Source organism: Deinococcus fonticola (assembly GCF_004634215.1).
Taxonomy (GTDB): domain Bacteria; phylum Deinococcota; class Deinococci; order Deinococcales; family Deinococcaceae; genus Deinococcus; species Deinococcus fonticola.
In genome coordinates, this window is record NZ_SMMH01000011.1 from 1 (window position 1) to 112140 (window position 112140).

General features: G+C 65.3%; 110 protein-coding genes and 2 tRNA genes (1 of these 112 only partly in view). 50 read left to right on the plus strand and 62 right to left on the minus strand.

Translation table 11 applies throughout. The features are described from left to right. Positions 1–110: 110 nt before the first annotated feature. The gene (locus tag E5Z01_RS08000; RefSeq protein ID WP_135228890.1) at positions 111–260 is read right to left on the minus strand and encodes a helix-turn-helix domain-containing protein; all 150 of its coding nucleotides are present in this window, start codon (positions 258–260) and stop codon (positions 111–113) included. Between the two features lie 857 nt (positions 261–1117). On the opposite strand from E5Z01_RS08000, the gene E5Z01_RS08010 reads away from it, so the two are divergent. Next, positions 1118–2521, plus strand: coding sequence for an RtcB family protein (locus E5Z01_RS08010; RefSeq protein WP_135228891.1), 1404 nt, complete (start codon positions 1118–1120; stop codon positions 2519–2521). Between the two features lie 253 nt (positions 2522–2774). Then, complete coding sequence (locus E5Z01_RS08015; RefSeq protein WP_240738240.1) at positions 2775–3938, plus strand: branched-chain amino acid ABC transporter substrate-binding protein; 1164 nt, start codon at positions 2775–2777, stop codon at positions 3936–3938. A gap of 77 nt (positions 3939–4015) precedes the next feature. On the opposite strand, the gene E5Z01_RS08020 is transcribed toward E5Z01_RS08015, so the two are convergent. Then, positions 4016–4441 carry a methylglyoxal synthase gene (locus tag E5Z01_RS08020; RefSeq protein ID WP_135228892.1) on the minus strand — a complete coding sequence of 142 codons (426 nt, stop codon included), beginning with the start codon at positions 4439–4441 and terminating at the stop codon, positions 4016–4018. Positions 4442–4517: 76 nt separating this feature from the next. Here E5Z01_RS08020 and E5Z01_RS08025 point away from each other — a divergent pair, with 76 nt between their 5' ends. Continuing rightward, complete coding sequence (locus tag E5Z01_RS08025) at positions 4518–5576, plus strand: bifunctional nicotinamide-nucleotide adenylyltransferase/Nudix hydroxylase (RefSeq protein WP_135228893.1); 1059 nt, start codon at positions 4518–4520, stop codon at positions 5574–5576. A 661-nt stretch (positions 5577–6237) separates the two neighbouring features. On the opposite strand, the gene rpmE is transcribed toward E5Z01_RS08025, so the two are convergent. From rpmE to ppgK, 3 genes are all read right to left on the minus strand, one after another. Further along, positions 6238–6456 (minus strand): 50S ribosomal protein L31, encoded by a 219-nt coding sequence (gene rpmE, locus E5Z01_RS08030; RefSeq protein WP_119764976.1) that lies wholly within the window; start codon positions 6454–6456, stop codon positions 6238–6240. A gap of 70 nt (positions 6457–6526) precedes the next feature. Next, entirely contained in the window at positions 6527–7687 is a 1161-nt protein-coding gene (locus E5Z01_RS08035; RefSeq protein WP_119764974.1) for an amidohydrolase family protein, read from the minus strand. Positions 7688–7847: 160 nt separating this feature from the next. Then, the gene (gene ppgK / locus E5Z01_RS08045; protein ID WP_135228894.1) at positions 7848–8723 is read right to left on the minus strand and encodes a polyphosphate--glucose phosphotransferase; all 876 of its coding nucleotides are present in this window, start codon (positions 8721–8723) and stop codon (positions 7848–7850) included. A 189-nt stretch (positions 8724–8912) separates the two neighbouring features. On the opposite strand from ppgK, the gene E5Z01_RS08050 reads away from it, so the two are divergent. Then, positions 8913–9638: an SDR family oxidoreductase gene (locus E5Z01_RS08050; protein WP_135228895.1), complete on the plus strand. Its 726-nt coding sequence runs from the start codon at positions 8913–8915 to the stop codon at positions 9636–9638. Between the two features lie 188 nt (positions 9639–9826). On the opposite strand, the gene E5Z01_RS08055 is transcribed toward E5Z01_RS08050, so the two are convergent. After that, positions 9827–10210 (minus strand): hypothetical protein, encoded by a 384-nt coding sequence (locus E5Z01_RS08055; protein ID WP_135228896.1) that lies wholly within the window; start codon positions 10208–10210, stop codon positions 9827–9829. Between the two features lie 89 nt (positions 10211–10299). On the opposite strand from E5Z01_RS08055, the gene E5Z01_RS08060 reads away from it, so the two are divergent. After that, positions 10300–11085, plus strand: a complete 786-nt coding sequence (locus tag E5Z01_RS08060) for a MerR family transcriptional regulator (RefSeq protein WP_135228897.1) — start codon at positions 10300–10302, stop codon at positions 11083–11085. 133 nt (positions 11086–11218) lie between these two features. Here E5Z01_RS08060 and E5Z01_RS08065 read toward each other — a convergent pair whose 3' ends face one another. Further along, a complete protein-coding gene (locus E5Z01_RS08065; RefSeq protein ID WP_135228898.1) occupies positions 11219–11914 on the minus strand; it encodes an amino acid ABC transporter permease in 696 nt (231 codons plus the stop codon). A 322-nt stretch (positions 11915–12236) separates the two neighbouring features. Between E5Z01_RS08065 and E5Z01_RS08070 the strand changes: the two genes are divergently transcribed. The 4 genes from E5Z01_RS08070 to E5Z01_RS08085 all read left to right on the plus strand — a co-directional run bounded on the left by E5Z01_RS08070 (position 12237) and on the right by E5Z01_RS08085 (position 15383). Continuing rightward, positions 12237–12575, plus strand: coding sequence for a DMT family transporter (locus E5Z01_RS08070; RefSeq protein ID WP_135228899.1), 339 nt, complete (start codon positions 12237–12239; stop codon positions 12573–12575). Further along, positions 12572–12886, plus strand: coding sequence for a DMT family transporter (locus E5Z01_RS08075; protein WP_135228900.1), 315 nt, complete (start codon positions 12572–12574; stop codon positions 12884–12886). The genes E5Z01_RS08070 and E5Z01_RS08075 overlap by 4 nt, the downstream gene beginning before the upstream one ends. 43 nt (positions 12887–12929) lie before the next feature. Beyond that, entirely contained in the window at positions 12930–13796 is an 867-nt protein-coding gene (locus E5Z01_RS08080; protein WP_135228901.1) for a DMT family transporter, read from the plus strand. A gap of 372 nt (positions 13797–14168) precedes the next feature. After that, positions 14169–15383: an RNA-guided endonuclease InsQ/TnpB family protein gene (locus E5Z01_RS08085; RefSeq protein ID WP_135228902.1), complete on the plus strand. Its 1215-nt coding sequence runs from the start codon at positions 14169–14171 to the stop codon at positions 15381–15383. A gap of 12 nt (positions 15384–15395) precedes the next feature. Here the strand turns inward: E5Z01_RS08085 and E5Z01_RS08090 are convergent, their stop codons facing one another. The 3 genes from E5Z01_RS08090 to E5Z01_RS08100 are packed head-to-tail and all read right to left on the minus strand — an operon-like array spanning position 15396 to position 17320. Beyond that, complete coding sequence (locus E5Z01_RS08090; RefSeq protein WP_135228903.1) at positions 15396–16157, minus strand: ABC transporter substrate-binding protein; 762 nt, start codon at positions 16155–16157, stop codon at positions 15396–15398. Between the two features lie 52 nt (positions 16158–16209). Further along, positions 16210–16737, minus strand: coding sequence for a DUF1697 domain-containing protein (locus E5Z01_RS08095; RefSeq protein WP_135228904.1), 528 nt, complete (start codon positions 16735–16737; stop codon positions 16210–16212). 25 nt (positions 16738–16762) lie between these two features. Beyond that, positions 16763–17320, minus strand: a complete 558-nt coding sequence (locus E5Z01_RS08100; protein ID WP_135228905.1) for a DUF3060 domain-containing protein — start codon at positions 17318–17320, stop codon at positions 16763–16765. Positions 17321–17432: 112 nt separating this feature from the next. Here E5Z01_RS08100 and E5Z01_RS08105 point away from each other — a divergent pair, with 112 nt between their 5' ends. After that, positions 17433–18449, plus strand: a complete 1017-nt coding sequence (locus E5Z01_RS08105) for an endonuclease/exonuclease/phosphatase family protein (RefSeq protein ID WP_167757826.1) — start codon at positions 17433–17435, stop codon at positions 18447–18449. A gap of 69 nt (positions 18450–18518) precedes the next feature. On the opposite strand, the gene ftsZ is transcribed toward E5Z01_RS08105, so the two are convergent. The 7 genes from ftsZ to E5Z01_RS08140 all read right to left on the minus strand — a co-directional run bounded on the left by ftsZ (position 18519) and on the right by E5Z01_RS08140 (position 26643). Next, a complete protein-coding gene (gene ftsZ, locus E5Z01_RS08110; RefSeq protein WP_119764948.1) occupies positions 18519–19592 on the minus strand; it encodes a cell division protein FtsZ in 1074 nt (357 codons plus the stop codon). 146 nt (positions 19593–19738) lie between these two features. Continuing rightward, positions 19739–21169, minus strand: a complete 1431-nt coding sequence (gene ftsA / locus E5Z01_RS08115) for a cell division protein FtsA (RefSeq protein ID WP_135228907.1) — start codon at positions 21167–21169, stop codon at positions 19739–19741. Next, on the minus strand, positions 21169–22002 hold the full coding sequence (locus E5Z01_RS08120; protein ID WP_240738241.1) for a cell division protein FtsQ/DivIB: 834 nt from the start codon (positions 22000–22002) through the stop codon (positions 21169–21171). Before E5Z01_RS08120 ends, ftsA begins: the two co-directional genes overlap by 1 nt. Positions 22003–22006: 4 nt before the next feature. Continuing rightward, on the minus strand, positions 22007–22945 hold the full coding sequence (locus E5Z01_RS08125) for a UDP-N-acetylmuramate dehydrogenase (protein ID WP_167757827.1): 939 nt from the start codon (positions 22943–22945) through the stop codon (positions 22007–22009). After that, the gene (gene murC / locus E5Z01_RS08130; protein WP_135228908.1) at positions 22942–24366 is read right to left on the minus strand and encodes a UDP-N-acetylmuramate--L-alanine ligase; all 1425 of its coding nucleotides are present in this window, start codon (positions 24364–24366) and stop codon (positions 22942–22944) included. Before murC ends, E5Z01_RS08125 begins: the two co-directional genes overlap by 4 nt. A gap of 5 nt (positions 24367–24371) precedes the next feature. Beyond that, positions 24372–25466: an undecaprenyldiphospho-muramoylpentapeptide beta-N-acetylglucosaminyltransferase gene (gene murG / locus E5Z01_RS08135; protein WP_135228909.1), complete on the minus strand. Its 1095-nt coding sequence runs from the start codon at positions 25464–25466 to the stop codon at positions 24372–24374. A gap of 73 nt (positions 25467–25539) precedes the next feature. Beyond that, positions 25540–26643, minus strand: a complete 1104-nt coding sequence (locus E5Z01_RS08140) for a hypothetical protein (protein WP_135228910.1) — start codon at positions 26641–26643, stop codon at positions 25540–25542. 181 nt (positions 26644–26824) lie between these two features. Between E5Z01_RS08140 and E5Z01_RS08145 the strand changes: the two genes are divergently transcribed. The 5 genes from E5Z01_RS08145 (at position 26825) to E5Z01_RS08165 (ending at position 32187) form a co-directional block, all read left to right on the plus strand. Continuing rightward, positions 26825–27856: an aspartate-semialdehyde dehydrogenase gene (locus tag E5Z01_RS08145; protein ID WP_135228911.1), complete on the plus strand. Its 1032-nt coding sequence runs from the start codon at positions 26825–26827 to the stop codon at positions 27854–27856. Between the two features lie 327 nt (positions 27857–28183). Further along, positions 28184–29941, plus strand: a complete 1758-nt coding sequence (locus tag E5Z01_RS08150; RefSeq protein WP_135228912.1) for a proline--tRNA ligase — start codon at positions 28184–28186, stop codon at positions 29939–29941. 283 nt (positions 29942–30224) lie between these two features. Beyond that, complete coding sequence (locus tag E5Z01_RS08155) at positions 30225–30836, plus strand: rhomboid family intramembrane serine protease (RefSeq protein WP_135228913.1); 612 nt, start codon at positions 30225–30227, stop codon at positions 30834–30836. 4 nt (positions 30837–30840) lie between these two features. Continuing rightward, complete coding sequence (locus E5Z01_RS08160) at positions 30841–31278, plus strand: hypothetical protein (RefSeq protein WP_135228914.1); 438 nt, start codon at positions 30841–30843, stop codon at positions 31276–31278. 69 nt (positions 31279–31347) lie between these two features. Continuing rightward, positions 31348–32187: a glutaminyl-peptide cyclotransferase gene (locus E5Z01_RS08165; protein WP_119764926.1), complete on the plus strand. Its 840-nt coding sequence runs from the start codon at positions 31348–31350 to the stop codon at positions 32185–32187. Positions 32188–32259: 72 nt separating this feature from the next. Here the strand turns inward: E5Z01_RS08165 and E5Z01_RS08170 are convergent, their stop codons facing one another. Together E5Z01_RS08170 and E5Z01_RS08175 are read right to left on the minus strand one after the other, a co-directional pair. Next, positions 32260–33429 carry a cation:proton antiporter gene (locus E5Z01_RS08170; protein ID WP_135228915.1) on the minus strand — a complete coding sequence of 390 codons (1170 nt, stop codon included), beginning with the start codon at positions 33427–33429 and terminating at the stop codon, positions 32260–32262. A gap of 108 nt (positions 33430–33537) precedes the next feature. Then, a complete protein-coding gene (locus E5Z01_RS08175; RefSeq protein WP_135228916.1) occupies positions 33538–34068 on the minus strand; it encodes a cation:proton antiporter regulatory subunit in 531 nt (176 codons plus the stop codon). A gap of 166 nt (positions 34069–34234) precedes the next feature. Here E5Z01_RS08175 and glyA point away from each other — a divergent pair, with 166 nt between their 5' ends. Beyond that, positions 34235–35452 (plus strand): serine hydroxymethyltransferase, encoded by a 1218-nt coding sequence (glyA, locus tag E5Z01_RS08180; protein WP_135228917.1) that lies wholly within the window; start codon positions 34235–34237, stop codon positions 35450–35452. Positions 35453–35547: 95 nt separating this feature from the next. On the opposite strand, the gene E5Z01_RS08185 is transcribed toward glyA, so the two are convergent. Together E5Z01_RS08185 and E5Z01_RS08190 are read right to left on the minus strand one after the other, a co-directional pair. Next, entirely contained in the window at positions 35548–39237 is a 3690-nt protein-coding gene (locus E5Z01_RS08185) for an ATP-binding protein (protein ID WP_135228918.1), read from the minus strand. 64 nt (positions 39238–39301) lie between these two features. Further along, positions 39302–39619, minus strand: coding sequence for a hypothetical protein (locus E5Z01_RS08190; RefSeq protein WP_119764918.1), 318 nt, complete (start codon positions 39617–39619; stop codon positions 39302–39304). A 23-nt stretch (positions 39620–39642) separates the two neighbouring features. Here E5Z01_RS08190 and E5Z01_RS08195 point away from each other — a divergent pair, with 23 nt between their 5' ends. The 4 genes from E5Z01_RS08195 (at position 39643) to E5Z01_RS08210 (ending at position 43272) form a co-directional block, all read left to right on the plus strand. After that, positions 39643–39879: a hypothetical protein gene (locus E5Z01_RS08195; RefSeq protein WP_135228919.1), complete on the plus strand. Its 237-nt coding sequence runs from the start codon at positions 39643–39645 to the stop codon at positions 39877–39879. A gap of 69 nt (positions 39880–39948) precedes the next feature. Beyond that, positions 39949–40557 carry a hypothetical protein gene (locus tag E5Z01_RS08200; protein WP_135228920.1) on the plus strand — a complete coding sequence of 203 codons (609 nt, stop codon included), beginning with the start codon at positions 39949–39951 and terminating at the stop codon, positions 40555–40557. An 87-nt stretch (positions 40558–40644) separates the two neighbouring features. Beyond that, positions 40645–42066 carry a threonine synthase gene (gene thrC, locus E5Z01_RS08205; protein WP_135228921.1) on the plus strand — a complete coding sequence of 474 codons (1422 nt, stop codon included), beginning with the start codon at positions 40645–40647 and terminating at the stop codon, positions 42064–42066. A 60-nt stretch (positions 42067–42126) separates the two neighbouring features. Next, positions 42127–43272, plus strand: coding sequence for an aminotransferase class V-fold PLP-dependent enzyme (locus E5Z01_RS08210; protein WP_170311954.1), 1146 nt, complete (start codon positions 42127–42129; stop codon positions 43270–43272). Positions 43273–43296: 24 nt separating this feature from the next. Here the strand turns inward: E5Z01_RS08210 and E5Z01_RS08215 are convergent, their stop codons facing one another. The 4 genes from E5Z01_RS08215 to E5Z01_RS08230 all read right to left on the minus strand — a co-directional run bounded on the left by E5Z01_RS08215 (position 43297) and on the right by E5Z01_RS08230 (position 46978). Then, positions 43297–43899: a response regulator transcription factor gene (locus E5Z01_RS08215; protein WP_119764910.1), complete on the minus strand. Its 603-nt coding sequence runs from the start codon at positions 43897–43899 to the stop codon at positions 43297–43299. Next, the gene (locus E5Z01_RS08220; protein WP_167757828.1) at positions 43896–45041 is read right to left on the minus strand and encodes a sensor histidine kinase; all 1146 of its coding nucleotides are present in this window, start codon (positions 45039–45041) and stop codon (positions 43896–43898) included. Before E5Z01_RS08220 ends, E5Z01_RS08215 begins: the two co-directional genes overlap by 4 nt. A gap of 179 nt (positions 45042–45220) precedes the next feature. Continuing rightward, on the minus strand, positions 45221–46027 hold the full coding sequence (locus tag E5Z01_RS08225; protein ID WP_135228922.1) for an ABC transporter permease: 807 nt from the start codon (positions 46025–46027) through the stop codon (positions 45221–45223). A 63-nt stretch (positions 46028–46090) separates the two neighbouring features. Then, entirely contained in the window at positions 46091–46978 is an 888-nt protein-coding gene (locus E5Z01_RS08230; protein ID WP_135228923.1) for an ABC transporter ATP-binding protein, read from the minus strand. Positions 46979–47200: 222 nt separating this feature from the next. On the opposite strand from E5Z01_RS08230, the gene E5Z01_RS19460 reads away from it, so the two are divergent. The 6 genes from E5Z01_RS19460 to E5Z01_RS08260 all read left to right on the plus strand — a co-directional run bounded on the left by E5Z01_RS19460 (position 47201) and on the right by E5Z01_RS08260 (position 49717). Continuing rightward, entirely contained in the window at positions 47201–47401 is a 201-nt protein-coding gene (locus tag E5Z01_RS19460; protein WP_167757829.1) for a hypothetical protein, read from the plus strand. Between the two features lie 153 nt (positions 47402–47554). Further along, the gene (locus tag E5Z01_RS08240) at positions 47555–47932 is read left to right on the plus strand and encodes a hypothetical protein (protein ID WP_135228925.1); all 378 of its coding nucleotides are present in this window, start codon (positions 47555–47557) and stop codon (positions 47930–47932) included. A 170-nt stretch (positions 47933–48102) separates the two neighbouring features. Continuing rightward, the gene (locus E5Z01_RS08245; protein ID WP_119764901.1) at positions 48103–48702 is read left to right on the plus strand and encodes a single-stranded DNA-binding protein; all 600 of its coding nucleotides are present in this window, start codon (positions 48103–48105) and stop codon (positions 48700–48702) included. Between the two features lie 7 nt (positions 48703–48709). Further along, positions 48710–49483, plus strand: coding sequence for a metallophosphoesterase family protein (locus tag E5Z01_RS08250; RefSeq protein WP_119764899.1), 774 nt, complete (start codon positions 48710–48712; stop codon positions 49481–49483). Positions 49484–49547: 64 nt separating this feature from the next. Further along, positions 49548–49623 (plus strand) — tRNA-Asp (locus E5Z01_RS08255). 18 nt (positions 49624–49641) lie between these two features. After that, positions 49642–49717, plus strand: a tRNA-Phe gene (locus E5Z01_RS08260). A gap of 139 nt (positions 49718–49856) precedes the next feature. On the opposite strand, the gene dcd is transcribed toward E5Z01_RS08260, so the two are convergent. Further along, positions 49857–50420: a dCTP deaminase gene (gene dcd, locus E5Z01_RS08265; protein WP_119764897.1), complete on the minus strand. Its 564-nt coding sequence runs from the start codon at positions 50418–50420 to the stop codon at positions 49857–49859. A 151-nt stretch (positions 50421–50571) separates the two neighbouring features. Between dcd and E5Z01_RS08270 the strand changes: the two genes are divergently transcribed. Both E5Z01_RS08270 and E5Z01_RS08275 read left to right on the plus strand, forming a co-directional pair. Continuing rightward, positions 50572–50841, plus strand: coding sequence for a hypothetical protein (locus tag E5Z01_RS08270; RefSeq protein WP_135228926.1), 270 nt, complete (start codon positions 50572–50574; stop codon positions 50839–50841). A gap of 50 nt (positions 50842–50891) precedes the next feature. Next, a complete protein-coding gene (locus E5Z01_RS08275; protein ID WP_135228927.1) occupies positions 50892–51620 on the plus strand; it encodes a metallophosphoesterase family protein in 729 nt (242 codons plus the stop codon). Positions 51621–51651: 31 nt separating this feature from the next. On the opposite strand, the gene E5Z01_RS08280 is transcribed toward E5Z01_RS08275, so the two are convergent. Next, positions 51652–51984, minus strand: a complete 333-nt coding sequence (locus E5Z01_RS08280) for a hypothetical protein (protein WP_135228928.1) — start codon at positions 51982–51984, stop codon at positions 51652–51654. Between E5Z01_RS08280 and E5Z01_RS08285 the strand changes: the two genes are divergently transcribed. After that, complete coding sequence (locus E5Z01_RS08285; RefSeq protein ID WP_135228929.1) at positions 51979–52536, plus strand: hypothetical protein; 558 nt, start codon at positions 51979–51981, stop codon at positions 52534–52536. The two genes, E5Z01_RS08280 and E5Z01_RS08285, sit on opposite strands and share 6 nt — an antisense overlap. A 177-nt stretch (positions 52537–52713) precedes the next feature. On the opposite strand, the gene lepA is transcribed toward E5Z01_RS08285, so the two are convergent. After that, a complete protein-coding gene (gene lepA / locus E5Z01_RS08290) occupies positions 52714–54525 on the minus strand; it encodes a translation elongation factor 4 (protein WP_135228930.1) in 1812 nt (603 codons plus the stop codon). A gap of 67 nt (positions 54526–54592) precedes the next feature. Between lepA and E5Z01_RS08295 the strand changes: the two genes are divergently transcribed. From E5Z01_RS08295 to E5Z01_RS08310, 4 genes are all read left to right on the plus strand, one after another. After that, on the plus strand, positions 54593–55009 hold the full coding sequence (locus E5Z01_RS08295; RefSeq protein WP_135228931.1) for a hypothetical protein: 417 nt from the start codon (positions 54593–54595) through the stop codon (positions 55007–55009). A 95-nt stretch (positions 55010–55104) separates the two neighbouring features. Beyond that, the gene (locus E5Z01_RS08300) at positions 55105–56436 is read left to right on the plus strand and encodes a M28 family peptidase (RefSeq protein ID WP_240738244.1); all 1332 of its coding nucleotides are present in this window, start codon (positions 55105–55107) and stop codon (positions 56434–56436) included. Between the two features lie 103 nt (positions 56437–56539). Next, positions 56540–57451 (plus strand): fructosamine kinase family protein, encoded by a 912-nt coding sequence (locus E5Z01_RS08305; protein ID WP_167757830.1) that lies wholly within the window; start codon positions 56540–56542, stop codon positions 57449–57451. 40 nt (positions 57452–57491) lie between these two features. Beyond that, entirely contained in the window at positions 57492–58358 is an 867-nt protein-coding gene (locus E5Z01_RS08310; RefSeq protein WP_135228934.1) for a VOC family protein, read from the plus strand. Between the two features lie 101 nt (positions 58359–58459). Here E5Z01_RS08310 and E5Z01_RS08315 read toward each other — a convergent pair whose 3' ends face one another. The 10 genes from E5Z01_RS08315 to E5Z01_RS08360 form a co-directional block, all read right to left on the minus strand. After that, positions 58460–58912 (minus strand): cupin domain-containing protein, encoded by a 453-nt coding sequence (locus E5Z01_RS08315; protein ID WP_240738242.1) that lies wholly within the window; start codon positions 58910–58912, stop codon positions 58460–58462. 109 nt (positions 58913–59021) lie between these two features. Next, entirely contained in the window at positions 59022–59696 is a 675-nt protein-coding gene (locus E5Z01_RS08320; protein ID WP_135228935.1) for a V-type ATP synthase subunit D, read from the minus strand. A 68-nt stretch (positions 59697–59764) separates the two neighbouring features. Next, positions 59765–61180 carry a V-type ATP synthase subunit B gene (locus tag E5Z01_RS08325; RefSeq protein ID WP_119764877.1) on the minus strand — a complete coding sequence of 472 codons (1416 nt, stop codon included), beginning with the start codon at positions 61178–61180 and terminating at the stop codon, positions 59765–59767. Continuing rightward, positions 61177–62925, minus strand: a complete 1749-nt coding sequence (locus E5Z01_RS08330; RefSeq protein ID WP_135228936.1) for a V-type ATP synthase subunit A — start codon at positions 62923–62925, stop codon at positions 61177–61179. The genes E5Z01_RS08325 and E5Z01_RS08330 overlap by 4 nt, the downstream gene beginning before the upstream one ends. A 91-nt stretch (positions 62926–63016) precedes the next feature. Beyond that, positions 63017–63364 (minus strand): V-type ATP synthase subunit F, encoded by a 348-nt coding sequence (locus E5Z01_RS08335; protein ID WP_135228937.1) that lies wholly within the window; start codon positions 63362–63364, stop codon positions 63017–63019. Continuing rightward, positions 63361–64338, minus strand: a complete 978-nt coding sequence (locus E5Z01_RS08340; RefSeq protein ID WP_135228938.1) for a V0D/AC39 family V-type ATPase subunit — start codon at positions 64336–64338, stop codon at positions 63361–63363. The genes E5Z01_RS08335 and E5Z01_RS08340 overlap by 4 nt, the downstream gene beginning before the upstream one ends. A 15-nt stretch (positions 64339–64353) precedes the next feature. Beyond that, on the minus strand, positions 64354–64911 hold the full coding sequence (locus tag E5Z01_RS08345; RefSeq protein ID WP_135228939.1) for a V-type ATP synthase subunit E: 558 nt from the start codon (positions 64909–64911) through the stop codon (positions 64354–64356). A 2-nt stretch (positions 64912–64913) separates the two neighbouring features. Continuing rightward, positions 64914–65216, minus strand: a complete 303-nt coding sequence (locus E5Z01_RS08350; protein ID WP_135228940.1) for a V-type ATP synthase subunit K — start codon at positions 65214–65216, stop codon at positions 64914–64916. Positions 65217–65251: 35 nt separating this feature from the next. Further along, positions 65252–67342 (minus strand): V-type ATP synthase subunit I, encoded by a 2091-nt coding sequence (locus E5Z01_RS08355; RefSeq protein WP_135228941.1) that lies wholly within the window; start codon positions 67340–67342, stop codon positions 65252–65254. Then, positions 67339–67656, minus strand: a complete 318-nt coding sequence (locus E5Z01_RS08360; RefSeq protein WP_135228942.1) for a V-type ATPase subunit subunit G family protein — start codon at positions 67654–67656, stop codon at positions 67339–67341. The genes E5Z01_RS08355 and E5Z01_RS08360 overlap by 4 nt, the downstream gene beginning before the upstream one ends. 397 nt (positions 67657–68053) lie before the next feature. On the opposite strand from E5Z01_RS08360, the gene E5Z01_RS08365 reads away from it, so the two are divergent. Further along, on the plus strand, positions 68054–68848 hold the full coding sequence (locus E5Z01_RS08365; protein WP_135228943.1) for an AAC(3) family N-acetyltransferase: 795 nt from the start codon (positions 68054–68056) through the stop codon (positions 68846–68848). Positions 68849–68995: 147 nt separating this feature from the next. Here the strand turns inward: E5Z01_RS08365 and argC are convergent, their stop codons facing one another. Genes argC through argF form a run of 4 tightly spaced genes read right to left on the minus strand, consistent with a single transcriptional unit; the run spans position 68996 to position 71893 of the window. Continuing rightward, positions 68996–69916, minus strand: a complete 921-nt coding sequence (gene argC / locus E5Z01_RS08370) for an N-acetyl-gamma-glutamyl-phosphate reductase (RefSeq protein WP_135228944.1) — start codon at positions 69914–69916, stop codon at positions 68996–68998. Then, positions 69913–70431 carry a GNAT family N-acetyltransferase gene (locus tag E5Z01_RS08375; RefSeq protein WP_135228945.1) on the minus strand — a complete coding sequence of 173 codons (519 nt, stop codon included), beginning with the start codon at positions 70429–70431 and terminating at the stop codon, positions 69913–69915. The genes argC and E5Z01_RS08375 overlap by 4 nt, the downstream gene beginning before the upstream one ends. Further along, positions 70428–70934 carry an NUDIX hydrolase gene (locus E5Z01_RS08380; protein WP_135228946.1) on the minus strand — a complete coding sequence of 169 codons (507 nt, stop codon included), beginning with the start codon at positions 70932–70934 and terminating at the stop codon, positions 70428–70430. Before E5Z01_RS08380 ends, E5Z01_RS08375 begins: the two co-directional genes overlap by 4 nt. Before the next feature lie 35 nt (positions 70935–70969). Continuing rightward, on the minus strand, positions 70970–71893 hold the full coding sequence (argF, locus tag E5Z01_RS08385; RefSeq protein ID WP_240738245.1) for an ornithine carbamoyltransferase: 924 nt from the start codon (positions 71891–71893) through the stop codon (positions 70970–70972). 309 nt (positions 71894–72202) lie between these two features. Between argF and rdgB the strand changes: the two genes are divergently transcribed. Next, positions 72203–72844 (plus strand): RdgB/HAM1 family non-canonical purine NTP pyrophosphatase, encoded by a 642-nt coding sequence (gene rdgB, locus E5Z01_RS08390; protein WP_135228948.1) that lies wholly within the window; start codon positions 72203–72205, stop codon positions 72842–72844. Between the two features lie 86 nt (positions 72845–72930). On the opposite strand, the gene E5Z01_RS08395 is transcribed toward rdgB, so the two are convergent. Then, positions 72931–73371, minus strand: a complete 441-nt coding sequence (locus tag E5Z01_RS08395) for a SufE family protein (RefSeq protein WP_135228949.1) — start codon at positions 73369–73371, stop codon at positions 72931–72933. 140 nt (positions 73372–73511) lie between these two features. Between E5Z01_RS08395 and E5Z01_RS08400 the strand changes: the two genes are divergently transcribed. Both E5Z01_RS08400 and E5Z01_RS08405 read left to right on the plus strand, forming a co-directional pair. After that, a complete protein-coding gene (locus tag E5Z01_RS08400) occupies positions 73512–74372 on the plus strand; it encodes a sulfurtransferase (protein ID WP_135228950.1) in 861 nt (286 codons plus the stop codon). Positions 74373–74710: 338 nt separating this feature from the next. Then, complete coding sequence (locus E5Z01_RS08405) at positions 74711–76090, plus strand: serine hydrolase domain-containing protein (RefSeq protein WP_135228951.1); 1380 nt, start codon at positions 74711–74713, stop codon at positions 76088–76090. Positions 76091–76244: 154 nt separating this feature from the next. Here E5Z01_RS08405 and E5Z01_RS08410 read toward each other — a convergent pair whose 3' ends face one another. Both E5Z01_RS08410 and E5Z01_RS08415 read right to left on the minus strand, forming a co-directional pair. Beyond that, positions 76245–78116: an ABC transporter ATP-binding protein gene (locus E5Z01_RS08410; protein ID WP_240738243.1), complete on the minus strand. Its 1872-nt coding sequence runs from the start codon at positions 78114–78116 to the stop codon at positions 76245–76247. Positions 78117–78222: 106 nt separating this feature from the next. Then, positions 78223–78408, minus strand: a complete 186-nt coding sequence (locus E5Z01_RS08415) for a hypothetical protein (RefSeq protein WP_135228952.1) — start codon at positions 78406–78408, stop codon at positions 78223–78225. Between the two features lie 191 nt (positions 78409–78599). Between E5Z01_RS08415 and E5Z01_RS08420 the strand changes: the two genes are divergently transcribed. The 5 genes from E5Z01_RS08420 (at position 78600) to E5Z01_RS08440 (ending at position 84344) form a co-directional block, all read left to right on the plus strand. Beyond that, positions 78600–79829: a CinA family nicotinamide mononucleotide deamidase-related protein gene (locus E5Z01_RS08420; protein WP_135228953.1), complete on the plus strand. Its 1230-nt coding sequence runs from the start codon at positions 78600–78602 to the stop codon at positions 79827–79829. Then, a complete protein-coding gene (thpR, locus tag E5Z01_RS08425; RefSeq protein WP_338069135.1) occupies positions 79826–80782 on the plus strand; it encodes an RNA 2',3'-cyclic phosphodiesterase in 957 nt (318 codons plus the stop codon). Before E5Z01_RS08420 ends, thpR begins: the two co-directional genes overlap by 4 nt. Next, on the plus strand, positions 80779–81852 hold the full coding sequence (recA, locus tag E5Z01_RS08430) for a recombinase RecA (protein WP_119764845.1): 1074 nt from the start codon (positions 80779–80781) through the stop codon (positions 81850–81852). The genes thpR and recA overlap by 4 nt, the downstream gene beginning before the upstream one ends. Before the next feature lie 180 nt (positions 81853–82032). Then, complete coding sequence (locus tag E5Z01_RS08435; protein ID WP_135228954.1) at positions 82033–83136, plus strand: M20 family metallopeptidase; 1104 nt, start codon at positions 82033–82035, stop codon at positions 83134–83136. 119 nt (positions 83137–83255) lie between these two features. After that, on the plus strand, positions 83256–84344 hold the full coding sequence (locus E5Z01_RS08440) for a hypothetical protein (protein WP_135228955.1): 1089 nt from the start codon (positions 83256–83258) through the stop codon (positions 84342–84344). Between the two features lie 69 nt (positions 84345–84413). Here the strand turns inward: E5Z01_RS08440 and E5Z01_RS08445 are convergent, their stop codons facing one another. Next, on the minus strand, positions 84414–85871 hold the full coding sequence (locus tag E5Z01_RS08445; RefSeq protein ID WP_135228956.1) for an E3 binding domain-containing protein: 1458 nt from the start codon (positions 85869–85871) through the stop codon (positions 84414–84416). Positions 85872–86318: 447 nt separating this feature from the next. Here E5Z01_RS08445 and E5Z01_RS08450 point away from each other — a divergent pair, with 447 nt between their 5' ends. From E5Z01_RS08450 to E5Z01_RS08460, 3 genes are all read left to right on the plus strand, one after another. Further along, positions 86319–87080: a metallophosphoesterase family protein gene (locus E5Z01_RS08450; RefSeq protein WP_135228985.1), complete on the plus strand. Its 762-nt coding sequence runs from the start codon at positions 86319–86321 to the stop codon at positions 87078–87080. Between the two features lie 61 nt (positions 87081–87141). After that, the gene (locus E5Z01_RS08455; protein WP_135228957.1) at positions 87142–88065 is read left to right on the plus strand and encodes a DNA polymerase III subunit delta'; all 924 of its coding nucleotides are present in this window, start codon (positions 87142–87144) and stop codon (positions 88063–88065) included. 124 nt (positions 88066–88189) lie between these two features. Continuing rightward, the gene (locus E5Z01_RS08460; protein ID WP_135228958.1) at positions 88190–88675 is read left to right on the plus strand and encodes a hypothetical protein; all 486 of its coding nucleotides are present in this window, start codon (positions 88190–88192) and stop codon (positions 88673–88675) included. A gap of 39 nt (positions 88676–88714) precedes the next feature. Here E5Z01_RS08460 and E5Z01_RS08465 read toward each other — a convergent pair whose 3' ends face one another. Both E5Z01_RS08465 and E5Z01_RS08470 read right to left on the minus strand, forming a co-directional pair. Further along, positions 88715–89824: an LptF/LptG family permease gene (locus E5Z01_RS08465; protein WP_135228959.1), complete on the minus strand. Its 1110-nt coding sequence runs from the start codon at positions 89822–89824 to the stop codon at positions 88715–88717. A 118-nt stretch (positions 89825–89942) separates the two neighbouring features. Continuing rightward, positions 89943–90992, minus strand: coding sequence for an LptF/LptG family permease (locus E5Z01_RS08470; protein WP_233554611.1), 1050 nt, complete (start codon positions 90990–90992; stop codon positions 89943–89945). 115 nt (positions 90993–91107) lie between these two features. On the opposite strand from E5Z01_RS08470, the gene E5Z01_RS08475 reads away from it, so the two are divergent. Further along, complete coding sequence (locus E5Z01_RS08475) at positions 91108–91620, plus strand: GNAT family N-acetyltransferase (protein ID WP_135228960.1); 513 nt, start codon at positions 91108–91110, stop codon at positions 91618–91620. Here the strand turns inward: E5Z01_RS08475 and ddrC are convergent. Beyond that, positions 91598–92290, minus strand: a complete 693-nt coding sequence (gene ddrC, locus E5Z01_RS08480) for a DNA damage response protein DdrC (protein ID WP_135228961.1) — start codon at positions 92288–92290, stop codon at positions 91598–91600. The genes E5Z01_RS08475 and ddrC overlap by 23 nt on opposite strands. Before the next feature lie 300 nt (positions 92291–92590). Between ddrC and E5Z01_RS08485 the strand changes: the two genes are divergently transcribed. Next, on the plus strand, positions 92591–94498 hold the full coding sequence (locus tag E5Z01_RS08485; protein WP_135228962.1) for an acetate--CoA ligase: 1908 nt from the start codon (positions 92591–92593) through the stop codon (positions 94496–94498). A 42-nt stretch (positions 94499–94540) separates the two neighbouring features. Here the strand turns inward: E5Z01_RS08485 and E5Z01_RS08490 are convergent, their stop codons facing one another. The 5 genes from E5Z01_RS08490 to E5Z01_RS08510 form a co-directional block, all read right to left on the minus strand. Continuing rightward, on the minus strand, positions 94541–95077 hold the full coding sequence (locus E5Z01_RS08490; RefSeq protein ID WP_135228963.1) for a hypothetical protein: 537 nt from the start codon (positions 95075–95077) through the stop codon (positions 94541–94543). 12 nt (positions 95078–95089) lie between these two features. After that, positions 95090–95980: an EamA family transporter gene (locus E5Z01_RS08495; protein WP_135228964.1), complete on the minus strand. Its 891-nt coding sequence runs from the start codon at positions 95978–95980 to the stop codon at positions 95090–95092. A 157-nt stretch (positions 95981–96137) separates the two neighbouring features. Then, positions 96138–97523, minus strand: coding sequence for a D-alanyl-D-alanine carboxypeptidase/D-alanyl-D-alanine-endopeptidase (locus E5Z01_RS08500; protein ID WP_167757831.1), 1386 nt, complete (start codon positions 97521–97523; stop codon positions 96138–96140). A gap of 232 nt (positions 97524–97755) precedes the next feature. Then, positions 97756–98601, minus strand: a complete 846-nt coding sequence (locus E5Z01_RS08505; protein WP_135228965.1) for an SDR family oxidoreductase — start codon at positions 98599–98601, stop codon at positions 97756–97758. Between the two features lie 78 nt (positions 98602–98679). After that, complete coding sequence (locus E5Z01_RS08510; RefSeq protein ID WP_135228966.1) at positions 98680–99420, minus strand: enoyl-CoA hydratase-related protein; 741 nt, start codon at positions 99418–99420, stop codon at positions 98680–98682. Between the two features lie 277 nt (positions 99421–99697). On the opposite strand from E5Z01_RS08510, the gene E5Z01_RS08515 reads away from it, so the two are divergent. Next, the gene (locus tag E5Z01_RS08515) at positions 99698–100792 is read left to right on the plus strand and encodes a coiled-coil domain-containing protein (protein WP_167757832.1); all 1095 of its coding nucleotides are present in this window, start codon (positions 99698–99700) and stop codon (positions 100790–100792) included. A 114-nt stretch (positions 100793–100906) separates the two neighbouring features. Here E5Z01_RS08515 and accC read toward each other — a convergent pair whose 3' ends face one another. The 3 genes from accC to efp all read right to left on the minus strand — a co-directional run bounded on the left by accC (position 100907) and on the right by efp (position 103775). Continuing rightward, positions 100907–102253 carry an acetyl-CoA carboxylase biotin carboxylase subunit gene (gene accC / locus E5Z01_RS08520; protein ID WP_135228967.1) on the minus strand — a complete coding sequence of 449 codons (1347 nt, stop codon included), beginning with the start codon at positions 102251–102253 and terminating at the stop codon, positions 100907–100909. Positions 102254–102335: 82 nt separating this feature from the next. Further along, entirely contained in the window at positions 102336–102896 is a 561-nt protein-coding gene (accB, locus tag E5Z01_RS08525) for an acetyl-CoA carboxylase biotin carboxyl carrier protein (RefSeq protein ID WP_119764814.1), read from the minus strand. 321 nt (positions 102897–103217) lie between these two features. After that, the gene (gene efp / locus E5Z01_RS08530; protein WP_119764812.1) at positions 103218–103775 is read right to left on the minus strand and encodes an elongation factor P; all 558 of its coding nucleotides are present in this window, start codon (positions 103773–103775) and stop codon (positions 103218–103220) included. A 433-nt stretch (positions 103776–104208) separates the two neighbouring features. Here efp and E5Z01_RS08535 point away from each other — a divergent pair, with 433 nt between their 5' ends. Then, positions 104209–104928, plus strand: a complete 720-nt coding sequence (locus E5Z01_RS08535; RefSeq protein WP_135228968.1) for a 50S ribosomal protein L25/general stress protein Ctc — start codon at positions 104209–104211, stop codon at positions 104926–104928. Between the two features lie 228 nt (positions 104929–105156). On the opposite strand, the gene E5Z01_RS19945 is transcribed toward E5Z01_RS08535, so the two are convergent. Then, on the minus strand, positions 105157–105459 hold the full coding sequence (locus E5Z01_RS19945; RefSeq protein WP_135228969.1) for a P-loop nucleotide/nucleoside kinase family protein: 303 nt from the start codon (positions 105457–105459) through the stop codon (positions 105157–105159). Positions 105460–105747: 288 nt separating this feature from the next. Here E5Z01_RS19945 and E5Z01_RS08545 point away from each other — a divergent pair, with 288 nt between their 5' ends. After that, positions 105748–106416 carry a hypothetical protein gene (locus tag E5Z01_RS08545; RefSeq protein WP_135228970.1) on the plus strand — a complete coding sequence of 223 codons (669 nt, stop codon included), beginning with the start codon at positions 105748–105750 and terminating at the stop codon, positions 106414–106416. 186 nt (positions 106417–106602) lie between these two features. Here the strand turns inward: E5Z01_RS08545 and E5Z01_RS08550 are convergent, their stop codons facing one another. The 4 genes from E5Z01_RS08550 to E5Z01_RS08565 form a co-directional block, all read right to left on the minus strand. Beyond that, positions 106603–109479, minus strand: coding sequence for a 2-oxoglutarate dehydrogenase E1 component (locus E5Z01_RS08550; RefSeq protein ID WP_167757833.1), 2877 nt, complete (start codon positions 109477–109479; stop codon positions 106603–106605). Positions 109480–109586: 107 nt separating this feature from the next. Beyond that, a complete protein-coding gene (locus E5Z01_RS08555) occupies positions 109587–110198 on the minus strand; it encodes a hypothetical protein (protein WP_135228972.1) in 612 nt (203 codons plus the stop codon). Next, the gene (locus tag E5Z01_RS08560; RefSeq protein ID WP_135228973.1) at positions 110195–110881 is read right to left on the minus strand and encodes a hypothetical protein; all 687 of its coding nucleotides are present in this window, start codon (positions 110879–110881) and stop codon (positions 110195–110197) included. The genes E5Z01_RS08555 and E5Z01_RS08560 overlap by 4 nt, the downstream gene beginning before the upstream one ends. 101 nt (positions 110882–110982) lie before the next feature. Then, a protein-coding gene (locus tag E5Z01_RS08565; protein ID WP_135228974.1) for a hypothetical protein crosses the window boundary here: on the minus strand, positions 110983–112140 show its 3' portion. Its footprint extends 339 nt past the window's final position; only the last 1158 of its 1497 coding nucleotides appear in the window; its start codon lies off the right edge, out of view; the stop codon is at positions 110983–110985.

Here is a 112140-nt window from a genome sequence, read left to right on the forward strand (position 1 = left end):
GCGCCTTGCCGCTTCCTTTTGACGTGAGGCTCTTCAAGTACTGCTCCTGCTCAGCACTCAGCACGACCGCATACTGAATTGGGCGTCCCATAGGCTAAGTATTATAATTTCTAGAACGCTGTACTAGGACGCTTGGTGGTGCCGATGTCGGCGGCGGGCAATTCGCCGCTCTTGATAGCCTCATACACCCGCTGCCGTGGAAGGCCAAAGTGCTTGATGACCTCGCTCACGCGCATCCATTCTTTTCTTGGTACTGTCATTTTTTCTCCTGCTGTAAGAGCAGCCACGTTGGGCTGACTAAGGCTGGATAAATGACGGTGTCTATGGTGACGTGAGTTGTCAACTGACTGGAACAGCCCAGCGCACATTCGAGAAACCGGACGGAAAACAGAATCTGATTCCTACCACGGCCTAATTACCGACACCGACATACTTTCCAGCGCACGATTGCCTGAACTGAATCGTTTTGCTGTTAGGAATGTCGGTAATCGGTTATCTTTATGCCCTCTGGGTGGAGAGCGATATCCACGAGGGATATCCTATAAATGCAGGCGTTGAGCACAGTACCTGCAAGTGCGGGTGTGTAATACAGTCCCTTCTGCTGGGGGATGAAGCTCGAAACAACTCTGGTGAGGGACTGCACACCTTCATTCCTGTCTTCAATGTTACCCAAACTCGGAGATGGCTGTCAAATATTGTCCAAAACGTGTCCAAAACCCAGCGACACACCAGAGAACATGAGAGCACGAAGCTAAAGGATTCGATAAGAAAAAGTTTCGATGGCAGCGCACACTATGGACTTCTGTGGTATAGTATGAGGCAATAGAATCCATAACCCTGGCTGACTCTTAATCAGCGGGTTGTAGGTTCGATTCCTACACGACCCACCAGAACAAACCCCGCCCAGTGCGGGGATTTTTTATCTGCTGTTCCGATGGAAGTCGACTGCGCCAATTGGCGGATGTGGCCAGCGGCATGTGGCGGGCATGATCGTTACGTTTACCTGGAGGTGGGCATGAAACGCGATATTCAGGACACAGACGAGGATCGAAGGCCCAGAGCTTTTTTTCACAGGTAGGAAGTCAGGGTGACTTCCCGCCTGAACTGGAGTGTAGAAATGAACGGGAAGCACATCACAAAATTGGGGTTTGAGAACAAGGCCATTGGCCTGGCGCTGGCGGCGGCGAACGTGCGCGAGGGTGCCGGCGCGGGCAGAAGCGAGGTGCTGGCCGAGTTGAAAAGCGTGCAGGCCAACCCGCAGGCCTATGCGGCGGGCGGCGTCTACGCCGAGCTGGCGGCGCACCTGCTGGAACAGCACGCGCAAACCGAGGCGAAAAGAGGTGCGGCCCTGCACGCTTCTCCCCTGCCCTACCGGGTGTGGGGCGAAGACTTGATCGAGCCGGGTGCCCGCGCCCAGATGGACGTGGCGATGCGCCTGCCGATCAGCCGGGACGGGGCGCTGATGCCCGACGCGCACGTGGGGTACGGCCTGCCGATTGGCGGCGTGCTGGCCACCGAGAACGCCGTGATTCCTTACGGGGTGGGCGTGGATATCGGATGCAGCATGATGCTGAGCGTGCTGCCCGTGAAAGCAACCGACCTGAGCGTGGACGAGGCGAAAAGCCTGCTGCTGAAGCACACGCGTTTCGGCGCGGGCGTGGCCTTCGAGAAACGCGAACGCGACGACCACGAGGTCTTGCACGAGGGCACCTGGCACTCTCAGAACATCCTGCGGCACCTGTTCGACAAGGCCGCCACACAGATCGGCAGCAGCGGCAGCGGCAACCACTTCGTGGAGTTCGGCACACTGACGATGCCCCGGGCGGACGTGGGCCTGGAGGCCGGCGAGTACCTTGCGATCCTGTCGCACAGCGGCTCGCGCGGCTTCGGAGCGCAGGTGGCGGGCCACTTCACTGGCGTGGCGCAAAAACTCCACCCGAACCTGGACAGGGCCGCACAGAAACTGGCGTGGTTACCGCTGGACGGCGAGGACGGCGCGGCCTACTGGGAAGCCATGGACCTGGCAGGCCGCTACGCGCTGGCGAACCACGAACTGATTCACGCCCGCCTGGGCCGCGCCCTGAAGGTCATGCCACTGGCCCAGGCGCGCAACAGCCACAACCTGGCCTGGAAACAGCTGGTGAACGGTCAGGAACTGATCGTGCACCGCAAGGGCGCCACACCTGCCGAAGCGGGGCAACTGGGCCTGATTCCCGGCAGTATGGCCGACCCCGGTTACCTGGTGCGCGGGCGCGGAAATGCAGAAGCCCTGGCCAGCGCCAGCCACGGCGCGGGTCGTCAACTCGGGCGCAAGGCGGCGGCCAACACCCTCAACAAAAAAGAGGTTCAGGCGTACCTGAAGCAGCGCGGCGTCACCCTGATCGGCGGCGGCATCGACGAGGCGCCGCAGGCGTACAAACGCATTCAGGACGTCATCGCCCGCCAGAGCGACCTGGTGGACGTCGTGGCCGAGTTTCGCCCGCGCGTGGTGCGCATGGACACCGGCAGCGAAGACGTTTAAAACTCAGGGCTAAGGGCCGTGCAGGGACATCCCCGCACGGCCTTTTCCCTTTCTGGTTCACCTGCAAAGCCATGTCTATTCACATCAGCCTTTACCCGGCGCTGGCGCAATTCCAGGAGCCCATCAGGGGCTTCACGGGAGGGGAAAATTTCAGCAGACCTGAATATGCGCTGTTGAACTTGCCGGAATTGAGAATTCTGTTAGAGGAGCGTGGTTACAGTGCGTCGTGTCTAGGAACTGGAATGCAGGCCCGTTGCGACTGGCCGCCCTTACTGCAACCCTCGTCCTGTCGATGGCGCAGGCCGCCACGATTCGCATCGCCAGTGTCAGTCCCCTGTCTGGTAGCCTGGCGCCCATCGGCAGCGAGGTGAAGCGCGGGGCCGAGCTGGCGGTACAGCAGCAGCAGCGGGCTTTCAGGGCCCTGGGCTACGACCTGGAACTCGTGGCACTGGACGACCAGGCGACGGCCAGCAACGCCGCGCCCCTGGCGAAGAGAATGATGGATGACCCGAGCCTGCTGGGTGTGGTGGGCGCCCTGAATTCCAGCGTTACCAACGTGCTGGGCGGCGCGTTGGCCCCCTCCAGTCTGGCCCTGATTTCACCGGCGAGCACCAACACCGGCCTCTCCGAGAACGGCTGGAACAACTTCAGCCGGCTGGTCGCCCCGGACAGTGCGCAGGCGGTGGCCGCCGTGAAGTACATGCTGGAAGAACTGAAGGCCCGAAAAGTGTTTATCGTGTCGGACAACACCGCGTACGGCAACGGCCTGAGCAAGACCGTGCAGGTCAACCTGAAGAAAAACAACCTGACCCTCAGCGGATATATGGGGGCCTCGAACGCGCAGCAGGTCAGCAGCGCGGTGAAGGCCATCAAGGCGGCCAGTCCAGACGTGGTGTACTACGGCGGCACCGACGACAACGGCTCGCAACTCGTCAAGGCGCTGCGCGGAGCCGGGGTCAAGGCCGTGTTCATGGGCGGCGACGGCCTGGACTCCCCAAGTTTCGTGGAGCGGGCCGGCAGCGCCGCGGCGGGCGTGGTGTACTCCACGGGGTTTGGCCCCATCGATCCGATGACGGGCCGGCAGTATATCCGGCTGTACCAGGCGGCATACAAGGAGCAGGCCAGCGGCGTCTCCGCTTACGCCTACGATTCCACCGTCGTTCTGCTGGAGGCCATCAAGACACTGCTGGAGCAGGGGAAAATGCCCACCCGCGCCCAGGTGAGCAGCGCCGTGCGGCAGGTGAAGCTGGACGGATGCCGCAGCGACTTGCCGATTTGCACGACGATCAGTGGCCCGGTGGCCTTCGATGACCGTGGTGAACACGAGCGCTCCCGCGTCTATATCGTGACCCTGAACAGCAAAGGCGTCTCCGAAATTACCACCGTGAAGACCGTGACCGCCGCGTCACTGCGCTGATTGACTGCACTCAAATTCCCTCAGGCTGGCCCCGTGCAGCGTCTCGCACGGAGCCAGTGTTTATTGAGGGTCACTGTTCATTGAGGGGCGCTGCCTGGCGAGGACGACTGGATCTGCGTGGCCAGCCACTGCACCAGGGCCCCAGCGGTGGCGGGGTTGGTGGCCAGCGCGATGTCGTGCACGTCACACAACCTGACCAGGGCCGACACGTCCGGTTCGTGCGGCTGCGCGGTGAGGGGATCACGGAAGAAGAATACCGCCAGCACCTTTTCCTCGGCGATGCGGGCGCCGATCTGCTGGTCACCCCCGAGCGGGCCGGACAGCACGCGCTCGACGCTGAGGCCGGTCTGTTTCTGCAAGATGCCGCCAGTGGTGCCCGTAGCCACCAGATGAAACTGTGCCAGCACGTCCCGGTGGGACAGGGAGAACATCGCCAGTTCCAGCTTCTTCTTGTCGTGCGCAATGAGGGCCACCTGCCGTTTGCCGCCGAACCCGTCTGCCATACCCAAATTGTGTCACAGCCCTTCCCAAGTCAGTCTTGCTCATCTAACTCATGATGAAGTCGAAGCATCATGAGGAATGACTGCGCCTCACGAGACGGCTCCGCCGGCCACCCGCACCCGCAAGCGCACCTTCGGCGTTTACATAGGCCGCTTTGAGCCCCCACACATGGCCCACCTGCTGGTGATGCAAGAAGCCCTCCAGAGCGTGCAGAAACTTATCGTCGTGATCGGCTCGGCCCGCGCCGCCCGCAACACCAAGAACCCCTTCACCGCCGAAGAACGCCAGGAGATTATTACCGGCATGCTGGGCGAAACCGGCATCCCCAAAAGCCGCCTCCTCTTCGTTCACGTGCGCGACTACTTCTACAACGAAAGCCTGTGGCTCTCCGAAGTGCAGCGCGGCGTGCAGGCCTACACGCACGGCAGCAGCGACATCGCCCTGATCGGCCACATCAAAGACGAAAGCAGCTACTACCTGCGATCATTCCCCGCCTGGGAATTCATTCCTACCCACGTGGTCAGTCCCCTGAGCGCCACCGACGTGCGCAGAGCGTACTTCGAAGACCGCCTGGAAGACGTGCAGGGCATGGTGCCGCCCGCCGTACACACCTTCTTGCAGCGCTTTCACCAGACGAGCGATTACACGCAACTGAAAGAAGAATACGAGTACCTGAAAAAGTACAAGGCCGCCTGGAAGGACGCGCCCTTCCCGCCCATCTTCGTGACCACCGACGCCGTGGTCACCCGCAGCGGACACGTCCTGCTGGTGCGCCGCGCCGGACTGCCCGGACGGGGCCGCCTCGCCATGCCCGGCGGGTTTCTGGAACAGCACACCACCCTGCTGGACTCCTGTATCCGCGAAATCCACGAAGAAACCGGCCTCAGCGAAGCCGTGAACCTGCCCAGCCACCTGAAAGCGCGGGCTGTCTTCGACTACCCGGACCGCAGCCAGCGCGGACGCACCGTCACGCACGCTTTCCATTTCGACCTGGGCATAGGCCAGCTTCCTGGCCTGCGCGCCGCCAGTGACGCTGCCGAAGCCCTCTGGATGCCCCTAAGTGAAGCCCTCGCCCAGCCCGAACTGTTCTTCGAGGATCACCACGCCATCATCGAACACTTCCTGATGCGCGGGTAGACGGGAACATCCGCCATTCGACTGATGCCCATTTGACACGAGCCCCTTAAGCTGAACCCTCACAAGCCTCAACGCTGCCCAGGTGAAGGCAGACGGCAACCCCCACCAGAACGAGTGGGGGCTTTCCATTTCGTGCAGAGCCGCACTGGGACGGGTTGCAGCCGCCTGGTCGGTTATCCGCGTGTGGATCGCAAGGGCGCGGAGGTTCGCGTTGCGGTGTCGCCTGGGGTTTGAAAACGACAGGCCGTGTCGGGGTCGGCCTTCACTCTGAGCGCGTTGAACGAAACGAAATCAGACGTTTAACACCGTCCTGGACGTCTTTTGTGGGTTCAGGCGCTGGAGTGCTTATGTCGTGGAAAGGCCCTGTCCGTATCGGTCTGGTGTTGCTGGCGGTCTTGTCGAGTGTCGTGGTGTCTGTGCGGAGTGTGGAGTTGCCGGGCGCGTCCGTCATTCTGGCGGGGGAAGACGAGCCAACGCGGCCCAGACAACCTTGAGAAGAACTTCAGTTGAGTTGATGGGCTGGACGTCACTGGTGTCGAGAATGCGCTTCTAGCAAGTTTCTACGCCTTAGGGGAATTCTCCCGACCTGCCCATCAGGCACTTTCTATAAAAGTCAAACCGCCCCGCCAGGAAGGTTGGGGCGGTTCGAGTCGTTGCGGGTTTACTTCTTCTTGGTGCGGTAGCTGTCGCCGAAGCGCTTGTTGAACTTGTCCACGCGGCCTTCGGTGTCCACGAAGCGTTCTTCGCCCGTCCAGAAGGGGTGCACGCCGCTCCACACGTCCACGTGGATTTCGGGTTTGGTGCTGAGGGTTTCCATCACGACTTTGCCCTGGTAGATAATTTTGCAGGGAACAGCTTTAGGGTGCAGGTCTTTTTGCATTGTTTTCTCCTCGGCCACGTCGGGTGCGTAGCCATGAACCGAAAGAGTGTATCAGATAGCTGGTGTAAAGTCACCACACGTAACGGTCAGTCCAGCGTTCCCCCCGGCGGATGAAGGGAGCGCGGGTGCCGAGGACGCGGTGACCGCCTTTCACCGCCGAGCGCACCAGCAGGCGCGGGTCGAGGTTGGGGTACAGGGTGCGGGCAAAGCTGATTTCCTCGCGGATGTCCAGGGATTCGCCACTGGCGACCGAGTCGGTTCCAAGGGCAATTTCCACGCCTGCGGCAGCGAACTGCGCCCATTTGAAGGTGCCGCATTCCAGGTGATGGTTGCTGCGCGGGCAGGTGACGACGGCGCACCCGGCGCGGGCCACGCGCCCGATGTCGTCCGGGGTGACGTTCACCATGTGAATCAGGGTGGGCGTGGCGTTCAGGACACCCAATTCATCCAGGTAACGCACGGGCGTCAGGTCAGGTTCAGGAGGCCGTCCGATAATCTCGGCAAAGGTGTCGGGCGTGAAGGCTCTCAGCCGACTGTCCCAGAGCGGCCCGGCGCCCGTCTGGAACAGCTCAAGTTCAGTGGGGTGCTCGGCCACGTGGATTTGCATGGGCAGGCCCTCGCTGGCGGCGTACTCGGCGGTCAGTCGCATGAGGCGGTGACTGACGGTGAATGGCGTGTGCGGCGTAATGCCCAGGCGCAGGCCGTCCGGGCGCGCCTTTCTGCGCCAGCCGGCCATCAGTTCCCGCAGGCGCGTGAAGGCCGCGTCAGCCATCTCGACTTTCGGGGCGAACAGCTCGAAGTACAGCACCCCTTGCAGGTCATGGCGTTCCAGCAGGGCGTCCATCACGTCCGGCGCGAACACGATGTCGCCCACGCCTCCTACCTTCAGGCGCACGAGTTCGTCTGCCCCGGCCAGTGCGCCAGGCACGCCACGTTTCTCGCGCTGGCCCACCACCACTTCGGGAATCCAGCGGAAGTAAGGCAGGGCCGTAAATTCGTAGGCGCTCATGTCCAGGTGGGTGTGCGCGTTCACGGGCGGCGGCGCGATGATTCCGCCTACGTGTTCCACCACGGCGTGGGGGTAGTTGCGTTTCAGTTCGTCAGGATGGCCCGTCGCGGCAATGATGTCGCGCATCAGCACCACCCCGCCGGGCGACTGCGCCCCGCCCATGCCCGTGTACAGCACGTCACAGGTCAGCAGGCGGGGCAGGTTCAGGTCACGGGCGGTCATGCCCGTGATGTTAGAGCAGTTCTCCGAATTCCGCGCGCTGTGGAAGGGCATCTCAGAGCGCTCCATTCTTCGTTCTGCTCGTCTGAATTCACTCGCTCTCTGCGAGCTGTGCCAGTCTGCCCGGCCAAAATCAATGCGTTCTTTTGTCAAATGCTCCAGGTCATTTGCTTTTCTTCGCGGGCGCTTTCGTGGCCTTCTTCGCCGGGGCGGCTTTTTTCGTTCCGGTTTTCCGGGTGGCCGACTGCTCGACGTGCTGCGCTTTCACGCTGGCGGGGCGCGGGGGTTTTTCCCTGCCGGCTTCCAGTTCGGCGTACAGCGCCGCGCCGACAATTCCGGCGTCGTTCAGCAGCGCGGCGGGCACCACCTGACTGCGTTCCAGGGTCACCAGGTCGCGCCACCGGTCGGCTTTCTTGCTGATGCCGCCGCCGATGATGAACAGGTTCGGGCTGAACAGCAGTTCCAGGTGTTGCAGGTACGTGACCGCGCGTTTACTCCACTGCTTCCAGTTCAGGTCGTCGTTTTCGCGGGCGCGGTCCGAGGCCCAGCTTTCGGCGTGCTTGTCGCGCAGCCACAGGTGACCCAGTTCGGTGTTCGGCACCAGCACCCCGTCGTTGATGAGGGCGCTGCCGATGCCGGTGCCGAAGGTCAGCACCATGACCACGCCGGGAACGCCCACCCCCGCCCCGAATTTCGCCTCGGCCAGCCCGGCGGCGTCCGCGTCGTTGATCAGGTGAACGTCGCAGCCGGTGGCGTCCGTGAACAGCCGGTCGGCGTCCAGCCCGATCCAGCCCTGGTCGACGTTCGCGGCGCTGAGGGTCACGCCGTGCTGCACGATGCCCGGAAAGGTGATGCCCACCGGGCCGCCGTGCTGGAAGTGCTCCACCAGTTCCTTCACGACGCGGGTCACGTCGGCAGGTTTCGCGCCTTCCGGCGTGGGAATGCGCCAGCGTTCCGCCAGCAGTTGTCCGGTCGCCGTGTCCACCGGAGCGCCCTTGATGCCACTGCCGCCAATGTCGATGCCCAGGATGACCGTCATACGGGTGTCAGCATATCGGTTTACGCGGCCTGCCGGGTCAGGAAGGGCAGAGGATGACGGGCACAAGGCGAGTGGGCAAGATGCCCAGCAACCAAGGGAACACCGCCTCAAGCATGTTTTTCACGACCCGCCTTCCGCTCCGTCAACCACAGGGGCCACGCCACGCTGCCTTTCTGCTACGTTCACGTCATGACCTTGTTCAGACTGGATGGAAAGCGCGCGCTGGTCACGGGGGGCACCAGGGGCATCGGGCTGGCGGCGGCGCGGCAACTGCGCGAACTGGGGGCCGAGGTGACGGTGGCCTCGCGCAGTGAAGCGAATGTGCAGGCGGCGGCCCAGCAGCTCGGGGCGCGCGGCCTGGTGGCCGACGTGAGCAGGCCCGAGGAGATCGAGCGGCTCATGGCGCAGGTGGGGCCGCTGGACATCCTGATCATCAACGCGGGTGGCCCGCCGCCCAGCCTGCCCAGTCAGGTCTCCGAGGACGGCTGGGAAAAAGGCTTTCAGACGACGTTCATGAGTGCGGTGCGCCTCGCGGACGCCGCGCTGCCGGGGATGCGCGAGCGGGGCTGGGGCCGGATTATCGCCATTACCAGCCAGTCGGTGCAAAACCCGGTGTTGATGCTGCCCGTCAGCAACGCCATGCGCGCCGCCGTGACGAACCACCTGAAAACGCTGGCGATGGAAGTGGCGCGCGACGGGGTGACCTGCAACACGGTGGCGCCCGGCCTGACCGCCACCGAACGCCTCCAGAACCTGTACAAGCCTGACGAGGCCGAGACCATCAAGAAGAACATTCCCGCCCAGCGCTTCGGTCAGCCGGAGGAAGTCGCCGCCGCCATCGCCTTCCTGGCCACCCGTGAGGCCGCCTACATCACCGGGCAGGAGATTCTGGTGGACGGCGGGAACAACATTTGAGACGAGGTTGAGGGCGAATTCATAGCGGGCCGTGCAGACCTGTGTTTTCACTCATGTCCGCTCGGAGCACCAGAAAATCACTCATCTTCTTTTTTCGTTGCCTTCAGGCCTCGCTGAGTGCAACGGGATTTAACGTGATTTCGCGCATCATGCCAGACGGGCCGAACTATCGCCAGGACGCACAAATCTCACTGCGGGGCAATAAATTCCCGTCTGGCGCGTTCGTCGCGCATCACGTCGAAGGCATAAAATTCCTGCACCAGTCCGGCGTTCAGGAGATCGGGGTGGCGGGCAATGAACTCCTCCCACGTCTCCCCTGCCCGCCGGCGTTCCAGTACCAGCAGGAACCAGGCGACGGTCAGGGTTTCATGGTACTTGTCGGCCTTACCGCTGGCCTGCGCGATCTGCCGCAAGCCGCGCCGGAATTCCGCCAGGGCCAGCAGCGCGGGCGCATCCTGCAGCATGAGCCAGGCTACGTACACGTGCGCTTCGTGGCTGAACCTCCCGTACTTCTGCGTGGCCTGCCCGAAGAAAACCTTGAACGGGCGCACGTGAGTGGTTCTGGCAGACATGCCCATATTCTGCCCTGCCGTCCGCCAGAGGGTGGCCCTTGACCCTGACGCCGCGTGAGGCCTCACACTCTCTGGCAGGAGGTGACGAGATGACCAGCGCAGGTGAAGCGCCCTGGACGGTGGGCGAGGTGGCGGAATGGACGCGCCTGAGCATTCGCACGCTGCATCACTACGACGACATCGGGCTGCTGGTGCCGTCGGAGCGCAGTGAGGCCAATTACCGCCTGTACACGCCGGCGGACGTGACGCGGTTGTACCGCATCCTGACTTACCGCGACCTGGGGTTTGCGCTCTCGGAGATCATGCGGCTGCTCAGCGCCGACGCCGCCGAGGAACAAGCGGCGCTGGCGTTGCAGGCGGCGCTTTTGCAGGAGCAGATCAGCCAGGCGCAGGCCAGACTGCGGGCCGTCACTTCCTTACTGAACGCCGGCCGCACCGGCGAAGGAGCCAGGAGCATGAACAAGGAAGAAATGCAGGAACTGTTTGGCGGGTTCGACCATACCCAGTACGAGGACGAAGTGAGGGAACGCTGGGGCGACACCGAAGCGTACCGGCAGAGCGCCCAGCGCCTGAAAAGCTACTCGCCCGCCGATCTGGAACGCCTGAAGCAGGAGGGCGCAGAATTAAACGCAAAGTACGTGGCGCTGATGGAAGCGGGCGTTCCCGCCGACAACCCCCAGGCAGCGCAAGTGGCCGAGGCGCACCGCGCTTACTTTCACCGCTGGTTCTACGATTGCAGCCCGGAAATGCTCAGGGGCGTGTCCAGCATGTGGGTGAACGACCCGCGCTTTACCCGCAACATCGATAAGGTCAGGGAAGGCCTGGCCGCTTACCAGCACGCGGCGGTGCAGGCGTGGGCCAGCCGGCAAGGCTGAGAACCCAAAGTACAGCGGGCCTCCGGGAAACCGGGGGCCCGCTGTGCTGGATGAGCAATGATCAGCCCCCCATTTGTTTCGTTCTCCTTCTACGTCCGGCCAGATACCGTCCCCCGCTGGCGTACCAATCCTCTTAAATGACCCGGCGTTCCGGGAGTTGCTGGCCTTTGCTGTAGCGGTGTTCCAGCGCCCGGATCAGGCGCGTCAGCAGAAAGGTCAGCAGGAAGTACACGGCGGCCAGTACGGCGTAGACCTCGAACTGGCGGTAGGTCGCGTTGGTGATGTAGCGCCCCTGACTGAACAGTTCCTGCAAGGTCACGGCGCTCGCCAGGCTGCTGCCCAGGATCAGGCTCACGAATTCGTTGCCCAGGGCGGGCAGCGCCACGCGCCAGGCCTGCGGCAGGATCACGTGCCGGATGGCCTGCCGCCGCGAGAGGCCCAGGCTGCGGGCCGCCTCGACCTGCCCGGCCGGAACGCTGGTCAGGCCGCCGCGTACGATCTCGGAGGTGTACGCGGCAGAGTACAGGCCCAGCGCCAGCACCGCCGCCGGAAAGCCTTCCAGCGTGAGGCCCAGGGCCGGCAACCCGAAGTAGATGACGCTGAGCAGCACGATCAGGGGAATGCCGCGCACCACCTCCACGTAAACGTTGCCCAGCACCCCCAGCAGCGGCACGCGAAAGACGCGCACCAGGCCCAGCAACGTGCCGATCACCACCGACACCAGCAGGGCGCACAGGCTCACCGCCAACGTCAACCCCAGGCCCTGAATCAGCAGCTTCGGGTACTCGCCGGAAAAAACCGTGGCAAATCCGGTGAGAAGGTCATTCATGCGGCCTTCAGTCTACGCTGACCGTCCACTGACACGCTTTCCTTACGCTCGGGACACTCGCCGCAGTCGTCCACCCAGCCGGGGCAGGGACTGCGGCACGGAAGCGCCCACAGCAAGCGCGCACCGGAATTCATTGAAGACAGGGTGAAACGAATATGCGCCCCGCGCATAGAAACGCCGCACATCGGAAACAGTTTGTTCAGCACGTGATCGACTGGCTTTACTCCCGCAGTTGGACGTAAAGGGCTTTTTTCTTCTCTGCTTTTGTCCAGTCATTCTCCACTCTTGATGATTACTTTTTAATTTTGAAGGAAGGTGCCCCATGCGCGGTTACTTCGCGCTGCTTTTCGCTGTTGGTTTAGAAGTGTTCGGAACATTGAGCCTGAAATTTGCTTCGCTGGGCCAGTTGCCACTGGGCTGGCTGCTCACGGCGCTGTGTATCGCGGGGTCTTACGTGCTGCTTTCGGTCTCGTTCAGGCGCATTCCCGTGGCGGTGGCGTTCGCGGTGTGGGAAGCGGCGGGCCTGGCGCTGGTCACGCTGCTGGGCTTCGTGCTGCTGCATGAAGCCCTGACCCCGCTGAAAGTCGCCGCGCTGCTGGGCCTGGGGGCCGGGGCCTTTTTGCTGCACCGGGGCACGCAAGCGCCGGAGTCGGCGGCATGAAAGCGGCCCCCCTGCTGCTGGTGCTGGCCGCCGTGCTGGATGTGGCCGCCAACGCCCTGCTGAAGCGCTCCGACGGCTTTCGCCAGTGGGTTCCCGGCGTGCTGGCCCTGCTGCTGGTCGTGGTCGCCTTCGGCCTGCTGGGAATCGCCCTGCACAGCGTGCCGCTGACCACCGCCTACGCCACCTGGGGCGCTGTGGGGCTGGTGCTCACGGCGCTGCTCAGCCGCACGCTGGACGGCACCCGCCTGACCGCAGGCGCCTGGCTGGGCTTACTCCTGATGGCCGGGAGCGTCGTCGTGCTGCACAGGTAGGCAGCTTTTCCCGGGGGGCAACACCCTCGCGTAGACTCCCTGGGTGACTGGGGTGTGGTTGGGGCTGGGAGCGGCGCTCTCGTGGGGCTTCGCGGATTACCTGGCCCAACCGGCAACCCGCCGCTTGGGAACAGTCCGGGCGGCCTTTTACGCGCAGCTCATCGGTCTTGTCCTGCTCTTTCCGCTGGTGCTGCTGACCCAGCCGGTCATTTTCCCGGCCGGAGCCGAAAACTGGTTGTGGATCGTGGTCACCGGCCTGCTGGGCGGGGCCGGCAACCTGGCGTTCTACCGCGCTGCGAAACTGGGAAACCTGGCGGTGGTCGCGCCGATCATGGGCAGCTACGGCGCCGTGACCACCCTGCTGGCGTGGGGATGGGGCGAGCACCTGAGCGCCCGGGTGACGCTGGGCCTGCTGCTGGCCCTGGGGTCGGTAGTGCTGGTCTCTATTCCGGCGCGGCAGGCCAGAGCCCGGGCGTTGCCCCGGCAGGTGCAGGGCCTGCTGTGGGCCCTGGTGTCCGCCGTGGTGGTCGGCACCTGCTTTTTCGTGATGGGCCACGAACTCACGCCCCGCATCGGGGGCACCCTGACAACGTGGTGGACGCGGGTGGTGGGCCTCAGCCTGAACCTGCTGATCCTGCTGTTCACCCGGCAGGCGACCTCGCTGGGAAAAGTACCGGCGACCTCGCTGCTGGCCCCGGGGCTGTCCGGGATACTGTCCATGAGCGCGGTGCTGCTCACGGCGCTGGGCCTGGGGCGCGGCGAGGACGCCGTCGTGACCGTGCTGGGCAGCATGAGCATCGTCATCACGACCATCCTGGCGCTGTTCATCGTGCGCGAACGCCTGACCGGGGTTCAGTGGGTGGGCGTGACCCTGGCGCTGCTGAGCGTGCTGCTGATCGGGTGGAAGTGATCAGCGGGTTCCTCAGTGCTGCAATCACCGGGAAGGGTCGAACCGGGCGAACAGAAGAACCCTCATGGATGAGCTGCAATGCGTATGAATCGAAACGTGGGCTGATTGGCCGGGGAGCAACGAAAACCAGTTCTCAGGGAAAGGCAGCAATTGGTTCCTTTCATGTCTGGAACGCTTCTGGTTCCACTGCCTTTCAGATGTTCAGACCAGTGGCCGACAGGTTTACAAAGAAGGGTATGGGTGGAAAGCCCACGGTTTCAACCGTGGGCTGCAGAACCCACGCCGCCCGCAGGACGGTGGTGCTAAAGTCTATCGCCTTAAGTTATAGCTTTTACGCTTGAAAGTCCAGCGTAAAAAGTCTATGATATGGGTGTGATTGTCCTTGAGTACAAATTGGTGGCTGCGGCAGAACAGCGGCGGGGAATGGATGAAGCCATCCGTACCGCCCAGTTCGTCCGCAACGCCTGTTTGCGCTACTGGATGGACGGTGAGAAGGTAGGCAAGAACGACATCTACAAGCACACCACGAAGCTGCGGTCTGAGTTCGAGTGGGCCAAAAAGCTCAACTCAACCGCCGTGCAAGCTGCGGGGGAACGTGCGTGGGCGTCCATTTCTCGCTTCTACGACAATCACAAGAAGGGCGCGGCCACAAACATTTGTGGCCGCAAGCCTGTCGGATACCCCAAGTTCAAGAAGAACGTCCGCTCAGTGGAATACAAGCAAAGTGGCTGGAAGCTCGACGCTTCTACCAAACGCCTGACACTGACGGACGGATTCAAGATTGGGGTCATGAAGCTGCTCGGCAAGTGGGATTTGATGCTCTACCGTCAGGAAGACATCAAGCGTCTACGAATCGTGAAGCGGGCTGACGGCTACTACGCTCAGTTCCTCGTGGACGTGGAGAGACAGTTTGACCTCAAACCCAGTGGAAAAACCATTGGGTTAGACGTAGGCTTAAAGTCGTTCTACACGGACTCTGAGGGACATGAAGAACCCAATCCACGCTTCTACCGGAAGGCGGAACAGTCGCTCAAGAAATTGCAGCGTCAGGTCAGCCGGAAGGTAAAAGGCTCTAACAATCGCAAGAAAGCAGTGGCGAGGTTAGGCAGGAAACACCTGAAAGTCCAACGTCAGCGTAAAGACCATGCCGTCAAACTGGCACGGTGCGTAGTCATGTCTAACGATGTGGTGGCGTTTGAAGATTTGAAGGTCAGGAATATGATTCGGAACCGGAAATTGAGCAAGAGTATTCAGGATGCAAGCTGGCGAGAGTTCCGCTTGTGGATGGAATACTTTGCGAAAATCATGGGGAAGATTGCTATTCCTGTCAATCCTGCGTACACCTCTCAGATTTGTTCCGGGTGTGGTCAGACGGTCAAGAAAGAGCTGAAGACCAGAACGCATGTCTGCGGATGTGGCACGGTACTAGACCGTGACCACAACGCCGCCATCAACATCCTGAGCACTGGACTCCGTATGGTGGGACACACCAAAACGGCTGGGAAAACCCAGGAAACGCTTGTGGAGATGGAAGAAGACCAGCCAAAGCTGGCATCTATCGCTGAAGCAAGAATCCCACGGCTTTAGCCGTGTGGAGTGTCAATTCTGCACGATCCACTTGTTCAGCAGGGCCTGGTACTCGCCGCTGGAGCGCAGCCGCGCCAGGGTCTTGTTTGCGGCGGCAGCCAGGTCGCTGTTCTTTTTGAACACCATGCCGTAGTCCTCGGCGGCCAGGGCGCTGCCGGCCTGCTGGAACTGACCCGGCAGGCGTTTTTGCAGGTCGGCCACGGTGGGCGCGTCCCCGATCAGGGCGGCAATGCGCCCGGCCCGCACGTCCGCAAGGCCAGCGGCGAAATCGTCGTACACCTTGATCACTGCGCCCCTGGGTTTCAGCAGGTCGTTCGCCACGTACTGCCCGGTGGTGTTCGCCTGCACGCCGATGGTCTTGCCTTTCATGGCGGAATTCCACGGCCAGCCGAAGCGGCTGGGGTTGCCCTGCTTCACGATGAACACCTGCGCGCTGCGGTAGTACGGCGCACTGAACGACACGATCTTCGCCCGCTCGGCGGTGATGGTAATTCCGCTGACGGCCATGTCCACCCGCCCGGACGTGACGGACTGCGGCATCAGCGCCCCGAACCCCACCGCCCGGATCTCCAACTTCACGCCCAGATCCTTCGCCACGGCCCGGGCAATGTCAATGTCGAAGCCCTGAATCTGCCCGTCTGCCCCCTTGAACTCGAACGGCGTGAAGGTCGGGTCGGTGCCCAGCACCAGCACGCCTTTTTTCTTCACCTCGGCCACCGTGGTGGCCTGAGCAACAGCGCAGAGGGTGAGCAGCAGCGCAAGGAAGCGTTTCATGCGGCTCAGCGTAGCGCAATGCGGCGAGGGCGAGGGGGTGGGCTTCCAGCGGTCATTTCCCCAGCAGAGCGTGAATGGCCCTCATGGTGCGCCAGTGCCGAACCGTCAGAGAGCAGTGCAGGTGCCGCTCGATCACGGCCTGGCTCAGTTTCAGGTTCTTCGTGCCGTCCGGTACGGTCTGGTACAGGTGATCTCCCCGGATCTGCCAGCATTCAGCGCCGAAATTCTTCTGTTGCAGCGCGGCCACCGCCCCAGGCTCAGGGAGGCAACTCAGAAAAGCCACGCGCACCTCTTCGCGCTCAGCATTAAAAGGGATGCCCCGCATGATGTCCTGCCACTCCTCGGCGGTTCGCAGGGTCACGGGAATCCCAAACCCGAAGGTGGACTGGAGTTCCGTTTCCAGGGCCTCACGCAAGGCCGGCCCGTCTGTCCATGAGGTCGTGAAGAGGGCGTTTCCACTTTGCAGGTGCGTTCTCACGTCCTGAAGTTCCAGGCGTTCCAGGCTGGCGCGCAAATCCTGCATGGCAACGCGGCGGGTTTTTCCCAGGTTGATGGCGTGCAGCAGGGCGACGACTTGCATCAACGCTCAGGATAGAGCGAGAACTTTAGCGGAGGGGCTGAGCGGTCGTGGGCGCGGTGGGCCGAGGGGAAGTTGTCACCGGTTTCACCGGCATGGGGGTCAGCGTGCGCACGGGGGCCGGGCGACTGGGCAGCGCCGTGACCGGTGCGGGTCGGGTCGCCACATACCCACCGGCGGCCACCTGGTTGCCGGCGCCCGTAACCAGCAGGGTGGGGCGGGCACCGCTCAGGGCCTTGCGCCAGGTGACGCGGTTGCGGCTGCCGGTGACGACGAGCCGGCCCACCTGCTCGACCTGCACGGTGTTGCCGCTGCCGGTCACGGTCACGCTGGGGCAGCGGCCCAGCAGCTGGACGCGCCCGTTCGTACCGCTGACCTTCACCGCCCGCCCGGCGCAGTTCAGCGTCTGCGGCCTGGACGGAATACGCGGGGCATTCTGGTTCACCCCCACACGCAGGCCGTTCTGATCGAGGCGCAGGGTGACGTTTGCGCCCGTGCTGAGGCTCACGCCGTTCGGGCCAATGCTGAGGCTCTGTGCCCCGGCCATACCACAACACGCCAGAGCTGTCAGGAGAATCTTCTTCATGCTGGCACCTTAATGACCCCTCATGAGCGTCAGGGCCGTGCCGCCTGACGGGGGTCTTCATGTGGCGCGCCGGGTCTGGCGGTCTGGCCTTCTGCTACGCTTTGGCCGTTGCATGAAACGTCCGCCGCGCCTTGCTCCCATTCGGTTCTGGTCCCTGCTGTTCATCCTGGTTGCCTGCGGGTGGTGGTGGGTGACGCGCACCCAGGCCGGAACCTGGTGGTGGGCTGCCGCGCTGAACGTGGTGCCGCCGCAGGTGCTGCTGCCCATTCCCCTTTTCATGGCGTGGCTGGCCGGACGCGCCAGAAAGCAGGGATGGGTGCTGCTGAATGTCCTGGCGGCAGCGGTTTTCACGGTGTCCGTGGCAGGGTTCGTTCTGCCCCGCGCCGAGCAGAAACATGCCGGCCTGCCCCTCACGCTGCTGACGCTCAACACCAATTTTGCCGGAACCGACCCGGCGCGCCTCGCGCAGGTGGCCCTGCGTGAAGGTGTGCAGGTCATCACCTTGCAAGAAGCCCTGAACCGCCAAGTCGATCCCGGCGAGTACGAGCAGCGCCTGCGCGCCGCCTTTCCCGGCTGGTCGGTCACCCGCTACGACGAACTGGTCACCATCAGCAAATTTCCCATCCTGAGCGCCAGAAGCGTCAAGTTCCCGAACTCCGCGCACGCCGTGTTCGTCACGCAGGTGCGGGCCCAGGGCCAGGTGGTCGACATCGTGAACATGCACCTCCCCGCACCGAAGCTCCTGCCGTCCGCCAGTGACCGTGCCCAGAACCGCAATGTGCAGGAACGCCTGCAACTGACGCTGGACATTCGCCGCGACTTCCAGAAAGTGGCCGGCAGCCTCATCCGCGCCGACGACCACCCCCTCATCATCGCCGGCGACCTGAACGCCCCCTCACGTGGCGGCGTGTGGTATCAGCTCCGCTCGCTGGGCCTGCGCGACGCCTTCCGCGAGTCCGGACGCGGCTTCGGCTTCACCCACCATGCCCTCTTCGGCCATTCCCGCATCGACTACGTGTGGCTGCGCGGCGCCAAAGCCGGGCACACGCGCACCCTGCGCGACCTGCTGAGCGACCACCGCGCCGTGGTGGTGAAAATCATGCTGCCCGAAACGGAAAGTGGGGAGTAGGAAGTTCAGCCGCGACGAAAAACACTGAGGAGCCGGAATTTCTCCCGGCCCCTCTCGTGTTTTCTGCTCTTATCCGCCGTTACGCAGGAAGGCGGGGATTTCGTAGTCTTTAGGGTCGTAGCTGGGGGTGCTGCCGCGCACGGGGCGGACGATGGTTTCAATGGTGCCGCCGCGTGAGCCGGCCAGGCCACCCAGGCTGCCGTTGAAGGCCCCTTCGCCGAAGCCGGTGGCGATGACGGTGACGCGCACCTCGTCGCCGGCGGCTTCGTCGGGGGTGATCCCGAACAGGACGTCGGGGTCTTCGTAGCCGGTGGCTTCGCGGATCTTCTCGACGATTTCGTTGGCGTCGGTCATGCTCATGTCGTAACCGCCGGTGACGTTCACCAGGATGCGGCGCGCGCCCTCGATGCCACGTTCGAGCAGCGGGCTGTGGATGGCGCTGAGGGCCGCTTCCTCGGCCATCTTGTCGCCGCGCCCGGCCCCGATGCCCATCAGGACGGTGCCGCTGTTGGCCAGCAGGTTGCGCACGTCGGCGAAGTCGAGGTTGATCATGCCTTCCACGTTGATGACGTCGCTGATGCCTTTCACGCCGTAGTACAGCACGCGGTCGGCGATCAGGAAGGCCTCGCGGAAGGACACCTTCTTATCGACGGCAGTCAGGAGTTTCTCGTTATTGACGACAATCATGCCGTCGACGCGCTCCTGCAACTTGGTGATGTACTCCTCGGCCACACGCGTGCGTTTCGGCCCCTCGAACTTGAAGGGGCGGGTCACGATGGCGACGGTCAGGATGCCCATTTCACGGGCGATTTCCGCGACGACGGGGCTGCTGCCGGTGCCGGTGCCGCCGCCCATGCCGGCGGTGATGAACAGCATGTCGGTGTCGTCGAGGTATTCCTTGATGCGTTCACGGTCTTCCAGGGCAGACTGCTCCCCGACCTCCGGGTTGGCCCCGGCCCCCAGGCCGCGGGTCAGGCGGTCACCGAGCTGAATACGCACTTCGGCGTGGTTCTTGGCAAGCACCTGAGCGTCGGTGTTTGCCGCAATAAATTCGACTCCTTCGAGTCCCGATTCGATCATGCGGTTGACGGCGTTGTTGCCCGCCCCACCCAAGCCGATCACGCGAATTCTGGCCGCTTGCATCAATGTCTCCTCACAGAAGGCCTCTGTCCTGACGGCTGGTCAGGGGGCCGTTGTTTAACTTCGGATAGTGTAGCGTACCCCGGAGTTGACTTTTGCCTCGCGGCAAATCCCCACCCCGTCTCATGAAGATGAGGAACCGGGGCCGGTCAAAACCAGTCTTTCATGATCTTGCGCAGGCGGTCGCCCAGGCCGGGCTGGTTGGACTTGGGACTGGGCGGCGTGGGTTTACCGTTCCCGCCTTCTGCGGTGGGAGTGGGGGTGGTGATAATCACCAGGGGGCTTTTGGCCGCTTCGGGGGGCGGAGCAGGTTGACTGGGAACCCCAGCGGAGGTGCTGGCGCCGGTCACGGGGCGTCCGGCGCCGCTGTCGCCAAGGTTCTGCCCTGGCTTGTTCTGCTTCTGCTCGCCGCTGAACACGCTGAGCGGCACCTTGCCGTCCTGGCCGATGCCGTACAGCACCATACCGACACTGCCGGCAAATTCAGGGCCGCTGACGATGTCGCTGAGGCCCGCGATGCCGCGTGGGCGCCCCAGGCGGGTGGGCAGGCGAAAGCGGTCACGCGCCAGATCGACCGCGCCGCGCAGCTGGGCCGCGCCGCCCGTCAGGACGACGGACTGGGCCACGAGCTCCACCGGGCCAAGCGCCTGGTCGATCTCGTCGCGGATCAGACCGTAGATCTCGTTCACGCGGGGCTTGATGACGCGCGAGAGTTCAAAGGCGCTGACGGTGAGCAGGACACCGTTGGCGCTGGTGATCTCCAGCGTCAGGTCCTGATCGGCCAGCTCAGGCAGGGCCGCGCCGTAACGTTTCTTGACGTTTTCGGCTTCCTCCATGGGAATTTTCAGGATCTGTGCCAGGTCGGCGGTGACGTGTTCGCCGCCGATGGGGATGCTGGCGCTGTGCGCGAGGTTGCCGCGTTTGAACACACCGATGTCGGTGGTGCCGCCACCCATGTCGATCACGATGGTGGTCTGCATCTGCTCCGCGGCTTCCAGTGTGGCGAGGCCCGAGGCCAGCGCGTGCAGCACGAAACCTTCCACCTGAAGGCCGGCTTCCTGCACGCAGCGGCGCAGGTTCAGCAGCGGGCCGGCAGTGCCAGCGACGATGTGCACGTCCACTTCCAGGCGCACGCCGTGCATGCCGACGGCGCTCTTGATGCCTTCCTGCCCGTCCACGACGTACTCCTGCGGAAGTGTGTGCAGGATTTCCAGGTTCGGGTCGAGCGGTACGGCGCGGGCGTTCTCGATGGCGCGGTCGACATCGGCCTGGTTGATTTCCTGGTTGCGGCGAATGGCCGCGAGGCCGTGGCTGGTGATGGCTTTGGCGTGGTTGCCGGCGACCGACACGAACACGCTTTTGACCTTCACGCCGCTGACGCGTTCGGCGGCCTGCACCGACTGCTTGATGGCGTGGGTGGCGCGTTCGAGGTTCACGACGCTGCCGCGCTTCATGCCCTCACTGGGGACGCTGCCTTCACCGATGATGTCGACTGCGCCGCCGGGAGACACCTCGCCGATGACGGTGGTGATTTTGGTGGTGCCGATGTCCAGCCCGACGATGATGGTATTGTCCCGCATTACTGAACACTCACCCCCCATGGATAAACGTTGATTTTCTGATTCGGGTACATGCTGATGCTCCCAGCATACTTCAAGAGGGATTTCAGGTCGCCACTCCACACGGTTCCGGCCGCGGTTTTCACCGTCAGTCCAGATGGGGTGTAGCCGACCGATTGCACAGTGTAGCGCGAGAGGGCGTGGGCCACGAGCACCGCGTCATTCAGCCGCTCCGGCCCCCAGCCCGACACCACCGGCAGCTTCTCAAAGCCTTTCTTCCACGGCAGCAGCCGCCCATCCTGCGCCACCAGCACCGCCTGCCCCTGACGGTTGCGCATCTGCAGGAAGGGCCGGCGTTCCGTGACCTGGAGCGAAACAGAATCCGGGAACTGGCGCGTGACCACCGCCGACTGCACCCACGGGTTTTTCAGCAGCCCCCTGGCCTGAGCGCGCCCGTAATACAGCCACCCCACGCCGCCGCGCAGGCCCGCCAGGCTTTTGACCTCGGCCTCGGTCAGCACCTGATTTCCTGTGACTGCCACCTGCCGGATGGGCAGCGCGAACCAGCTGGCCAGGCCACCGACCAGCAGCAGGGCCAGCCCCCCCGACGTCCACCACACCCACGGCCTCACACGGGACGCCGGGCGCAAGCGGGCAGGCAGGGTCGCCGCGTCCACGGGTTTCAGTTCGGCCTCCGGCACAGGCTGGCTGGCGAGTTCAGTCATCTGCTCGGCCACGTCGCTGGGTTCCAGAAACTCCGTATCGAATGGATCAGGAAAATCCTCGTCATCCAGGCCCTCGACGGGAACGTCCGCCGGTTCGGGTTTCAGAGGCCTGGCGGCGCGGCGGAACATGGCTTTACCTCGCCTCCGCCACTGGAGCCTGGGTCAGTTCCGGGCGCTCAGGCCACAGTTCATACTCCAGTTCCATGGGAACGCCCACCCTCGCACGGATCACTTCCAGCAACGCGTGAACGTCCGCGGCCGTGGCCCCGCCGAGGTTCACGATGAAATTCGCGTGCTCGGATGCGATCATGGCGTTCCCGACGCGCGTTCCTTTCAGTCCGGCCTCGTCGATGAGTTTTCCGGCGCTGACCTTATGCCCGTCCGGGAGGGTCGGATTTTTAAACGCGCAGCCGGGCGTCTTGTTCTTCGGCTGGCCTTTGCGGGCCTGGTCGGCGGCGTCCATGTTCGCCTGCACTTCGCCGGGCGTGCTGCGCCGCAGCTTCAGGCGCACGCGGGTGACGATGTGGTTGCGGGGAATGCCGCTTTGGCGGTAGCCCCAGTTCAGGTCGTCCGGGGTGACCTGTTTCACCCCGCCGGGCGTGGCGATCTCGATGGTGTGAAGACCGCCGAACATCTCGCCGAAGCGCGTTCCGGCATTCATCCACACGCTGCCGCCCACCTGACCGGGAATGCCCACCGTACCTTCCAGATTGGACAGGCCCAGCTTCTGCAGGGCCCGCACCAGCCCCGGCAACGGAACGCCGCCCCCCACCCAGCCGGTCACGATTTCCGCGCCCTCCGAAAGCTGTGGATCGGGCTCCAGATCACGCTCGGCGAACGGCCCGCTCAGGCGCAGGACGCGCTCCGGCACGCCACCATCGGCAATGACCAGGTTACTGCCGCCGCCCAGGATGCGGTACGGCTGCTCCATCGCCTCGGCGAGTTGCTCCTGCGTGGAGACGAACCACACTTCGGACTCGCCGCCCACGCCCAGCGTCGTATAGCGCGCGAGGGGCAAGCGCTCCACCCGGGCTCCGGTACGGCTCAGGCCTGACACGGCCTCGGGACTCATCTGGGCACTCCGGCGAGGTCGCGCGAGACCTGCCACACGTCCCCGGCGCCCATCGTGACGATCAGGTCGCGGGGCTGGGCGGTGTCGCGCAGGTGACGCAGCATGGCCGCCCGGCCCGGGTAATAGGTGATGTCGGGGTGGCCGTTTTCCTTCATGCGGTCGCTGATCAGCGTGGCGTGGATGCCCTCGATAGGGGCCTCGGACGCGGCGGCGATGTCGAGCAGCAGCACTTCGTCGGCCTGCATCAGCGCGTCGGCCAGTTTGGGCCAGCTTTGCTGGGTGCGCAGGTAACGGTGTGGCTGGAACACCACGCGCACGCGGCGACCCGTCTGCCGGCCGGCCTGCACGGCGGCGGCGACTTTGGTGGCGTTGTGCGCGTAATCGTCGATGATCAGCGCGCCATTGAGCTCCCCGATTTTCTGCCAGCGGCGTCCCGGCCCCCGGAAGGCCGCCAGGGCCGCGGCGCCCTGCTGGAAGTCCCCGCCGTACAGATCCACGACAGCCAGCGCCGCGAGGCCGTTCAGGACGTTATGCACGCCCGGCAGCCCCACGCGGCCTTCGCCCAGCACGCGGCCCCGATGGGACACCGTGAAGCTGGTGCCCTCCTCGTCGGGGCGCAGGTTCGTGGCGCGGTAGTCGGCATTCTCGGCCTGACCGTAGGTGAGGGTCGCCTGGGCGTCCTGGCACAGGCTCAGCAGGCCGGGCCAGTCGGCGCAGGCCAGCACGCGGTTCGCCTGCCCCACGAAGCGAGCAAACGCCGCGTGCTGCTCCTCGACGGTGGCCCAGTAGGTGGATTGATTGCCGCCCACGTGGTCATCCTCGGCGTTCGTGAACACGGCGGTGTCGCAGTGCAGGGCGGCGAAGTTCCTGTCGGATTCGTCCACCTCGGCCACGAACGGGCCACTGCCCACGCGGGCGTTGCTGCCGCCGAATTCCGGCACCTTGCCGCCCACGAACGCCGACGGGTCGAGGCCCGCGCCGTGCAGGGCGACGGCAATCATGCTGGTGGTGGTGGTTTTCCCGTGTGTGCCGATGACGCCCACGCTGGGGCCACCACGCAGCAACTCGCCCAGCAGGGCCATACGCGGGCGAATTTCAGCGCCCATCTTCCTGGCGGCCAGCAGTTCCGGGTGCGTTTTGGGCACGGCTTCGGAGGCCACGACCACGTCCACTTTGCCGAACGGCTCATCCAGGATGTGCGAGGCGTCATGATCCTGCGCCACGGGAATGCCCTCGTGGACAAGCTGGGCGGTCAGTTCGGTGAGGTGTTCGTCGCAGCCGCTGACGCGGTGGCCGCGGGCCACCAGCAGCCGGGCGAAGGCGCTCATGCCGATGCCACCGATGCCCAGCAGGTGATAGTGCAAGGGAGGGAGGGGCAGTGAACTCGAGAAAGTGGCGGCGGAAGTCTTGGAGTCAGTCATGGGTCTCAGGGGGTGGGGGAACGCAGGTGATGTTCGATCAGGTCAGCGAAGCGGGCGGCGGCACCCGGCTGGGCGCGGCGGCGGGCGGCTTCACGCATGGCGGCCAGGTTCCCCGGCTGCACACACTCTAACACCGCCTGCCCCAGCTTCCCGGTCACATCGGCCTGCTCGACCACGCACCCGGCCCCAGCCTGCTGCACACTGACCGCGTTGTGAAACTGATGGTTCTCGGCCGATTCGGGCAGGGGCACCATGATCAGCGGCACGCCGTGAAAGGCCGCTTCCGCGAGGGTGCTGGTGCCGGCCCGCGTGATCCCCAGGTGGGCGGCTGACCACGCAGCCACGGCGTCCACGAAGGGAGAAACGTGATACCACGGCAAATGCGCCACGCTGGGCGTGACCTGTTCGATCCAGCGCGGCCCGGTCTGGTGCAGCACCTGAACCGCCTGGCCGCCGTGCACCCCGCCGGGAAAAAGCCCTTCGAGGATGCCGGGGACGTTCTCATTCAGGAACAGGGAACCCTGCGACCCGCCCATCACCAGCAGCGTGAGGGGGCCGTCCTGCAGGCCCAGTTGCTGCAAGGCCTGGCGGCGTTCCAGGCGGTTTTCGCGGACCGGCATCCCGACCAGCGTGGCCTTTTGCAGATCCAGCCCCCGGACTTCCTGATACGACGTGCCCACCGCTTTGGCCCGCCCTACCGCGAGTTTCTGCGTAAGGCCCAGCAGGGCGTTCTGCTCGTGAAGCACTGTCGGAATGCCCAGCGACTGCGCGGCCAGAATGCCCGGCAGGCTGGCAAACCCGCCGTACCCCACCACCGCGCCGGGCTGGCGCCCCACCAGCACGCGGCGAGCCTGCACCACGCCCAGGGCCGCCCGCCACAGTTGACGCGGATCAGCCAGGCCCTGCCCACTGCGCGCCAGTTTCCCGGCGTCCACACCCACGAATTCCAGGCCCTGTTCGGCCGCGACCCGTTCCTCCATGCCGCCCCGCTGACCCAGCAGCAGGGACGCGTGCCCCCGCGCCATCAGTTCCTTTGCGGTGGCGACCGCCGGGTAAATGTGTCCGCCCGTGCCGCCCGTTGCCATGACCACCAGACTCATCGGCCAGCAGTGTAGAGCTTCATGACGTGAGGAAAGGCGGGATCACCCCTGCCGCGGTGGCCCGGGCAGTTCCTTACCAGTCGTGCGGCACGCTGGGCGTCACGTCCTGCGGCGCGGCTGGCCCTGTGGCGTGTGCTGTGGACTGCCCTGTGACCTGGCCTGTTCCCTGGGCTGGGCGCTGAGCATCGAGGAGACGGGCCACGCTGTTGGCGAAATTGCGCGCCCAGTAGACCAGCAGGGCCAGCAGGCCGTAGAGCAGCACGCCGGTCAGGCTGAATACAGCCAGTTTCTGCATGAAGTTACCGATCAGGCGCAGGGTTTCCACGTCGGGCGGGGTAGTCGCGTCGTTTTCCAGCACCCAGCCGAGGAAGGAGGGGAAAAAGGCCAGCAGGGCCGTTCCGGCCAGCGCGTTCAGCAGGCCGAGGATGATCAGGACAAGGGCAAAGATGAGCCAGCCGTCCAGACTGCGCGCGAAGGGCCGCACCGGGAAAGTGGTGGTATGTGTGCGGGTGACAACAGCGTCCAGCCAGCGTTTCACGGCGGCCAGGCCCAGCCAGGCGATGAGGGCGCCCGGCAGCATGCCGATCAGGGAGGCGATGACGCTGAACACGATGGGCAGCACTGTTTCAGCGGTATCGGCCCCTGTGCCCAGGCCCGCCACACTGAAGAGCACGCCGTAGAACAGCAGGGTCAGGACGCCCGTGATGACCGGGAACCACTGCCCCAGCGTGAGCCAGCCTCGCAGCGTGCCGGCCTGCCGGGTCAAGTCGTCGGCCTGGTCGTGGGTCGGTTCCAGCGTCCAGCGCTGAACCGCGGCCACCGCTTTGCGGATCACGTTCAGACACCAGACGTTGATGGCGCTTCCCAGAAGCGTCAGGCAAGCCGTGACCAGCCAGAACCAGCCGGGGATCTGCTGCAGGACATCCCGGAACTCCTGCTGCTCGGAAGGTGTCAGGGGCAGGCCCCAGCGCTGGGGCAGCTCAGGCAGAGCGCGTTCCAGCCAGACGCCAGCCAGCAGCCCCAGCACGGCGCCCAGGATGTTCAGCAGGATCAGGGACGTCAGTCCGCTCTGGAGACGCTGGCCGTTCACTGCTACGCCGGCGCGGGCCTGCTGCGCCTCATACGGCGTGACCGGCGAATCCACGAAACGGGCGGGCAGGGCCGGGGGCTTGATCATGTCTTCATGCTGCCACGGCGGATCAGGAGTTGAGGAGGCAAATTTCTTGACCCCCCACACCGCAGCCGTTACCCTGAGCGGCATGATGTCCGGCATGATCACCACTCTTCGGTAGGGCGGTGCCTGTGCTGGCAACCGCCCCGCAGGACATGCGCGGGCGGTTTTTTCTGGGGAGGAGAGGATGCGCGTAGCGATTGTCGGAGCCACCGGGGCCGTAGGACACGAACTGATGCAGGTGCTGGAGCAGTCCCAGCAGCGGGGCAGCCTGAAGATCGACGAGTTGCAGCTGTACGCTTCCCCGCGCAGCGCCGGGAAAACCCTGCCGTTTGGCGGGCAGGACTTGACGGTGCAGGTGACGCCCGAAGGCCCCATCGACGCCGACATCGTGCTGGCGTCGGCCGGCGGCAGTGTCAGCCTGGCGCTGGCGCACCAGTGGGCCAGTGAAGGGGCCATCGTCATCGACAACAGCAGCGCCTTCCGCTATGACGCCGACGTGCCGCTGGTCGTGCCGGAAGTGAACGGCCCAGAGGCCCTGAAGCACAAGGGCATCATTGCCAACCCGAACTGCACCACCGCCATCGCCGTGGTCGCGGTGGCCCCCATTCACCGCAAGTACGGCGTGAAACGCATGATCGTCAGCACCTACCAGGCCACCAGCGGCGCAGGCCAGAAGGGCATGGACGAACTGCTGGCCGAGACCCACAAGGTGCTGCACGGCCAGCAGGCCAGCCATCAGGAATTCGTTCACCCCATTCCCTTCAACGTGATTCCGCACATCGACGCCTTTCAGGACAACGGCTACACCAAAGAGGAAATGAAGGTCGCGTGGGAGACGCACAAGATCCTCGGGGACGACAGCATCAAGGTCAGTTGCACTGCCGTGCGGATTCCCACCCTGCGCACGCACAGCGAGGCCATCACGCTGGAACTGGAGCACCCGGCCACGCCCGATGAGATCCGCGAGTTGCTGAGCAGCGCCCCTGGCGTGGAAGTGCGTGACAACCCCGGCGGCAAGCTTTATCCCATGCCGCTGACCGCCAGTGGCAAGTACGACGTGGAGGTGGGCCGCATCCGCCAGAGCCTGGTGTTCGACGGCGGCATCGACCTGTTCGTGGCTGGTGACCAACTCCTGAAAGGCGCCGCGCTGAACGCCGTGCAGATCGCCGAGTACCTTCAGGAACACGGTGCCATCAAGCAAAAGGCAGGCGTGTAAGGCGGCCGTCACCGCCCAGAACCTGGGAACACCAGCACAGCAAGCCGGCGCTTCACGCGCCGGCTTGCTGTGCTGCACTTGACCGACCTCCCATTTCTCCCCTACCCTGATCGGCATGAGCGAGCAGATGACCCCCATGCAAGAGCGCATCGGTGCGGGCCTGCCCGTGCTCCCGCCACCCGCTGGGGTATAAGTCGCTTTTTTGACTGTCGTGGCGTCGAGTCGACCTCCGCCACAAACCGTTTTTCAAGCATTTTTGTGATGCGTTGACGCCGGGGCACTGTTGCGCTGTCGGCCGTCGGCCATCCGCCTTCCTGGAGGGAAGTCATGCAGTTATCTCAGGTTCTTTTTTCGACGCGGCGGGAGGCGCCGGCGGACGCGGAGACGCGCGGCACGCAGTTGCTGGTGAGGGCGGGGTTCGTGCGCAAGGTGGGCAGCGGCCTGTACGCCAACCTGCCCATGATGCAGCGCGTGCTGAACAAACTGGAAGGGCTGATTCGCAGCGAACTGGACGGGCTTTCGCAGGAGGTGAGCCTTCCGGTATTGCAACCCGAGGCGTTGTGGCGCGAGTCCGGGCGCTGGGAGACGCTGGCGCTGGCCGAGGGCATCATGTTCACGGTGGCTGACAGGGCCGGGCGTGCCCACGCACTGGCGCCGACGCACGAGGAAGTGGCGGTGGACGTCGTGCGCGGCCTGGTGCACAGCTACCGTGACCTGCCGGTCAGCGTGTACCAGTTCGGCCGCAAGTTCCGCGACGAATTACGCCCGCGCTTCGGGCTGCTGCGCACGCGCGAATTCGTAATGAAGGACGCCTACAGTTTCCACGCGGACGAAGCCGACCTGCACTCGCATTTCGAGGCCATGAGTGCCGCATACGCCCGCATCCTGACCCGCCTGGACCTGCAGTGGCGCGCGGTGGAGGCCGACAGCGGCAGCATCGGCGGGTCGGCCAGCCGCGAATTCATGGTGCTGGCCGACGTGGGCGAGGACGAGATTCTGTTCACGCCGGACGGCGAGTACGCCGCGAACATCGAAAGAGCAGTGTCCCTGGCGAGCGAAGCGCCGGACAGTCCCTTCCGGTCGTTTCAGAAGCACCACACGCCGGACACGCCGACGGTGGCGAGTGCCTGCGCCGTGCTGGGCTGCGAGGCGGCGTACATGATGAAAAACGTGCTGTACGACGCCGTGACCGCCGACGGGCTGCTGACGCCGGTATTGGTCAGTCTGCGCGGCGATCACTCCGTGAACAGCGTGAAACTCTGGAACGCCGTACAGCAAAGGCTTGAAGGCACACTGGTCAGTCTGGAGGTCGCGCAGACGGAGAAATGGGCGACAGGTGATCTGACGCTGGGCTTCATCGCGCCGGACGTGCCGGACAGCGTGATCGCGCGGCGCGACGGCGTCCGGGGAACCTTCCTGCGCCTGTGCGACTCGGAAGCCTCGAAACTGCGGCATTTTGCGACGGGTGCAAACGAAACCGACCATCACGTGACCGGGGCGAACTGGGGCACGGATTTTGCCCTGCCTGCGGTGGTGGACGTGAGGCAGGCGCAGGCGGGCGAACGGGCCGTGCATGACCCGGCTCAGGTTCTCCAGTCGGCGCGGGGTATCGAGATGGGTCACGTGTTTAAACTGGGCACGAAGTACAGCGCCGCCATGAACGCCACATTCACCGACGCGAACAACCTGGACAGGCCGTTCCAGATGGGGTGTTACGGCCTGGGCGTCACGCGGCTGGCACAGGCAGTGGCCGAACAACTCGCCGACGAGCGAGGCCTGAACTGGCCCGCCAGCATCGCCCCCTTCGATGTGATGCTGACCGTGGTGGACACCCAGCACCCGGCGCAGAGGAGGGTGGCCGAGCAGCTTTACGCCGAGCTGCGGCAGGCGGGGCTGGAGGTGCTGCTGGATGACCGCCCGGAACGCGCCGGAGCCAAGTTTGCCGACGCCGAACTGACCGGTATTCCCCACCGCGTGACCATTGGGCGCGGGGCCGAGCAGGACGAAGTGGAGGTAACCCACCGGCGTTCCGGCGAGCGGGTGACCTTGCCCACCACAGCGGTTCAGGCTTTCCTGCAAAAGTAAGCTTTTGCCCCCGAATAGCCCACCCTCGCCTGCGCCTTTTGAGCCACGCGGGGGTAGGGTGGCAGTCTGCGCGTCCTGTGCAGGTGGCCGGATCTGCGGCGGCGCAGGCGCTGGAGGTCGTCAAGAAACCGGATCGCCTGCGCCGGGCCTCTGCAACGCCGGGCTGCTGTGACGCAGAGCCTGTGTGACGCCGCGCCGCTGTCCTTTCTCTCCCCCTGGCCTTTTCCTGCCCTGTTCCGGAGCTTCCCACCCCAGGTTCACCGCCAGCAGTCACAATGGGGGCATGCAGCGACGCCCCGGCCAGGCCCTGACTCCGCACCGCCGCCCGCCCGTGGTGGAGGCCGGCGTGCTGACGACGCTGCTGGTGGTGGGCGTGTGGACGCAGGAATTGCTGGACCTGTTCGTGCTGGGCGGGCAGCTGGATTACTACGGCATCGAGCCGCGCCAGCCGGGCACCTTCTGGCACATCTTCAGCGCGCCGTTTCTGCACGCGGGGTTGCCACACCTGATCGCCAACACCGTGCCGCTGGCGGTGCTGGCCTTCATGAGTGCGCTGCGCAGCGTGGGGCGCTTCCTGGCGGCCACCTTCCTGATCGTGCTGATCGGGGGCACGCTGGTGTGGCTGTTCGGGCGCAGCAGCATTCACCTGGGGGCCAGCGAACTGATTTTCGGTTACCTGGCGTACCTGCTGGGCGTGGGCTGGTGGGAGCGCACCCCGGCCGCCATCGGGGTGGCGCTGGTGGCCCTGTTTTTATACGGCGGCATCCTGTGGGGGGTGCTGCCGACCAACCCGGTGGTGTCGTGGGAAGCGCACCTGTTCGGTTTCCTGGGCGGCGTGGTGGCGGCGCTGCTTCTCCATGGGCGTCGCAGGGGGCCAGGCAAACAAGTACCTTAGGAAGATGACCCGCTTACTGTTGGCGCTGCTGGTGGCCGGGCTCCTCCCCTGGTCGGCCGCGCAGGACGTGTCGGCGACCGATCTCAGCCGCCTGAAACCCCTGCCTTACGTGGTGGATCTGGCACCCCTGCCCGCCCAGACCCTGCTGCTGCGAAGCGTAACCTGCCAGGCCGACGGCAAGCCTGTCACCCAGGGCCGCCTGTACCTGGCGCAGCTGCCCGGCCACCAGGTGCGCGCCGCGCGCATCGAGTACAACGAGCAGGGCAAGTATGTGCTGGAGCACAGCACCACCTCCGAGAAGGCGTACCAGTATTACGCCCGCTACGTCACGCAGCAGCAGCCCTTCAGCGTCCTGACCATGAACACCCTGATCGGCATGTGGCGACTGTTCGGGATGCGTTTCAGGCTGGAGAACGTCACCTACCGCTGCGCCCTGACGTGAAGCGGCGCAAAAGCGCCCGGCCCGGTGGGCGTTTCACACATCCCGCGCGCTAGTGTCTACCATGTGAATATGCGGTTGCCCCCCTCATTCTTGCTGCCCTCACTTCTGCTGCTGTTCGCCGCCGTGTCCGCCGCGCCTGCTCCTGCTGCGGCCCCCGCCACCCTGAAGCCGGTGGTGGTGGCCCGTTACCCGCACGACCCCGAAGCCTTTACTGAAGGCTTACAGTACCTGGGGGCCGGCAATTACATCGAGAGCACCGGGGACGGGCCGGGCGGCAGCCCGTCGGGCGTGCGGCTCACGGACCTGAAGACGGGCCGGGTACAGCGCCAGATCAGGACGCCGCTGGCGGGGGCCTTTGGCGAGGGCGTGACGGTGCTGGGCGGCGCGGCCTACCACCTGACCTGGAAAGACGGCGTGGCCTTTGCGCTCGACGCGCACACCTTGCAGGAGTTCCAGCGTTACCGCTACAAGGGCGAGGGCTGGGGGCTGACCACCGACGGCCAGCAGCTGATCATGAGTGACGGTTCCCCCGTGATCGTGTGGCGCGCCCCGAAAACCTTCGCGGTGACGCGCTCGATTACGGTCACGGCGAACGGACAGGCTGTGAAGAACCTGAACGAACTGGAGTACGTGCAGGGACAGCTGTACGCCAACATCTGGCTGACCGACCGGATCGCGCGGATTGACCCGCAGACCGGGAAAGTCACGGCCTGGATCGACGTCTCCAGGCTCACGCGCGAAGCCAGCGCCGCTGCCGACAAACGCGGGCGCCCCCTGACCTTCGACGACGTGGCCAACGGCATCGCTTTTGTGCCGGAGCGCGGCACGCTGCTGCTGACCGGCAAACGCTGGACGACCCTCTTCGAGGTGCGCCTGCCCGGCGTGAAGGCCGAGAAACCCGCGAAATAAAGCGCCACTCTTTTTGGCAAAAGCTGTAAAAAAACCCCGCCGAAACAGGCGGGGTTCTTGCTGAGCAGTCGGCTATCCGCCCTGTGCTGGTTGCGGCTTCTTTCTTTCCAGCAGCGGCGCGAGCTGGCCGTCGAAACGGGCCAGCACCGGGCCGATGATGGCGGTGACCAGCACGTAAACGGCGGCCAGTGGCCCCAGCGTGGGCACGGTGGTCAGGCCCAGCCCGGCGATCAGGATGCTGAATTCGCCGCGTGGAATCAGGGTGGTGCCGGCGCGGAAGCGACCCCGCGTCTGCACGCCGGCGCGGGCGGCGCCCTGCCACCCCACCCAGAATTTGGTGAGGCTGGTGACCAGCGCCAGCAGCAGCGCCGGCACCAGCACGTCCGGCACGCGGTCAAGTTCCAGTTGCAGGCCGAACAACACGAAGAACACGGCGGCGAACAGGTCGCGCAGCGGCTCGATCTGGTGCCGGGCGCGCTCCGCCACCTCACCCGAGAGCGCGATACCCACCAGGAAAGCCCCGATGGCGGCGCTGACTTTCAGCAGGTCAGCCACGCCCGCCACCACCAGCACCAGGCCCAGCACGCCCAGCAGCAGCGCCTCGTTGCTCCCGACGTTCATGACGCGGCTCAGCACGTGCCCGTAACGCATCGCCAGGAAAAACGCCGCTCCGAAGGCCGCCAGCGCCACGAACAGGTTGAGCCCAACGGCGAGCAAGGTGCCGCCCAGCAGCAGCGCCGCCACCACCGGCAGATAAACGGCCATGACCACGTCCTCCAGCACGCACACCGCCAGAATGGTGGGCGTCTCGCGGTTCCCCAGGCGGCCCAGGTCGGCCAGAATCTTGCTGGCAATGCCGCTGGAAGTCAGGTACGTTACGCCGCCCAGCAGCACCGCGCCCAGCGCCGGAAAGCCCAGCAGCAGGCCCGCCAGCAGCCCCGGCGTGAAGTTCAGCGCGAAATCCAGCACGCCGATGCGGCTGTTGGCTTTCAGGTTGCTGCGCAGCTCGTCACTGGTGTATTCCAGGCCCAGCGTGAACAGCAGCAGCACCGCGCCGATCTCACCGCCGGTATGAATGAAATGCTCGGGCGCTTCGCCCAGGTGCATGACCACCTGCACCACGATGCCCGCGAGCAGGTACAGCGGAATGGGCGTAATGCCGATGCGCCCGGCCAGGCGGCCCACCAGCGCCAGCACCAGGATGACCGTGCCCAGTTCCAGAAAAAGTTGACCTAAAGGCAAAGATGCCTCCTTCGTAAGCGTGATGGAAATCGGGTAGAGGGCGAGTGGGTGTTTGACCGCCTAGCCTCTTCTTGCCCCTCACCCCGGCCCACTTTCCCCTCAACGCCGCTAACGGTTGGCGGCGTTGAGGGGGTGATCTTCGGGCAACTCGATGGGTTCGCCGTTCAGGAGCTTCGCAGCGCGTTTGACCCCGTTGGCGGTGCCCACGACCACAATGGTGTCCCCGGCCTGCAGGCGCATGTCCGGCCCCGGCGCGGGAATGGGTGTGCCGTCCCGGATGATGGCGACGATGCTGGCCCCGGTGCGGGTGCGCATCATGGTCTGTCCCAGCGGCATGCCGTGAAAGGGGCTGCGGGCATCGAAGGGCAGCCAGTCCATGGCCAGGCCCTCGATGTCCTGCATGCTGTCGGCCACCCGGCGCGTGACGGTGCTGCCGCCCATCAGGTCGGCGACCACGGCGGATTCCTCCTCGGTCAGCACCAGGCTTTTCTCGGTGGCGTCCGGGTCGTCCTTGCGCGACACGAACAGTTCGCGCCGGCCATCGCGGTGCGTAATCACGCCGATGCGTTTGCCGTAGCGGCCATCGAAGTCGTAACGCATGCCCACGCCAGGCAGGGGGGTTTCATCCAGTTTGACCATACCCTGAGCATACGGGATGCGCCCTGAGCACGCAGGATGGGCACCGAGCATCCGGCGTGAGTCCCAGCAGACGGAACGGCCCGCCCAGGGAGACCCGCCGGCGTGACGTCCCCCCTGCTCAGACACGGGGCCAATCGCGCCGGCGGTGGATGTTACCGTGGTTCTCATGACCACCGCCGACAAGACCCGCGACACGGCCCTGTTTGACCTGATTGGGCAAGAAGCCCAGCGCCAGCGCCAGGGGCTAGAACTGATCGCTTCCGAGAACTTCACCAGTGCCGCCGTGCGCGAAGCCCAGGGCAGCGTCCTGACCAACAAGTACGCCGAGGGCTACCCCGGCAAACGCTGGTACGGCGGCTGCGAGGTGGTGGACATGGTCGAGCAACTCGCCATCGACCGCGTCAAGGAACTGTTCGGGGCACAGTGGGCCAACGTGCAGCCGCACAGCGGCAGCAGCGCCAACCTGGCGGTGTACAACGCCCTGGTCGAGCCGGGGGCCACCGTGCTGGGCATGGACCTTTCGCACGGCGGGCACCTGACGCACGGCAACAAGGCCAATTTCAGCGGCATGCGCTACAACGTGGTGGGCTACAAGGTGAACGAGGCCACCGAGCGTATCGACATGGACGAGGTGCGCCGCCTGGCCCACGAGCACCAGCCCCGGATGATCATCGCGGGGGCCAGCGCCTACAGCCGCAGCATCGATTTTGCGGCCTTCCGGGAAATTGCCGACGAGGTGGGCGCCCTGCTGTTCGCGGACATCGCGCACATCGCGGGCCTGATCGCGGCCGGCGTGCACCCCAATGCCCTGCCGCACGCACACGTGGTCGCCAGCACCACCCACAAGACCCTGCGCGGCCCGCGCGGCGGCATCATCCTGACCAACGACCCCGAAATTGCCAAGCAGCTGGACCGCACGGTATTTCCTGGGTATCAGGGCGGCCCCCTCGAGCACGTCATCGCTGCCAAGGCGGTGGCCTTCGGCGAGGCGCTGCAACCCGAATTCAAGGTGTACGCCCAGCAGGTCATCCGCAACGCCCAGGCGCTGGCGCAGGCTTTCCAGGACAGGGGCTACCGGATCGTGTCCGGCGGCACCGACAACCACCTGTTCCTGCTCGACCTGCGCCCCCAGGGCCTGAACGGTACGAAAGCGACCAAACTGCTCGACCCGAACCACATCACCATCTCCAAATCCACCCTGCCCTACGACACCGAGAAGACCATTCACGGCGGCGGCATTCGCCTCGGCACGGCGGCCGTCACCACACGCGGCCTGACCGAAAAGGACATGCCCAACATTGCCGACCTGATCGACCGCGCCCTGAAGGGCCAGGACGTGAAAGAAGAAGTGCACGGCTGGATGGGCGGCTTCCCGCTGCCCTGAGCGCCGGATGACCGGGGGCCAGTCAGGTGACGCACCGGCTGGCCCTTTTTACTGCCGCGAACTGATCCTGTTGCGTGGCAGCAATCTTCTTATTCTTACGCCTTGGCCTCGAGCAGGGTAAAGAAGAAAGTGGTGCCCTGCCCCGGCAGGCTGTCGAGCCAGAGGGTGCCGCCGTGCCGCTCCACGATGCGCCGCGCGATGGACAGGCCGATGCCGCTGCCCTCGTACTCTCCCCGGTGGTGCAGCCGCTGGAAAATCGTGAAGATCCGTCCGAAGTGCTCGGGGGCAATCCCGATACCGTTGTCCTGCACCCGGAATTCGATCAGGTGGCCTTCGCGCCGGGCGCTGACCTGCACCAGGGCCGGGCGCTCCGGCGAGGTGAATTTCAGGGCATTGCCGATCAGGTTCTGGAACAGTTGCCGCACCTGCGTGCCGTCCGCCTGCACGTCGGGCAAGTCACCCACCTGCACGCGGCCAGTCCCGAGTTGCACGCTCAGGTCATGCACGACCTGTTCCAGCACCCTGGCGGTGTTCACGCGCGTGGGTTCGCGGCCCTGGGTGGCCACCCGCGAGAACTCCAGCAGGTCCTGAATGAGCCTGGACATGCGGCCCGTGCCTTCCATGATGAACTGCGCGTAGCGCTCGGCGCGCGGATCCGTCACGTCCAGGCGCCTCAGCAGCAGCTGCGTGAAACTGGTGACGGTGCGCAGCGGCTCCTGAAGGTCGTGGCTGGCGACGTAGGCAAACTGCTCGAGTTCCTGGTTGCTGCGTTCCAGTTCCTGGGTGCGGCGGCGCAGCGCCATGACCCCCTGCGCACCTTCCAGGGCCAGTTCCAGGGCACGCACCACCGTTTCCAGCACCGCCCGGTCGCTGGCCGACCAGGTGTGCGCCTCGAACAGGCCCAGCGCCAGGACGCCGTGAACGTCGCCATCCACGCGCACGGGCAGGGCCGCGGTGGCCCCCACCTGCTGCACCTGCTCCCCCAGGCTGTCGCTGCGCTGGTCGTAGGTGTCCTGGTAGGTGGGCTGGCGCGTTTCGTAGGGCACGCGCAGGGTGTTCAGGGTGTCGTAGGGCAGCCCGGCATCCACGGTGGCCTGCAACTGCGGGTTGCGGCGTTCCCCGGTGCGGGCCTTCGAGTGCCAGACTCCACCCTGCACCTCGAAGTAATCGGCGTAACCGGGCGGCGTGAGGGACAGCATCACCTGCTGCGCCCGGTTAATCAGGGCGTAAGGGTCACTCTGAAAGTCGATGTCGCGCGTCAGTTCCGCAAAGGCCTCCAGGGCGCGGGTGCGGGCGGCCAGTTCGGCGTTCTGCTGGCGCAGATGCTGGGCGGCGGCGCTGCGTTCCAGGGCCAGCCCCAGGCTGCGCGAGGTGGCGCGAATAATGGCCTGTTCGCGCTCGGTCCAGCTGACCGCGTGCGCCGTGCCCACGGCCAGCAGGCCGCGCGCCTCGCCGTGCACGAAGTAAGGGTGAAAGGCCGCCGCCCCATACTCTGCTGCCCCATAGTCTGCCACACTGTCCTGTGCTGCCCCGTCCCCCGATGTGCCGTCCCCTGCCGCTTCCGCCAGCCCTTCGCGGCCAGGGGCCCAGTCGGACACGAACAGCGTCTGCCGGGCCTCGGCAGCGCGGGCAAAACTGGGGGTCTGCACCGGCACCCCCCTCTGGAAACCGTCCCACAGGGCGCGGGGCAGGCCGGGCGAGCAGACCTTGGCCCGCCAGTGCCCGCCTTCCAGGTCGAAGTACGCCACGCTGACCGGCCCCAGCGTGGCCCGCAGTACGTCCACGGCGCGGCGGGCCAGGGCGTACACGTCCGTCTCGTCGGCCACCGCCTCGGTAAAGCGCGCGAAGGCGTCCAGGCCGGCGCGTTCGGCCTCCAGCCGGCGGGTCTTCTCGACGCGCTCGATGGCGCTGCCCAGGCTGCCGGCCACGCTTTCCAGCACGGCCTTGTCGGCCCGCCGCCAGTGCCGCCCCTGATTCAACCCGAAAGCGAAGATGCCGCGGACCTGCCCGGCCACCCGCATGGGAATGGTGGCCGTGCTCTGAAGTTGCCCCACCGTGTCGCTGCCCAGGTTGTCCTGGCGGGCGTCGTAAGCGTCCTGGTAGTACGGCTGGCGGCTGCGCCAGGGAATCAGGAGGTTCTGGGTGTCGTCGAAAGGCAGGCCGGCGTCGAGCAGGGCCTGCAAGTCCGGGTTGCCCACGCTGCCCACCTGGGATTTCAGCCGCCACAGCCGCCCACGGAGCGGGTCATGTTCCGGCTCGTAGTACACCGCGAAGCCCTGGGGCAGCAGCGACTGCGCCAGTTCCTGCGCCCGCCGGATCAGGGCGTACACGTCCCCGTCGAGCGCCAGGTCACGCGTCAGTTCGGTGAAGCCCTCCAGGGCGCGGGTGCGGGCCTCGAGTTCAGTGTTCTGCCACTCCAGGCGCTGGGTGGCCGCCGCGCGTTCCAGCGCCAGCCCCAGGCTGCGGCCCACTCCGCGCACGGTCGCGCGTTCCCCCTCGGTCCAGGCGTGCGGGCCGCGCGTGCCCACCACCAGCAGCCCGGGCGGGTCGCGGCGGCTCAGGGCCAGCAGCGCCGCCGCGCCGTAGATGTGCGCCGCCTCCAGCGGGGACGCGCCGCCACTCCAGGTGTCGGTAAAGACCACCTCCGGGCTGCCCAGGGCCACCTCGAAACTGCGGGTGTCCTGCGGCAGCCCCCGCTGCAACTCTTTCAGGGCGCTGTCCGGCACGTCCGGCGACCCCACCCTGGCCTTCCACAGCCCGCCTTCCAGCTCGAAGTACATCACGCTGGTCTGCGGCAGGGTGCCGTGCAGCACCTCGGCGGCCCGCCGCGCCAGCATCAGCGGGTCGGTTTCGGTGCCGGTGGCCTCCACGAACGCCACGAAAGCGTCCTGCGCCAGCACGTGCTGGGCCAGCAACTCGCTGCCCTGCTGCAACTGCTGTTCCAGGGTGCTGCTGTACGCCCGCAGGCTGCGCTCGTGGGCGCGCTGGGGCCGCAAGTCCTGCACGTACCCCACCACGTACTGCGCCTGCGTGTCGTGGTAGCGCACCAGGTTCACGCCGACCGGCAGGCGCTCGCCCTGGCGGGTCAGCATCTCTTTCTCGTAAAAGCCCGAGCTGCCGTGCTGGAACGCCCGCTCGAACGCCGCCGCGTCCCCCGGCAGGTACTCGGGCGGGGTCAGGTGTGCCCAGTCGATGCGGCCCGCCTCAAAGTCGGCGCGTGTGAAATCCAGCATGCTCAGGTAAGCGTCGTTCACCTGGATCAGCTGCCCCCCCAGGTCACCCACCGCGATGCCGATGGGGCTGGCCTCTACCAGCCGGTCGAACCGGGCCGCCTGCATTTCGGGCAGGGTCTCGGGCTGGCATGTGTCCCGGCAGGCCAGGGCACACGCCAGCGCCAGGGTTTGCAGGAAAGCCCGCTCCTGGGCGGTGACTGGTTGCTCCTCAGGAAACCGGAAGGCCAGCACGCCCAGCAGCGGGTCGGCCCCAGGAAGCGGCAACACCAGCGTGTCCGCTGGCCACTCGCCTTCCTTCGGCAGGATGTCCGGCCAGCGGAAAGAGGTGTCCTGAGGAACTGCCGCCGCCAGCCGCCCCTCGTCGGCGCTGACCCCATGGGTACCGGGCAGGTACGCCGCTCCGCTCTGCGCCGCTGTGCCGCGCAGGGCCGCCTGCAAGGTGACCCACGCCGCCTCGCCTGGCCCCCCGGCGCGGGTCAGTTGGGCTAGGACGTCAGGCAGGGAAGGCGGCAGGGGGGCGTCAGGCAGCATGGGTCGGTTGCCGGCCATCATAGCGGCTCTGCACCCGGCGTCACGGTCAGACCCAGCCTGGTCTCACGCCAGGTTTCTTCAGCCTTTACAGCACGGCGTCCAGCCCGCTGAGGCATTCCTCGGCGATGGCGCGGGCGAGGGGATCGCGGGTGGTGCGGGCGTAACTGACGCCCTGTTGCAGGTGGTGCTGCCCGCCCGCCTCGTCCCCGATGAGGTGCAGGGTCTGGTAGATGGCCAGGTGAACGTGCGCCAGCAGGATGTCGCGCGTGCGCTCGGGCGGCAGCGCGCGCAGCAAGTCCAGGGCGTCGTGGTAGATGTTCATGGCCTTGCGGGTCTCGCCCTCCACCGCCCACTCGCGCCCCAGTTGCAGGTCACGGGCGGCCGTCAGGAAAGCGGGTCTCATGCCGGAAAGTGTAGCGTGTGGGCATGGAAGGGTGGCTCGGAGCGGTGATCCTGATGTGCAGTGGCCTGGGCTGGGGGCGGCAGGTCTCGGCGCAGGGCGTGACCCTGCCTCCCCTGCTGCTGAGCATCGTCGCCAGCGGACTGGGCCTGGGGCTGTGCATTCAGGCGGCCGCCCGTGGACACGACCTGCCGCTGGCCCTGGGAGCCACCGGGGCGCTGGGCCTGGCCACGCTCATGGCCTTAAAACCAGGGAGAGACTAAGCGCCGTCTGCCACGCGGGCCGGCTCGTGTCAGGCCTTTGCGATGAATGCCTGGCGATAATCGGATGTCATGGCTGAACTGTGGATTTTTGGGCTTCTGGCGCTGCCGATGCTCGCACTGGGGTTCTTCCTGCTGTGGTTTGGCGGATACACCCTCTGGGCCTATCTTTTCGGTGGTCAGGTCAACGACCCTTACCAGTGGCCCGAAGTGAAGGGCAACGTTATGGACTACGACGTGGAGCGTGAATATCGTGGCAACCGGATCGCCCTGCACCGTGGAACGCATACGGAACTGGTAAATGTAAAGGTGACGGTTCAACTGCCTGACGGTGCGCTCGCTCAGGTGAATCCGCCGGAATTGTGGCAAATGAAGGTCGTGCAGCCCGAGGGCCTGAATTTCAGGGCGTTCATGAGGCAAGTGGACGAACTGGCGCTGGCTCAGGCGAAGCGCACGCTTCCAGTCGGCAGCCAGATCACGGTGGCCAGTGCACAGGCCGCAGGAAGTCGCTTCTCTGCAAGCACTGGGAGACGCTGGACAGCGGCTTTCTCGAAGGGAAGCAGCGCCTCCAGACCGGTGGCGATTTTTGCCATGCTGATGTTTAGCGGGGTTGGGATAGGGCTGCTGGCCGTCTCAGCCCTGATGATCTGGGGCGCTTTTGCCAGTCAGCAGGGTCATTGATGCGGCCGGGTGGCGGGCTGCCCCAGAGCATTGAACTGCCCTAGTCACTCGGGGTGGGCTGTGGGCTGAAATCGCTAGAGTGACGGCATGAAGTACGTGTCCACGCGCGGTGCGGCCAATCTGGGTCAGTTCTCGGAGGTGCTGCTGATGGGCCTGGCCCCGGACGGCGGGCTGGCGATGCCCGAGCATCTTCCCACCTTCAGCCCGCAGGAGCTGGAGGACTTGCGCCACCTGAAATACGCCGACCTGGCCTTTGCGGTGATGCGCCCGTTCATCACGGACATTCCCGAGGCGGACTTGCGCCGCCTGCTGCGCGAAACCTACCGCCCGGAAGTGTTTCACAGTCCGGACATCACGCCCGTGACGCCACTGGGGAACTCGGGGCTGTTTCTGCTGGAACTGTCGAACGGCCCCTCGCTGGCCTTCAAGGACATGGCCATGCAGTTTCTGGGGCAGGTGTTCGAGTACGTGCTGGAGCAGCGTGACGAATACCTGAACATCCTGGGCGCGACCTCCGGGGACACCGGCAGCGCCGCCGAGTACGCCATGCTGAATAAGCCGCGCGTGAACGTGTTCATGCTCTCGCCGCACGGGCGCATGAGCGCCTTTCAGCAGGCGCAGATGTTCAGCCTCCAGGAGCCGAACATCTTCAACATCGCGGTCGAAGGCGTGTTCGACGACTGCCAGGATCTGGTGAAGGCCGTCAATGCCGACGCCGGATTCAAGGCGACCTACCGCATCGGCGCGGTGAACTCCATCAACTGGGCGCGGGTGCTGGCGCAGGCGGTGTACTACTTCAGGGCCTACTTCGCGCTAGACCTGCCTGCCGGAGCCGAGGTGGACTTCTGCGTTCCCAGCGGCAATTTCGGCAACGTGTTTGCCGGGTATCTGGCAAAAAAGATGGGCCTGCCGGTGGGCCAACTGGTGGTCGCCAGCAACGAGAACGACGTGCTGTACGAATTTTTCACTACCGGCGCGTACCATGTGCGGCCCGGCGAGCAGGTGGCGAAAACCTCCAGCCCCAGCATGGACATCGGCAAGGCCAGCAACTTCGAGCGTTACCTGTACCTGATCGCGGGCGAAAGCGGCGAGCAGGTGGCGGGGTGGTGGCAGGCGGTCGGGCGCGGCGAAGTGGTGAACCTGGGTGGAACGCCCCACTGGGACGCCGTGCAGGCCAGCGGCTTCGTGGCCGGGCGCAGCACCCACGCCGACCGGCTGCGTACCATAGAGCACGTCGACGGGCAGTACGGGCGCCTGATCGATCCGCACACCGCCGACGGCGTGCTGGTGGGGCAGCACTTTCAGCGCCCCGGCGTGCCGATGGTGTGCCTGGAAACCGCGCTGCCCGCCAAATTCGAGGAAACCGTGCTGGAAGCCGTGGGACGCCGGCCGGAGCGTCCCGAACGTTTCCGGGACATCGAGCAACAAGGGCGTCACGGCGTGGTGCTGCCCAACGACGTGCAGGCGCTAAAAACGTATATTCGGGAGCAACTCGAGCAGAAAATCTGAGGCGCCCGCCCCGGCTTGTCCACTCGCCCCGTCTCATTCTCACCCGCAAGGAGCCAAGCCATGCCCGCACTGCGCCCAGACATGCGCCCCGACATCGACCCTGACGGCCTGCTGGAGTACTCGGTCGTCTACACGGACCGCTCGCTGAACCACATGTCCGCTGTGTTTAAGCAGGTGATGCGCGACCTCTCGGCCGACCTGAAGGCGGTGTACCACGCCGACGCGCTCGCCATCGTGCCGGGTTCCGGCACCTTCGGCATGGAAGCGGTGGTAAACCAGCTGGCGCAGGGCGAACACTGTGTGGTGATTCGCAACGGCTGGTTCAGTTACCGCTGGACGCAGATTTTCGAACGTTCCCGCGTGCCGGGGTCGACCACCGTGCTGATCGCGCAGCATCAGGAAAGCCAGACCAGCCCGTTCGTGCCCTTTCCCATCGAGGACGCCGTGGCGACCATCCGGCGCGAACGGCCCGCGCTGGTGTTCGCGCCGCACGTGGAAACCTCGGCGGGCCTGATCCTGCCTGAAGATTACCTCCGGGCGCTGGCGGACGCCGTGCACGAGGTCGGGGGGCTGCTGGTCATTGACTGCATCGCCTCCGGGTGCGTGTGGCTGGACATGCAGGCGCTGGGCATCGACGTGCTGCTGACCGCGCCGCAGAAGGGCTGGAGCAGCACCCCGTGCGCCGGCATCGTGCTGCTCAGCGCGCGGGCGCTGGAGCGCGTAAACGCCACCGAGTCCGTGAGCTTCAGCCTCGACCTGAAGAAGTGGCGCGCCGTCATGCAGGCCTACGAAGAAGGCGGGGCGGCTTACCACGCCACCATGCCCACCGACGGGCTGCGGCAGTTCCGGGACACCATCCGGGAGGTGCAGGCCTTTGGACTGGAGAACGCGAAAAAAGCCCAGTGGGCACTGGGGCAACGGGTGCGCACCCTGCTGAGGGACGCCGGGTTCCACAGCGTGGCCGCCCCCGGATTCGAGGCCCCCGGCGTGGTCGTGTGCTACACGGACCGGGACGACCTGCACACCGGGAAGGCCTTCGCGCAGGTCGGGGTGCAGATCGCCGCCGGGGTGCCCCTGAAGTGCGACGAACCCGCCGGGTTCAAGACCTTCCGGGTCGGCTTATTCGGCCTGGACAAGCTGAGGGACGTGGACGCCGCCGCAGAGCGCTTCGGGCAGGCGCTGCGGCAGGTGCTGGCCGCCCGTTAAACACTGCGCCTCTAGATATTAGGCCTAAAGCCAGCCTTTTTCGCGGGCACTGCGGGCCGCCTCCACGCGGGTCTGCGCGCCGAGCTTGCTGATGGCCTCGGACAGGTAATTGCGGACGGTGCCCTCCGAGAGGTGCAGCTGCGCGGCGATGACGGCGGTGCTGGCTCCACCCTCGGCCTGGCGCAGCACCTGGCGTTCGCGCTCGGTAAGGGGGTCTTGCTCCCCCCAGGCCTCGGCGGCCAGGTGCGGGTCGATGGCCCGCCCGCCCGCGTGTACCCGACGAATGGCCTCCGCGAGTTCGGATGCCGGCGCGTCTTTCAGCAGGTAGCCGCTTGCGCCCACGTCCAGCGCGCGGCGCAGGTAGCCGGCCCGCCCGAAGGTGGTCACGATGATGACGCGCACGCCGGCCCCCTCTTCCTTCACTTTCGCCGCCAGGTCAAGGCCGGAGAGTTTCGGCATTTCGATGTCGGTCACCAGCACGTCCGGCCGCAACTCGCGCACCCGGCTCAGGGCCGCCTCGCCGTCTGGCGCGGTGCCCACCACCTCCAGGTCGCCTTCCAGCGACAGCAGCGCCGACAGGGCCCCCAGCACCAGGGCCTGATCCTCGGCCAGTACCACGCGAATCAGGAGAACACCTTCCGGTCGGCCAGCGTGCCTTCTGCCAGCGTGGGCGCGGCCCGCTCCTCCGCCGGGAAATGCGCGCTCAGGCGCGTGCCCTGCCGTCCGTCGCGTTCCAGCGTGCCGCCAATAGCCCGCAGGCGTTCGCGCATGCTGTTCAGGCCGGTGCCCTCGGGTGCATCGCCGCCAATTCCGTTGTCGTGGATGGTCAGGGTGTGCCCGGCCGGCGTGCGGGTCAGGCTGACCCGAACCTCGCTGGCCTTCGCGTGCCGGACGATGTTCGTCACGGCCTCGCGCAGCAGCATGGCGGCGGTGGGTTCGGCCATGCCGGGCAGCTCAGGCAGCGAATCCATGACCTCCAGTTTAACCCCGGCGGCGTCCAGCGCGACCTTGGCGCGGGCCAGCTCGGCCCCGAAGCCGCTGCCCCGGTAACCGCGCACGGCGCTGCGCACTTCCTGCAAGGCCCCGCGCGAAATGCGCTCGACTTCGCGGATTTCCTCGGCGGCTCTGGCCGGGTCGACGGCCGCGAGTTTGCCGGCCAGTTCGCTTTTCAGCACGATCACGCTGAGGGTGTGGCCCAGCAGGTCATGCAGGTCGCGGGCGATGCGTTCGCGTTCGGCGTCGGCGGCCAGCCGCTCCTTTTCCTGCTGCACCTGCGCCAGTTTGCGCCGCGCCGCCAGGCTGGTGTAACCGGCATAATTGCCGTAAGCGGCCACCGGAATGAAGACGGTGAACAGGTAATCGCCCAGTTGCCCGTGGATGACCTGAATCATGACCAGCATCAGCAGGACGTTGATGCCCGCCCCCAGCAGCGCCACGCTCCCCCGGCGCTGCCAGCCGATCAGGCTCGCGCCGTAGATCAGGAAACTGAGCGAGGAAGGCCCGTACAGCCACCAGCCCAGCGCCCACAGGCCCGCCCCGGCCAGCCAGCCCGCGTAGGCCCAGCGGTCGTCGGGCCTGTCCAGCAGGAAGGTGCGCGCGTACACCAGCGAGAAGGCCAGCAGGCTGCCCCAGAACAGCAGCGTGTGCGGCAGCGGGCGGGGCTGGGCGGCAAACGCCTGAATGGGATAGATCATCCAGATCAGCCAGATCAGCGGGAAAAGGTCCCAGAAGTGCGGTCTGCGGAAGGGGCGTGGGGTGGCATGGGTCATGGTTCCTCCGCAGGGGAAAAGGGGCGCACCTCAATGATGCACCCCGCCCGGGGTGAGAAGCCTCGCGTTTGTTCCGTGCTGCCTGTGGCAGAGCGCCGGAGGGCTCACTTCAGGTCCGGGTTGTTCCTGTTCGCTCGACCCTTCCCAGTGATTTCCTCACGGAGGGGCCGGAAGGCTTCTTACTGTTCGCGGCTTTCGTCTTTCCTGAAGCCCCACACCGCCAGCGCCCCGAAGACCAGTGTGAAGGCGGCCAGCGCCAGCCAGTGCGCGGCCTGGCTGGCGTGGCCGGGCAACAGCGTGCCACCTACCAGCTGGCTGAGGTGATAGGCAGGCAGGAAGGGCGCGAGCTGCTGCACGAAGCGGGGCAACTCCTCCAGGGGCACGAACAGCCCCGACGCGAAAGACATGATCACGGCCACGATCTGCGCGGTAATCTGCGCCGCCTGTGGGTTCGCCAGAAAGCCCACCGCCAGGCCCATAGCGATCAGGGCGATCATGCCCAGCAGGAGTTTGACGAGCACCGTCAGAGCGAGGCCCAGCGGCAGCGTCACCCCGCCCGCGAAGTGCGCGAAGGCGTACAGGGCGCCCAGGGCCATGGCACTGAACAGCAGCGCCGCCACAACCTTGGCCGTGAAGTACAGCAGCGTCGGCAGCGGCGAGGCCCGCAGCAGCCGCAGCCAGCCGCCGGTACGCTCGGCCGCGACCGCCGACCCGAACGAGAACATCGCCAGCGACAGCAGCGAGTACGCCCCGAAATTCACCAGGATAAGCTGGCCGACATTCACGCCGGACGCCGTGACCTCCCGGATATTCGGCAATCCGAACAGCCCGAAGAACAGGATGGGAAACCCGATGGTGCCCAGCGCGAACATGGGGTTCCGGAACATGCGCCGCAGTTCGGCGCGCACCAGTTGCCCCAGCGCGGGCAGCAGGGGCGTGCGGCGGGTGGAAGTGGGGGCAGGCAGGGACAGGGTGGGCGTGGTCATGGGGCCTCCTTTACGGGTGAGGAAAAACAGGGGGAAAAGTGTTCTTGGCTTTCAAAGGGGTGGTCACGCGGTCAGGCTCAGGAAGGCGTCTTCCAGGCTGGCGCGGCTGACTTCCAGTTCGGTGAAGGGCGATTGGCGGCGGTACAGTTCGCCCAGCAGGCTTTCGGGGGTGCGCGTGCGCAGGTCGGCCCGGCCGTGGGCGTCCACCTCGGCGCGCTCTACCCCAGGCAGCCGTTGCAATTCGGCCAGCACCAGATCGGATTTGAACTGCACTCTGGCCCCGCCCACCTGGGCACGCAGCTGCTCGGGGGTACCGTCGGCCAGCACCTGACCGGCGTTCATGACGACCACGCGGTCGGCGCTGCGCTGCGCTTCCTCCAGGTAATGCGTGGTCAACAGGATGGTGCGCCCGGAGGCCCTGAGCACCTGCATGGCGTCCCAGAAAGCCAGGCGGCTGCCCGCGTCCATGCCGGTGGTGGGTTCGTCGATCAGCAGAATCTCGGGGTTGCCCACCACCGCCAGCGCAAAAGCCAGGCGGCGTTTTTGCCCGCCCGAGAGTGCCCCGGCCCGCCGGTTCGCCGCGCCCTGCAAGTCCGTGAGCTTCAGCACTTCGTCCACCGCGAGCGGCGCGGGGTAGAAGCTGGCGAACAGGGCGGCGGCCTCGCGCACCGTCAGGGCCTGCGGAATGGCGCTTTCCTGCGGCATCGAGCCGATGCGGGCGCGGACGGTGTCCTGACGGGGGTCGGCGCCCAGCACCCGCACCTGCCCCCGTGTGGGCGCGGCCAGGCCCAGCATCAGGGAAATGGCGGTGGTCTTGCCGGCCCCGTTCGGCCCCAGCAGCGCCGTAAGTTCCCCGGCCCGGATGTGCAGGTTCAGGCCGTCCAGGGCAGTGACCCTTTTGCTGCCTGCCCCAAAGGTCTTGCTCACTTCTTGCAGTTCGATGCCGTTCATAACGCCATCTTCTCGCCTGACTCTACCGGGGCGTAGTGGCGGCTGTCAGGCGGCGCAGATGACAGATGTCATATGGTTCTGGGTTTTACTCCGCGTTGTCCAGAACCGTATTGTCTCCTCCTCACAACTGGCCCGAAAGAATGGGATGGTTCTCCATTACTCAGAGCTGTAGCAGCCGTTCCTTCTCATACGTCATAAGCTCAGGCGGCAACATGCCGGCACATGGCCGCCCTTGTCTTCACCCTGATTTTTGCGCTGCCCCTGCTGGCACTGGGCGCTTTTCTGGTCTGGCTCAGCAGCGCCAGCTTACGAAGCTACCTGTTCGGCGGCCCGCGCGATGACCCTTTTCAATGGCCGGAAGTGCCTGGAACCGTGCTGGCTCACCGGGTCGATCCCGAATACCGGGGAACCGCATCGACGTGACGCGTGGCCCCAACGTAGAGAACGTGCAAGTCTAGAGCAGTTCTCCGAATTCCGTCATACGTGGAAGGGCACCCCGTATGACTCCATTCTCCGCTCTGCTCATCTAAATTCACTCGCTTCGCTCGGACAAAAGGTGCTTCGTTCTTTTGTCAAATGCTCTACATCACCGTACGCTTGCCGGAAGGTCAGCAGGCCGAACTGATTCCGGCCGAACTGGCCAATATGCCCGTGTGGCAACCGCTCCATATGGACTTCGGCACCTTCATGCGTGAAGTAGACTCGCTGGCCCTCGCTCAGGCGCAGCAGACCCTCCCGGTCGGAAGCACTGTCAAGGTGCAGACCGACCCGGCGCGGCGCGGTTTCAAGGGCCGCAGCGGAATCCACTGGACTTCCGCCTCAGACCGGCATGCCACGGCGTCCAAACCACTTTCTCTTCTGGTCATGCTGTTCCTGCTCGGCTTCGGGGTCTTCATGCTGCTGCTCAGCGGTGCGATGCTGTGGGCTTCCACGTCAGGCGCGCTCTCCAGGTAAACCCCGCTTCTTTTTGTCGGGGAAACACCAGAGCAGTTCTCCGAATGATGTCAGGCGTGAAAGGGCACCCTATCCGACTTGTTTCTTCGTCCTGCTCGTCTCCATTCATCCGCGCTGCTCGGCCAGAAAGCCCTTCGTTCTTTTGTCGAATGTTCTAGACTGCTGTGCATATGGCTGACCTTGACCGCGTTCGTGAAGCCCTGCGTGCCAGCATGACCGCCTGGGCCACGCTGGAAGTGCGGGGCGATCAGGCCCGCGTGAACCCCGCCCCCGACCTCGACACGCTGGCCGCGCACCTGGAACGCGTGGACGACGCCTGGGGCATCGAGTGGGCGTGTGACAGTGTGCAGCCCTTCGTGGTGCGCGCCAAACTCACGGTGTCCGGTATGACCCGCGAGGGCCTGGCCAGCGCCCCCACCCTGGGCGACGCGAAACTCGCGGCCCTTGCGGAGGTGGCGCGCGTGTACGGCGTATCTCCCACCGGCGAAGGCCACTGGGTCGAGTACGACCCCGACGACGGCCCCAACACCACGCACCTGGACGAGGACGCCGAACCCGCTCCGCCTCCCCGCGCCATGCCCCTGCCGCCCGAGCCGCCCCGTGACCCGCAGATGGAAAAAGCCCGCCGGCACATTGAAGACCTGCTGGAGCAACTCAAGGCGGCCGGCAAAGGCGGGGAGGCCGCCCGCATCCTGATGCGCGGGTACGGGGAAACGCTGGACGAAAGCCGCACCATCTACAAGGAACTTCAGGCCATCCTGAAGGGGTGAGGTACGCGTGCACAAGTTCATCTGCATCGGAGACGTTCACGCCGACTTCCCCACCATGTGGGAGGCGCTGCGGGCCGCGAGTTGCATCGACGCCCAGGGGCTGGCCACCCCCCCAGTGCAAAGCGGCGCGTACCAGGTGATTCTCATCGGTGACCTGGTGCATCCCAAAAGCGCCCAGGCGTATACGCGCCTGACCGGCCTGCGTCCCTTCGATTCGGGCGACCAGGAGCACCTGCTGATCGCCGCCCGCGAGCAGATCAAGGAGCTGGAAAAACTGTGCACCTACCAGCGCTCCGCGCCGCACGCCATCCACATCCTGCTGGGCAACCACGACGACAACATTCTGAACCCACACCTGATCCTGGGCACTTCAGGGGGCATCAAACACGTGGAATTCGACCCGCGCCGGGGCGGCGTGCATCTGCCCGCGCACCTGCGCGAGTGGATGCAGACCTTTCCCAGAGACATTCGGATCGGGACGCTGCAATTCACGCACGTCTCGCCCCTGCCCGGCCACCAGCACTACGACGACCTGTTCTACAGCGACCGCAGCCCCAAACGCTGGTTCAGGGATACCCCCGAATACGTGGATATGGCCGGCCTGAGCTTCGGCGTGTACGGCCACACCCAGGTGGACGACGGCATCCTGATTCACCGCGACGAGCAGGATCGGCCCCGCTTTGCCGTCATTGACGCCCTGCACACCCGACAGTACCTGGAACTTATTCACGACGAGGGACAGCAGAGCAGCCTCCGGGGCATTCAGGCCGTGCCCTTCTGAAGTTGACAAGCGAGCGGGGCGCAGCTATCCTTAACCCCGCTGCTTTTTTGCAGTGCACCAGCAAGGTCCGGTAGTGTAGCGGTTAGCATATCTGCCTGTCACGCAGAAGGTCGCGGGTTCAAATCCCGTCCGGACCGCCAACGTTCCCCCGGGAACACGGCTAGGTAGCTCAGCTGGTAGAGCAAACGACTGAAAATCGTTGGGTCGCCGGTTCAAGTCCGGCCCTGGCCACCAAGCGAAAAAAATCCCCGTCATTGGCGGGGATCTTTTCTTTGCTTTTCAGAGTTGAGCCGGAGCCGGGCGAAGCGCAGCGACCTTCCATCCGTAGGCCGCTGCGCTTCACCGGCTTCTGTGCCGGCGCTGTGACCGCTGCTTACAGGCGCGGCAGGGTCACGCCGGTCTGTCCCTGGTACTTGCCCTGGCGGGCCCCGTAAGTCACTTCCGGTTTCTCGCCTTCAAAAAACAGCAGTTGCACGCAGCCCTCGAAGGCGTACATTTTGGCCGGGAGGGGCGTGGTGTTGCTGAATTCCAGCGTGACGTGGCCTTCCCAGCCGGGTTCCAGCGGCGTGACGTTGGCTACGATGCCGCAGCGGGCGTAGGTGGATTTGCCGAGGGCCACGACCATGACGGTGTCGGGGATTTTCAGGTACTCGTAACTGCGGGCCAGCACGAAGCTGTTGGGCGGAATGATGATTTCGGGAGCGGTCAGGTCGATGAAGGCGCGTTCGTCGAAGGCCTTGGGGTCGACGATGGTATTCCCGTGCGCGTTCGTGAAGACTTTCCACTCGTCGGCGCAGCGCAGGTCGTAGCCGAAGCTGGACAGGCCATAGCTGATCACGTGCTGGTTCTCGGCCGTGCGAATCAGGCGGTCTTCAAAGGGGTCGATCATGCCCTCCTGGGCCAGTTCGCGGATTCGCCAGTCGGGCAGGATACTCACGAGGTTCATTGTACGGCGTGGCCCCGCACCGGGCGCCGGGCACGCGCGGCAGCCAGGGCCTTCCCGACTTCACTGGACAATCTGACCGCACGCGCAGGGTCTTTCCTGTAGCATCTTGCTTGGATTCTCAACCTGACCGGAGGTAACTGGAATGACGCTGGTAGTTGATGTATTTCCCCAGGCGAAAACCATTTTGCAGTCCACCCACGCAACCGACATCAGTTGCACGTGGTGCCGCAAGATCACGGCCTTATGCAATGGCGAGCGTACCCTGGGCGAGGTGGCGCGCCTGCTGTGCCTGCCGATGCCGGTTGTGCAAAAGCTCACCGACAAGGCCCTGCGCCGGGGCTGGCTGCGCCCGCAGCTGCAAGCGCCGGAGGAGCCGCTGGAAACATCACCAGAGGGGTTTGAGATCGATTGAAGGGCGGCCCGGTGGCATCTGGGGCGCGGTGACGTGAGGGCAGCGGTGACATGAGGGTCGCCATCCTCTCGGACACGCACGGCAACGCCTTTGCGCTGGAGGCGGTGCTGCGCGACATTCGACAGGCCAGCCCGGACGTGACCATCAACCTGGGCGACCAGATCGAGGGCAGCGCCGATCCGGGCCGCGCCGCTGCCCTTCAGGCCAGTCTGAACGCCGTGGAAGTGCGCGGAAACAACGAGGAGAAGCTGTGGGCGGGCGGCCGCCGCAGCCCCCTGAGCCGCGAGATCGGGGCGTGGCTCGATAACCAGGTCAGCGCCCAAGCGCGGGCGCGTCTGGCGGCCCTGCCCCTGAGCGCGCGGGTCGAGGGAGGCATTTTCGCGTGTCACGGGACGCCCCAGAGTGCCTGGGACAGCCTGCTGTGGATGTGGGATCAGGGCGGGTACTACCGCGCCCGCGCCCCGCGTGAGCTGCGGCAGCTGGTCGAGCCGCTGGCGGCGCAGGTGGTGGTCTGCGGGCACACCCACCGCCCGGGCGCGACCCGCGTGGGCGACACCCTGGTGGTCAACAGTGGCGCCGTCAGTGGCCAGGTCGACGGTGACCCGCGTGCCCGCTGGACGCTGCTGGAACGGCGCGGGGGTCACTGGAGCGCCGATTTTCGCGCCGCCAGCTACGACATCGAGGCGGCTGTGGCCTGGTCCGTGAAGCACTCGCCTTTTGGCGAATTCGAGGCTGGGCTGCTGCGCTCGGGCGAGATGAGCGGCCGGGGCACTTCCTGAGCGGCCAGGCCCGGCCGCGCCAGCCGCACCGTCAGTATTCTTCCAGCAGGCGCTGCATCTCGTGCTGGCCGCGCAGCAGGTCAAGCACCCCTTCACGGTACAGGCCAGTCAGCATCAGGGCGGCTTCCTCCAGGGGATAGTTCAGGCGTTCGATGATCTTCTGCATGCTGGTTTCCCCGTTCAGGTGCTTCAGGAACAGGTTGGCGCGGATGCTGGCGGGCGGCTGGCGGTGTTCGGTGGCAGGTTTGAGCCGGGCCACGATCATGGGCAGGCCGGCAATGGCGCTGGGTTCCAGCAGGCCGTGCTGAACGAGGTGCTGGGCGGCGTTGCGGGCTTCACCGGGCGCCAGCGCGCTGAGTTGCATGACGCGGGCCAGGGTGCGGCGGCCATTGAACCAGCGCAGCAGTTCTCAGGAGGCGCGGCACAGGTTCACGGGCCGGTCGTGCTGGGCCAGGCGCAGGATGGCGTGGTCGGGCAGCGCGCCCTGCGGGTGGCGTTCCAGGGTATTCAGGGCGTGCAGGGTCAGGTGAACGTGGGGGGCCGGCAGCGGGCCCTGCGGGCGAAAGGAGTAGAAGGTGGGCGCGTCCCGGCACAGTTCGTCCAGGGCTCCCTGCGCCTGCCGGGTCAGGGCCTCCTACAACTGCGCTTCGCTGAGGTAACCCCCTTGCAGCAGGCTCTGGCCCAGCGGGCCGGGCTGGGCCAGGGCGCCGGCCAGTTGCGTTTCGCTCAGCCCGCCCTGCACCAGCAGTTGCCCCAGTGGCCGGTGACCCTCAACGGCGGAAATAGCGCCCGCATGCAGATGAATTTTCAGGCGGCTGGGAAAGGCCATCAGGCGGCCCGTCCAGCCCTCGAACAGGGGCTTTTGCAGGGCTTCCAGGATGGTTGCGGCAGTAAAATCCTGCGCTGGAACGCCTGATCTGGTGGGAAGGGTCGGAGAAAGCACGGGCCGATTGTGGGTGGAAACTGTCAAGCCGGCATCTGTCAAAAAGTAGGCATTTTTTGCGCCGGCGCGTGAAAAATTTCATTCCGTACTGGCTGTCTGGGAGTGCCTTTGGAGCCAGGATCACCCTTACCGGGTCTTCCCCGACCCGGGTTATTCCTCGGTGCTGAGTACCGCCAGGAACGCCTCCTGCGGCACCTCCACCGTCCCGAACTGCTTCATGCGGGCGCGGCCCTTCTTCTGCTTGTCCAGCAGCTTCTTCTTGCGGCTGATGTCCCCGCCGTAACACTTGGCGAGCACGTCCTTGCGGTAGGCCTTCACGGTCGCGCGGGCAATGATCTTCGCGCCGATCACGGCCTGCACCGGCACCGGGAACATCTGCCGGGGAATCACCTCGGCCATCTTGTCCACGATCTTGCGGCCCAGCGAGTACGTCTTGGTGTCGTGCACGATCACGGCCAGCGCATCGATCACCTCGTTGTTCACCATGATGTCCACCTTGCGCAGGTCGCCCTCGCGGTACCCGATCTGCTCGTAGTCCATGCTGGCGTACCCGCGCGAGATGCTCTTCAGGCGGTCGTGGAAGTCGTACAGGATCTCCGCGAACGGCACCTCGTAGATCAGCTCCACGCGCCCATGCTGCCCCAGGTAGTTCATGGTCTCCATCACGCCCCGGCGCTCCTGAAGAAGTTGCATGACCGTGCCCACGTACGTTTCGGGCAGCATGACGTGCAGCTTGATGTACGGCTCCTCGATCAGGGTGATGCGGTCGCGGGTGGGGAACTCGGCCGGGTTCTGCGTCTCGAACACCTCACCGTTCGTCAGGGTCACGCGGTACACCACGGCCGGCGCGGTGGCGATCAGGTCCAGGTCGTACTCGCGCTCCAGGCGCTCCTGAATGATCTCGGCGTGCAGCAGGCCCAGGAAGCCGCAGCGGAAGCCGAAGCCCAGCGCCTCAGAGGTTTCCGGCTCGAAGGAGAAGGCCGCGTCGTTCAGCTTCAGCTTCTCCAGCGCCTCGCGCAGTTTGCGGTAGTCCTCGGTGTCGGTGGGGTACAGGCCCGAGAACACCACCGGCTGCGCCGGCTTGAAGCCCGGGAAGGGCTCGGCGGTGGGGTGTTCGCGGCTGGTGAGGGTGTCGCCCACCTGCGCGTCGTGAATGTCCTTGATGCCGGCCGCCACCCAGCCCACGCTGCCCGCGATCAGGGAGTCGCCCACGACCAGCCCGGGGCTGAAGGTGCCGACCTTGTCCACGTCGAAGTCCTTGCCGTTGCTGAACATCCGGATGGCGTCCTTGGGCTTCAGGGTGCCTTCCAGCACGCGGACGAACAGGATCACGCCCTGGTAGGCGTCGTAGAAGGAGTCGAAGATCAGGGCCTTGAGCGGCGCGTCCGGGTCGCCGGTGGGCGGCGGGATGTGCTTCACGACCGCCTCCAGGATTTCCGGCACGCCCTGCCCGGTCTTCCCGGACGCGAACACAGCGCCGTCGGCGGGAATCCCGATCACTTCCTCCAGTTCCCGGGCAGCGCCTTCCGGGTCGGCGGCGGGCAGGTCGATCTTGTTGATGACCGGCACGATTTCCAGGTTGTTGTCGATGGCGAGGTACGCGTTCACGATGGTCTGCGCCTCGACGCCCTGCGAAGCGTCCACCAGCAGCAGCACGCCCTCGCACGCCGCCAGCGACCGCGAGACCTCGTAGTTGAAGTCCACGTGTCCGGGCGTGTCGATCAGGTTGAACACGTACCGTTCGCCGCCCTCCTGCACGTATTCCAGGCGGATGGGGGTGGACTTGATGGTGATGCCCCGCTCACGTTCGAGTTCCAGCGTGTCGAGGGTCTGGTCGCGCTTGTCGCGCTCGCCCATCGCGCCGAGCTTCTCCAGAATCCGGTCAGCGAGGGTGGACTTGCCGTGATCCACGTGGGCAATGATTGAAAAGTTCCTGATGTGTGCGGTGCGCGGATCGGTCACAAAGGAGAGTCTACCCCGTTTGCGCTTTACGGTTTGTGCCGCCCCGCCCGCCCAGTTACGCTGAAGCATGACCACCTTCGCCTGTCCGGTTGCGGTGCTGGCCCTGCTGGGAACGCTGAGGACCCAGGCCGTGAACATGCCCCTGGCCTCGCCTGCGCCGGGTTCGGCCGCGCGCCAGGCCATTCTGAACGCCGTGCGTGGCCCCGTCGAGCGATCTTTTGGCGGTCAGCACGTGATGTTCAAGGTCAACGACTTGCAGGTGGGCGGCGGCTGGGCGTTCCTGGCGGCGCGGCCCATGACGCCCGCGCAACGTTACCTGAGTGACCCGCGAACCGGGGCGCCAGAGGTGTGGGCCGTCCTGCACCAGCAGCGCGGGGGGTGGAAAGTGCTGCGCTGGGCCATGCCGACCGACGTGATTTCCCTGGCGTGGGAACAGGCGTTGCCGCAGGTGCCGGGAAACCTGTGGCCGCACCACCGCTGGTGACAAAACCTGGGAAAAGGAGATGCTGGTAAAGAGGTGCCGGTAAAGGGGCACTGGAAGGCGGAAACTTCCGGGGGGCGGGGCACGTAGTGTCCAGTATGGCCGCCCGCACCCGTCCGTTGCCGACGAAACCCGCGAAACCCGTGTGGCCCTGGCTGCTGCTGACGGCGGTGTTGCTTGGCCTGCTGTCCTGGGGATACCGGGTGGTCACGCAGCCAAGCAACCCGGCGGTGCAGGCGCGGGCCCTCGGGCGCACACCGGCGCAGAACTGGCAGGCGCTCCGGGCGTTCGGGCCGCGCCCGGTGGGCAGTAAGGGGCATGACCGGGCGGTGGACTGGCTGGAAACGCAGTTCAGTGCGCTGGGCTACCGCGTGACGCGGCAGGATGTGCCGCTGACCCGTTCGTTCGACCTGGGCGGCAGCCTGAGATCCGGACAGACAGTCATTCCGGTGGCCGCCATCTACGGCGCCGCAGGTGGCGAGCAGACGGCCAAACTGGTGCGGGTGCCGCCGCAGGCCAGCGCCGAGCAGTTACGCCAGCTTCCTGTCCAGACGAACATTGCCCTGACCACCTGCCCCGGCCCGAACTGGAAACCCCTGGTGGAAGCGGTGATGACCGCCGGGGCTTTCGGGCTGGTGGTCATCGACGACTGCCCCACCCGGCGCTGGCAGAAGGTGGACGCCACGCCGCTGCCGCTGGTGCAGGCCGGCGCGCGCGACAAAGGCCGCTTGCTGGCGCTGGCCGGGCAGACTGTGACGCTCAGGTCGCAGGTGGAGGAACGCCCGGTGACCGGCCACAACCTGGTGGCGGCGCGGGTGAAGGCCAGGCCCGAAGTACTGCTGGGGGCTCATCTGGACACCGTGAACGGCAGCCTGGGCGCCAACGACAACAGCAGCGGCGTCCTGAGCGTGCTGGAAGCGGCGCGGCAGGCCGTGAACACGCCGCTGGCCGATCACACCTGGTTCGTGCTGTTCGACGCCGAGGAGGACGGCACCCTCGGCAGCCGCGCGTTTGTCCGGCAGTTCGGTTTTCCCCTGCACAGCACGCGGGCCATGCTGAATTTCGACATGGTGGGCGTGGACGTCAGGCCGCTGGGGGCCGCCATCGACCCGGAGGTGCTCCCGCTGGCGCGGCAGGTGCGGCCCACCCTGCGCGTCTTCGAGGACGAACCGGTCAGCGACCGCAAGATCCTGGGAAGGTTTGCCCCACCCACCGGGCGCAGTGACCACCTGCACTTCAAACTGACTCAGAAACGCACCGTCTTCCTGCACCGGGGGGAAGACGTGAATTATCACGCGCCCACCGACCAGACGCTGCAAACCGCCCTGGTGCAGGACACCGCTGATTTCGGCGTCGCTCTGGCCCGCGCGGTGCTGAAGGCCGACCTGAAGGTCAAGGAACCCTGCCGCATCGGTGCGCCGTCCTGCTGAGGGGTGTTTTCAAACTTTTATGGCGGCAGCGGCCTCCCCTTTCCTCAAGGGTTGCTCCGAACCCTCGGCGGCCCGGCGGGGGTGGCCCCGCTATGCTGCGGACATGCTGACCAGCTTGCCGCCCGCCGTGAAAGCTGCTGCCCAGTCCCACCTGGGGTCGCGGGTCACAGAGGTTTCGCGCCTGTCGGGCGGGGACATCAGCGCGGCGTTCCGGGTGGTGGCGGGTCATGGGCAGTTCGTGGTGAAGGTGCGCCCGGAGCAGGCCGATCACCCGGCGCTCTTTCACGCCGAGGCCCTGGGCCTGCACCTGCTGGGCCAGCAGCTGGTCGGGGAGGCGCGGGCGGTGGTGGTGCCGCAGGTGGTGGGGTACGGGTTGGCGGCGGGCGGCACCGGAGTGGGACAACTGGCTTACCTGGTCATGAATTTTCTGGAACCTGCCCCGGAAACCCCACAGGCGCAGGAAGCGCTGGGACGCGGCCTGGCGGCGCTGCACCGCACAGCGGGGCCGCAGTTTGGCGGCACCCCAGATAACTTCATGGGCTTCCTGCCGCAAAAAAACCCGCCCACCCCCACCGCCGCGGAGTTCTTCTGGGCAGCGCGGCTGGCCCCGCAACTGAAGCGGGCGCAGGATCACCTGAGTGCAGAGGATCTCCGGAATTTCGAGGCGTTGCGGGAACGCCTGCCAGGTCTGATTCCGCCGGAGGCTCCAGCCCTGGTTCACGGCGACCTGTGGCGGGGCAACATGCTGTTCACGGCGCTGGGCCCGGCCCTGATCGACCCGGCGGCCACCTATTCACACCGCGAGGTGGACTTGAGCCTGATGCGCCTGTTCGGTGGGGTCAGTGAGCGGGTATTCGCGGCGTACGCCGAGGCGTTCCCGCCGGCGGAAGGCTGGGAGCAGAGGGCCGACCTGTGGAACCTGTATCCGCTGCTGGCGCATCTGAACATGTTCGGAGACCGTTACCTGGGACGGTTGCAAGCAGCCTTACACGCTGCATCAAATATTATAATTTAAACTGCTTGATTTTTTAAAGTTTAAGAGGCATACTGACCCTATGATTGCCCTCTCCCCCATTCTTCCGGCCACCACCCGGGTCGGCTCGGTCACGCTGCTGGCCCGCCACCTGCCCGAACTGATGCACTTCTACCGTTCCCTGCTGGGACTGAGCGTGCTTGCGGAAACAGACACGTCCATTACGCTGGGCACGGCCACCACGCCGCTGCTGACCCTGCACGCCGCACCAGATCTGCCCGCTCCACTGCCCAACCGTCCGGGGTTGTACCACACCGCCTTCCTGCACCCCACCCGCGCCGACCTGGGCCGCTGGCTGGCGCACGCCGCGCGGCTGGGCCTGCGCATCGGCAGCGGCGACCACCTCGTCAGTGAAGCGTTTTACCTGACCGACCCGGAAGGCAATGGCATCGAGGTCTACGCCGACCGCCCGCGCGACACCTGGATGTGGGAGAACGGACAGGTCAAGATGGACACCCTCGCGGTGGACGCCGCCAGTGTGCTGCGCGAAGCCGGCATCGACCCCAATGACCTGAACGACCTGCCGGACGATTACCGCGCCCCCGACGGCCTGACCCTCGGACACATGCACCTGAAAGTCGGGAACGCCGCCCAGGCCGCCCAGTTCTACCGCGATACGTTGGGCCTTGACCTGGTGTCCAACCTCCCTGGCGCGGCCTTCCTGTCCTGGGGCGCCTACCACCACCACCTTGGGCTGAACGAGTGGCACACCCGTGGGCAAGGCCAACCCGCCGCGCCCGCCGCCGGACTGGGAGGCGTGGAATTCATCACCCCCGACCTGAGCGGTTTACGTACTCACCTGGCCGGCCGTGAAGGCATCAGCGACCACGGCGACCACCTGACCCTGCACGACCCCTGGGGTCACCAGATCAGCGTCCGCCAGGCCTGAGCCGCCCGAAGAACCACTTCAGGCACACTTTAAAACCTGACCCAGGCCGAAAGAGGGCCTTTGAAAGCCATGCAGTCGGGCGGATGTCCCCCCAGCGTCCATCAGACCGGTTCCTGCTCCCAGTCGGGCACCGCAGCTATCCTGCGCTGGGCCGCGGCCATGTCTGTTTCCTCTGGACGGCAGACATCCCAGTCGCGGCCCCCGGCATAAGCACCCACTACCAGCAGATCCGGGCTGCTGCCGTCATTGCGGTGGCCTGTTCCGGCGGGCAGCAGCACCACGTCCCCCGCCTGAAGTTGCACTTGCGGCCCGCCCTCACCGCCCAGTGTGACCCGGGTCTGTCCACGCACCACCACCAGCACCTCATGCGCCGTAGAGTGGTAGTGGTGAAAAGAATAAATGCCGTTCTGCCAGCTGTTTGTCCAGCCCTGTGAGGCGAGTGCCGCCTCGGCCTGCGCGGCCGTTTTCACCTTCAGCGCCCTCCAGTAAATCAGCACAGGCAGGCGGGGATTATTCGGTATCCCACCACTCGGCGGCAACGACAGCCTTTCCACACCTCAGGGTAGAACAGGAGAAGCGCCCGAATGGCAACTCTTCCTTCCGTCTTGAGACAAATAAAAGACCGCCCCCACATCGGAGGGCGGCTCTCTTTTGGCCTTTTGCTTAGTCGGCGGCTGAGCCGTGGCTGGTGGCCGCGGCGGCTTCGCGGGCGGCTTTCGACTTGGCGTCGATTTTCGCCTTGATCTTCTTCTGCGTGAAGCCGGCTTCGCGTTCGCGCTGGTCAAGCACCGAGCGGATGAAGCGAATGTCGTCCTCGATGCCGGGAATCACGACCTGCTCCAGCGCGTTCACGCGGCGGGAGGTCTTCTTGATCTCCTCACCAATGCGCCGGAGCTTCGTTTCGGTGCCGGCGACCTTCACGATGGCTTCCAGCAGACCGTTAAAGTCCGTGGACGCCTGAATGGTGCGCGCGCCGACGTTGATCGGGCTGAAGTTCGCGGCGGCAGCCCGTTCAGGAATGTTGATGCGGGGGACTTTCACGCCGTATACGCTGTCGATCTGCATGTCCACGGCGTAATCACCGGTGCCAGCGAGGCTGAGGCTCTCGACGGCTTCCGGGCTGTCCCAGGCTTTGGCGCCGAACAAGCTGGTGTAGGCGCCTTTACTCACGCCGGTCAGCTGCTCGCGGGCGGCCAGGGCGTCTTTCACCAGGGCGAAAAACTCCCCGATCAGGGCGTCACGTTTGCGTTTCAGCAAGTCGGCGCCGCCCGTCGCGGTCTTCAGGCTGGCTTTGCTCGCCAGCAGGGCACTGCGGGTGGGGCTGATTTGTCCTGCCATTTAATTCACCTCCCCTTTGACTGGAGTGTGCAGGGTGAAAGGAGAGGGATCAACCTCTCCAGTCACGTTTACTGCATCGAGCGGCTGCCCTTCCACATCTCGTCCATCTTGGTGCCATAGTACTTGTCGATGGAGTCCTTGGAGATACGGGTCAGCTGGCTCTGGGGCAGTTTGCTCAGGATGCCCCAGGCGACGGTCAGGGAGTCCTCGATGCTGCGGTCCTGGTCGCCCTGGCCGATGAAGTAGCCTTCGAAGTCGTCAGCGAACTTCAGGTACAGTTTGTCGGTTTCGGTCAGCGCGTCTTCACCGGTGATGGCCACCAGTTTGCGCAGGTCGAGCCCGTTGGCGTAGGCGGCGAACAGCTGGTCAGAGATGTTCTTGTGGTCGGCGCGGGTTTTGCCTTTGCCGATGCCGTTGCCTTGCAGACGCGAGAGGCTGGGCTGGGGGTTGATCGGGGGGAACACGCCCTTGGCGTTCAGGGTACGGTCCACCACGATCTGCCCTTCGGTGATGTAACCGGTCAGGTCCGGAATGGGGTGGGTGATGTCGTCGTCCGGCATGGACAGAATCGGAATCTGGGTCACGCTGCCGGGCTTGCCGTTCACCACGCCTGCACGTTCGTACAGGTTCGCCAGGTCGGTGTACATGTAGCCGGGGAAGCCGCGGCGACCGGGAATCTCTTCGCGCGCACCGCCGATTTCGCGGAGGGCTTCACAGTAGTTGGTCAGGTCGGTCAGGATCACCAGCACGTGGTAGCCATGCTCGAAGGCCAGGTACTCGGCGGTGGTCAGGGCCATGCGCGGGGTCAGCAGACGTTCCACGGCGGGGTCGTCGGCCTTGTTCAGGAACAGAACCGAGCGGGCCAGAGCGCCGGTACGTTCAAATTCCTGGGTGAAGTAGCTCACTTCGCGCTGGGTCAGGCCCATGGCCGCGAACACCACGGCGAAGTCGCCTTCGTGGCCGGGCACCTTGGCCTGACGGGCGATCTGGGCGGCCAGTTCGTTGTGGGGCAGACCGCTGCCGGAGAAGATCGGCAGTTTCTGACCGCGAATCAGGCTGATCTGCGTGTCGATGGTGCTGATGCCGGTCTGAATGAACTCTTCGGGCTTGGCGCGGGCGGCCGGGTTCATGGGCTGCCCGTTGATGTTCAGGCGTTTCTCGGCGACCACGGCGGGCAGACCGTCCATGGGGCGGCCCAGGCCGTCGAAGCGGCGGCCGATCATTTCCTTGCTGACGCCGAGGCGGGCCACGTCTTCCACCAGGCTCACGCTGGCGTTGGCGAGGTCGAGGCCACGGGTTTCTTCGAACACCTGAATCACCGCGTTCTGGTCAGAGACGCTGATGACCTGGCCGCCGCGCATCTTGCCCTGGCCGTCCTTGATGTTCACGATGGAGCCGTTGGGCAGGTCGCTAGCGGCGTTCACGAACAGCAGGGGGCCGGAGATGTACGCGACATCGTTGTATTCCTTCTGGAGCAAAGTCACGCTTTCACCGCCTTGAAGGTCTGGTCGAGTTCGTCCATCACGCCTTCGCCGTAAGCGATGAATTCCTGCTCGGGCGTGTAGCGGGCGCGGGCGAGTTTCTCGATGACGGGGTTTTGAATGATTTCGTCGATGGTCAGCCCCGACTTGAGGCCTTTGTCGGCCTCGTCGTAGAACTTCAGGAACATCTTCATCAGGCCGTAGTTCTTGGGCATGGAGGCCGAGGCGTCCACCGGGTCGAAGCCGTTCTGTTGCAGGAAGTCCTGCCTCAGCATGCGGCCCGTTTCGATGATCAGACGCTCATTGTCCTGCAGGGCGTCGGGGCCGACGAGCTGCACCACTTCCTGCAGCGCGGCCTCTTCCTGAAGGAGGGTGCTGATGCGCTGGCGCAGTTCAGGGAAGTCCTGGCCGACGTTCTGGCGGTACCAGGGGTCGAGGATGGGCGTGAACAGCGAGTAGGAGCCGTTCCAGTTGATGGCCGGGAAGTGGCGGCGGCGCGCCAGGCCGGCGTCCAGTCGCCAGAATGCCCCGGTGATACGCAGGGTGGCCTGGGTGACGGGTTCGGACATGTCGCCACCGGCGGGGGACACGGCGCCGATCACGGACACTGCGCCGTCTTCGCCAGCGAGGGTCTTGACGGTGCCAGCGCGCTCGTAGAAGGCAGCCAGTTTCGCGCCCAGGTAGGGCGGGTAGCCTTCTTCGGCGGGCATTTCTTCCAGACGGGAAGAAATCTCGCGCAGCGCCTCGGCCCAGCGGCTGGTGCTGTCGGCCATCAGGGACACGCTGTAGCCCTGGTCGCGGAAGTATTCCGCCAGGGTGATCCCGGTGTACACGCTGGCTTCACGGGCGGCCACCGGCATGTTGGAGGTGTTGGCGATCAGGATGGTGCGGTGCATCAGCGGCCCGCCCGTCTTGGGGTCTTCCAGTTCCGGGAATTCCACCAGCACGTCGGTCATCTCGTTGCCGCGCTCGCCGCAACCCACGTACACCACGATGTCGGCGTTGCCGTACTTCGCCACGGACTGCTGGGTCACGGTCTTGCCGCTCCCGAACGGGCCGGGGATTGCGGCCGCGCCACCCATCACCAGCGGGAACAGCACGTCCAGAATGCGCATCCCGGTGAGGAAGGGCAGGCTGGGGTCGTTCTTCTTCGCCACCGGGCGGGGCGCACGCACCGGCCAGTAGTGGGCCAATCTGAGCTTGGTGCCGTCTTCCAGTTCAGCAACGGTCTCGTCGACGGTGTACTGCCCGGCGGGCGCGATCCAGCGAATGCGGCCGCCCTTGTCGGGGGGCGTCAGGATCTTGTGCGTGAAGGAGAACTCCGGCACGGTGCCCAGGATGGCGCTGCCGACCACTTCGTCGCCCACGTTCACCGAAGGGGTAAAGTCCCACTTCTTCTCGCGGTCGAGGGGAGAGACCTCGATGCCGCGCGCGATGAAGTCGCCCGAAGCCTTGCGAATTTCTTCCAGCGGGCGCTGAATACCGTCGTAAATGCCGTTCAGCATCCCCGGCCCCAGTTCCACGCTGAGGGGCAGGCCGGTGGTTTCCACGGGTTCACCCACGGTGAGGCCCGCCGTATCTTCGTAAACCTGCACAAAAGCCGTGTCGCCGTCCAGTCGGATGATCTCACCGACGAGGCGCTCCTGGCCCACGCGCACGATGTCGTACATCTTCGCACCGTACATGCCCTTGGCAATCACTGCCGGGCCGGCGATGCTCTGCACGACGCCGCTCTTGTTCTGCGTCATTGAATGCTCCTTCGGAGGGTCGAGAGGTCGAGGAGAAAAAAGGTCGAGTCAACCATTCTAGGCTTCACGCCCCCCCGACGCCTCGACGTGCTCACAGTTTGATATCGAACCCGATGGTGTCCCGCACCAGTTTGCCCATGTACGCCTTGGCGTCGACAGTGTCGGCGTTGAAAGCGTCGGCGAGACTGGGGATGGGCAGCAGGATCGGGAGATCGCGGCCACGCATGCTGCGGGCAGTGGCGCTCAGCGGATCGGCGATCAGGCCGGTGTCCACCGCGATCAGGCCGTAGTTGCCGTTCTGAATTGCGTGTTCCAGGTCATGCACGGCGTTTTCGCGGGTAGTCTCGATGACCTCCGCGCCCGCCAGGCGGTACCCGGTGGCGGTTTCGGCGTCGCTGAGCACGGCCACGCGCTGCAGGGTGCCAGTGTTCTGGGTCATGCGCCCACCTCCTTGCGAAGCTGCTCGGCAGGCAGGTTGTAGAACTTGCCGCGCCCGATCAGGCGGAGTTTGGCGATTTCCATTTCCTTGCGGCGCAGGAAGTCCAGGATGATGCCCACACCGTCACTGTCAGCAATACTGATGTTGCGGGCGGCCTTATCCAGGGCGCTGCGGGCGCTCAACTCGGCGTCTTCCAGCGTGGGGGCTTCCAGGATGGCGGCCACATCGGCGTTGCCCCCGGCGTCCCCACCGCTCAAACGGCTGTACCCGCCCGCGTCGTAACTGCCGCCCGCCACGAACAGGTTCGGGTCAAGAGCTTGACCTTTGCTGTTGCGGGCAATCAGGGCGTTCGTGATGTCAATCTCGCGCGACAGGTAGGTTTTCATGCTGTTGTCGCGCGAGACTTTCAGGGCGTGCCTGTAGTACGCCTGATCCAGGGCCACTTCCAGATCCAGCAGTTTCCCGGTGTTCGTGTAAGCGGCTGCGCCGTCACGCATGGCCTTGGCCAGCGGGTGACCGGTCACGGCCAGGCTGGCGGCGGCACTGGCCAGATCCGTGGCCTGCGCAGCAGTCTGAAGCGCGGCGGGGCGGATGGTGCCCCCGGGAATCAGGCTTTCGCGGATGGCTTCTGCGCCGCGCCCGGACACGATGCCACGGGCGATGCTTTTCAGGTTCACCAGATCCCACTTCATCAGCAGGGTCTCGATTTCGCGGCGGGAATCTCCTTCAGCGAAACCCAGGACTTTCTGCGTGGTGTCGAAGAGGTTCTGCGACAGGGCGCGGTCGAGTTCCGGCAATCCGGCGTTCTGCGCAGTGGTTTCGCGCATGTTCGCGGCGAAATCCGTTTCGGTCAGAACGCGCAGGAATTCCGGGTAACTGCCGGCCGAGAGCGCACTGTCCAGCGCACGTCCGTCGAGCAGTTTGGTGCGCATGACGCGCACGCGGGCGTTGATGTACGAGTAGTCGTCGGGCATGATTCAAACCCTCCTTTACTCGGCGAGAATGCGGTTGATCTGGGGGGCCATATCGGCCTTCACGCGTTCCAGGCGTCCAGTGAGGGTATTGGTGATGCCGCTCTTGCCGCCGCGAGCAATGACGCGCACACCGCCCTGAATCTGCGGGTTTTCGCGCACGGGAATGTCCTGGACGATGATGCGGCCCAGACCCAGGTCGGCGGGGTTGACTTCCACCGCTTCGGCGTCAGGCACGGCCTGACGGGCTTCTTGCACCAGGCGGGTCAGTACGTCGCGGTACTCGGGGGCGCCGGTCACGCTCCCCAGGTACTGGTTGACCAGGTCGTACACCTGCGTCATGCCACTTTCGCTGGCACTGAGACGCGAGGCGCTCATTTCCAGGTCGGCAGCGCTGCGGGCGCGAACCAGACCGGCCTGACGCTGGCTTTCCAGGGCACGCCGGCGGCTTTCCAGCAGGTTCTGGGCGCGTTCACGGGCGTCTGCGACGATCTTTTCGGCCCGGCCCCGCGCTTCGGCGCGAATGCGGTCGATCTCCGCCTGCGCTTCGTTTTCGAGGAGTTTATCGAGGGCCATGATTAGATAAGGAACAGTGCCAGGAAGCCGAAGATGACCAGGGTTTCAGGTAGCAGGAACACGAGCAGCAGCTGACCGAGCTTGCTGGAGTCCTCGGCGGCGGCACCCACCAGGCTGGAGCCGATGCGGGACTGCGCCCAGCCAGTACCCAGCGCGGCCAAGCCCAGAGCCAGACCCTTACCGATGGCGATCAGACCTTCATTGATGTTGGCGTCGTTGGCCACCACATTGTTTTCCTGGGCGAGACCGGTAGCGGTGAGAGCGAGAATGAGGGAAGCGAGGACGATCTTGGTGGTCTTGGTCATGGTGTGTTCTCCTGAGAAAAGAGTGATGACGGGAATCATTTAACCTGCGGTCCAGCCTGCACGCTCACGGGTTGAACCGAGGGGCGTGGCGCAGCGGGACTGAGGCGACGAAGGGGATTGTAACGCGGACTGGTTTCGTTGTTGAATCCGGTCGGATTCAGGAACTCGACCATGTGCAAACGGATGGGTTGCAGGATGTGACCGATCAGGGTCAGGGCCAGCACCAGGAAGTGCAGAATGGCACCGATGACCAGGCCGAGAATGGCACCGATAAAGCCCCAGTTCTGGTACATGCTCCAGCCCAGGTCGGTGACCAGGCGGGCCAGGATGGCGGACACCAGACCGACGGCAAAGATACGGGCGTAACTGACGACTGCGCCGCCCTGAGAGAGAAGTTCGACGATAAGGGTAGGGAGTTTAGTGATTACCATCAGGTAACCGACGATGAACATGAGGAAGCCCAGGGCCATCAGCAGGACGCGCCAGTCACCAAAGTTGGTCAGGCCACCGAAGTCCTTTGCACCGCGGCTGATGAAGGCCATCAGCACCAGCGCACCGACACCGCCAACCATGGCGATGCCTTCCCACATGTGCAGGCGGTCACCGTGTTTAATGCCCTGTTGAACGCGGATACCCCAGCCCCACAGCACTTGCAGAATACCGAAGAGCAGCGCGAAGACCAGCGCGACATTACCGAACGTGGCGACATCCAGGCGGGGGAAGACGATGGGAATCAGGCCCGTGGCGTGCTCGCCCCCGAAGTGAACGCCGGTCCAGCCCCACAGGCGGTTGAGCAGGTCGTTGTTCATGTAGAACACGTGCATGTGCTCCAGCAGCGTGCCGAAGAACTCGCCGGTCAGGAACCCCCACAGGATAGTCCAGGCCGCCATGACGTTCGTCACGAAGCCCAGATCCTTCAGGGTCTGGGGGTTCAGGTAAGCCCCGAACAAGCTGAGGTTCCAGCCTTCGCCCCGGCGGCCCTTATTCAGGAGCCACATACCCAGCGCCAGGAACAGCAGCCCGTACCCGATGTCGGCCATGATGATCCCAAAGAAGAACGGGAAAAACCACGCGACCACCCAGGTAGGGTCGAAGGTGCCGTATTTGGGCAGGCTCATCAGGCCCATGACAGTGTTCTGGAATGGGCGGACGTAACTGCTGTTCTTCAGTTCCACCGGAACACCGTGATCGTGGTGTTCGTCGACCGGGTGAACTTCGTAACTGACGGCGTCACCGAAACGGCTCAGGGTGCTTTGCAGCGCGGGAATACGGTCAGCCGGCAGATAGCCCTGCATGGTCAGGCTGTACTTGCCACGGGCGCTCACGGCCCGGACGTCGTGCACCGCCACGCGATCTTTCAGCGCGTCACGGACAGCGTACAGCGCCGGGCCGTGCTGCTGCGCCAGTTTCTCGCGCGCGGTGTTCAACTCGGCCTGGCGGGCCGCGCCGTGAGCACGAATGTCCTCCATCGCGGCGGCGGCGTCGGTCAGCGGCATGCTCTCAAAGCGGCCCGGCAAGCGCAGCTCGCCCAGGCGCACGCGGCCCAGGGCGGCGCGGGCCAGGTCACGCTCGGATTTCAGCGCAGCAATCACGCCCACGCGGTTTTGCCCCACCGGTTCGGTGGCAATGGCGTACCGCTCGGGCAGGGCTTCGCGCAGCGCGGCGTCCAGTTCAGCGAGGTTGTCGCTGGGCTGAAGCAGGAAAGGAAGCAGCGCCAGGCGGCGGCTGCGGTCCAGGCCGCCCACCATGCGCGACAGGGCGCGCACGGCTTCACCGTAGGAACGCTCGACATCCAGGTCGGACTGCAGTTCCTGACGCTGACGGGCCAGCGCAGACACGGGGGAGGCCGCTCCCTCCACCACGCCGCTCCATTCGCTCTCGGCAGACAGCGGGGCGGGAGCGGGGCGGTAAGCGCCCAGTTCCGCGATGGTGCTCTCGACTCGGGCCAGCAGCCTCTCGTCGTCGCGGCGGTGCTGGGCGTCTTGCCCGGCCAGCGAACCGGTGTTCAGTGGGCCGCCCTGAATGGGCTTGAGGTGCAGCACGCCGGCGTCTTGCAAGGCCGTGATGACCGCCTCGCTGTCACGCTTGCGCGTGGCGATCACCACCTGCTGCATGGGGTTGATCACGGCAGCACCGCCCTGAGAATCTGCTCGGCGGCCTGCTGCACGCGGCCCGCCGCCCGGTTGTGGGTGTCGGCGGCCTGCACCTGTGCCTGCGCACGCGCTTCGTCGCGGATACGCTGGGTTTCGCCCGCAAGTGTCTGGTCATGCTGGGTTTGCAGTTGTTGCGCCTGCGCCTCGGCTTCACGCAAGATCCGGGCCGCTTCCTGCTCGGCGGCTTCGACCTCCCGTTTGGCTTCCTCGCGGGCCGCTTCAATCTGCGCGTCCAGTGCCGCTTCACGGCTGGCCAGTTCACTTAGGACTCGACTTGAAACGTCCAAATCACTCCTCCTTTCCCCTAACGTCCCCTCTTGCCATCCCGCTCAAAAACCCCATCCGGGGATGAGGTAGGAATGAGAAGAGGTTCAGTGGCCCGACACTTGTAATAGTTAAGTCAGACTCCCGCTTATCGTAACACAGCCGTAATAAATGGTTTTGGGGGCAAGGGTCCCTGTTAAGCTGCGTCCCTGAGCGAGGCACACTCCAGCTTCTCGATACGTGAAATGACCCATGACAGCCGGCCGGCCGCGTGCTGCAATGAGAAGTGCCCGAAAAGCCGCGCTGCCGGCCTCACAGCAGCCCCTTCCAAGCGGCTGTGCCTGCCTGCGTGACCGCACCCTGCATCCTGCAAAGGCAAGGCAGATGGGGTGTCCCTCATCACTGAACGGAGAAATCGACATGTCTGAAACCGACGCCATAGCCAACACTGACGCTCCCCGCACCCGCGCCCGCCTGGCCGCCGACCTGCGCGCCCTGGGCGTACAGGCGGGCGACGTGCTGATCGTTCACGCCAGCCTCAGCCGTCTGGGCTGGGTCGCCGGTGGCCCCGTCGCCGTCATTCAGGCCCTGCAGGACGCCGTGACGCCGGAGGGCACACTGGTGATGCCCACCTTTACGCTTTACCTGACCGATCCCGCCAGCTGGCGCAGGTTCGCCGTGCCCGAGGGGTGGTGGGCCACCATCCGCGCCGAAATGTCGGCTTTTGACCCGGCCCGCACGCCCACGCGCGGCATGGGGCAAATTGCCGAACTGTTCCGCACCTGGCCCGACGTGCACCGCAGTTCCCATCCTCACAGTTCCTTTGCCGCCTGGGGCAAACACGCCGACTTCATCACCGCCGACCACAGCCTGAACGACTCCCTCGGGGACGGTTCTCCGCTCGCCCGCGTCTACGACCTGAACGGCAAAGTCCTGCTGCTCGGCACTGAAGTCAACTCCAGCCTGCACCTGGCCGAAGTCCGCGCCGGGAAAAGGCCGCGCACGACTTTCAGCGGCCCCCTCCTGGTGCAGGGACAGCGCCAGTGGGTCACGCTCGACGAACCCGACTACAACGAGGAAACCTTTCCGCCCGTCAAAGCAGCCTTCGAGGAAAAAGGCGCCGTCAAAGTGGGCACGGTGGGGTCAGCCACCGCGAAACTGATGCGCCAGCGCGAAATAGTCGATTTTGCCGTGGCCTGGTGGCGGGCAGAGTAGAGAACCCCTCAGCAGTCACCCGGCTTATGGAGTTCTCGAACAGGAACCTCACCGGTTTGAGAATTTTACATTCGGAACGTTTTTTCTTCCCATGGGCTCGACCCTTCCCCGTACTTTCAGCACCGAGCAGGCGGAAACGAGGGGCTTTTAACTCCCTTGCAGCATCAAATCCAGGTTTTGCACGGCGGCGCCGCTGGCGCCTTTGCCGAGGTTGTCGAGCCGGGCGGCCAACACGGCCCGCTGCCCATCACTCGCGGCGTACACCAGCAATTCCAGTTGGTTCGTGCCGTTCAGCGTCTGCGGATCGAGGATGGCGGGGTTCTCGGCCATCTCGGTCACGGTCACGTACCGTTGCCCGCCGTAGTGTTCCTTCAGGGCCGCGTGCAATTGCTCGGCCGCCACGTTCAGTTCCTGCATATGCAGGGGAATGGTCACGGTCATGCCCTGCGCCCACGCGCCCACGTTCGGCATGAAAATCGGCGTGCGGGTCAGGCCGCCGTATTTCACAATTTCCGGCAGGTGCTTGTGATCCAGATTCAGCCCGTAAGACAGGAAGGAACCGCGCATGGGGTGCTCCTGATCCTGCTCGTGCGCGTCGACCAATGCCCGCCCGCCACCGCTGTACCCACTGAAGCCCTGAATGTGAATGGAGAAATCGGCGGGAATCAGGCCGCGCTGGGTCAGGGGCGCGAGCAGGGCGATGGCCGCCGTGCTGTAACACCCGGGATTCGCCACGTACCGCGCCGTGCGGATGTTCTCCGGTTGCCCGGCGTTCAGTTCAGGGAACCCGAAGACCCACTCCGGGTTCACGCGGTGCGCCGTACTGGCGTCGAGCAGGCGGGAAGTGGGATTGGTGGCGAGGTGTACCGCTTCCCGCGCCGCGTCGTCGTGCAGGCACAGGATCGAGATGTCTGCCGCGTTCAGCAGTTCCGCGCGCGCCGCACTGTCTTTGCGCCGCGCCGGGTCGATGCTCAGCAGCTCTATATCCGACCGGCCTGCCAGCCGCTGGCGGATTTGCAGGCCGGTCGTTCCCGCCTCACCATCAATGAAAATTCTGGGTTTCGTCACGCTCTCCACTCCTCACTCAACACAGCATAAATCGCGTCGTCTGTCCATTCGCCCCGCAGACAGTAGCTTTTCAGATGGGTGCCTTCATGGCGGAAACCGACGTGCCGCAGCAGTCCGGCAATGGCCTGGTTGCGCGGGTCGATGCTGGCGTGAACGCGGTGCAGGTTCAGCTCGTGGAAGGCGAAATGAAGCAGCGCGCGAATGGCTTCCGAGGCGTACCCGTGCCCCTGCGCGTGGCGCGACAGGGTGACGCCGAACTCGGCCTGCGGGCCACGTCGGTTGAGGGCCAGGTCACCGATCAGTTCGCCGTTTTTCAGGGCAATGGCACGCTGCACCCAGCCTTCCATGCCCAGCGGATTATCTGAGAGGAGCCCCTGGGCCATAACCGGCGTGTAGGGCAGCGTCCAACCCTGATAACGCGCCACCTCCGGGTCGTTGCGGTAGGTGACCAGGGCGGGCAAATCCTCTGGCGTGAGGGGACGGACGGTGAGGCGCAGGGTGGAGAGGGTGGTCACGAGAGATAACACCTCCTGATCAGTTCTGCCAGGTCACCCTTGGCCGGGTCTCCCGCAGCTATGTTGTGCAGCAGTTGGCGCGGCGACCGCCAGCACGCCCCACTGAAGTCGTCGCGTTTAAAGTCTGGCGCCTCGTCGGTGCGGATCTCGTACACGCGCATGAAGGCGCTGAGCGGCGTGTCAAACGGCGAAAAATACGCAATTTCCCACCAGGGCACGTCATCCACGTTCAGGTTCAATTCCTCGCGCGTCTCGCGTTTGAAGCACGCCAGGTAGTCTTCCCCACTCGCGACGTGACCGCCCACACTCATGTCCAGGCAGTCAGGGAACATGGCCTTGTGGGCGGTGCGCCGCGGAATCCACAGTTCCCCGCAAGAATTCACCAGAAAAGCGTTGATCACACGCACGGGCAGGCGCCTGGCCCAGGCTTCCTCGCGGGTCACGCGGCCCACCACTTCATCGTGCCCGTTCACCAGGTCGAGCCACTCGGTGCCCCCGGTCATGTTCACCTCCTGTTACCCACCGCCGGCCCCCAGCTTCACCAGCGGGGCTGCAACTCGCCCATCAGGTGATACATCAGGGCCTTCTGGGCGTGCAGGCGGTTCTCGGCCTCGTCGAAAACGCGGCTCTTGCGGTGCTCGGTGGCCTCGGGTACGGTTTCCTCGCCGTAGTGGGCGGGCAGGCAGTGCAGAAAAATGCCTTTTTTGGCGATGGTGTCCAGCATGCTGGGGGTGACCTGGTAGCCCTTGAAGGCGCGGCGGCGAATGTCGGCCTCGGCTTCCATGCCCATGCTGATCCACACGTCGGTGTACAGCACGTCCGCGCCCTCGACGGCGCTCAGGTCGTTGGTGATGGTGAGGTTCGCGCCGCGTTTCACGGCGTCCATGGCGACGGCGGCGTTCGGTTCGTAGCCCACCGGCGTCACGATGGTCACGTCCGTGCCGGTCAGGATGCCCATGTGGATGTGGCTGTTGGCGAGGTTGTTGCCGTCCCCGATGTACACGACGCGCAGGCCGTTCAGGTTGTGCCCGAATTCCTCCTCGATGGTCTGGTAGTCGGCCAGCAGCTGGGCGGGGTGCAGCATGTCCGAGAGGCCGTTGATGATGGGCACCGAGGCGTTCTCCGCGAGTTCCTGCAAGTTGCCCTGGAGGTATACACGGGCCATCACGCCGTCCACCCAGCGTTCCAGGTTGCGGGCCACGTCCGACACGCGCTCGCGGGTGCCCAGGCCCACTTCCTGATTCGTGAGGGTAATGGCGTGACCGCCGAGCTGGTACATCCCCACGTCGAAGGTCGTGCGGGTGCGCAGGGACGCTTTCTCGAAAATCAGGGCCAGCGTCAGGCCGGCCAGGGGTTTCACCTCGCGCCACTCGCCGCGCTTCATGCTGTGCGCCGTGTCCATCACCGCGCGCAATTCGGCGGCCGTCATGTCCAGGTTACTCAGAAAGTCGCGCCCCGCCATCACCGGACGCGGCAGGGTGTCCGGGGTGTGGCGCAGCGGGCCGGAGGTCGGCCGGGCCGCCTGGGCCGGGGCGGGGGTCGCGGGCGTCACCTTCGCCGTTTTCTTGCCGGAGCGGGCGCTTTTCGTCATGAGGCAAAGTATAAGATGCCCCAACAGGGCCGCGTGCCAGGGTATTTAGAAGGGCGGCCGTGAGGTGGCCAGCATTGAGAGGGGCAGCGACAAGCAGAGGCAGGCGCCTGCGCCAGGCCCCCAGCTGGGGGCCTGGGCTTCCTGACGGGTTTCTCAGGCCGGCTGGCCTACACTGGGTGGGTGAGCGCCGAGCATGCAAGTTACGTGGGCCGCGTCGTGGTGGCGACGGGGAACGCTGGAAAAGTCAAGGAGATTCAGGAGGCGCTGGCCCCGCTGGGCTGGCACCTGGAGGGCATCGGGGCCTTTCCCATGCCCGAGGAGACCGGCGCGACCTACGAGGAGAACGCCGCGCTGAAGGCCTGCACCATCGCCATGGCCACCGGCCTGCCGGCCCTGGCCGACGATTCCGGCCTGGAAGTCGAGGCGCTGGGCGGCGAGCCGGGCGTGTACTCGGCCCGTTTCGGCAACCGCGCCAGCGACCTGGAGCGCAACCTGTACCTGCTCGAACGCCTGCGCGACAAGAAGAACCGCCGCGCCAGGTTCGTGTCGGTGATTGTCCTGGCGTACCCGGATGGGGTGGTCGAGGAGTACCGGGGCGAGGTGCCCGGCGTCATTCTGGAAGGGCCGCGCGGCGGGGGCGGTTTCGGCTACGATCCTCTTTTCCTGCCGTACGGCGAGACGAACACTTTTGCGGAAATGAGCGTCGAGGACAAAAGAGCCATCAGCCACCGGGGGATTGCCCTGGAAGCCCTGAAAGCCGCGCACCAGCAGGGCAAGGCCCGCCAGTCTTACCCCGGCGCGGCCGGCAGCCGCCTGGACTGAGGCAGTAAATAGGCAACAGTCATGAGGCGGAAGAAACAGGCTTGAGCCGAAGGCTTGAGCCGCTCCACTTCCCTCCCACTTTCTCCTTACTCTTCTCCCTTCACGTCCCTTTTCAGGCGCATCAGGATGGCGCCCATGCCGCGCATACGCATGGGGGTAATCAGTTCACTCAGGCCCATGTCCATGTAGAACTGATCCGGGACGTTCAGGATGGTTTCAGGCGTTTCGCCGTTGAGGGCCTCATGCAGGATGCCGGCGTACCCACGCACGGTGGGGGCGTCCTCGGGAACTTTGAAGTGCATCTGCACGCCGCCCCCCGCGTCCTGTTCGGTCACCAGGAAAAAGGGGCTGGCACACTCGGGCACCGGCTTCAGGAATTCGGGGTGCTCGGCGTACTTCTCGGGCAGCGGCGGGAGTTTGCGGCTGTACTCCAGCAGGGCTTGCAGGCGCATGGTTTTGGGAACGCTCTTGAACATGCCGACGATGTTCTGGAGCTTCTCGGGCAGGGCGGGTGTGGCGCTGGTCATACCCCTACTGTACCCCCCCCAGGTGTAGGAACCGGGAGTGGTTGCCCAGTTGACTTAAAAGGTCAACAATAAGTCTCGCCTAGAATAGATGGGCAACGAATAGACGGGCAACAAGAGCCAGGCTCTAAAGGAGAAGCGAAATGGATTACGCCAAAGACGTCCTTGTCAGCACCGACTGGGTAGCCGAGCACCGCCAGGACCCCAACGTCCGCCTCATCGAAGTCGACGAGGACATTCTGCTGTACGACACCGGCCACATCCCCGGCGCCGTGAAACTGGACTGGCAAACCGACCTGTGGCACCCCGTGGAGCGCGACTTCATCGGCGCAGGCGAGGTGCAGGCGCTGCTGGGCCGACTGGGCATCCGCGAGGGCGACCAGATCGTGCTGTACGGTGACAAGAGCAACTGGTGGGCCAGCTACGCCTACTGGTTCCTGAGCTACAGCGGCGTGGGGAACCTCAAGATCATGAACGGCGGACGCCAGAAGTGGGCCGCCGAAGGCCGCGAACTCACCACCGACGCCCCCAGCGTCACGCCCAGCCAGTACCCGGCCCTGACCCGCGACGACAGCCTGCGCGCCTACCGCGATGAGGTCAGGGCGCACCTTGAGGGCGTGCAGGCTGGGAAAAATGCCCTGGTGGATGTCCGCAGCGCCGACGAGTTTTCCGGCAAGGTCACGCACATGCCCAACTATCCGCAAGAAGGCGTGCTGCGCGGCGGACACATTCCCGGCGCCCGCAATATCCCCTGGGCCAAAGCCACCAACGAAGACGGCACCTTCAAAAGCGCCGACGAACTCAAGGCCCTGTATGAAGGCGAGGGCGTGACGCCCGACAAGGACGTGATCGCCTACTGCCGCATCGCCGAGCGCAGCAGCCACAGCTGGTTCGTGCTGCGTGAACTCCTGGGCTACCCCAAAGTTCGCAATTACGACGGCAGCTGGACGGAGTGGGGCAACGCCGTCGGCATGCCCATCGAGAAGACGTACACCGAAGAGTAAAAACGGCGCGCCGTAAGGGCCAGGACAATGCTTTCCCCGCTCCCCGGAGCGGGTTTTTGCTTTCCGACCCCTGGAAGATAGGTGCCTCATACGGATTCCGATTGAATCTGGTAGTTTCAGATTCAATCCGAGCGGATGCGAGTAGGAAAAAATACGGATTCCGCGATATGGATGCACAGGCGGCGCTTTCCCGACTGTGCAGGAATTAAGCGGAATCCGTATCAGCCCGCTTCCTGCGGGAGACGCCCAAGGAGAGGGCGGCGTTAGGGGGCGGGGTGTGGAACGTCCGGCACGGCTGTGGCAAGCGAACCACGCGCCAGAGGCCCTAGAGTAGGCGTATGACTTTAATCGAGACGGTGCGCAGCTTTGCGCCTTACCTGGAGTCGTGGGTGGAGTACCAGCGGGACATGGGGCGTATTCCGGGCGTGCAGGTGGCCATTCGCGTGGGCGATGAACTGGCGGCGTCCTTTGCGCTGGGCCACGCCAACGAACCCAAGGGCGAGAAGCTGACGACGCGGCACCTGTTCCGCATCGCGTCCCACAGCAAGACGTTCACGGCCACCGCCATCATGCAGCTGGTGGAGGCGGGCAAACTGCGCCTGGACGACACGGCGGGGCAGTACATCCCCGAGTTGCAGGGATCCGCGGCGCAAGACTACACGGTGCGCGAGTTGCTGGGTCACCAGTCGGGCATCAACCGCGACGGGGCCGACAGCGAGTACTGGCAGCAGCGCTTCGACTTCCCGGACCGGGCAAAGGTCATCGAGCTGTGCCGTGCCGACGCCGTGTTCGAGCGCAACCACCACTTCAAGTACACCAACATGGGGTACTCGCTGCTGGGCCTGATCATCGAGGCGGCCAGCGGGCAAAGCTATGAGGACTACATCGCCGAGCACATCACCGGGCCGCTGGGCGTGAAGAACCTGGGGCCGGAACTGCCCGCCGAGCGCGAGGGCGAACTGGCGACCGGCCACAGCGCCCTGATGCACGGCCACGACATGCGGCGCACGCTGCCCAGCAGTAATACGCACGCCATGGCCGCCGCCACCGGGTTTTTCGGCACGGCGGAAGACCTGACCGCTTACTGGGCCCGGCACGCGCTGGGGCAGACCACCCTTATTTCCGACGCCTCCAAACGCCTGATGCAGCGCAAGGAATCCGAGGTCACGCGCCCCACCCGCCGCTGGTACGGACTGGGCCTGATTATCGATGACCTTGGCGGGCGGCCCCTGGTGGGCCACTCGGGCGGGTTCCCCGGCCACATCACGCAGTCGTGGCTCGACCCGAAAACAGGCCTCAGCGTGTCCGTCCTGACCAACACCCTGGGCGGCCCGGCGACCGAGTGGGCGACCAACATCGTCAAACTCATCGATTTCGCGCAGAAGAAACCCGAGAAGCAACGGGCAGATGCGCCGGGCATCGACCCCAACACGTTTACCGGGCGGTTCGCCACGTCGTGGGGCGTATACGACATCGTGAACCTGAACGGGCGGCTGGTCGCGCTGTTCCCGCAGGGCGACCCGGCCATGACCGCCACCGAACTGACCATCGTGGACGCCGACACCCTGGCCCCCGAACCCGAAGCGGGTTTTGGCTCGGTGGGCGAGCCGTACACCTTCGGGCGCGACGAGAAAGGCCAGATCGAGTGGGTGCGCAGCGGCGGCTCCCGCGCCTGGCCGGTCGAGAAATACCGCGAAATGTTGGCCGCGCAGCAGTAACGCAGCGCAGCAGGAACACAGGCGCCACAGCTAGGGCCTGCCGGGGAGACACCAGCAGGCCCTTCTGTCATTGGTTTTGTTGCAGAAGAAGCACATCTTTCCGGCCGTTCTCAGAGACCGCGGGCTCGTTGTCCAGCTTTTCCCCGTTCCCGGCTCAGGCGGGGTGCGCGCGGGCCGGGGTGGGCGGTTCGCTGGCGTACCCGCTGGCCTGCAGGTTGTACAGCGCGGCGTACTTGCCATTCCGGGCCAGCAATTCCGCGTGACTGCCGGACTCGGTGACCACGCCGCCGTCCAGCACGATGATGTAATCGGCCAGACGCACAGTGCTGAAGCGGTGCGAGATCAGGAAGGTAATGCGTTCCCGCGCCTGTTCACGCAGGGCCTCCATCGTCTCGAATTCGGCGCGGGCATCCAACGCCGCCGTGGGTTCGTCGAACACCAGCACCGAGGCGTCCCGGAAGTACAACCTCGCCAGGGCCAGGCGTTGCCACTGCCCGCCCGAGAGTTGCCGGCCGCCCTGAAAAAGCCGTCCCAGGCGGGTGTCCAGTCCTTCCGGCAGGGTGTCCACGTACCCGGCCCCGGCGCGCTCGATGGCGGTTTCCACGCCGGTCACGTCTTCAAGGCGTTCCACTTCGGCAATCGCCACGTTGTCCTGCACGGTCATCTGGTACTGCCCGAAATCCTGAAAGATGATGCTCATTTCCCGCTGCACGCTGCGCGGCGAGAAGCGCGTGGCATCCAGGCCGTTCAGGAGAATGCGGCCCGAGGTCGGCTCGAACAGGCGCGTCAGCAGCTTCACGATGGTGGTTTTGCCCGCGCCGTTCTCCCCCACCAGCGCCAGCGCCTGCCCGCGCGTCACCGTGAAATTCACGCCGTTCAGGACATCCCGGTCGGTCAGGGGGTAACGGAAGCCCACATCCTGAAACTCGATGGTTTCAATGGAACCCGTCCACGTTTCGCCGGCGTCCAGGTCACGGTCCGGCAACTCCAGAAAGCCGAAGAGGTTGCGCATGTACAGCAGGTTCTGGTAAATGCCGCTCAGGCCGTTCAGGAACCCCGACACCGTGCCCTGCACCTGCGCGATGCCCAGGATGAACACGCTGAAATCCCCCACGCTGATCTGGCCCGCCGCCGCCCGGCGCAGAATCAGGGCGCTGGCCAGGCCGATCAGCAGGGCCGACAGCAGCGACGCGCCGAAGCCCCAGACCGCGCGGCGGCGCACGATATCCTCCAGTTGCTTGCGGAAACCCAGGTAATACTCGCGCCAACGCGAGAGCAGGTACGGCTCGAAACCGAACAGGCGCACTTCCTTGACCAGCGTGTCTGAGGTCAGCAGGCTGCCCAGGTAGTTCTGCACGCGGGCGTCGTGCGTCTGCCAGCGCAGCATGCGGTAGTTTTCGACGCCGAACCGGTTGCTGACCCACACGCCCGGCAGGCTGGCCAGCAGCACCAGCGGCAGCACCCAGAAGCCCAGCCGCGCGATCAGGGCGCCCACCGACACCAGCGTCACCACCGCGCCGATGAGGCCGATAAGTTGCAGCGCCACGCCCAGCGGGCGCGTGCCCACCTCGCGGTAAGCCTGCTGCAACTTGTCGTAGGTGTCGGCGTTCTCGAAAGACTCGACGCTCATGCCCGCCGCCTTGTCCAGAATGCGGCGGCTCACGCCGTGCTGCAGGCTGTCGCCCAGCAGTTGCTGCGACGTGCTCTGAAAGGTGGACAGCAGGCTCCCCAGCACCGTCAGGCCCACCTGAAAGGCCAGCAGCGTCAGGAGGGCCTGGTACGTCACGTTGCCCGGTGTGCCTGCATTCTGTGCAGCGCGCGCCACCTCGTCCAGCAGCAGTTTTCCCACGTACAGGTTCGCGGCCGGCAGGGCGCTGGACAGCAGGCTGGTGGCCGCGTAGGTCAGGGTGTGGCGCGGGCTGGCCTGCCACACGATTTTCAAGGTTTCCAGCAAGTCCGCCGGACGCATCTTGATGTCGGGGTCGGCCTTGCGCTGGGGCGGAGCGCGGAACTGCTCGGGCCTCAAGCGCCGCGCCCCCTGAACAGGAACCTGAGTGGAAAAAGAAGGAGGAAAAGCATTTTCCCATTCTGACGCCGGCGCCGCGCCCTCGCGCCCGCCGGACGATTAGGCGTTACCTTACCAAACGGCCAGGCGGCAGCACTGTGCGCCGCCACAGGCGCCATTTCAGGCGGCGCAGCACGGCGCGGCTGATCCACTCTGCCTGAAGCAGCGCCTGCAACTCGGGCCGCAGCTCCGGCGCACGCTTCTGTGCCACGAGCAGCATGGCCCGCACGGCCTGCCGACGTGCCTGGAACACGTCCCCTCTCTCGACTATGCCCGACATGACTGGACTACGCGCTCAGGCGGCGCCGGGTTGCACCTTCCCACTGTGCCCGGAGCCCGCCGCGCACGGCTTGAGGCGTCCGGACGGCCTTTAGACTGGGCGAACTGCCGGGCCGATCCCGGTGGCATCTTGTTCCGTTTTCGCTTATACTTCCAGAGGTCTTTATGCTTAGAGCAGAAATCGTCAGTGTAGGTACGGAACTGTTGTTCGGTGAAATCACCGACACCAACGCCGCATTCCTCGCTGCTGAACTGGTGGCCCGCGGCGTCACCCTGAACCGCAAAACCGTGATCGGTGACCACCTGCCCACGCTGACGCAGGTGCTGCAAGACGCCCTGGAGCGCGCCGACCTGATCCTGCTGGGCGGCGGCCTGGGCCCCACCGACGATGACCTGACCCGCGAAGCCGTGGCCGCCGCGCTGGGTGAAACGCCCAGTGAAGACGCTGAGCTGCTGGCGTGGTTGGAGGGGCTGTACGCCGCCCGTGGGCGCGACATGCCGCGCAGCAACCGCAAGCAGACGTGGCTGATTCCCAGCGCCCAGGCCCTTGCGAACCCGGTGGGCACCGCGCCCGGCTGGTACGTGCAGCCGCGTGGCCCGCGCTACGCCGGCAAGGTCATCGTGGCCCTGCCCGGCCCGCCGCGCGAAATGAAGAAGATGTGGGCCGAGCAGGTGCTGCCGCGCCTGCCGCTGCCCGACCACGCCATCCTGCACACCACCATTCATACCCAGGGCATCGGCGAAAGCAATCTCGTGGAGGTGCTGGGCGACCTGACCAGGGGCCAGAACCCGTCCCTCGGCACCTACGCCCGCAAAACCGGCGTGGACGTGCGCGTGTCGGCCAGCGCGCCCACCCACGACGAAGCGCAGGCCCTGCTCCACCCCGCCCTGAGCCAGGTGCGCGAACGGCTTCAGCGCTGGACGTGGGGCGAGGACGGCGACACGCTGGCCGGGGCCTTGCAGCCCACCCTGGGCGACCGAACCCTGGGCGTCATTGAGGCGGGCAGTGCCGGGCACCTCTGCACCCTGCTGGCCGGACAGGCGAACCAGTCCATACTGCACGACGCCGCCATCACCGAGAACCACGCCCGCCTGATCACGCTGGGCCTGACGCCCGTGACCCTGCGCGACCGGGGCCTGGTGAGCGAACAGGCCGCGCTGGAACTGGCCGCCGGGGCACGCGAGCACCTGGACGCCGACATCGGCCTGAGCGTCGTCGTGAGCACCACGGGCGACAACGCCGGAACCGCGCACGCCGCCATCGTCACCCCCGACACGCACCGCGCCACCACCATCAACTGGCCCGGCCACCCCGACCAGATCAGGGAACGCGCCGCCGTGGCCGCCCTGGCGCTGGCCTACCGCACCCTCAGACCCGGGGGGTGGCAAGGATGACCGGCGGAGTGAAGATCAAGAGAAAAGCAGAGGGCGGCCGGCAGAAAGCGGCCAGCCAGCCAGCCGAGCAGCCCAGAGGGCAGGCGGCCGAGAAACAGGCCAGCGAGAAAACGGAGCGCCGCACCCCACGTCCGGCTGACCGGAAGGAAAGCGCCAATAAACCAGCCAGTAAACAGGTCAGCAAACCCGTGAAGAAAAAACCCGCCGGCAGTCAGCGCGACGAGGTGATGGCCTTCATCGACCGGAGCGTGAAGACAAAACCGAAAGGGGAGAACGCCCGCCCGCCCCACGCGGACGAGGAGCACACGCCCTCCACCTACCGCCTGTTCTTCGCGCTGCGCGTTCCCACCGAAATCGCCAACAGGCTGGCGGAGATGCAGCGGAAACTGAAAGGCAACTGGCGGGCCGTGAACCCCGGGCAGATGCACATCACCCTGACGTACCTGCCCGCCGTGCCGCCCGAGAAGATAGAAGACCTCAAGCGCCTCGGCACGCGCCTCATGCAAGACCTGCCGCCCATGAGGGTGAAACTGCGCGGCACCGGGTACTTCCCCAACGAAGGCAGCCCGCGCGTGTGGTTCGTGAAGGTTGAGGCCGAGGGCCTGGCCGAACTGGCCGAGCAACTCCGCGCCGGCGTGCAGGAACTCGGCGTACAGACCGAAGACCTGCCCTTCAAGGCCCACGTCACCCTGGCCCGCAAGAAAGGCCCCGCCCCCCGCATTCCGCCCCTGGTACTGGATCACCTGGAATGGACGGCCACGGGCGGAACTCTGTACCGCAGCATCCTGCGCAAAACAGGCCCCATCTACGAACCGCAAAGCACCTTCCGTTTCCGGGGCGAACCCCCTCTGTCGCCTGCGGCGACATCTCCCCCCATGAAGGGGGAGAGGAACAAAAACAAAGAAGACGAAACCCAGCCTGAAATGCAGGACACCAAGGAGCAAAGCACATGAGCAAAGACAACCCCAAAGACGTGACCGCCCCCACCGACGCCAAGGAACGCCTCAAGGCCATCGACACGGCCATGAGCCAGATCGAAAAGCAGTTCGGCAAGGGCAGCATCATGCGCCTCGGCGCCGAAAGCAAACTGGACGTGCAGGTCGTCTCCACCGGCAGCCTTTCGCTTGACCTGGCGCTGGGCGTGGGCGGCATTCCCCGTGGCCGCATCACCGAAATCTACGGCCCGGAATCCGGCGGCAAGACCACCCTGGCCCTCGCCATCGTCGCCCAGGCCCAGAAAGCTGGCGGCACCTGCGCCTTCATCGACGCCGAACACGCCCTCGACCCCGTGTACGCCCGCGCCCTGGGCGTGAACACCGACGAACTCCTCGTCTCGCAGCCCGACAACGGCGAGCAGGCCCTGGAAATCATGGAACTGCTGGTGCGCAGCGGCGCCATCGATGTCGTGGTCGTCGACTCCGTGGCCGCCCTCACCCCCCGCGCCGAAATCGAAGGCGACATGGGCGACAGCCTCCCCGGCCTGCAAGCCCGCCTGATGAGCCAGGCGCTGCGCAAGCTGACGGCCATTCTGAGCAAGACGGGCACCGCCGCTATTTTCATCAACCAGGTGCGCGAGAAGATCGGCGTGATGTACGGCAACCCCGAAACCACCACCGGGGGCCGCGCCCTCAAGTTCTACGCCAGCGTCAGGTTGGACGTGCGCAAGATCGGGCAACCCGTCAAGTCGGGCAACGACGCCATTGCCAACACCGTGAAGGTCAAGACCGTGAAGAACAAGGTCGCCGCCCCCTTCAAGGAAGTCGAGTTGACCCTCGTATACGGCAAGGGCTTCGACCAGCTCAGCGATCTGGTGGGCCTCGCCAGTGACATGGACATCATCAAGAAAGCCGGCAGCTTCTACAGTTACGGCGACGAACGCATCGGCCAGGGCAAAGAAAAAGCCATTGGTTACATTGCCGAGCGCCCCGAAATGGAAGAAGAAATCCGCCAGAAAGTCATGGTGGCAATCCGTGGAGGCAACGCCCCCGAACTGGAAACCAAGCCGATGGAAGCTGCCGAGTAAGCGAAGGGAAAGAAAAGCGCCCCACCGCCTGGGAAACCGGGGGTGGGGCGCTTCATGTGGGATGCAGGTGACGAGAACTTTCCTCAGCTTCTTGATGGCTTGACCCCTCGACTTCCTTGCTCCTGATCCTGATCAGGAGTGCTTTATCCTCTTTCCCTCGCCTAGGCCTACACTGCATCCATGTCCACAACTGATTTCCTGCGTGACCTGATTCGTATTCATTCGCTGTCCGGGAAGGAGGGGCCGCTGGCGCAGCGGGTGCTTCAGGAGTGGCGTTCGCTGGGGTTCAGTGAGGCGTTCACGGACGGCGCGGGGAATGCGCTGGGCGTGGTGCGCGGGCAGGAGCCGGGGCCGGGGTGGCTGCTGGTCACCCACCTGGATCACGTGCATGAGGGGGACGCCAGCCTGTGGGAGTTTCCGCCGTTTGAGGCAGTGCTGGACGGCGACACGGTGCATGGGCGCGGCGCGGTGGACATCAAGGGGCCGCTGGCGGCGCAGACGTACGCGCTGGGGCGCTTGCTGGCGCGTGGCGTGCGGCCCCGCCGGGACGTGTGGGTGGCAGCGTTTACCGACGAGGAAATTGGCGGCACAGGCGCGGACTTCTTCGTGAAGAACGCCCCGGCAGAGTTCGGCGGAGTGATCGTGGGCGAACCGTCGAGCAGTGGGCTGATGCTGGGGCACCGGGGCGTGGCCAGCGTGCGCGTGAAATTCCGGGGCCGGGCGCACCACGCCAGCCTGGCCCTGCAGGACGAGAACCCGGTGTTCGCGGCGGCCGAGTTTATCCGGCGCGTACGGGCACACGAGTTCCCCGAGCACCCCATCACGGGCCGCACCACCCTGACGGTCACGCAGATGTTCACGGATTCCGGCAGCGAGAACCTCACGCCGAACACCGTAGAGGTCGTCCTGAGCTGGCGCTTCAACGAGGAGGACGACGTGAACCGCCGCACGCTGGCCGGGTTGCTGGAAGGCCTGCCCGCCGAGGCCGAGCTGACGCCGCTGTGGAGCCGCTCGAACACGCCGGGCTTTCAGACGCCGCCGACCGATCCGCTGGCGGGGCTGGTGGAGCGCTACGCGGGCCGCCTGAAAGCGGGCTCGGGCGTGTGGAAATTCGCCACCGACGGGCGCTACACGGCGGCGGCGGGCTGGCCCACGGTGGGCTGGGGGCCGGGTGACGAAGGGCTGGCCCACACCACCCGCGAGCGCGTGAGCGTGCGCGAACTGGAAGCGTACGCGGACACGCTGGCCGAACTGCTGGAACGCGAAGTGCCGCCGGAATGCTGAAGGTGGTGCCGGGGCCCACCGATTCCAGTGACCCTGCTGTGGCCTGGACTGGGTGCAGTGTTCCCGGCCATCCGTCAAATTGGGAAGAATTTTACATTTGCACTGTTACGCTTGGGCTGATGCAAAAGAAAACAATCCTTTCCCTGCTGTTGCTGTCGTCCCTGTCTGGGGTGGCGCTGGCGCAGACGGCGCAGCAGAAAGCAACCATCAGTCAGGTTATTCGCGTTTACAATTCAGGCTTCGACGCCATGGACGCGGGTGACTTCGTGAAGGCGGCAGCGGTCTTTACGCAATGCGGCCAGATGGTCGATGCCAATTCCGGCATGCGCAACCTGAAAACAGACGACTCGGGTGAAACGTTCGGGGAAATGGGCGCATTGTGTTACAGCCTGGTCAGGGCCGGCAGCCTGGAGTTGCTCGCCCAGAACCCCAGCGCCTCGCAGAAAGTCCGGGATTACATGACGCAACTCAAGACCCTGAAAGGCGAGGAGTGCTACCAGATCGCCAGTTACCTGGGGGCGCAGTACCCCGCGCTGAAGTACGCCATGATCAATGGCAAGACCGTGGGGGCCATTACCGCCAGATGCCAGGGAGAAGTGCTGGCCGGGCAACCCATCACGAACGCCGAGCGCCAGGAAGCGCAGCAGTTCGCGCCGCTGGTGCCGCAGCTGGCCAAGTTACGCACCGATTTCAAGGCCGCTCAGGGTCGCCCGGAAAAAACAGACCGGGACGTCCTGTTGAAGTACCAGGGCCTCCTGAGTGCCAGCAACCGGGCGCAGGAAATGGCCGCGATGGTCGCCGCGACAGACGCGTCCACCCGGCGTGCTTCGCTGGGCAGCACGACTCTGGGCGCCCTGGTGGACGACATTTCCAGGGTGAGTCTGGAAACGGGCAAGGCTTTCAATACCTTTAAACCGAAGGCCAAGGGGGCTTTCGACCGTCAGGAGGCGGCCGCCAAAACGGAACTGTCCAGAATCCTGAAGGGCGACAAGCTGAGCATCTACAGGCGTCAGGGCCTTCCCAGCAGCAACAGTGGGAACCCCACCTTTGCGTCGAACGGCATCTACAGTGCCGACGGGAAGGCGCTGGCGAAGGAAATCGCGGCGTCCACCCTGTGGTTCTACAATGACAAGGGAAACGGTTGCACCTACAAGTACTGGTTCAATGGCCACACCGTGTCCAAGGTCGAGAAACCATACGGCTGCTGATTGAAGACCAGGGAATAAAGAAGCGGGGCGAAGGTGTGCATACCTTCGCCCCGTTCCTACTGCGCTGCTTTAGACCAGCAGAATGACGGGTTTTTCCAGGGTGTCCGCGACTTTCGCCAGGAACTGGGCGGCCTTGCCGGTGTCCACGTCGCCTTGCAGGCTCAGGCTGGCCTGACCGTCCTGCACGCGGCCCACGCTGAGGGTCAGGGTGTGCGGGTAGTGCAGGTCGTCCAGACCCATGCTGCCGGCGTCCACGACCAGCAGGTCGGGCGTGCCGTCGTGGTGGCTGTCCATGGCACTCAGGGCGTCACGAATGCCGCTGCTCTGGCCTGCGCCGACCTCGAGGGCCTGGTTGGCGTCGATGTTCTGCATGGCGACACTCTGAAGGCCCAGCAGGTGCAGGTGGCGCTGTGCGGCGCGGGCCACCATCAGGGCCAGCGGCACGTCGCGCTCCAGGGCTTCGCCGAGCTGGGCTTGCAGCCCTTGCAGCGTGCCCAGGTCGGCACTGCGGCGCAGGTACGTGCCGAACCATACGGCGTCACGCGGCACTTCGCTGGTGGGGCCGCTGTACACAGGCGCGGTGGACACAGGCGCGGTAGACACTGGAGCCGTGGGAACCGGGGCGCTGGCCGCAGCGGGAGCCACCGGCGCAACGGCTTCCGTGACGGGTTCGGGCATGCGGGCGGGCTCGGCAGGCCTCTGGGGTTCCGCCACCTGGGGTTCCGGGGCCGGGGCGGCCACGGCAGGCGTCTGGGTAGTAAATGCCTGGGCAGCAGCCGGCTCAGCAATGGGCGCCTCGAAAGCAGCCGCTTCAACCCGGGGCGCTTCGGGCGCCCTGGCAGGCACGGGTTCCACCACGTCGGTGGGCACGTCTGCCACCTGAGGTTCCAGGGCGGCCTGGGCAGGTTCGGGCGCGGCGACCGGGGCAGGGGGCGCGACTTCCATGCTGGGCACGCTGGGCGCAGTGGGGGTGGCGGCCGCGGCCACCGGCTTGGTCGTGGGAGCGGGTTCTTCCTTATGGTACAGGCGCGACAGCAGGCTGCCCAGGCCACCGACCGTTGCGGCGGGCGCGGCGGGGGCCGAGATCATGCTGCCCGAGGTCTCCCCCAGTGGGGCGGCGTTCTGAGCGGTGTTCTGAACGGCCGCCGGTGCGGGGGCGGGAACCAGTTCCTGGTCGTCCAGTTCGAAGTCACTGGTTTCCAGGGCCGGGGTCGCGGTGCCGGGAATCTGCGGGCCGGCCGGGCGGCCCTGCGACACGAATTCGGCAATGTCGCTTTCCACGCCGGCCTTGCTGAGGGCCGCCGCGTCGAACATGCCCGCGCCGGGCACGTCGTTGCCGTCCCAATCGGGCGGGGGGGCATCCACGGGGGTGGACGGTGGCTCGGCCTCCCCGCTCATGACACGGGTCAGGTAATCCAGGATGTCCTGCTCGACGATCTGACCGCCGGGGCCGGTGCCGTGCAGGGTTTCCCATTCGATGCCGTTCGCTTCCGCAAGAATCTTCGCCAGGGGCGCAATGCGTTCCATTTACTTCTCCCTTCGTGCGCTGGTGAGGAGCGCAGCGTTGTCCGCCTGGGCGGTCAGCCTGATTGGGTGTTCGAACTTCACGCTAACAAATGTGCCTGCTCGCTTCTGACAGCCTTCTTTCACGGTGGGCACGCTGGGTGAGTGATAAGGATTGCGGTTGAACAGTTCTTCCATACCTGGACAACGCGACTGGAAGGAGCAGGAACAACAAGCGTCCCGGACGTGAAGTGAGCCCTCCGGCGTTCTTCCGGCGGGAGCAAGGAACAAACGGGAGACTTATGAAATGCCCAGAGCAGTCTTGCGGTGCTCTGCTGACATTTGTAACTTGCTTCACGGTTCGTAGTGTACCGGGTCTGGGGTGCGCCGCGCCTGCGGGCGTCGGGAAAACTGGACACGCCACGCCGACGGCGCGGTTGCCGGGCGCGCCCTTGCGGCTGAGACGCTATGATGGGTGACGTGCGGCTGCTGCTGCTTTCCGACATTCACGCCAACAACGTCGCGTTGCAGGCCGTCTTGCTGGACGCTGAGAAACGCAAGTACGACCAGGTCTTGCACCTCGGGGACGCCGTGGGGTACGGCCCGCACCCGCGTGAAGTGCTGGAAACCCTGCGCGAGTACGACGCGGTGTGCATCATGGGCAACCACGACCAGATGATGCTGGAATTGGACAGCGGCGAGCGCGCGTACAAGGAAAGTGTGGTGTCGGCCGCCCTGAAGTACCAGCTCGGGCGCCTGACCGAACGCGACCTGAAATGGATGCGCACCTGGCGCGACGGCATCGATGACCCGGATGTCGGGGCACGTTACCGCCACGGCACCCCCACCAGCCTCGACGATTACATGGACTCGGTGACCGCCGCCCGCGAGGCCTTTCAGCAGTGGCAAGGCCGCATCTGCTTTGTCGGGCACACCCACCAGCCCGCCGTGTACGCCACCCTGAACGCCCCGGTGGGCGAGTGGATCAAGGAACAGAAACTCAGCGACGGCGGCACGTACATGATCCCGCCCGCTGCCCGCGTGATCCTGAACCCCGGCAGCGTCGGCCAGCCGCGCGACGGCAACCCCGCCGCCAGTTACTCCATCTTCGACACGGGCCGCCACAGTTTTGAGATTTTTCGGGTGCCCTACGACATAGGCCGCACCCAGGACGCGATCATGGAGGCTGGATTGCCACAGGTGCTGGCGGCCCGCCTGGCGATCGGAAAATGAAAGAGGGTTGTCGGGTGTGGTTCGTGAGGGGCAGGGAACGGCTTTTCCCCACCTCCGCCTTATGACCCTGCACGGCCCGCTGCTGGAGCAGGCGGGGCAGTTTGGCGGGAATGCGCTGCTGCTGACTGGCCCGGCGCGGGTGGGAAAACTGGCGGCGGCGTGGGGCATGGCGGCGGCGCAGAACTGCACTGGAGTGCGGGGCATGTACGGCGAGGCGTGCGGCGCGTGCCCGTCATGCCAGGCGCTGGCGGCGGGCGCGCACCCGGACATTCTGCTGGTGGAACCGCGCGCCACCACCACCACCGGGAAGGCCGCGCGGCGCAAGCTCATTCCCATCGGGGCCATTCTGGAAGGCCGCGACAAGAACCGGGATTATGACGTGCACGTGTACGAGTTCCTGGAAGTCCGGCCCACCTTTCAGCGCCGGGTGGTGATCGTGAACGGCGCGGAATTTCTGGGCCAGGAAGCCGCCAACGCCCTGCTGAAACTGGTGGAGGAACCCCCACACCGCGCCCTGTTCGTGTTGGTCGCCGAGGATCTCCGCGCGGTGCTGCCCACCATCGTCAGCCGCTCGGCCCGCCTGAACGTTGCGCCGGTGCCCGATCAGGAGGTGGCCCGCGCCCTGGTGCGCTCGGGGCTGGACGCTGACCAGGAACTGATCGCCTTCGCGGCGGGCCGCGCCGGGGTGCTGGACGCCGCCGAGACCGTGAAGGCCGCCCTGGGCGACGCGAAGCTGCTGGACGACGCGCTGGACACGGGCCTCCTGACCACCCTGGAAACCGCCGAGGGCCTGGAGAAACGCTGGGACGCCGCCTGGCACCCCGAGGCGCTGCGTTTCGTGTGGCGGGAGCGCCCTGCCCACCAGCGCGCCAGGGCCGACACCGCCCTCAGTGCCCTTCAGGAGGCGCTGGAAGCCTACGCCAGCCCCAGCCTCAGCTTTCAGGTGTTCGCGCTGGCGCTGCGCGACGCCTTCGGGCTGACATGATCCCAGGGAAAAAGAGGGACAAAAAAGATAGGCTGTATCTAAGAAAGAGGGGGCGGTGGCTGGCAGGAAAATCGGAACACCACGCTTCATCAGCTTCGCTTCACGATCCGGTCTAAACTCTTGCATGGCCCCCGAACCACAGTGGACATCCCCGGATCCGCCAGAACCCCACCCGCTGGACGCCGTGCGTGAACAGGCCGCCCGCACCACCCCGGCGCACGTCAGGGCGCAGTTGAACGACCTGAGCGCGCAGCAGACTGCGCTGGCCGCCGGCGGCCCCTGGTCTGCCGCGGCCGAAGCGACGTTCCGGCAGGTGATCGGCATGGAGCGCAAGGCGGGGCTGGAGATGCGCGTGGCGCTGGGCGAAAAGGGGCAGCAGTACCTGAGATCCACCAGGAACCTGGGCGACATGCCCCTGCCGGAGCTTCAGACCGAGTACGCCCAGACCCGGCAGGTGACACTGGCGCTGCTCGACGAACTGCTGGCCACACCTGGCGTGCGGGCCTGGACGCTGGGGGAAGAAGTGCTCCCGGAGATCTATATCGTGGCGCTGCACCAGCGGCTCAAGCGGCTGGGTGAGGCCCTGGCGCAGGAACAACTGAAGGGCTGAGTCCGCTCTGCCCTGTCGTCGCTGGGCAGTGGCGACAGCTCAGCGGCGGTTGGCCAGCCACAGCAGCAGTGCCCCCGCCAGCACGGCGATGGTGTCGGGGGCGTAGGCGGCCAGCGCGGGGGGCAGGGCGCCCTGCTCGCCCATAATTCGGAACACGCTCCAGGTGGCGTAGTACGCGAAAGCCAGCAGGATGGCCCAGGTGAAGCCCAGGTTGATGCTGCTGCGGAAGGTGTACACCGCGAGGCTCACCGCGAAGAAGGTCAGCGCGATGGCCGCCAGCGGTTCGGAGAACTTACGGTGCAGCGCGGTGAATTCGGCGGGCGCGGCGACCTTCTGGAGGCGGTAGGCGTTCGTGCGCTCGAGCAGGGTTTTCAGCGGCAGGTCGATGGGTTTCAGGCTACCGCTGGCGCTGGCGTTCTGATCGAAGTTGGCCTGCACGTCCTGCACGGGCAGGGTGCCGCTCCGGAAGGTCAGCACCGTGATGGGCCGCGCCGACTGGTAGGTGATGCGCTCGCCGTCCTGAAGGGTCAGCACGTTGCCGCTGAGTTTCCCGCTGCGGGCGGTAATCACCTCGCGCGGCGGCTGGCCCACCTGCATGGTCACGATACGCAGGTCGCGCATGGTGCCGTCTGCGGCCAGCTCCCCCACGCTGATGGCGCGGCCCAGCGAATCGGTCAAGACCAGGTTACGGCCCTGCGCGTCGCGGGTGCCGAGGCCAATGACGCGCGGGTTATCGAAGATGATCTGGCGCTGCACGGTCTGCTCGGCCACCCTGGTGCGCGGCGTGACGCCTTCCCCGATGGCGAACGACAGGGCCGCCACGCCCAGCGCCAGCGTCAGCACCGGCCACATCAGCCTCATGATGGGAATGCCGCCCGCCTGCGCGCCCTTGATCTCCGAATCGGAGGCCAGGCGCGACAGCCCCAGCAGCGTGGCGAACATCAGCCCCAGCGGCAGCGCCTGCGAAATGGCCCAGGGGATATTCAGCGCCAGCAGTTTGCCAACCAGCAGCGGGTTCGCGCCCTTCGCCAGCAGCGGGGCCAGCACCTCCTGCAAGGCCACCAGCAGGAACAGCAGAATCACCACCGCCAGCGCCCCCAGGAAGGCCGGGATGATCTCGTCCAGCACGTACCGCTCGAAGCGCCTCATGGGCGTTTCCTCTGCGTGTGAGGCGCTTCTCTTTTGCTGCTTATTCCGTTTCGTGGAGAGTGCTGCTGCCCGGCGCTCTCACCGCAGTTGGTCTGAACTCCCGCGAGCCTTAGACCGCTCATTTCAGCCTCCAGGCCAGCACGCCGCCAATCAAGAGGAACAGCAGGCTGGGCGTCCAGGCGGCCAGGGCAGGCTGCACCGCGCCGACACGGGCGAGTTGCGGCATCAGGTAAAACCACAACACGTAGAACAGCGCCACGAACACGATGAGGCCGCCCAGCGCGGCCACACGGCTGCGAAAGAGCAGGCCCAGGGCGCCCGCCGCCAGTGCGAAGGCCAGCGGCGTGAACGAATCGGCGTAACGGCTGGCGAGGGTGTACTGGTACACGCGCCTGGTTTCGCCCTGCAGGTCGCCGCCGGCCAGTTCGGCGCGCAGCTGCGCGTTGCTGGTTTTCTTCGGGTCCGGGGGAGGCCGTTTCAGGGTGTCGTCCTGCGGCACGGTGACGCCCGTCATGAGTTGCTGCGGGTGTTCGCCCGGTACGGTGCGCCACGGCATGTCCAGTTGCCAGGTGCGGGTCTGGGCGTCCCAGGTTCCCGTCTGGGCGGTCAGGGTTTCGTTGCCACGCTGCACCATCACGCCGAACAGCCGCGCGCTGCGGCCCTGCGTGTCGCTTTCGACCCGGCCCGCGTAGTACAGGCCGCCCTGCGGGGCGTAGGTGTACCGGTCCTGACTGGGAATGGGTTGACCGTTGCCGTAAATGGTGCGCCAGGTGGCTTCCCACTTCTCCAGCCCGGCGGGCATCAGCGTGCCGGCGTTCCAGAACACCAGCAGGCCCACCAGCGCAAACGGCAGCATCAGCGGCCAGATCAGGTTGAGGGGCCGCACGCCCGCCGCCGCGATAGCTTTGACTTCACTGTCCTTCTGCAGGCGGGAAAGCGCCAGCAGAATCGAGAACGGCACCGCCACCACCAGCGTTTTGCTGAGCAGCGTGGGCGAGTACGCCAGAAGCGCGGTGAGGAACTGCCCGAAGGACGCCTGCGTCTGGAGGGCGCGGCCCACCGAACTGGCGATGATGTCGGTCATTTGCAGCACCATGAACAGGGCCAGACCCACCGCGTACATTTGCAGGACTTCGCGCATGACGTAGCGGGGCAGGGTGTTGGGCACGCGCCGAATTCTAGCGGCACCAGATGAGGAATACAGCGGAGAAGTGCAGTGGGCACCGGGGCCGCGCCGGGGGATTCCAGGTTCAGGCGGCTCAGGCTACCGTTATCCTGCCAGCATGCAGGTGACTTTGCGCGAGTGGCAAACCGGGGATGAGGCCGCGGCGGTGCGCTGGAGCCGTGACCGGGCCTTTTGCCGGGCCAACGGCTGGACGCCCGATCTGTCGGCGCAGCAGGTGCGCGAGTGGTGGCGTGAGCGCGGTGAGCAGGCCGGCCACCTGAGGATGATCGAGGTGGACGGTGGGCTGGTGGGCTATGCCGAGTGGCAGGACGTGCAAGGCGGCGAGGCCGAACTGGGGATCGCCATCGGGGACAGTGATCTGTGGGGCCAGGGGGTGGGGACGCAGGCAGGAAAGCAAATGCTGGCCTGGGCTTTTGGTGAGCTGGGGCTGCGGCGCGTGTGGGCCGAGGTGCATGAACCCAACGCCCGCTCGCTGGCGCTGATGCGCCGGCTGGGCCTGCGGGAGGTCAGCAGAAACGGCACCGGGGAGTACCAGGGTGCCGTGGTGTCGATGGTTCAGTTCGAGTTGTTGTGCGGGGAAAAGAGAATCAACCGGCCTGCGGAGGCGTGACCCAGTTCAGGCGCTCCTTGCGGGCCACATGCTCGTGCAGTTGCAGGATGGCGGTATTGCCGTGGGCGCCGTGCTCCTGAATGGCCCTGGCAGTGGCGGTGTCCAGGTAGGCCAGCCTCAGCAGTTCGGTGCTGCTCAGGCCGTCGCGGGTCTGCTTGACGCCCCGGACGCGGCGAATGGTGGCGCTGTCGGTGCCCAGCACGCTGCGGTTGCTGATGCTGCCCAGTTGGCCGTATACGCGGCCCTGACCGCCGTGGCGGGCCACGGTGCTCATCAGTTCGCGGCGGGCGCCGGTGCTTTCCAGGCGGGCGGCCAGCCAGCGGCGGGCTTCGGGATCGGGATTGGCTTCGGCAATCTGGGCGGCCAGGCGAATATCGCCCTGCATGGCGCGCGCCAGCATGTCCTGGGCACGCCGGCGCCAGCGCCGCGCTTCGGTGGTCTCGAAAGTAAAGGCCAGGCGCGTGAATTCCGGAACGCTGAGGCTGGGTTCCAGCCCGGCGCCGAAATCGCGCGTTTGCAGTTCGAGGTCGTTGAGGTCAGCGAAGCTCTGCCAGTCGCCCGGCATCTCGATGCCGAGGGCCAGCAGGGCGGTGGGGGCGTACAGTTGCCCATCCGCACTGGCGGGCAGGCGAACCGAGCCGAATTCCAGAGTGAGCGGTAGGTTCGTCATAAGGAAAGTATACCATGAATTATGTCATCAGCATAATTTTAGGCGATGCTGAAAACGAAGTGTTAAGACTTGAAAACACCGCTCCTGGCAATCAATTTCTGCCATTCGGATGTTTAGATTCGCTCTTCTGAATATTGACCGAATTTCGTTACGGACAAATCTCCAGCAGTGACTGGCCGGCCCGTTTTCCAGCCCTCCACCTTCTAGACACGCGGCGTTTCCCCGTGAGGAACAGCGGCTGAACGTCCCGCCGGCCGCGGACTACACTCGGCGTAAGCCACAACCCAACAGGAGGACGTTATGACTGAACCTCAAGCGAGTCAGCCTCAGGCCGCGCCCCAGCGCATTCCTACCCCCAGAAGCGTCGTGCAGCGCCTCCAGTACGATCCACAGGCCGACATCGAGCGCGCCGCGCAGGATGCCGAGGCCTTCTGGCTGGAGCAGGCGAAAACCTTCGTGTGGACAAAAGAACCTGGCCAGGCCCTGAAGTGGGACAGGCCCCACCACACCTGGTTTGCCGACGGCGAGACGAACATCACCCTGAACGCCCTCGACCGGTACGCGAAGGGCGAAGCCCGCACCAGAGCGGCGCTGATCTGGATTACCGAGGACGAGCAGGCCCACATCTACACCTACGGCACGCTGCATGACCGGGTGGAACGCTTCGCGGCCGGGCTACAGAGCATCGGCGTGAAAAAGGGCGACCGGGTGATCATCTACATACCCCTGACCCCCGAGGGCGTGATCGCCATGCTGGCCTGCGCCCGCATAGGCGCGGTGCATAGCGTGGTGTACGCGGGCCTGGGCGCGGGGGCGCTGCGTGACCGCATCGAGGACGCCGGGGCGAAAGTCGTGATCACCGCCGACGTGGGCTACCGGCGCGGCAAACTCGTGGACCTGTACGCCATTGCCGCCGAGGCCATCCAGGAACTGGTGGGCGTGGATTACCTGGTGCTGCACGAGCGCATCACCAGCCTGCACCGCGAGCACGACAGCCGCACGGTGGATTTCCAGGAACTCATGAAACAGGGCAAGGCCGAGGCTGTTCCGGTGAACGCCGAAGACCCGCTGTTCATCCTGTACACCTCCGGCAGCACCGGCAAACCCAAGGGGGTCGTTCACACGCACGGCGGCTACATGGTGGGCACCAGCTACCACATGAAAGCGCTGTACGACGTTCACCCCGGCGACGTGTTCTTCTGCACCTCGGACATCGGCTGGATCGTGGGGCACAGTTACATCGTGTACGGCCCGCTGGTGTCCGGCAGCACCATCATGTTCCGCGAGGGTGCCCCCGACTACCCCGACACCGGCGTGCTGTGGCGACTCATCGAGAAATTCGCCGTGAACGTGCTGTTCACCGCGCCCACCACCCTGCGCATGTTCATGAAACTGGGCGAACAGGTCTTGAAACCCTACGACCTCTCGACCCTGCGCGTGGTCGCCTGCGCGGGCGAGGCCCTGAACCCCGAGGCGTGGCGCTGGGCGCAGGAACATCTCGGGGGCGGCACCGGGGAAGGCGCGCACGCGGTCGTGATCGACAACTGGTGGCAGACCGAACTGGGCGCCCCCACCATCGGCACGCACCCGCGCTGGCCCGCCCGGCCCGGCTACGCCGGCAAGCCGCTGGCGGGCGTGGACGCCGACGTGGTGGATGAGCAGGGAAATCCCGTCCCGGTGGGCCAGCAGGGGTATCTGGTGATTCGCAAGCCTTTCCCCAGCATGATGCGCGGCATTCACGGCAACCCCGAGAAGTACGCCGAAGTCTGGAACGAAAATCCCGCCGGCTACACCTCGGGCGACCTCGCCATGAAGGATGAGGACGGGTACATCAGCATCCTGGGCCGCAGCGACGACGTGCTCTCGGTCGCGGGGCACCGCATCGGGTCAGCGGATGTCGAGGACTCGCTGGTCAGCCACCCCGCCGTGGCCGAAGCGGCTGTGATCGGCGTACCAGACGCCATCAAGGGTGAAGCCATCCACGCCTACGTGATTCTGCGCCGCGGCTTCGAGGGGCAGGTCGGGCGCGGCCTGCGCGCCTCCATCACCGAACACGTGCGCCACACCCTCGGCCCTATCGGCACGCCCGCCGCCATCGAGGTCGTCGAAACCCTGCCCAAGACCCGCAGCGGCAAGATCATGCGCCGGGTGCTGCGGGCGCAGGCCATGGGCCAGGACCCTGGCGACCTCACCACGCTGGAGGGGTAGGAGAAGGCAGCAACTGGGGAGACCGCCTCGTGAGGGGCGGTTCTACTTGTTGCTTCCGGCCAACTGAGTCAGAACGCTCTGCAACTCCTCCTGAATTCGGTTTTGTAGCCACGCTGACGCCGCCTCTCCACGGATGTCCGTCCATCCGTACTCTGGATCTATACTTTCGGCATCGTAGTCGAGTTGATAGAGGGCGTCCTTCAGGAAAGCGGGCGGAGCTACGGGCAATTCCAGTCCACCCATCTCTATGTTTTCGAACACGAGCGGATAAAGTTCGCTGATTATTTGAGAGGGGTTTTGTCCGCTCTGCACCTTGCTCAGCGCCCGCTCGACAAGCTGCTGGGGAAAGTCACGAGCCTGGCATTTCTGCGCCAACTCTGCCAGGGCTTTTCTTGCCCCGGAATCTTCAGGGCGGTTGTTCAGGCTGATTTCCGTGATCTGTTCAGGCCACACATCAAGCCGTTCGATCCATCCATCAGCCCAGGCGACCACTTCTGTCCAGGGGGCCAGATTGGTGTACACCGCCCAGTTCAGGAACAGGGCTTCGTCAGCTAGTTGAGATGGGATTTCAGCAGGCACAGGTTGATTATGTTAGTGCTTTCTCCACCACCGCCCGCCGAAGACGTGCAGCACGATTCCCACCGACACCAGCAGCGCCCCGATGACCTTGCCCGCCGGGAAAGTCTCGTGGAAGATAATCGCGCTGGACAGCATCCCGAACACCGGAACGAGCAGCGACAGGGGTGCGACCCTGGCCGCGCCGTGCTTCTGAATCAGGCTCGACCAGATGCCGAAGCCTAGCACCGTGTTGAAGAGGCCCATGAACACGATGGCCGCCCAGAACGGCCAGCCCTCGTGCGTGAGGGTGTGCGCCACGCTGCCCCAGCCGCGCGTGAAGCCCGCCATGATCGTCAGCGGAATGGGCGGAATCAGGGCGCTCCAGATCACCAGGGAAAACACGTTGACGTTCCCGGCGGCCCGCACCAGCAGGTTGCTGATCGACCAGCCCAGCGCGGCCACCAGCGTGACCAGCAGCGGAAAAAAGGGCACGTCCTGCCCGGCGAAGGCGCCGATGACCGCCATGCCCATAAAAGCCACGCCCATGCCCCAGGCCTGCCACGGCATGATCTTTTCGCCGAAAAGTCGGGCGGCCAGCAGCGCCGTGAAAAACGCCTGCGTCTGCATCAGCAGGCTGCCCATGCCGGCGCTCATGCCCAGTTGAATGGCCAGGTACAAGAGGCCGAATTGCATGACGCCCACCGCCAGCCCGTACCCCCACAGCAGGCGGGCAGGTATGGCGGGTTTTGGAATGAAGAACACGGCGGGAAAGGCCGCCACCGCGAAGCGCAGCGCGGCCACCAGCAGCGGTGAGGTTTCGCCCACCGACCATTTGATGACCACGAAATTCACGCCCCAGATGAAGGTGATGAGCAGGGCCAGCAGCAGGCTGTGGGTGGTGAGGGGCTGCGGCGCGGCGGTCATTGCGAGGAAGTGTACTCCTGCTGGCATAAATCAGAAGAATTCCGCTTGATCGGGGCTGTCCTCACTGAGGCACCTGACCAAACCGGAAAAGGGGTGCCTGCAGAGGCACGATCATGGGGCTTCCTCTGCGGGCTGTGCCGGACACTTGCCCGCTGCCTTAATGCCCCGCCGCGATGGCCCTGACCAGCTGATCCTGCTGGTCGCGCAGGGTCAGCAGCGGGGCGGTGTCCGGGCCGTTCATCAGAATGGCGAAGGTCAGCACCCGCCCACTTCTGGCGGTGACATACCCGGTCAGGCTGCTCACGCCCGGCAGCGTGCCGGTCTTGGCGCGGACATCCAGGCCGCTGCCCAGCAGGCGCGTGGCCATGGTGCCGCCCCGCCCGCCGTGATCCGGCAGGCGCTCCCCCGTTCCGGCCAGCGGCAGGGCTTCCACGAAGGCATTTTGCCGCTGCCGGTAAAGATTCTCCGGCAGGCCCGGCCGCCCGGTGGAGTACGGCAGGTCGTACATGACTTTCAGCAGGTCGGTCAGGGCGCGGGCAGTCAGTCTGCTCTCGCGGCCCAGGCCACTGCCATCGGCCAGCACCACGCCGCTCAGGTTCACGCCCAGGCCTTCCAGCAGGGCGCGTTCGCGTGCCAGTGCGCCCTTCAGCGTGCCGCCCCCCGCGTGGCCGGCGCCCAGCGTGGCCAGCAGTTCCTCGGCGCGGCGGTTGTCACTGGGGCGCAGCACCGCCCACACCAGCGGCACCACCGAACCGCTGCGCACGCTCGCCACCCCCTGCTCCGGGCGACGTTCCAGGGGAATCACCGGGTCGGGCGGCAGGACATGGCCCTGCTCATCCTTCCGTATGGGCGGCTGGTAGGGGCGGTACACGGGCGCTGGGCCGATCACGTCCGAACGCACCTTGATGCCGGCACGGCGCAGCTCCACGATTAACGGGCGGCCCAGCGCCTCACGAATGTCGCCGGGATCACGCGGGGCGTCCACCCACTCGCTGAGGCGCACGGCGGGCATGGCGGCCTCGTACCAGGTGGACAGGAAACTGGCGGCGTCTTGCCGCGACTGGTCGAAACGCACTTCGCCCACCTCGCGCACGCCCGCCGCAAAAGCCTGCCGGGCCAGTTCGCGCAGGCTGTTCCTGCCCGTGGCAACGCTGAGGGTCGGGTCAGCCGTGCCGCGCAGGGTCAGGGCCTTGACTTTCGCCTGGCCGGAATCGGCGGCGGGGACGGTCAGTTCGGTACTCCACCAGCCCTGCGCTCCCTGGCGTTCCACCAGCACCGCCGCGCCGGTCACGGTCTTGAGGGCGCTGGCGGGAATCATGGGCGCGTCGGCGTGCAAGGAATCCAGCACCCGCCCATCACGCACGTCGCGCACCAGCAGAGTGACCTTCACGTCGCGCTGCACCCGGTCAAGCACGCGCTGCACGCCGGCCGACGGCCCCGGCTCGCGCCGCAACGTCACACTGGACACAGGGGCGTCAGCGACCGGAGCCTGCCCGACCGACACGCAACCCAGCAGCAGAAAAAGCAGAACAGCCCGGCGCACACGCAGAGCATACACGCGCTGAGCGGGTCAGAATGACCACCCACCGATCCACGTTCCAGACCGGAGTAGAGCAGGTCTCCGAATGACGCGCTCTGGGGTGCCCTTCCCCAGAGCGCTCCATGCTCGCCTGCGGAGCTGTGCCAGTCCGTCCTGCTCGTCTAAATTTACTCGCCCTGCTCGGACAAAGTCCCTGTGTTCTTTTGTCAAATGCTCTAGGCCAGTCAACGGGGGGTTACTCTGCCCTGTTCTGTTGCGCCTGCATGGCCAGGTACATCTGGTACTGCGGTGCGCCGCCCAGCAGGTTCTGCCCGCCGTCGACGTTTAAAATCACGCCGGTGACGTAACTGGCCGCGTCGGACACCAGGAAAAGGGCGGCGTTGGCGATGTCCTGCGGAAGGCCCATGCGGCCCAGCGGGACGCCCTCTTCCACGCGTTTACGGCTTTTCTCGTCGGGGGCCAGGCGAGCCATGCCTTCGGTGCCGTCGATCGGGCCGGGGATAATGGCGTTCACGCGAATGCCGCGCACCCCCCACTCCACGGCCAGGGTTTCGGTGAGCCGGTCGACCCCGGCCTTGGCGGCGACCACGTGCGCCTGCATGGGCACCGCCACCCCGTAGGCGCTGATGCTCAGAATGTTTCCGCCGGGGGTTTTCAGGTGCGGGGCGCAGGCTTTCACGGTGTTGAAGGTGCCGTTCAGGTCGATGTCCACCACGGTCTTGAAGCCGTTCGGGGAAATACCGTCCACCGGCGCGGGGAAGTTGCCGGCGGCGCCCGCCAGCACGATGTCGAAGTCCCCCAACTCCTGCGCGGCCTGCGCCGCGGCGGCCTGCATGGCCGCGAAGTCGCGCACGTCCGCCGATACGCCCAGTGCCCGCCCGCCCGCGTCCACGATGCCCTGCGCCGCCCGCTGCGCTTTCTCGAGGTTGCGCCCCAGGATCGTCACCGCGCAGCCGTGCGCCGCGAAACTCTGCGCGATGCCCAGGTTGATGCCGCTGCCCCCCCCGGTGATCAGCGCGTGCTTTCCCGCCAGCAGGTCAGGGCGAAAAGTGGATTCAGGGGTACCGGGTTTCAAGGTCATAGATGCTCCTTAGCGTAGGTGAGTCGAGCGGCGAGAGGCAAACCCAGCTTGAGCGCACAGATAAGCTCCCCTCACCACTTATTTCTTGAGTGCGTTTTGCAAGCCTTCCAGCGTCATGTGCTGGGCGTTCCACTGCACGGCGCCCTGCATGCTTTCGTGGTGGGGCAGACCGTCTTGAAGGGTACGTTTGGTGCCTTCCAGGGCCCTGGCGGGCAGCCCCGCGAGGTGCCGGGCGAGTTCATCCGCACGCTGGAAGAGGGCTTCCGGCGTGTCGAGGACTTCAGTGACCAGGCCCCAGCGTTCGGCAGTGGAAGCGTCGATGGGTTCGCCGGTCAGGGCCAGGTGTGCGGCGCGGCCCCGACCGATCAGGTGGGGCAGGCGTTGCAGCCCGCCCAGGTCAGCGGTAATGCCCAGTTTCACCTCCGGCAGACTGAATCTGGCCTCGCGGCTGCACAGGCGCAGGTCGCAGGCGCTGATGGTTTCCAGGCCCGCACCGATGCACCAGCCGTGAACGGCGGCAATCACGGGGATGGGCAGCTGGCTCAAGCCCTCGATGGCGGCATGCATTTCCGCCACCACCGCCTGGAATGCACTGGGGTCACCCAGCGTGGGGGCGATCACGGCGGCGTTGTCTTTGACGTCCAGGCCCGCGCTGAACAGTTGCTCACCGCGCAGGATCAGCACGCGAGACGCTTGCACCTCGGCCAGCGCCTGCGGCATTTCGCGCCAGAAGGTGGTGTTCATGCTGCCCATCCTGGTCACGATGGTCAGCGTGGCGACGTCGTCCTGACGGGTGAGGCGAACGGTCTGGTACGGCATGGCGTCAGTGTAAAGGAAGCGGCGCCGCTGCCCCTACGCCCTCAGGGCAGAATTCCTGGCCTGCACGAAACCATGAAAAAAGCAGCAAAGTTGACCGATAAATGAGATATTTATGAACCAATACCATGGGCTGGCGCCGGGATGCGGTGATAAAAGCCCGCAGCAAATGAGTGATAATGAGGAATGAGCAGAGGGTAAGGCGCCAGGCTCTGAGTATTAACGCCAGATCAGCCCGCCACTCAGTATTTGGCTTAAGCTGCTTTCTGAGGAGGATCGCATGAAGATGAAGAAATCACTGAGTACACTCACGTTCCTGCTGGCCGGATCGGCCTTCGCCGGTGGGGCTGTCGCCCCCATCACCACGCCCGCCAAAGTCGCCGCCCCCAGCGCGGTGGTCACGGTGGCCTGCACCGTCGGTGCTGAAGCCAAAGCCGCCATTGACCTGGTGGTCAGCAAGGGCCTCCTGCCCGCTTCCTACACCACCACCTTCGACTGGTGCAAGGCCGTGACCCGCCAGGAAGTCGCCATCATCCTGTCGCGCCTGCTGGCCCAGATGCCCGCCCAGCAGACCACCTTCAACCCCGCCGAACTCGACGTGCTGCGCAAGGGTGTGCAGGACGCCGTGGCCGGCCTTCAGGAACTGCGCGCCAGCCAGGCCGACCAGGCCAAAGCGATTGCCGACCTGCAAGCCCAACTGGCCGCCCTGCAAGACCAGCTGAAGAACATGCCCGCCCCCGGCACCGGTGAAGCCGGCGCCCAGGGCCCCGCGGGCGAGGCTGGTCCCGCTGGTGAAGCTGGCCCGGCTGGCCCCCAGGGCCCCGCTGGTGAAGCTGGCGCCGTCGGCCCGCAAGGCCCGGCTGGTCCTGCCGGACCCACGGGTGCGGCTGGCCCCGCCGGCCCCCAGGGCCCCCAGGGCATTCAGGGTGAACGCGGAGAGAAGGGCGACCCCTACATTCCCCCCGCCGCTCCCTTCCGCAACGGCAACTACGTGGGCCTGGCCGCCTACGGCGTCATGTACCCCAGCCAGGGCTTCATGGTGCGCGTCTCCGCCGGCAACGACCAGCTGGTGAACAGCTTCGGCGTGCGCATCACCGGTGACATCCCGGTGCGCGGCACCACGCCGGGCGCCAGCGCCAGCGCCGCCATTACCTACCGCGCCACCACCGGCCGCATCGACGGCATCCTGGGCGTCGGCGCCGGGTACAACTTCACCCGCGCCGCCACCTTCGGTGAACTGTCCATCGGCGTGGATTACCGCCTCACCGACAACATCGCCCTGTACGGCGAAGGCCGTCAGCACTACTACTTCAACATCGGGAACCCCTACCCGAACATCAGCAGCATCGCCGCTGGCCTGAAGTTCCGCTTCTAAAACCGCCTGCCGAAAACGCCCTCCATTTCCGGGGGGCGTTTTTCTTTTCCTGCCGGCCAACAAAAACCCCCGGCCTGCTCGCCGGGGACTGTTGCTGAAGGATTCCTGCCGAATTTACTTCTCGACCGTTTCCATGCGGGTTTTCAGGAAATTGGTCATGACAGCGCCACGTTTATAGAACGGGTTGTCCATGATCTTGATGTACAGCGGAATGGTGGTTTTCGGCCCCTGAATGACGCTTTCTTCCAGGGCGCGTTTCATGCGCGCAATGGCCTTGTCGCGGTCTTCGTGCCACACGATCAGCTTGCCGATCAGGCTGTCGTAGTTGGGCGGAATGCTGTAACCGCTGTACGTATGGGTGTCCACGCGCACGCCAGGGCCGCCCGCGAAGTGAACCTCGTCGATCTTCCCGGCGCTGGGACGGAAATCCTTGTCGGGGTCTTCGGCATTGATGCGGCACTCGATGGCGTGCCCTCTCAGCACGACATCGTCCTGGTCGATCTTCAGGCCCTCGCCGGCGGCAATCTCGATCTGCATGCGCACCAGGTCGAGGTTGCTGATCATCTCGGACACGCAGTGCTCGACCTGAATGCGCGTGTTCATCTCCATGAAGTAGTAGTTGCCGTCGCGGTCGAGGATGAATTCCAGCGTACCCGCGCCGGTGTAGCCGATGGAACTGGCCAGGCGCACGCCCGCCGCCAGAATTTCCTGACGCAGGCTCTCGGGCAGGGTACTGGGCGCTTCCTCGATGAGTTTCTGGTTGCGGCGCTGAATGCTGCAATCGCGCTCGCCGACGTGAATGACTTTGCCTTTGCCGTCGCCCATGACCTGCACTTCCACGTGCCGGAACTCGGTCAGGAACTTCTCCATGATCAATGCCGGGTCACCGAAGTACAGCTTCGCTTCTTCCTGCGCCTGCGCGAACCCCTTGGCCAGCTCATCCTGCGTTTGAATGACTTTCTGGCCGCGTCCACCGCCGCCCGCGCTGGCCTTCAGCAGCACCGGATACCCGATCTGCTTGGCGGCGGCCAGGGCATCCTCCACGGTTTCCAGCAGGCCCGTTCCCGGCACCACCGGCACTTTCGCGGCGGTCGCCACGGCGCGTCCATTCGCCTTGGAACCGAGGTCATCCATGTTCTCGGGCGTGGGGCCAATGAAAATAATGCCGTGCTCGCGGCACATCCGGGCGAACTCGGGGTTCTCGGCCATGAAGCCGTATCCGGGGTGAATGGCCTCGGCGCCCGTCATCAGGGCCGCCGAGAGGATGTTGGGGATATTCAGGTAAGACTGGTTGCTGGCCGGCGGCCCCACGCACACCGACTCGTCGGCCAGCAGCACCGGCAGGCTCTTCTCGTCGGCGGTCGAATACACCACCACGGTCTTGATGCCCATTTCCCGCGCCGTGCGAATCACGCGCAGGGCAATCTCGCCACGGTTGGCGATCAGGATTTTCTTGAACATGGCTTGCCTCCGGCAAGATGTCTAAGGGTCAAGGGTCTAAGAGTCTGAGGAGATCAGTAACCCAGACGCTCGACCCTCAGACTCACTCGATCATGAACAGGGTCTGCCCGTACTCGACGGGTTCAGCGTTCTTCACCAGGATTTCGACGATGGTGCCGTCCATCTCGGCCTCGATTTCGTTCATCAGTTTCATGGCCTCGATGATGCACAGCACCTGCCCACTCTTCACGCGGTCGCCCACCTTCACGTAAGCCGGCGCGTCGGGGCTGCTGGCCGAGTAGTACGTTCCCACGATGGGGGCCTTGACCGGCTGACCCTTGCTGGCGGCCTTGGGGGCCTCGGCGGGCTTGGCGTCCGCTTTCGGGGCTTCGGCTTTCGGCGTTTCAGCGGGTTTGGCCGCAGGGGCAGACGGGGCTGGGGTGGCCGGTGCCGGGGCGCTGGGAGCAGCGGGCATGGGAGGTGCGTAAGCCGGCATGGGCGCGGGCATGGCGTAAGTCGGTGCCGGCCCACCCATCACTGGGGCCGCAAAGGCCTGCGGGCCGCGCTTCAGGTCAAGGGCGTAGCTGCCCGTCGTCAAACTGAACTCGCGCACGTCAGCGTGAGTCAAAGCGTCCAGAATGGTCTTGAGGTCGTCAGGATTCATAGCCTCTCCTTGGGTTTTGAACTTTCCCCATTGTGACGCGGGGACGGACGCCGGGTGTGTCACTGCCACCCTAACGCCCACTCGTTCCCCAAGTTTAACGCGGATACACGCCATCACCGCGCCTCACTCCCAGGCCACCACATCCACCCACCACCGATGTTCAGGCACTGAGGACGAAGATCCTTAGCCAGAATTGCAGAGCGGTGAAGCAGAGACCCGGAGGTTCCGAAAAGGTGAAGCGGCAGCAGGATGGGTCAACTCGCCAGCAAACGCCATAAAAAACCGCCCCCGAACAGGGAGCGGCTTAAGCAAAAGCAGCTCTTAAGCGCGGCTGAGGTACTGTCCGGTGCGGGTGTCCACCTTCACGTTGGTGTCCTGCTCGACAAACAGGGGCACCTGCACGACCGCGCCGGTTTCCAGTTTGGCAGGTTTGGTGCCGCCGGACACGGTGTCGCCGCGCACGCCGGGGTCGGTTTCCACGATCTTCAGGATGACCTGGTTGGGCAGGCTGAGGCTGAGAGCCTTTTCGCCGTACATCGAGACTTCCACCTCGGTGTTCTCTTTCATGAACTTGGCAGCGTCACCGACGATGTTCTTGCCGAGGTGAATCTGGTCGAAGGTCTCCATGTCCATGAACACGTAGTCTTCACCGTCGGGGTAGAGGTACTGCATGGTTTTGCCCTCGACGAAGATGTCCTGCAACTTTTCACCGCTGTTGAAGGTGCGGTCGACGATGCTGCCGCTCTCCATGTTGCGGAATTTGGTGACGACTTTTGCGCCGCCGCGTCCCATTTTCAGGTGGGAGTACTCCAGGCATTCCCACAGGCCGCCGTCCATTTCGACTTTCGTTCCGTTTCTCAGTTCCGTGACGCTGATCATGTTTCTCCTTGTGTTTTGTCGGGCTTTTTTCCCGTCCGGGGCCGCTTCCATGCCCTCTGGGGGTGGGGGGCCGCTCGGCAACGGGAACAAGTTTAGCAAACCGCCCGGAATGCGGCACCATTCTGAGTTCACACTCCGCCAGGACGGCATGGGCTTGATGTTGCATGACCGCCGTGGCGCCCTGTCTTTTACTCGCTTCTGGCCGGATAATTTCAGCACGGCCCGGCAATCCGCCGAAGGGGTGGGCAACCCTTCCACTCCTGCGGCTGTTTTTGGTATGCTCTTACGGTTGCATGTCCGCCCTGCCCCCGACAGTGGCTCCGCAGAAGCGATGCTCAGTTGACCGAAACGTCCCGTAGAGCGCGGAACAGTGTCGGTGCGCGGCAGCGACGAACAAGCGAAAGATTTGTAGTACCCCGTTAAGGAGAAAGTCATGGAACTGAATGCCAAACCCCGTAGCAGCCAGGAGAAGCTGGCCGAAGGAATGATTCCCGCCGTCGCTTACCACAAGGGCCAGAATGTTTCCTTTGCCATCAACCGCAAGGAATTCGACCGGGCCTTCCGCAAGCAGAGCACCACCGGCCTGTTCGACATCACCGTGGAAGGCAGCGAGACCTTCCCGGCACTGGTGAAGACTGTGCAGATGGACAAGCGCAAGCGCATGCCGATTCACGTGGACTTCTACATGGTCACGTACGGTCAGGCCATTGAAGTGAATGTGCCGGTGCACACCAAGGGCAAGAGCGCCGGTGAGAAGGAAGGCGGCCTGCTGGACATCGTGACGCACACACTGCACATTCAGGCCCCCGGCCCGCGCCGCATTCCGGCAGAACTGGTGATCGACGTGAGCCGCCTGCGCATCGGCGATCACGTGACCGCGGGTGATGTGAAGCTGCCCGAGGGCTGCGAACTGAAGGCCGACCCGGAGCAGATCGTGATCAGCATCCTGCCGCCCCGCCTCAGCGAAGAGGAACTGGCTGCCGAAGCCGAAGCCGCCAAGGTGGCCGGCCTGGTCGCCGCCGGCGAACTGACCGAGGAGGCCGCCGCGGCCATCCTGGAAGGCGAAACCAGCATCGAGGAAGCCAAGGAAGCGTCGGACGACGAAGTGGTCAGCGGCCCCGAGAAGGCCGCCGGCGAAGGCAACGAAGAGTAATTCAACGGATGAAGGGCCGGGGAGAGTCTTCCCCGGTCTTTTTTGTTCTATTAGCCGATCAGTCAGGCTGATGGAATAAAGCCTGTTCCTCGGGTGTGGGGCGCTCGAACCAGGTGTTCCACAATTCCAGTTCCTCACGGGTGACCTTGCAGGGGTAACCCGGCTCGGCGTTCCTGCCTTCCAGTCGCCGCCACAGTTCTTCGAGTGACGGGTCGAGGAAGTACAGGATTACAGGATGACGTTGATGCCCAGTTCGGCCCCCCTGGCGCGGTACAGGTCACGTTCCTGCCTTGACCACAGGCCGTAGTCGAGAACAACGTCCGTTCCCAGCGTCAACACCCGCCGCGCGATTGACCACAGCAGCTCGTGTTCCAGCACGTCGCGTTTATCTTCGCTCTCGCCCGCGCCGAACAGCAGGTGCATCCAGTCGTCGGTGCTGAGGCGTAGGGCTGAGGACTGCGCTTCCAGACGGCGGGCCAGGGTGGTTTTCCCCGCACCGGGCAGGCCGACGCACAGGTGCAGGACGGTCATGCTGCCAGTGTAGGCCGCATTTACTACCTCAACTGCCAATCGTCGGGCGAGCTGAGCCTCTCGACCCTGCTGCTCCTGATTATGGTCGCCCTGCCCTGGGCCTGGCGCGGATTTGCCGGCCTGGCCGCTTTTTCATGTCGCTTTTTCTGCGGACGCAGTGAGGGGGTGTCCACTTCCCCCAACGGGTGGCCTGCCCACGAGTCATAACTTAGCAAGACGGCTTTTTTACACTGGACAGAGCAAGGAGCGCCGTCCCTCACGGTGTCTCTTTTGCGCCGAGGACTGACCGTGTGGTTTAAGAAACGCCTGACCCGAATTTCTCCTGCTTCTGCTGCTGTCCCTTCATCTCATCAGGCGACCCTGCGGCCGTGGGGAGACGACGCCTACCTGTCTCCTGTTCACCTGCCCCTGTGCATCGAAGGCGACGCGGGCGTGGTGCAGCGGGCTGCCACGCGTCTGCTGCTGGACGCCCAGCGCCAGGGCCTGCCCATCTTCGTGCAGGAGGGGCCGCGCCCGGTGGTCAGCCGCTGGGAAGCCCTGACCCTGCCGCGTAAGGCCATTTTGCCGCCGTTTCAGGCAGGCACGACGCGGGAAACCATCTACCAGACCCTCTCGGAAGTGGACGAGTGGGTCACGCAGGCGGACGCCACCGCGAACTCCGCCTGGCCGGCCCTGCTGGTGTGCAGCAGCCTGGGGGCTCACCGCGACACCCTGCTGGACGTGGCCCGTACCCTGAAGCAGGAGAGAAAGGTGGATCTGGGGGTCATCTACATCCTGAATACCCGGCAGCCGCCACTGGACAAGGCGGGGTTTGCGGCGCAGCTGTACTGCCAGGCCACTGGCAAGGCGGTGCTGCGGCGCCACCGCAGTCACCACAGCGTGCACATTCACCACGAAAGGGCGTCCGTGTCTGTTCCCTCCGGCGGGCGAACAGCGGATCAAAAAACGCTGGCCTGATAAGCCTTGCGTTTGATCAATTCCCCCAAAGATCACTGAAGGGCTTACTCTACGCAAATCGTCCAGAACAGTCTTTTCTTTTGCTCTTGTTCAAAGCTGCACAAGGGGCCAGAATTTTGATCACCCATGGCAAAGCCGGCGAGGACACCTCAGGGCCATCCTCGCCGGGGTATGGTTGCGCTGCGTTTAACCCTGTTGCTGGGCGACTTGCGCTTCAGCCTTCTCCTCGGCAATCACGTCCACCCTGATTTTCTCGCCCAGGGCGTCGGCGATGACTTTGGCCTGTTCCTTGGCGTGAACGCTGGCGTACCCGGCGGCGGTGCTGGCGCTGCGGGGGCGGCTGGCGTGGGTGAGGGTCTGCCCCTCGGCCAGGACTTTTTCCAGATCCTCCCAGACCATCAGCCAGGCTCCCTGGTTCTCGGGTTCTTCCTGCGCCCAGACGACCTGAGCACCGGGGTGCCTGGCGAGTTCGGCCCGCAGTTCCTCGGCGGGGAAGGGGTAGAGCTGCTCCAGGCGGATCAGGGCCGTTCCGGCGTAGCCTTCCCTGTCGGCCTCGCGGGCCTCGAACAGTTCCCAGTGCAGTTTGCCGCTGCTGACCACCACGCGGCGGGCGTTCTGCACGTCACGGTCACCAATGACTTCCTGGAAGGTGCCCTCGGCCAGTTCCGTGATGGGACTCATGGCGAGTTTATTGCGCAGCAGGCTCTTGGGCGTCATGACGATCAGGGGTTTACGGTAGGGGCGCAGCATCTGGCGGCGCAGCAGGTGGAAGATCTGCGCGGCGCTGCTGGGCACCACGACCTGCATGTTCTGCTGGGCGCACAGTTGCAGGTAACGTTCCAGGCGGGCGCTGCTGTGCTCGGGGCCGGCACCCTCGTACCCGTGCGGGAGGAGCAGGGTCAGGCCGCTGAGGCGCTGCCACTTGCTTTCCCCGGCGCTGAGGAACTGGTCGACGACCGCCTGCGCTCCGTTGGCGAAGTCCCCGAACTGCGCTTCCCACAGGATCAGGCTCTTGGGTTCGCTGGTGGAGTACCCGTACTCGAAGGCCATGATGGCTTCCTCGGAGAGGGTGCTGTCGATGACTTCCACGTGGCCCTGACCTTCACGCAGGTGGGCCAGGCTCATGTACTCCTCGGAAAAGGGGTTCTCGGCGTTCTGGTCGTGCAGCACGGCGTGCCGGTGCACGAAGGTGCCGCGCCCGGAGTCCTGGCCGACCAGGCGCACGCCGTAGCCCTCGTCGAGCAAGGTGGCGTAGGCCAGCATTTCGCCCATGCCCCAGTCGAGCGGCTGTTCACCCTTGGCCATGGCGGTGCGCGGCTTGATGACGGTGCGGTCGATGGTGCGGTGAACCTTGAAGCCCTCGGGAACCTGCACCAGCTTCAGGCCCAGTTCCTCCAGTTTCTCGCGCGGCACGCCGGTGGCGACCTCGTCGTCCTTCCAGTGGGTGCCGGTGTATTCGCTCCAGTCCACCGCCAGTTTGCTCTGGGCCAGGTTCTCGATTTCTTCCACGACCGTTTCGCCCCGGTCGAGGCGGTCACGGTACCTGTTCACCATCTCGTCGGCCTGCCCGGCGCTCAGCACGCCCATTTTCTCCAGTTCCTGCGCGTACAGGGCGCGAGTGCCGGGGTGCTGGTCGATTTCGCGGTACATGATGGGCTGGGTCATGCGCGGTTCGTCGGATTCGTTGTGACCGTTGCGGCGGAAGCCGATCAGGTCGATGAAGATGTCCTTCCCGAACTTCTGGCGGTAGGCGATGGCCAGGTCGCCGCAGAAGGCCACGGCCTCGGGGTCGTCACCGTTGACGTGCAGCACGGGCGCGTTGCCGATCTTGGCCACGTCGGTGCAGTAGCGGCTGGAACGGGTGTCACGCGGGTCGGAAATGGTGAAGCCGATCTGGTTGTTGATGACGATGCGAATGGCTCCGCCGGTGGTGAAGCCGCGCAGACGCGAGAAGTTCAGGGTTTCCATGACCACGCCCTGCCCGCTGACCGCCGCGTCCCCGTGTACGGTGATGGGCAGCACCTCCTGCCGCTCGGTGTCGCCGCGCCGATCCTGGCGGGCACGGACGCTGCCGTGAACGACGGGCGCGACGATTTCCAGGTGGCTGGGGTTGAAGGCCAGCGCCAGGTGCATGGCCCCGCCGGGCGTGCTGATGTCGCTGGAGTACCCCATGTGGTACTTCACGTCCCCGGCCACGTCGGGGTTGTCGCTAATCCTGGCCTTGCCGTCGAATTCGTCGAACAGCACGCTGGTGGGCTTGCCGAAGATGTTGACCAGGGTGTTCAGGCGGCCACGGTGTGCCATGCCGATCACCACTTCATGTACGCCCATGGTGCCGGCTTTCTGAATGATGCGGTCCATCAGCGGAATGAAGCTCTCACCGCCCTCCAGGCCGAAGCGTTTCACGCCGGGGTACTTGTTCTTCAGGTAAAGTTCCAGGCCCTCGGCGGCCGTGAGTTTCTGCATCAGGCGCAGGCGGTCTTCGGTGCTGCAGGTGTGGCGGCTCTTGCCCAGGCCGCGCTCGATCTGCTCCTGAAACCAGGCGCGTTCGTTGGCGGGCAGGTAGTTGTACTCGAAGCCGATGGTGCCGCAGTAGGTGTCTTTCAGCTGCTCGATCACCTCGCGCAGCGTGCCCCTGTACGGGCCGTCCTCGACCTGTGTGTTCAGGTCGGCTTCGGTCAGGCCGTAGAACTCCGGCTGCAACTCGGGAATCACGGGAATGCCGCGCATCTTCAGGGGGTTGGTTCGTGCGGCAATGTGGCCGTACACGCGGTACGCCGTGATCAGAGCACTCGCAGCCTGCTGAGCGCCGCTGTGCTGCCCCGTGCCCGCCAGTCCTGGGGCCTGCACCACCACCGGCCCGCCACGGCGTCTGGTGCCCAGATCATAGAAGGCCTGCTGCACGGCACTGTGCGCCGTTTCCTGCACCCCGCCGCGAATGTCGTCGAAGTACGAGCGCCACTCGCTGCTTACACTTTGTGGGTCATTCAGGTACTGTTCGTACAATTCCTCAATGAAGGCCGCATTGCCGCCCCACATCATCGTCTGCCCCTGCTGAGTCATGCCCCCCAGCATACCCAATACGCCCGGCTGAGATTGGGTTTACTCTGACGGTAACGACAAGGGCGGCGCGAGAATGGTCTCTCATGCCGCCCTTGAAACGTGAAGCTTTACTGGCTGGTGACCGGCGTGGGCAGGTGCATTTCATAGCGTTGCACTCCGCTGCTCTCCAGGCGGCGCTGATAGGTGGCGCTGCCAGTGGGCAGATAGACGTAATGCTCGGCGCGGCTCCAGCCCTGGTCCAGTTTCCAGACCTGGTTCATGCTGGGCGTGCTGAACTTCACCTCGGCGTCCTGGGAAACGTAGGCGACGCGGTCGTGGGTCATCAGGTCAAGGGCCTCGCCGGCCGTCAGCTTGCCGTCGCTGTTCTTGTCCTGCCACATCACCCAGTGCAGGAAATTGGCCTTGATGCCCTCAGCGTTCACGCCCGCCGGCCCCGCGCCGCTGGGCAGGAAGTCCAGCAGGGGCTTGGCATTCGCCGACTGCGCCGTCCACTTGCTGCCGTCCACCGCCACGCTGGTTGCGCCGGCTGGCACAGCCACCTGGTACACGCTCTCGCCGCTTTCCGTCAGCAGGCTCAGGTAAGCGCTGCTGGGCGCAGCGGGAAACCGCACTTCGATACCGCTGGATAGCTCAGGACGGCCACTGCCGGTGCCCCCCGGTGACTGGGAACAGGCGCCCAGCAGCAATGCTCCGAGCAGCAAAGGAACAAAACGTTTCATCGGCGGCCTCCCATGCTCATGCTGGTCATAAAGTCGGTGGGTTCATGCAGGCGAATCATGAGGTTCTCGTCCACGACGGGAACGCTATTCATGGTCACCACGTACTTGCCGGGCGTAGCACTGGGTTGCAGCACGGTGTGGCGCACCAGTGACCAGCCCTGCGTGCGGGTTCCCTTTTCGGTGCTTTTGCCATCTTTGGTGGTCATGCTGTACGTGAAGGCGCTGCTGGCATACCCGTACAGGTCATGCGTGATGTACCGTTCTTCCTCGGCGGTGGGGAAACGGTCGTTGTTCCGGTCCTCGTAAGCCACGAAGTGAATGTTGCAGGTGGTCACTGTGCTGGGATTCACGGTGACGTTCGTCATCTCTTTCGCCTCCCCCGTCATGAACGGAGTGGTGCAGCGCGTGTTCTTCGCCAGCGTCGCCAGGTCGGATTTGAACAGCGAGATGGAGGCGGTCTTGCCGCCGACGTACCCATGCGTCAACACGACGGGTTCGACCTTCTGGTTGTCCTGTAACTGGTAGGTCACGGCCGCGATGCTCAGGTTGGCGGGCGCATCCTCCGGCAGGCGGAAAGTAAGCAACACCGGCGGGTCATAGGGAACGGGCCTGGGGCAGGCGGTCAGCAGCAGCGGCAAACCGCCCAGGGCCACCAGCAGAGACAGACGGGCTTTTTTCATCATCACCTCATTGTAGGAAGGCCGGGCAGCCCTGTCATGCGAAGTTGACCGGATGGCCATAGGCGGGGCAGTCCCGCTGGTTCTTATGGCCTCCGGCTCTCCGTTCAGGTGGTCAAGCGCCGCTTTGCCAGAAAGGCGCGGCGGGCCAGGGGAGGGGTTACGCCGGGGCGCGTCCAGATGAGGGTGCCGAGGATCAGCACAACCACGCCGACCAGAATCAGCCCAGCGTGGTTGGTGAACAGGAAAGCCAGGGGCAGGGCGCTGGCCAGCAGGACGGGCGGCCAGTGCGCCGTCCCGAGGCTGCGCAGGGCCAGCAGGGCGGCCACGGCGGCCCCCAGCGGCGCGGCCAGATAGGCGGGCAGGTAGCTCATCAGCACGCCGCCCAGGGCGGTGCCGGCCAGCAGACCCAGCACCGCCAGGCCCAGTGCCAGCGGCGTAGCGTCCAGGCGGCGCCAGCGCGCCCAGACCAGGCCGAACAGGCCCGCGAGCAGCAGCGCGAGGGGCGCGAAGGCGTACAGCTTGGTCAGGGTTTCGCGCAGGCTGCTGACGGTGAAACTCAGCGACACGTTCTGCGCGGTAATCACGTTCTTGAGGTTCCAGGAGAGGTTGGTGCCGCCCAGCGTGCGGGCGCTGCGGGTGGGGTACAGGCTGTAGCGCGCAAACTTGGGGGCCTGGTTGGTGCGGATGTTCAGGTTGAAGTTGCGGATGGGTTCGCGCCGGTCACTCAGCAGGTACTGCCAGCCGCGCGCGCCCTGGTGGCGGTAGGTCACCGTGACGTGCGCGGTCTGGCCGGGGTTCAATTGGCCCTGCCAGCCATTGCCGTTCATCAGGTCGGCGGCGGCCAGTTCGTGCCCGTTCACGATGACCTGAAAGTCCGAGAGGGTGCCGCTGCCGTCCGGCAGGGGAAACACGAAGCGGGCGGTGACGGGCGTATCCAGCGGATTGGTAAAAGCGTACTGAGCGCCGAATCTGGCGTTGTAGCAACTGCGCCGCGCGCCCTGCATGGGGGACACGAAATCCAGATTCAGGTTGACCAGGGCCTGGTCGAGCCGGATGGGTTCCTCGCCCAGCAGCGTGGCGCTGCGGGTAAACATGATGTCCTGCCCGCTGCGCCAGAAGCGGTCGCGGAGTTTCACGATGTTCTGGCTGGTGGGATCTTGCAGGTAAGGCGCCAGGGTCTGCACGCCCTCCTGCTTGACGCGCTTGATCATGGCGGGTGGAATGACCAGGGTGCGTTCGTACTTCTTCTCGGTCAGGTAGGT

Bases quoted from the DNA above. Each gene is read 5' to 3' on its own strand.
- E5Z01_RS08000 (WP_135228890.1), bottom strand. From the start codon at position 260: ATGACAGTACCAAGAAAAGAATGGATGCGCGTGAGCGAGGTCATCAAG.
- E5Z01_RS08010 (WP_135228891.1), top strand. From the start codon at position 1,118: ATGAACGGGAAGCACATCACAAAATTGGGGTTTGAGAACAAGGCCATT.
- E5Z01_RS08020 (WP_135228892.1), bottom strand. From the start codon at position 4,441: ATGGCAGACGGGTTCGGCGGCAAACGGCAGGTGGCCCTCATTGCGCAC.
- E5Z01_RS08025 (WP_135228893.1), top strand. From the start codon at position 4,518: ATGACTGCGCCTCACGAGACGGCTCCGCCGGCCACCCGCACCCGCAAG.
- rpmE (WP_119764976.1), bottom strand. From the start codon at position 6,456: ATGCAAAAAGACCTGCACCCTAAAGCTGTTCCCTGCAAAATTATCTAC.
- E5Z01_RS08035 (WP_119764974.1), bottom strand. From the start codon at position 7,687: ATGACCGCCCGTGACCTGAACCTGCCCCGCCTGCTGACCTGTGACGTG.
- ppgK (WP_135228894.1), bottom strand. From the start codon at position 8,723: ATGACGGTCATCCTGGGCATCGACATTGGCGGCAGTGGCATCAAGGGC.
- E5Z01_RS08050 (WP_135228895.1), top strand. From the start codon at position 8,913: ATGACCTTGTTCAGACTGGATGGAAAGCGCGCGCTGGTCACGGGGGGC.
- E5Z01_RS08055 (WP_135228896.1), bottom strand. From the start codon at position 10,210: ATGTCTGCCAGAACCACTCACGTGCGCCCGTTCAAGGTTTTCTTCGGG.
- E5Z01_RS08060 (WP_135228897.1), top strand. From the start codon at position 10,300: ATGACCAGCGCAGGTGAAGCGCCCTGGACGGTGGGCGAGGTGGCGGAA.
- E5Z01_RS08065 (WP_135228898.1), bottom strand. From the start codon at position 11,914: ATGAATGACCTTCTCACCGGATTTGCCACGGTTTTTTCCGGCGAGTAC.
- E5Z01_RS08070 (WP_135228899.1), top strand. From the start codon at position 12,237: ATGCGCGGTTACTTCGCGCTGCTTTTCGCTGTTGGTTTAGAAGTGTTC.
- E5Z01_RS08075 (WP_135228900.1), top strand. From the start codon at position 12,572: ATGAAAGCGGCCCCCCTGCTGCTGGTGCTGGCCGCCGTGCTGGATGTG.
- E5Z01_RS08090 (WP_135228903.1), bottom strand. From the start codon at position 16,157: ATGAAACGCTTCCTTGCGCTGCTGCTCACCCTCTGCGCTGTTGCTCAG.
- E5Z01_RS08095 (WP_135228904.1), bottom strand. From the start codon at position 16,737: ATGCAAGTCGTCGCCCTGCTGCACGCCATCAACCTGGGAAAAACCCGC.
- E5Z01_RS08100 (WP_135228905.1), bottom strand. From the start codon at position 17,320: ATGAAGAAGATTCTCCTGACAGCTCTGGCGTGTTGTGGTATGGCCGGG.
- E5Z01_RS08105 (WP_167757826.1), top strand. From the start codon at position 17,433: ATGAAACGTCCGCCGCGCCTTGCTCCCATTCGGTTCTGGTCCCTGCTG.
- ftsZ (WP_119764948.1), bottom strand. From the start codon at position 19,592: ATGCAAGCGGCCAGAATTCGCGTGATCGGCTTGGGTGGGGCGGGCAAC.
- ftsA (WP_135228907.1), bottom strand. From the start codon at position 21,169: ATGCGGGACAATACCATCATCGTCGGGCTGGACATCGGCACCACCAAA.
- E5Z01_RS08120 (WP_240738241.1), bottom strand. From the start codon at position 22,002: ATGTTCCGCCGCGCCGCCAGGCCTCTGAAACCCGAACCGGCGGACGTT.
- E5Z01_RS08125 (WP_167757827.1), bottom strand. From the start codon at position 22,945: ATGAGTCCCGAGGCCGTGTCAGGCCTGAGCCGTACCGGAGCCCGGGTG.
- murC (WP_135228908.1), bottom strand. From the start codon at position 24,366: ATGACTGACTCCAAGACTTCCGCCGCCACTTTCTCGAGTTCACTGCCC.
- murG (WP_135228909.1), bottom strand. From the start codon at position 25,466: ATGAGTCTGGTGGTCATGGCAACGGGCGGCACGGGCGGACACATTTAC.
- E5Z01_RS08140 (WP_135228910.1), bottom strand. From the start codon at position 26,643: ATGATCAAGCCCCCGGCCCTGCCCGCCCGTTTCGTGGATTCGCCGGTC.
- E5Z01_RS08145 (WP_135228911.1), top strand. From the start codon at position 26,825: ATGCGCGTAGCGATTGTCGGAGCCACCGGGGCCGTAGGACACGAACTG.
- E5Z01_RS08150 (WP_135228912.1), top strand. From the start codon at position 28,184: ATGCAGTTATCTCAGGTTCTTTTTTCGACGCGGCGGGAGGCGCCGGCG.
- E5Z01_RS08155 (WP_135228913.1), top strand. From the start codon at position 30,225: ATGCAGCGACGCCCCGGCCAGGCCCTGACTCCGCACCGCCGCCCGCCC.
- E5Z01_RS08160 (WP_135228914.1), top strand. From the start codon at position 30,841: ATGACCCGCTTACTGTTGGCGCTGCTGGTGGCCGGGCTCCTCCCCTGG.
- E5Z01_RS08165 (WP_119764926.1), top strand. From the start codon at position 31,348: ATGCGGTTGCCCCCCTCATTCTTGCTGCCCTCACTTCTGCTGCTGTTC.
- E5Z01_RS08175 (WP_135228916.1), bottom strand. From the start codon at position 34,068: ATGGTCAAACTGGATGAAACCCCCCTGCCTGGCGTGGGCATGCGTTAC.
- glyA (WP_135228917.1), top strand. From the start codon at position 34,235: ATGACCACCGCCGACAAGACCCGCGACACGGCCCTGTTTGACCTGATT.
- E5Z01_RS08185 (WP_135228918.1), bottom strand. From the start codon at position 39,237: ATGATGGCCGGCAACCGACCCATGCTGCCTGACGCCCCCCTGCCGCCT.
- E5Z01_RS08190 (WP_119764918.1), bottom strand. From the start codon at position 39,619: ATGAGACCCGCTTTCCTGACGGCCGCCCGTGACCTGCAACTGGGGCGC.
- E5Z01_RS08195 (WP_135228919.1), top strand. From the start codon at position 39,643: ATGGAAGGGTGGCTCGGAGCGGTGATCCTGATGTGCAGTGGCCTGGGC.
- E5Z01_RS08200 (WP_135228920.1), top strand. From the start codon at position 39,949: ATGGCTGAACTGTGGATTTTTGGGCTTCTGGCGCTGCCGATGCTCGCA.
- thrC (WP_135228921.1), top strand. From the start codon at position 40,645: ATGAAGTACGTGTCCACGCGCGGTGCGGCCAATCTGGGTCAGTTCTCG.
- E5Z01_RS08210 (WP_170311954.1), top strand. From the start codon at position 42,127: ATGCCCGCACTGCGCCCAGACATGCGCCCCGACATCGACCCTGACGGC.
- E5Z01_RS08220 (WP_167757828.1), bottom strand. From the start codon at position 45,041: ATGACCCATGCCACCCCACGCCCCTTCCGCAGACCGCACTTCTGGGAC.
- E5Z01_RS08225 (WP_135228922.1), bottom strand. From the start codon at position 46,027: ATGACCACGCCCACCCTGTCCCTGCCTGCCCCCACTTCCACCCGCCGC.
- E5Z01_RS08230 (WP_135228923.1), bottom strand. From the start codon at position 46,978: ATGAACGGCATCGAACTGCAAGAAGTGAGCAAGACCTTTGGGGCAGGC.
- E5Z01_RS19460 (WP_167757829.1), top strand. From the start codon at position 47,201: ATGGCCGCCCTTGTCTTCACCCTGATTTTTGCGCTGCCCCTGCTGGCA.
- E5Z01_RS08240 (WP_135228925.1), top strand. From the start codon at position 47,555: ATGCTCTACATCACCGTACGCTTGCCGGAAGGTCAGCAGGCCGAACTG.
- E5Z01_RS08245 (WP_119764901.1), top strand. From the start codon at position 48,103: ATGGCTGACCTTGACCGCGTTCGTGAAGCCCTGCGTGCCAGCATGACC.
- E5Z01_RS08270 (WP_135228926.1), top strand. From the start codon at position 50,572: ATGACGCTGGTAGTTGATGTATTTCCCCAGGCGAAAACCATTTTGCAG.
- E5Z01_RS08275 (WP_135228927.1), top strand. From the start codon at position 50,892: ATGAGGGTCGCCATCCTCTCGGACACGCACGGCAACGCCTTTGCGCTG.
- E5Z01_RS08280 (WP_135228928.1), bottom strand. From the start codon at position 51,984: ATGCAACTCAGCGCGCTGGCGCCCGGTGAAGCCCGCAACGCCGCCCAG.
- E5Z01_RS08295 (WP_135228931.1), top strand. From the start codon at position 54,593: ATGACCACCTTCGCCTGTCCGGTTGCGGTGCTGGCCCTGCTGGGAACG.
- E5Z01_RS08300 (WP_240738244.1), top strand. From the start codon at position 55,105: ATGGCCGCCCGCACCCGTCCGTTGCCGACGAAACCCGCGAAACCCGTG.
- E5Z01_RS08305 (WP_167757830.1), top strand. From the start codon at position 56,540: ATGCTGACCAGCTTGCCGCCCGCCGTGAAAGCTGCTGCCCAGTCCCAC.
- E5Z01_RS08310 (WP_135228934.1), top strand. From the start codon at position 57,492: ATGATTGCCCTCTCCCCCATTCTTCCGGCCACCACCCGGGTCGGCTCG.
- E5Z01_RS08320 (WP_135228935.1), bottom strand. From the start codon at position 59,696: ATGGCAGGACAAATCAGCCCCACCCGCAGTGCCCTGCTGGCGAGCAAA.
- E5Z01_RS08330 (WP_135228936.1), bottom strand. From the start codon at position 62,925: ATGACGCAGAACAAGAGCGGCGTCGTGCAGAGCATCGCCGGCCCGGCA.
- E5Z01_RS08335 (WP_135228937.1), bottom strand. From the start codon at position 63,364: ATGACCCAGAACACTGGCACCCTGCAGCGCGTGGCCGTGCTCAGCGAC.
- E5Z01_RS08340 (WP_135228938.1), bottom strand. From the start codon at position 64,338: ATGCCCGACGACTACTCGTACATCAACGCCCGCGTGCGCGTCATGCGC.
- E5Z01_RS08345 (WP_135228939.1), bottom strand. From the start codon at position 64,911: ATGGCCCTCGATAAACTCCTCGAAAACGAAGCGCAGGCGGAGATCGAC.
- E5Z01_RS08350 (WP_135228940.1), bottom strand. From the start codon at position 65,216: ATGACCAAGACCACCAAGATCGTCCTCGCTTCCCTCATTCTCGCTCTC.
- E5Z01_RS08365 (WP_135228943.1), top strand. From the start codon at position 68,054: ATGTCTGAAACCGACGCCATAGCCAACACTGACGCTCCCCGCACCCGC.
- E5Z01_RS08380 (WP_135228946.1), bottom strand. From the start codon at position 70,934: ATGACCGGGGGCACCGAGTGGCTCGACCTGGTGAACGGGCACGATGAA.
- argF (WP_240738245.1), bottom strand. From the start codon at position 71,893: ATGGCGGGGCGCGACTTTCTGAGTAACCTGGACATGACGGCCGCCGAA.
- E5Z01_RS08395 (WP_135228949.1), bottom strand. From the start codon at position 73,371: ATGACCAGCGCCACACCCGCCCTGCCCGAGAAGCTCCAGAACATCGTC.
- E5Z01_RS08400 (WP_135228950.1), top strand. From the start codon at position 73,512: ATGGATTACGCCAAAGACGTCCTTGTCAGCACCGACTGGGTAGCCGAG.
- E5Z01_RS08405 (WP_135228951.1), top strand. From the start codon at position 74,711: ATGACTTTAATCGAGACGGTGCGCAGCTTTGCGCCTTACCTGGAGTCG.
- E5Z01_RS08420 (WP_135228953.1), top strand. From the start codon at position 78,600: ATGCTTAGAGCAGAAATCGTCAGTGTAGGTACGGAACTGTTGTTCGGT.
- thpR (WP_338069135.1), top strand. From the start codon at position 79,826: ATGACCGGCGGAGTGAAGATCAAGAGAAAAGCAGAGGGCGGCCGGCAG.
- recA (WP_119764845.1), top strand. From the start codon at position 80,779: ATGAGCAAAGACAACCCCAAAGACGTGACCGCCCCCACCGACGCCAAG.
- E5Z01_RS08435 (WP_135228954.1), top strand. From the start codon at position 82,033: ATGTCCACAACTGATTTCCTGCGTGACCTGATTCGTATTCATTCGCTG.
- E5Z01_RS08440 (WP_135228955.1), top strand. From the start codon at position 83,256: ATGCAAAAGAAAACAATCCTTTCCCTGCTGTTGCTGTCGTCCCTGTCT.
- E5Z01_RS08445 (WP_135228956.1), bottom strand. From the start codon at position 85,871: ATGGAACGCATTGCGCCCCTGGCGAAGATTCTTGCGGAAGCGAACGGC.
- E5Z01_RS08450 (WP_135228985.1), top strand. From the start codon at position 86,319: ATGGGTGACGTGCGGCTGCTGCTGCTTTCCGACATTCACGCCAACAAC.
- E5Z01_RS08455 (WP_135228957.1), top strand. From the start codon at position 87,142: ATGACCCTGCACGGCCCGCTGCTGGAGCAGGCGGGGCAGTTTGGCGGG.
- E5Z01_RS08460 (WP_135228958.1), top strand. From the start codon at position 88,190: ATGGCCCCCGAACCACAGTGGACATCCCCGGATCCGCCAGAACCCCAC.
- E5Z01_RS08465 (WP_135228959.1), bottom strand. From the start codon at position 89,824: ATGAGGCGCTTCGAGCGGTACGTGCTGGACGAGATCATCCCGGCCTTC.
- E5Z01_RS08475 (WP_135228960.1), top strand. From the start codon at position 91,108: ATGCAGGTGACTTTGCGCGAGTGGCAAACCGGGGATGAGGCCGCGGCG.
- ddrC (WP_135228961.1), bottom strand. From the start codon at position 92,290: ATGACGAACCTACCGCTCACTCTGGAATTCGGCTCGGTTCGCCTGCCC.
- E5Z01_RS08485 (WP_135228962.1), top strand. From the start codon at position 92,591: ATGACTGAACCTCAAGCGAGTCAGCCTCAGGCCGCGCCCCAGCGCATT.
- E5Z01_RS08495 (WP_135228964.1), bottom strand. From the start codon at position 95,980: ATGACCGCCGCGCCGCAGCCCCTCACCACCCACAGCCTGCTGCTGGCC.
- E5Z01_RS08505 (WP_135228965.1), bottom strand. From the start codon at position 98,601: ATGACCTTGAAACCCGGTACCCCTGAATCCACTTTTCGCCCTGACCTG.
- E5Z01_RS08510 (WP_135228966.1), bottom strand. From the start codon at position 99,420: ATGCCGTACCAGACCGTTCGCCTCACCCGTCAGGACGACGTCGCCACG.
- E5Z01_RS08515 (WP_167757832.1), top strand. From the start codon at position 99,698: ATGAAGATGAAGAAATCACTGAGTACACTCACGTTCCTGCTGGCCGGA.
- accC (WP_135228967.1), bottom strand. From the start codon at position 102,253: ATGTTCAAGAAAATCCTGATCGCCAACCGTGGCGAGATTGCCCTGCGC.
- accB (WP_119764814.1), bottom strand. From the start codon at position 102,896: ATGAATCCTGACGACCTCAAGACCATTCTGGACGCTTTGACTCACGCT.
- efp (WP_119764812.1), bottom strand. From the start codon at position 103,775: ATGATCAGCGTCACGGAACTGAGAAACGGAACGAAAGTCGAAATGGAC.
- E5Z01_RS08535 (WP_135228968.1), top strand. From the start codon at position 104,209: ATGGAACTGAATGCCAAACCCCGTAGCAGCCAGGAGAAGCTGGCCGAA.
- E5Z01_RS19945 (WP_135228969.1), bottom strand. From the start codon at position 105,459: ATGACCGTCCTGCACCTGTGCGTCGGCCTGCCCGGTGCGGGGAAAACC.
- E5Z01_RS08550 (WP_167757833.1), bottom strand. From the start codon at position 109,479: ATGACTCAGCAGGGGCAGACGATGATGTGGGGCGGCAATGCGGCCTTC.
- E5Z01_RS08555 (WP_135228972.1), bottom strand. From the start codon at position 110,198: ATGAAACGTTTTGTTCCTTTGCTGCTCGGAGCATTGCTGCTGGGCGCC.
- E5Z01_RS08560 (WP_135228973.1), bottom strand. From the start codon at position 110,881: ATGATGAAAAAAGCCCGTCTGTCTCTGCTGGTGGCCCTGGGCGGTTTG.